We start from the raw sequence: 85732 nt of genomic DNA, 5'->3' as shown, positions 1-85732 counted from the left end.
TCGCGGCGGGGCTTGTGCCCTCGGCCGAGGTGTTGGCGGAGCTCGTGCCCCAGCTTCGTGAACTGCCCTGCTACAAGGCCGAGTCGGGGTCCTCGCTGGGAGCCCGGCCCGCGTACGCCTCCGCCAACAGCTGTTCCTCGCTGGCGCCGAGACGCCAGTAACCGGTGAACCGGACGGCACGGCGGTCGATGTGACGTTCCTGCACCAGGTGCCTGCGGACCGCGCGGACGGTGCCGGCCTCGCCGGCGATCCAGGCGTACGCGCCCTCGCCGGGCTCGCCGGCCTCCGTGGAGCGCAGGGCGTCCAGCACCTGCTCGGCGCGACCGGCGCCGCCCTCCCCGTGAACGAGCCAGACCGTCTCGGTGTGGTCCGGGGTGGTGAGCGGGATCCGGTCCTCCGCGTGCGGGACCTGGAGGTACGCCGTCACGCGGACCTCCCGCGGCAGTCGCTCCAGGATGGCCGCGGCGGCGGGCAGGGCCGTCTCGTCGGCGTACAGCACCAGTTCGGTCAGGCCGGCCGGCGGCCGGAAGCGGACCGACTTGTTCTCGGCCACGGCCGGGCCGATCGCCAGGATGCGGCTGCCGGGCACCGCGCGGCCCGCCCAGTGCGAGGCGGGGGAGGAGTCCCCGTGCAGCACGAAGTCGATGTCCACCTCGACGGAGCCGTCCTCGGCCGTCCGCTGCTCCCGCACCGTGTACGAGCGCATCACCGGCCGGTCCGCGTCCGGGATCCCGCGCCAGGCCGCGAACCAGGTGTCCGCGCCGGTGTCGGGCAGTTCGGCGTGCTCCTGGTGGGCGAGCGGGAGGAAGAGCGACAGGCTCTGGTCGTACCCGCCGGAGCGGAAGCCCCGCAGCTCCTCCCCGCCGAAGGTCACGCGCAGGAAGGAGCGGCCCACCCGCCGGGTCGCGGTCACGGTGAGGGTGAAGAAGCGGAAGTGCGCGACGGCCGGGGTCTCGGTCGTGGCGGTCATGCGGTCCCCCTGGATCGGTGTGCGGCGGAGCTGCCGGAGCTGCCGGAAGGGACCGGCGGTCGCGGCCGGTCCCGTCACGGTGTCGTTCAGCTCAGCTTCTTGGCGTTCTCGACGGCCTTCGCCAGGTCCTCCAGGACCGGCGCGCACTTGTCGTAGGAGAAGATCGGCTCCGTCACGCGCGGGATGACCTGACCGGCCTTCACCGCGGGCATCTTGGCCCAGGTCGGCTTGGCGGCCAGGTCCTTGGGCTGGAGGGTGCCGGTGCGGTTGTCCAGCATGATGATGTCGGCCTGGTACTTGCCGGCGTTCTCCCAGGACAGCTCCTCGAAGAAGCCCGCGGCGTTGGCCTTCGGCTCCACGAAGGTCAGGCCCAGCTCCTGGAAGTAGCGGGTGTCCGCGGAGGTCTTGGGCACCGAGACGTAGAACAGGTCGGCGCTGCCGGAGCCGATGAGGACCTTCAGGCCGGGCTTGGCCTTGGCGGCCTTGCGCAGGCGCTCGGCGGCGGCCTCGAAGCGGGCCTTGGCGTCGGTGACCTTCTTCGCGTTGAGGTCCGCGCCCAGGGACTTGGCCAGCTCGGCGTGGCGGGCGATGGCGTTGGGGATGGTGGTGTCGCCACCGGCCCACAGGGCCACGCTCGGGGCGCCGACCTTGAGGATCTTGTCCTTGGACTCGGCCGGCACGTACCAGAGCTCGTCCTTGACCCACATGTTGGTCACGAGCAGCTCGGGCCGGAGGGCCGCGTACTTCTCGACGTTGAACTCGCCCCAGACGTTGCCCAGGATCTCCAGCTTGGAGACGTCCATGGAGCCGGCCTGCACGTCCGCCTTGCCGTCGGCCAGCTTGGTCGGGCCGAAGACGCCCTTGACCTCGACGCCGAAGTCGAACAGGGCCGCGGCGGTGCCGACGAAGGCCACGATGTTCTTCGGGGTGGACTTCGCGGTCACGTCGGTGCCGCGGTCGTCCTTGAAGGACCAGCCCTTGGAGGCGGAGCCCGAGGCGTCCGCGCCGCCCTTCTCACCCTTCTTGTCGTCGCCGCCGCAGGCGGTCAGCACGGCGCCGAGGCCGAGGGCGCCGCCCGCGGCCAGCAGGCCGCGACGGGACAGGGTGGACGTGCGGGCAGAGGGCATGACGTGTCTGCTTTCGGGCTCGGGTGCGCGCGGGTCCGACCGCACGGTTCACGGTAGGTAGGTTAGCCTAACCTCAGAACCCGTCGGTAGGGGGGACCCCACCGCACGCACCCGGCCCCGCACCGGCTTCCGGCCGCCGCCGCCCGGGCCCCCGCGCACCACGTGGGCAGCGGGGGGGGGGGGGACTTCGTCGATACGAGCGGGGAGCGGTACCCGTCAGGCCGACAGGCCCAGCTCCCGCGCGATCAGCATCCGCTGCACCTCGCTGGTGCCCTCGCCGATCTCCAGGATCTTCGAGTCCCGCCACATCCGGGCCACCGGGTACTCGTTCATGAAGCCGTACCCGCCGTGGATCTGCGTGGCGTCCCGGGCGTTGTCCACCGCCACCGTGGAGGAGTACAGCTTCGCGATGGCGGCCTCCTTCTTGAACGGCTCACCGGCCACCAGCCGCGAGGCCGCGTCCCGCCAGCCGATCCGCGCCATGTGCGCCCGGGTCTCCATGTCCGCCAGCATGAACTGCACGGCCTGGTTCGAACCGATCGGACGCCCGAACGCCTCGCGCTCCTTGGCGTACTTCACCGACTCGTCCACGCAGCCCTGCGCCAGACCCGTGGCCAGGGCCGAGATCGCGATCCGGCCCTCGTCGAGGATCCGCAGGAACTGCGCGTAGCCGCGCCCCTCCTCGCCGACCAGGTTCGCCAGCGGCACCCGCACCCCGTCGAAGGACAGCTCACGGGTGTCGGAGGCGTTCCAGCCCACCTTCGAGTAGGGGGCCGCCACCGTGAACCCGGGGGTCCCCGAGGGCACGATGATCGAGGAGATCTCCGGCCGGCCGTCCGCCTTGCGCCCGGTGACCGCCGTGACCGTCACCAGGCCCGTGATGTCCGTACCGGAGTTGGTGATGAAGCACTTGGTGCCGTTGATCACCCACTCGTCGCCCTCCTTCACGGCCGTGGTCCGGGTGCCGCCGGCGTCCGAGCCCGCGCCCGGCTCGGTCAGCCCGAAGGCGCCCAGCACCTCGCCGGAGCACAGCTTCGGCAGCCACTCCCGCTTCTGCTCCTCGGAGCCGAAGCGGTAGAGGGGCATGGCGCCCAGCGAGACCCCCGCCTCCAGGGTGATCGCCACCGAGGAGTCCACCCGGGCCAGTTCCTCCAGGGCGATGCCCAGGGCCAGGTAGTCCCCGCCCATGCCGCCGTACTCCTCCGGGAAGGGCAGGCCGAACAGGCCCATGCGGCCCATCTCGCGGACGATCTCGTAGGGGAACTCGTGGCGCTCGTAGTAGTCGCCGATCTTCGGGGCGACCACGTCGTGCGCGAACGCCTCGACGGTGCGGCGGAGTTCCTCGTGCTCGGCGGTCAGCCGGTGGTCGAGCGACATGTCTTACTGCTCCTTGTGGGAGAGGGCGCGGACGGTACGGGAGGGGCTGGGGCGTCCCAGCCGGTCGGCCATCCACACGCTCGTGGCGGTGAGGGCGGCCAGGTCGACCCCGGTCTCGATGCCGAGGCCGTCGAGCATCCACACCAGGTCCTCCGTGGCGAGGTTCCCGGTGGCGCTCTTGGCGTACGGGCAGCCGCCGAGGCCGCCCGCGGAGGCGTCCACGGTGGTCACCCCGTGCTCCAGGGCGGCCAGGGTGTTGGAGAGGGCCTGGCCGTACGTGTCGTGGAAGTGCACGCCGATCCGCCCGGTCTCCACGCCGGCGGCGTTCAGCCCGGCCAGCAGGGACCGCACCTGACCCGGCGTGGCCACGCCGATGGTGTCCCCGAGGCTCAGCTCCTCGCAGCCCAGGTCCACCAGGGCCTTCGCGACCCGGACCACCTGGGCCTCCGGCACGGCCCCTTCCCAGGGGTCGCCGAAGCACATCGACAGGTACCCGCGGACGTGCATCCCGGCCTCCCGTGCCCGGGCCACCACCGGCTCGAACATCGCCAGGGACTCGTCCACGGTGCGGTTGAGGTTGCGGGCGGCGAAGGTCTCCGTGGCCGAGCCGAACACCGCGATCCGGCGCACGCCCAGCTCCACCGCCCGGTCCAGGCCCCGCTCGTTGGGCACCAGCACCGGCAGGTCCACTCCGGTGAGGTCCTTGAGCATCGGGTACAGCTCGGCCGCGTCCGCCAGCTGCGGCACCCACTTCGGGTGCACGAAGCTGGTGGCCTCCACCGTGGTCAGGCCGGCCCCGGCGAGCCGCCGGACGAACTCGGCCTTCACCTCGACGGGGACGGTCGCGGACTCGTTCTGCAGGCCGTCGCGGGCGCCGACCTCGTGGATCCGGACCCGGGCCGGCAGCCCGGGGGCGGGCACCCGCATCGGCAGGCCCGCGGGCAGCGCGTTCACGCCTGCTCCCCTTCCGCCGGGGCGTCTTCCGCCGGGGCGTCGGGGGTGACCACGGCCAGGACCTGGTCCATGGCCACCGTGGCGCCGGGGGCGACGTCCAGTTCGGTGACGGTGCCGGCGTGCGGGGCGGAGATGACGTGCTCCATCTTCATCGCCTCGACCACCAACAGGCTCTGTCCGGCCGTGACCTGATCGCCCACGGCCACCTTGACCACGGTGACCGTGCCCGGCATCGGCGCGGCCAGGGTGTCGGCCCCGGCGTGCCGGGCCCCGGACAGGCCCGCCGCCACCGGGTCGTGGTCCTGGACCTGCCAGGTGTCGCCGTCCCGGCCCAGCCAGACCCCGTCGGCGGAGCGCGCGTGGGTGAAGGTGTGCGTGATGCCGTCCACGGTGACCGTGACCCGGTCCGGGCCGGTCACGTGGCCGGAACGGTTCCTCGGCTCGAAGCGCACCGGCTCCTGACCGGGCAGCCGGAACCAGTGGGCCAGCGGGGCGGGAGTGCCGCCGAGGCGCCAGCCGCTGGGCACGGAGAAGGGGTCCGTCCAGCCGCCCGGCGCGGGCCGCAGCGCCTCCTCCTTGAGGGCGGCGGCCGCCTCCAGCACCTCCTCGGGTGCCGGTCCGGGCAGTAGTCCGTCGAGCTCGCGCTCGACGAGGCCGGTGTCCAGGTCCCCGGAGACCACGTCGGGGTGCGCGAGGAGTCGGCGCAGGAAGCCGGTGTTGGTGGACACGCCCAGGATGACGTTCTCGGCGAGGGCGGCGCGCAGGGTCCGCAGGGCGGTGGCCCGGTCCGGGCCCCAGGCGATCACCTTGGAGAGCATCGGGTCGTAGGTGCTGCCCACGGGGGCCCCGGCGGTCAGGCCGGAGTCGGTGCGGACCCCCGGCCCGTCCGGTTCGGACAGGGCGAGGACGGTGCCGCCGGAGGGCAGGAACCCGCGGGCCGGGTCCTCGGCGCAGATCCGGGCCTCCACGGCGTGGCCGGTGAGGCGGACCTCGTCCTGGGTGAAGTCCAGGGGTTCGCCCGAGGCCACCCGCAGCTGCCAGGCGACCAGGTCGCGGCCGGTGACCAGTTCGGTGACCGGGTGCTCTACCTGGAGGCGGGTGTTCATCTCCATGAAGTAGTACGAGGACGGGTCCTTGCCGGGCACGATGAACTCGACGGTGCCGGCGCCCACGTACCCGCAGGAGCGGGCGGCGTCCACGGCGGCGGCGCCCATCGCGGCCCGGATCTCCTCGGTGAGCAGCACCGAGGGGGCCTCTTCGATGATCTTCTGGTGGCGGCGCTGGAGGGAGCACTCGCGTTCGCCGAGGTGGACGACGTTGCCGTGGGCGTCGGCGAGGACCTGGATCTCGATGTGCCGGGGCCGGTCGATCCACCGCTCGACGAGGAGGGTGTCGTCCCCGAAGGAGGAGCGGGCCTCGCGGCGGGCGGCCGCGATCTCCTCGCCGAGCAGGGCCTCGTCGCGGACCAGTCGCATGCCCTTGCCGCCGCCGCCCGCGGAGGGCTTGAGGAGGACGGGCATGCCGATCTCGCGCGCGGCCGCGGTCAGTTCGGCGTCGGTGAGGCCGCTGCCGGAGGAGCCGGGGACCACCGGGACCCCGGCGGCGCGCACGGTCTCCTTGGCGCGGATCTTGTCGCCCATCAGGGAGATGGCGCCGGCGGGCGGGCCGATGAAGGCGAGCCCGGCCTCCTCGCAGGCCGCCGCGAAGGCGGAGTTCTCGGCGAGGAAGCCGTAGCCGGGGTGGACGGCCTGGGCGCCGGTGCGGGCGGCGGCCTCCAGCAGGGCGGGCACGGAGAGGTAGCTCTCGGCCGCGGCGGCGGGGCCGATCCGGACGGCGGTGTCGGCCTCGCGGACGTGGCGGGCCCCGGCGTCGGCGTCGCTGTAGACGGCGACGGAGCGGATGCCCTGGGCGCGCAGGGTGCGGATCACGCGGACGGCGATCTCGCCCCGGTTGGCGACCAGGACGGTGTCGAACATGCGCGGTCGGGGGGACGGGGGGTTCGGGGAGGGCTGCGAAGACATGGCGGGGGTCCTCATCACATGCGGAAGATGCCGAAGGCGGGGTCGCCCAGCGGGGCGTTGCCGCACGCGGTCAGTGCCAGACCCAGGACCTGCCGGGTCTCCAGGGGGTCGATCACGCCGTCGTCCCACAGCCGCGCGGTGGCGTAGTAGGCGTTGCCCTGCTGCTCGTACTGGGAGCGGACGGGGGCCTTGAACTGCTCCTCTTCGTCGGGGGACCAGTACTCGCCGCGGGCCTCCAGCTGGTCCCGCTTGACGGTGGCCAGGACGGAGGCGGCCTGCTCGCCGCCCATGACGGAGATCTTGGCGTTGGGCCACATCCACAGGAAGCGGGGGGAGTAGGCCCGGCCGCACATGGAGTAGTTGCCCGCGCCGTAGGAGCCGCCGACGACCACGGTCAGTTTGGGCACGCGCGTACAGGCCACGGCCGTGACCATCTTGGCGCCGTGCTTGGCGATGCCGCCGGCCTCGTAGTCCCGGCCGACCATGAAGCCGGAGATGTTCTGGAGGAAGACCAGGGGGATGCCGCGCTGGTCGCAGAGCTCGATGAAGTGCGCGCCCTTCTGGGCGGACTCGGAGAAGAGGATGCCGTTGTTGGCGACGATGCCGACGGGGTGGCCGTGGATCCGGGCGAAGCCGGTGACCAGGGTCTGGCCGTACTCGGCCTTGAACTCCTGGAAGCGGGAGCCGTCCACGATCCGGGAGATGACCTCGCGGGCGTCGTAGGGGGTCTTGGAGTCCACCGGGACCGCGCCGTACAGCCCGGCCGGGTCCACCTTGGGCTCCTCGGCGGGCTCGACCGTCCAGGGCAGGTCCCCGCGGGCGGGGAGGGTGGCCACGATGTTGCGGACGATCCGCAGGGCGTGGGCGTCGTCCTCCGCGAGGTGGTCGGTGACGCCGGAAGTGCGGGAGTGGACCTCGCCGCCGCCCAGCTCCTCCGCGGTGACGACCTCGCCGGTGGCGGCCTTCACCAGGGGCGGGCCGCCGAGGAAGATCGTGCCCTGGTTGCGGACGATCACGGCCTCGTCGCTCATCGCGGGGACGTACGCGCCGCCCGCGGTGCAGGAGCCGAGGACGGCCGCGATCTGCGGGATCCGGGCCGCGGACATCCGGGCCTGGTTGTAGAAGATCCGGCCGAAGTGCTCGCGGTCCGGGAAGACCTCGTCCTGCATGGGCAGGAAGGCGCCGCCGGAGTCCACGAGGTAGAGGCAGGGGAGACGGTTCTCCAGGGCCACTTCCTGGGCGCGGAGGTGCTTCTTCACCGTCATCGGGTAGTAGGTGCCGCCCTTGACGGTGGCGTCGTTGGCGACGATCACGCATTCGCGGCCGCTGACCCGTCCGATGCCCGCGATCACCCCGGCGGCGGGGGCGGCGCCCCCGTACATGCCGTCCGCGGCGAGGGGGGCCAGCTCCAGGAAGGGGGAGCCGGGGTCGAGGAGGGCGTCCACGCGGTCGCGGGGGAGGAGCTTGCCGCGCGCGGTGTGCTTCGCGCGGGCCTTCTCCCCGCCGCCCTCTCTGGCCTCGGCCAGCTTGGTGCGGAGCCCGTCCACGAGCTCCTGGTGGGCGGCCTCGTTGGTCCGCCAGGCCGCGGACGCCGGGTCCGCGGCGCTCGCCAGCACTGGTGCCTGCTGCATTCCTCGAGCTCCCTTGCTCGGTTCGTGCGGGGGAAAGGGCGTTAATGAGCGTTAACGCCCGGCGTCCAGGTTAACGAGCGCTAACGGCCCTGTCTAGAATGAGTTCCCATGAGCACCAGAGCCGCCGCCCCGACCCGCCGGGAGCAGATCCTCCGGGAGGCCGCCCGCCTCTTCGCCGAGCGCGGGTTCCACGGTGTGGGCGTGGACGAGATAGGGGCCGCGGTCGGCATCAGCGGACCGGGGCTGTACCGGCACTTCGCCGGCAAGGACGCCATGCTGGCCGAGCTGCTGGTCGGCATCAGCGAGCGGCTCCTGACCGGCGGCCGCTACCGGGTGGCCGAGGCCGCCGGGGACCCCTCGGCGGTGCTGTCCTCCCTGATCGACGGGCACATCGACTTCGCCCTCGACGACCGGCCGCTGATCACCCTGCACGACCGCGAGCTGGACCGGCTCCGCGACGAGGACCGCAAGCTGGTGCGCCAGCTCCAGCGGCAGTACGTCGAGCTGTGGGTGGAGGTCGTACGGGAGCTCCACCCGACGGTGCCGGGAGCGGAGGTCCGCTCCGCGGTGCACGCGGTCTTCGGCCTGCTGAACTCCACCCCGCACCTGGGCTCGGCCGCCCAGGCCCCCGGCCTCCCCGACCGCGCTGCCACCGAATCCCTCCTCCGCCGCCTCGCCCACGGCGCCTTCACCGCCCTCACCCCCTGACCGAGCCCCCACCAGGGGCGCGGGGAACCGCGCGGGAGGGCCCACCGGCCCGCGCGGGCCATGCGAGGGACGCACCCCAGGGGCGCGGGGAACCGCGCGAGCGACCCACCACCGGGCGGCACGGACACCACGACGCAGGCCCCCGCCAGGGGCGCGGGGAACCGCGCGAGCGACCCACCACCGGGCGGCACGGACACCACGACGCAGGCCCCCGCCAGGGGCGCGGGGAACTGCGCGGGGAGGGCCCCCGGACCGCACCCGGGGCTCCTGCCTCCCCACCCCACGATCCACTTGGCGGAACGGATCACCCCCTTCCGCCCACCCGACGGCAGAATGGGCGCCATGCCGATACCCAGCCGCGCAGCCCTGATCGAGCACTTGGTCCACACCCGCATCGCGGGAGACGTGGCGACGCCCCGGGAGAACAACCTCTCCCACTACCGCAAGCTCGCCAACGGCGACCGCCACTACTGGCTGGGCCTGGAGCTCGGCGACCGCTGGTCCGACGAGCAGGACGTCCTCGCGGTGATGGCCGAGCGCTGCGGCGTCGTGGACGACCCGGCGCACCGCCAGGGCCAGGACACCATCGACCCGGAGCTGACGGTGGCCGCGCTGGAGCGGATGGCCGCCCGCCTGCGGAAGGCGGCCGTGGACCGCCAGTCGGTGCTGTTCGCCACCGGCCACCCCGGCGCCCTGCTCGACGTGCACCGTGCCACGGCGGCCGCGCTGCGCGCCGCCGGTTGCGAGATCGTGGAGATCCCGGAGGGCCTGACCGCCGACGAGGCGCAGGTCTGGCAGTTCGCCGACGTGGCGGTGCTGGAGCGCGGGGCGACCCTGTGGCACACCCACTCCCCGAACCCGATGGCGGCGATCCTGGACGGCCTGGAGGCGGCCGGCCGGCCGCGGCCGGACCTGGTCGTCGCCGACCACGGCTGGGCGGGCTGCGCGGCCCAGCGGGGCCTGGACGCCGTCGGCTACGCGGACTGCAACGACCCGGCCCTGTTCCTGGCCGAGTCGGAGGGCACCCTCCAGGTGGCGGTCCCCCTGGACGACCACGTCCGGGACCCCCGCTACTACCACCCCATGACCGCCTACCTCCTCGCGGAAGCCGGCCTCCAACTCCAGCCCTGACCGGGGCGGGCACCCTACGCTGCTGTCGAGGCAAGGGGAAAGGGGAACACGGTGACGCGAGAGCACTCCGGTGAGGCCGCCCGGTCGGGCGAGTGGGTGGAGGTCGACACCGATGCGTTGGAGGCGGCCATGGCCGTACTGGGCACCGAGACCCCGCAGGCCACGGTGGAGGCGGCGCTCCGCGAGCTCATCCGCCACCGCCGCGCCGTCACACCTCCGGGGCCCGCCACCTGACCGGGCGAAGGCTTCGGGGACCTCAATCGGGGACGAGGTCGAAGGCCGTGCAGTGCCGGGGGCGGACGATCCGGAAGTGCTTGCGATCGACGGTCGCGACCGTGGTGACCCCGAGCCGTTCGGAGACTGCCACCACCGCCGCGTCCGCGAGCCCGAGGGGCAGGTCCATGTAGCGTCCCGCGAGCTCGGCGATACGGACCCAGTCCTCGGCAGTGGGATCCACCACGGTGAGCTCCCTGCGCGCAACCGCGCCGATGAAGGCCACCTCGGCATGCGCCCCTACCCGCGTCTGCAGGAGGTGACAGACCTCCGGCAGCACAGGTGACGGCACGAGCACCTCGCCGGAGTATCCGGCGAAGAGCCGGGTGCAGGCTTCGTGGTGGGCGTCCTTGGCGTTGGCGACGGCGAGCAGCGGGCCCGTGTCGCAGACCAGCCTCACGCCGTGTCGCTCCCTTCGGCGTACGACTCCCGCAGATAGTCCTTCGCGCGTTCCGAGAGGTCGCCGGGACCTTCACCGACGGCCGTGAACGAGAACCTGCGGCCCGGCGGGGCCGGCTCGACGGTCGAGGCCGGCAGTGCCTCCAGCCGGAGCGGTATCGGACCGTCCGCCGTGAGACGGCGGAGCAGGGCGTAGGCCATGGAGTAGTCCGCCGGGTCGATCCGGTCGACCAGGTCGTGAATCGCGGCGGCGTCGGGCGCGATGGTCATGGCACCACGGTAGCCGCTCGGAGACGGCTGCGGGCCGGTCAGGGGCGGGGGGTGCGGACGACGCCTTCCTGGATGACGGTGATCGCGAGGCGGCCGTCCTGGGTGTAGATGCGGGCCTGGCCGAGGCCGCGGCCGCCGTGGGCGGAGGGGGACTCCTGGTCGTAGAGGAGCCATTCGTCGGCGCGGAAGGGCCGGTGGAACCACATGGCGTGGTCGAGGCTGGCGCCGACCACGTCGCCGACCGCCCAGCCGCCCCGGCCGTGTGCGAGGAGCACCGAGTCGAGCAGGGTCATGTCGGAGACGTACGTGGCGAGGCAGACGTGCAGCAGCGGGTCGTCCGCGAGCTTGCCGGCGGTGCGGAACCAGACCTGTGAGCGGGGTTCCACGGGCTCGCCGACGGTGCCCCAGGGCGGCACGGTCGCGTACCGCAGGTCGACCGCGCCGCGGGCGTGCAGGAGCCGCCGCACGGTGTCGGGGTCCTTGAAGACCCCGGCGTACGCGGGCAGGGCCTCGGCGGCCGTGGGCAGGGTCTCCGGGTCGACGGCCGGTGGCATCGGGGCCTGGTGGTCCAGCCCCTCCTCCCAGGTCTGGAAGGAGGCGGACAGGTGGAAGATCGGGTGTCCGTGCTGGACGGCCACCACCCGCCGGGTGGTGAAGGAGCGGCCGTCGCGGATCCGGTCCACGGAGTACACGATGGGCGCGCCGGGGTCCCCGGTGCGCAGGAAGTAGGCGTGCAGGGAGTGCGCGGCCCGGTCCGCGGGCACCGTCCGCCCGGCCGCGACCAGGGCCTGGGCGGCCACCTGGCCGCCGAAGACCCGGGGGACCAGGGAGGGGCGGCTGGTGCCCCGGAAGATGTTCTCCTCGATCTGCTCCAGGTCGAGCAGATCGAGGAGATCGGTGAGCGCGTCGGTCAAAGGGAGTTACAGCCCCATCGACTTGGCGATGATCGACTTCATGACCTCGCTGGTGCCGCCGTAGATCCGGTTGACCCGGTTGTCGGCGTACAGGCGGGCGATCGGGTACTCGTTCATGTACCCGTAGCCGCCGTGCAGCTGGAGGCAGCGGTCGATGACGCGGTGGGCGACCTCGGTGCAGAACAGCTTCGCGGAGGCGGCCTCGGCGGCGGTCAGCTCGCCGGCGTCGAGGGCCTCCAGGGCGCGGTCGGCGACGGCCTCGGCCGCGTCCACCTCGGCCTGGCAGGCGGCCAGCTCGAACTTGGTGTTCTGGAAGTGCGCCACCGGCTTGCCGAAGACGGTGCGCTCCTGCACGTACTGCTGGGCGAACCGGACGGCGGCCTTGGCCTGCGCGTAGGCGCCGAAGGCGATGCCCCAGCGCTCGGAGGGCAGGTTCTGGCCGAGGTAGTAGAAGCCCTTGTTCTCCTCGCCGAGCAGGTCCTCCACGGGGACCTTGACGTCGACGAAGGCCAGCTCGGCGGTGTCGGAGGTGCGCAGGCCGAGCTTGTCGAGCTTGCGGCCGATGGAGTAGCCGGCGGACTTGGTGTCCACGGCGAAGAGCGAGATGCCGAAGCGGCGGTCCTGCTCGGTGGGGGCGGAGGTGCGGGCGCAGACGATCACGCGGTCGGCGTGCACGCCGCCGGTGATGAAGGTCTTGGCGCCGTTGAGGACGTAGTGGGTGCCGTCCTCGGAGAGCTTGGCGGTGGTCTTCATGCCCGCGACGTCGGAGCCGGTGCCCGGCTCGGTCATCGCGAGGGCCCACATCTCCTCACCGGTGACGAACTTCGGGAGGTACCGCTTCTTCTGCTCGTCGTCGGCGAGGAGCTTCAGGTAGGGCAGGGCGAGCAGCACGTGCACGCCGGAGCCGCCGAACTGGACGCCCGCGCGGGAGGTCTCCTCGTAGAGGACGGCCTCGAACTTGTGGGTGTCCAGTCCGGCGCCGCCGAACTCCTCCGGGACGTTGATCCCGAAGAGGCCCAGCTCACCGAGCTTGTGGTAGAACTCGCGCGGCGCCTGGCCGGCCGCGAACCACTCGTCGTAGACGGGGACGACCTCGGCCTCGATGAAGGCGCGGATGGTCTCCCGGAATGCCTCGTGGTCCTCGTTGAACACCGTACGGCGCACGGCCGGCTCCCTTCGTCGCGGCGAGGTCCGCCGCCGTGGCTAAGCGCTTGCTCAGATTAAGTTACCGATGGGTTGCCACATCTGTCCAGCGTTCCACGGCCCGGCGGCGGCTCTCGTCGTCCGCTCGGATCAGGTGACGCTGCCCTGCTTCTCGAACAGCTTCTTCACCGAGGTGTCGAAGTACGGGCTGTGGTTCCAGCCGGAGCCGTTCGCGGCGTAGGTGCTCGTGAGCCCGTCCGCGAAGCCCAGACCGGAGGTCTTGTTGTACTTGGCCAGCCAGGGGCCACCGCTGGAGCCGCCCTTGTAGCCGCAGCGCACCTCGATGGTGCTGGTGCCCGCTGTAGCCCTGGTGGTGGCCGGGCAGAACATCTGGACGCGCCCCTGCTGGAGGTTGCCCGGGTAGCCGATGGCCGTGATCTTGATCTTCTTGCTGTGGTTCCAGTAGATCCCGTGGCCGCCGGTGACGTTCACCAGCTTCTTGCCGCTGCGCGGCCACATGGTGACCATCGCCACGTCGCGGCGGAAGTCGCTCTTCTCGATCCACGAGGTGAAGGTGCGGGCCTGCTTGGCCTGGAACTGGCCGTCGGGCTGGTTGCCGTTGTGGTAGCGCGGCACGTAGATCCAGTTCGTCATCCACTTGCCACCGCGTCCCCCGTGGACGCAGTGACCGGCGGTGAGGACGAGCTGCTTGGACTTGCTGTTGACGGCGCTCGCGGAGCACACGTAGTTCTTGCCGTCCTTGGGGTTCTTGAAGAACACCTTGCCGACGGCGCGGGTCACCTTGTAGCTCGCGAACGCCTCGCGGCCGGCGGGCGCGGCGGCGGGCGCCGAGGAACCGGCCGGGCCGTCCGCGACGGGGGCCGCGGTGCCGGCCAGGGCGGCCGCGGACGGGGCGGCGACCTTGTCGAGCGGGATGGCGTCGCGCATCCGCTCGGGGGTCCAGTAGTCCGCCTCCGAGGAGAACGTGGCGGGGCGGGCGCCGAAGGACGCGGGCGAGGCGGCGGTGTCGGCCGTGGTGCCGGCGACGGCCTTGGCGATCTGGTTCTTCGCCGGGACCGGCGTGGACTCGGCGCCGGCCGGCTGCGGCGCGGCGACGGCCCCGGCCACGGACGCGGCCAGGGCGGCCGCGGTGGCCAGCGGCAGAACGGTGTTGCGGAGCTTGATCACGAGAGCTCCATCCCCCTCCGTAGGACCCTGCGGAAAACACAGGGCGTGTCGGTCGAACGCCTGACCGTGGCACCGCCGCACCGTCCGGATCAAGCCGGAGCCGCCCACTCCGTCACCCTGTGACAACCCGCCCGCTTCCCTGTGACCACCCTGAGACCTCCCGGAGCCGGAAAGGGCCTCGGGGGCGGTCGGGGTGAGGGAGGGTCAGGGCGGCGGCGGGTGTCCGTGGCGGAGGACGCGGAACGGCCCGCACCCCGAGCGGGTGCGGGCCGTTCCCCTCCTTACCGGGCCGACCGGGCCGACCGGGCCGACCGGGCGTTTCGGGTCAGGAGATCGCCTTGAAGACCTGCCAGCCGCCGGTTCCCACGACGGTGGGGGTGCCGACGAGGCCGGTGCGGCGACCCGGGACGAACTCCAGGCCGGCCGTGGCGTTGGAGGTGGTCGTCCACATGTCGGGGACGCCGTCGCCGTTGCCGTCACCGCTCGCGGTGATCAGCGGGCGGGCGGTGGCGGTCCAGCCGGTGGCATAGGCGGTGCGATTGACCGGGTCACCCAGCGAGGCCGGGTCGGTCCCGCCATCGGGGATGCCGTCGCCGTCCGCGTCCCCGCTGCTCTTGCCGTGGTAGAGCCACAGATCGCCGCTGACGGTGTTGCGGACGATCAGGTCGGTGAACCCGTCGCCGTCCACGTCGCCGGGCGAGGCCAGGTGCATGTTGCCCCAGCCGCTGCCGCCGATCTGGTAGCCGTAGGTGAGACCGCCGTTCGGGCGGCCCTTCAGGAACCAGAGCCGGTCTCCGATGACCGCGACGAAGTCGGGGCTGGTGCCCTCGGCGTCGAGAGAGACGTCCCCGACCGAGACGATCTGCTTGAAGGAGGCCGGGTCCAGGACGGCGCCGGTCTCGGGGTCCTCGAAGAGGAACACCTCTTCCCGGCTGTCGGGACCGAACTCGCCCAGGCCGTTGTTGAGGTAGCGGTAGAGCTTGCCATCGCCCTTGCGGGCCACGAGGTCCTCGTACTGGTCCTCGCTCCAGTCGCCGCGGTGGGTCAGCAGGGCGCCGGCCCAGTCGCCCGCGGTGGACAGCGAGATGCTCGTCGCGAAGGGTCCGCTGCCCGTACCGCCGTACAGGCGGAGGTTGTTGCCGCCGTCGACGCCGAGCATGTCGGGCAGCCCGTCGCCGTTGACGTCACCGGGCTTGTCCCGCTCGCCGGGGCTCTTCACCCTGAACTTGTACGGGTAGATGGGGCCCGCGTTCTTGCCGGCGTCGAAGGTCTGTACGTACAGCGTGTGGGTGCCGGGCGTCAGCGGGGTCAGCTTGATGTCCACCGTGCCGCCGGGAACGGTGGGACGGGCCACGTTGTTCGGCGGGGTCCGGTCCATGGCCCACTTGTACTCGACCACGTCCGTGTCGTTGTCGCTCCCCAGGCGGAAAGTGCCCTCGGTGCGCGGCAGCGCGCCTTCCTTGTCCTGAGGGAAGAGTCCGTCCACGCTCTCGACGGTGGGCATCACGGAGGGCGCCGTCGGGTCGAACGCGAAGCGGCAGCCGTCGGCCGAGGGGCTCCAGGGGGTGGCGAAGGCCGCGTCGGCGACGTCCTGGGCCTGGGCCTTCCAGGAGAACTGGCCCTTGCTCGCGCCCTTGTTGGCGTCGAGGAGCGCCTTGGGCACGGTGACCCGGGCCGGGGCTCCGGCGGTGTCGTTCGCCGAGACGGCGACCTTCACCTTCTGCTTGAACAGGATTCCGGGGGCGACGGCCTGCTTGCCGGTGGCCCAGAGCTGGAACTCGACGTTCACGTCACCGCCGTCGGGGTCCCAGACCTGCGAGGTGAGGGTGACGTCGGTGTTCCCGAGGGTCACGAAGGAGCTGCCGGTGCCGCACTCCGTGCCGACCTTGGTGCTGGGGATGGTGTCCAGTGCCCAGGGGGTCTTGGCCAGGCGGTTGAACTCGACGATCAGCTTCGCGTCCGGCTTGAACTTCTTCCAGCTGTACGCGTCCTTGGCGTCCTCCGCGCTCTGCGGGGCGCGCAGGCCGAAGGTGATGTTGGACCACTTGGAGGCGGCGGCCTTGACGGCGGCGTCCGTGGCGTCGAGGTCGATGGCCTTGTCGGGGCAACCGACGCCCTCGTTGCCGTGCGCGTAGTCGCGCCGGTCCTGACGGGTGGACCAGGAGGGCTGGTTGTTCCACGTCGTGGCCGAGCTGATGCCGCCGGTCAGGTACAGCTCGACCGGCTTCGGGGTGCAGGACCACGAGTGCGTCTCGGTGATCTGGAACTGCGCGTCGATCACCTTGACCCCGGCCAGGAAGGTGGAGTCGACGCGGAAGAAGGAGCGTGCGGTGCCGCCGGTGGAGGACTCGTAGCCGACGCGGGCCTCGCTGGTGGTGCCGCCGCCCCAGCCGGTCCCGTTCCAGTAGCTGCTGGTGGGGTACGGCTTGTAGGCGATGGTCCACGCCTGGCGGGTGCCGGTCATCCGCGGGTCGATGTAGACCGGGTACGTGGTCTTCGGGTCGTCCAGCAGCTTCTGGTCCGGCGTCAGGGTGAGCCGTCCGGCTCCGACCGTGACGTCCACCTCGGCGCTCTTGGCGCCGGGGGTCAGGTCGGAGGGGGTGCCCGTGCCGGCGGCGGCCGGGGCCGAGCGCAGCAGGGGGCCGCTCTTGGCGGTCGTGGGTCCGGCCTGCGGCGCGGGCGCGGCCTCGGTGCCGGAGGAGTCCCACATGCGCGCGGTCGAGGTGGCGAAGACGGTCTGCCCGGCCGGGTTGACCGCGGTGAGCGAGCCGGCCGCGGCGTCCTGCTTCAGCGTGAGGCCGTCGGCCTTCAACGCGAAGTCGAGGGTCGCGAGTTCGGGGTTGTCGGCGGCCTCGGGAGTCTTGACGATGAGGGCCTGGCTGAAGCCGTCCACGCCCGCGTCGACGGCGAGGTCCACCCCGGGGAGCACCTCGCGGTAGGTGGCGGTGGAGCCGGACAGGACCGGCGCGGGCAGCGGGGTGGGCCAGCCCAACGAGAGGGAGCGGCCCTGGTCCTTGAGGACCACGAGGGGGGCGGTGCCGCCCGCCGAGAAGGTGACGTTGCCCGCGGCGGCCTTGGGCGCGACGCGGCCCGCGGCCTTGGTGAGGGTGGTGTCGATGGCCCGCCAGGAACCCTCGCGCTTCACCCGGACCGGGACGGTGTGCTGCACGTGTCGCAGGTTCCCGTTCGGCAGCGCGTAGGTCTCGCTGGTCTCGGTCCGTTCCGACACCACCTCGACCTGCTCGCCCGTGCGTTGGGCTTGCTGCAAAGCGTGCTCTTGTGAACTTGCGGGAGCAACCGGCGTGTTGCCGTCGGCGGCGATCGCGGGGATGGCCGGGGCGAGCCCGATCGAGGCGGTGGCGAGCACGGTCACGAGCGCGGTGCGGACGGCGGTTCCATCCTTCCGTCTCGATGCGGATATGTCTGACATGTGCGAAACCTCTCAGGTGTTTTCTGGCCAACCCGGCTTGATCGCCCGGGACGGCGGAACAGTACACACGCTCCGGATATTGCAAAAACCTTGCCAATCCCTGCCCGACCCATGACTTGCTTCTCATGTGATCTTCAGGTTGATCCACTCGCCGCCCGGCCTTATGGTTCGCACGATCAACTGTTCATTTGCAAAGGGTGGAGAAGGGGACGTGCAACAACTCCTCGGTCAGTTGCGCTATTTGGGGCACTGGCACAGATCTGTCGGATTTGTCGTCTTCATGACGATGTTCGTCTCGCTCATACCACAGGAATCGGCCGTCGCCCTGGGGCGTGGCCTCGACCTGGACGACCTGAAGCGGGACCGCTCGGTCTCCGGCCGCGCCTTCGCCAAGGAGCGCGGGCGCACCGACAACGCGGCCCGCAAGCACTGGCGACCCGCGGCGGGCGCCATCGCCCCCGCCGACCTGGTCGTCCCCGTCACCCGTGACGGCGCCCAGGGCATCGCCGCCCGCGGCCGGTCCGGCCTGAACGCCCCGGCCACCGGCCTCGGCGGCACCGCCCGGGCCGAACTGCCCGCCGTGCCGGTCCGCCTGCGCCAGGTGACCGGCACGACCGCCCCCGCCTCCCGCGGCGCCCGGGCGAAGACCCCGGCGGCGCCCCTGGACTCCGCGGCCCGCGTCCAGGTCAAGGACGCCGCCACCGCCCGCCGGGCGGGCGTCGAGGGCGTGCTCTTCACCGCGGCCCCGACCACCGCCGAGGGCTCCGCGGCCGCCACCGGCGCCGTGCGCGTCGAGCTGGACTACGCGGCCATCAAGGACACCTTCGGAGGCGACTGGGGCTCCCGCCTCCGCCTCGTGCAGCTCCCCGCCTGCGCCCTGACGACCCCGGACCGGGCCGAGTGCCGCACCCGCACCGAGCTGCGGGGCACCAACGACCCGGCGGCGCAGACCGTGGAGGCCACGGTCGACCTGGGCGCCACCGCCACCGCCCCCACCGGCTCGGGCACCACGGCCGGCGCCCCGGCCGCCCGCAGCGCCTTCGCGGCCGCCGCCGCGCCCATGGTGCTCGCGGCCACCGCCGCCGCCTCGGGCCCCGGCGGAAGCCACGCGGCGACCTCGCTGGCCCCGTCGGGCTCGTGGATGGCCGGTTCCTCCTCGGGCGGCTTCTCGTGGACCTACCCGGTCGAGGCCCCCGAGGTCCCCGGTGGCCCGCAGCCCGAGGTCGCGCTCTCGTACTCCTCGCAGTCCGTGGACGGCCGCACCGCCTCCACCAACGGCCAGTCCTCCTGGATCGCCGAGGGCTGGGACTACGAGCCCGGCTTCATCGAGCGCAAGTACCGCACCTGCTCCGACGACAAGGCCAAGGTCGACGGCAAGACCCCGAACAACACCGCCGACAACGGCGACCTGTGCTGGGGTTCCGACCACGTGGTGATGTCGCTGGGCGGCAACACCACCGAGCTGGTCAAGGACGACGCCACCGGCAAGTGGCGCCCGGCCGACGACGACGGCACCAAGGTCGAACAGAAGACCGGCGCCGCCAACGGCACCAAGGACGGCGAGTACTGGATCGTCACCGGCACCGACGGCGTGAAGTACCACTTCGGCCTGAACAAGCTGCCCGGCGCCGGCACGCAGGTCACGGACTCCGCGCTGACCGTGCCCGTCTTCGGCAACCACCCCGGTGAGCCCTGCTACGCCACCGCCTTCATGGACTCCGACTGCGCCCAGGGCTACCGCTGGAACCTGGACTACGTGGTGGACCCGCTGGGCGACGCCATGACGCTGTGGTGGAAGAAGTACACCAACCACTACGGCCAGAACATGAAGGCCGACCAGAGCGCCGCCTACACGCGCTCCGCGGACCTGCTCCGCATCGACTACGGCCAGCGTGCGGACGCGCTGTTCACGGCGCAGCCCGCCGGCCGGGTCGCCTTCACCACCGCCGAGCGCTGCGTGCCCGACGCCACCTTCGACTGCGCCGAGTCCAAGCGGACGGCCGCGAACGCCAAGTACTGGCCGGACGTGCCGCTGGACCAGGAGTGCGCCGCGGGCGCCAAGTGCACCGACAAGTTCTCCCCGACGTTCTGGTCCACCAAGCGGCTGGTCAAGATCACCACCCAGGTGCTCTCCGGCACGGCCCTGAAGAACGTCGACTCCTGGGACCTGAAGTCCACGTACCCGGCCACCGGTGACGGGACCTCCCCTGCCCTGTGGCTGGACTCCGTCACGCGCACCGGCCACGGTGCGGGCGGCTCGGCGGCGATGCCGCAGGTCACCTTCTCCGGGGTCCAGATGGACAACCGCGTCGACGGGATCGAGGGCCTGCCCCCGTTCGCCCGCCTGCGGATCAACGCCATCGACACGGAGACCGGCGGCCGCATCGGCGTGAGCTACTCGCCGGCCGACTGCCGGGTGCTGGAACCGCGCAGGATGCCGGCCTCGCCCGAGAGCAACACCATGCGCTGCTTCCCGCAGTACTGGACGCCGAAGGGCGCGCTGAAGCCGGTCCAGGACTGGTTCCACAAGTACCTGGTCACCGAGGTGCGCGAGGAGGACCTGGTCACGGACAGCCCGCCCAAGGTCACCTCCTACGAGTTCCTCGGGGGCGCGGCCTGGGCCTGGGACGACAGCGAGTTCACCGAGGCCAAGAACCGCACCTGGTCGCAGTACCGCGGCTACGAGAAGGTCCGCACGCGGATCGGCTCCGGCAACGACGTGAAGCAGGTCAGCGAGCACCGCTACTTCCGCGGTCTGCACGGGGACAAGCTGCCCACCGGGACCCGCACCTCGGCGATCGAGGACTCCCAGGGCGGCACCTTCCCCGACCTGCCGCACTACCAGGGCCAGCTCCGTGAGCAGATCACCTACGAGTCCGACGGGGGCGCCGTCGACTCGACGACCCTGACGACCCCGTGGGCGGTCAAGACGGGCTCCCGCGCGCGGACGGGCACCGACCCGATCGAGGCGTGGCTGACCCGGCCGGAGACGGTCACGACCCGCGAGCGGGTCAAGGGCGACACCTGGCGCACCGAGACCGAGAAGACGACGTACGACGCCTACGGCCTGCCCACGCAAGTGGACGAGACGACGGCCGGCGGCAAGCGGATGTGCACCACCACCTCCTACGCCCGCAACACCGCGGCGAACCTGCTGGAGTCGGAGTCCCGCGAGCTGACCGTCCTGGGCGCCTGCGGCACCACCGGTGGCGAGGTCGTCGAGGACACCCGGACCCTGTACGACGGCCAGGCGTTCGGCGTCGCGCCCACCAAGGGCCTGGCGACCGAGGTGCAGGAGCCGAACGCCGAGGGCACCGGCTACCTCACCGTCGACAGGACGGAGTACGACGTCCACGGCCGCGAGACGGCCACGTACGACACCGAGAACCGCAAGACCTCGGTCGTCTACACCCCGGCCACCGTCGCCCGCCCGGTCAAGCAGGTCTCCACGGACCCGCTGGGCCACACGGAGACCACGGACTTCGACGACGTCCGCGGCATGCCGCTGACCGAGACGGACGCCAACGGCAAGAAGGCCACGATGCAGTACGACCCGCTGGGTCGGCTGCTGAAGGTCTGGGAGATCGACCGCGACCCGGCCACCCAGACGCCGAACGCGGAGTACGACTACCTGGTGCGCCGGGACGGTCCGACGGTCGTGACCACCCGGTCCCTGAAGGACAACGGCCAGTACGCCGTCTCGTACGAGCTCCTGGACGGCCTGCTGCGCGAGCGGCAGACCCAGGACGAGGCCGTCGGCGACGGCCGTGTCGTCAACGACACCTTCTACGACACGGCAGGCCGGAAGTGGAAGGAGAACGACGGCTACTTCAACGACCGCGAGCCGGAGCCCAAGCTCCTGCAGGTCGGTGACAACGAGGTCCCGTCGCAGAACCGCACCACCTTCAACGGCCTCGGCGAGCCCACCGCCGAGGTCAGCTACCACCGCGGCGTGGAGAAGCTCCGCACCACCACCGAGCGGGACGGGGACGTGTCCACCACGATCCCGCCCGGGGGCGACACGGTCACGGCCTCCGTCGAGGACGCCGAGGGCCGCGTGGTGGAGCTGCGCGAGTACACCAAGGACGACCGCAGCACCTGGCGCTCCACGAAGTACGAGTACGACGCCCTCGACAACCTGAAGAAGGTCACCGCGCCGGGCGGCGCCGTCACCTCCTTCGAGTACGACGGACGCGGCCGGCAGAAGGCGATCACCGATCCCGACGGCGGCCGCACGGAGTACACGTACGACCTGTCCGACAACGTCGAGTCGATCACCGACCCGCGCGGCAACAAGACGTTCACCACGTACGACGCGGTGGGCCGTCCGACCACGATGCGCGAGGGCAGTGCCACCGGCACCAAGCGGCTGGAGTGGACGTACGACACCCTCGGCAAGGGACTGCCCACGGCCTCGATCCGCTACGAGAACGGCCGTGAGTACCGCGACGAGGTCACCGCGTACGACAACGCCTACCGGGTGAAGTCGACCAAGACGGTCATCCCGGCCGAGGAGACCGGCATCGGCGGTACCTACCAGTACCGGTACGCGTACACGCCCACCGGCAACCTCTCCACGGCCACCGTCCCCGGCGTCGGCGGCCTCACCACCGAGCAGGTCATCTTCCGCTACGACGCGGACGACATGCTGAAGTCCGTCGGCGGCGACGTCATGTACCTCAACGACGTGGCGTACTCCGCCTTCGGAGAGGTCCTGCGGACCGACTCGGGCACCTTCAACAAGAAGGTGTACGGCTCGTACGTCTACGACGAGTTCACGCGTCGCCTCATGCAGTCCACCTACGACCGGAGCCTGTCCCCGACCCTGATCACCGACACCCGCTACACGTACGACCAGGCGGGCAACGTCACCAAGATCGCGGACACCCCGGGCGAGGCTGCTCCGGACGCCGGGAAGCCGGACACCCAGTGCTTCGTCTACAACCAGCTGCGGCAGATGACCTCGGCCTGGACGGCGAAGGCGGACGACTGCGCGGCCGGTCCCTCCAAGGACACGGTCGGCGGCCCGGACGCCTACTGGCAGACCTTCGAGTTCGACGACGCGGGCAACCGCACCAAGCTGGTCGAGCACGACGCCGCCGGTGACACCGCCAAGGACGTCACCCGCACCTACGCGTACGGCAAGCCCGGCATCGGCGGTCCGAACGCCCTGGCCTCGGTCAAGTCCGTCGGCGCCGACGGTGAGCGGCTGAACACCTTCACCTACGACAAGGCCGGCAACACGGCCACCCGCCAGCAGAACGGCACGACCCAGACGCTGGAATGGGACGTCGAGGGCAACCTCACCAAGGTGACGGAGCCGGTCGAGGGCGGGGGCAGCAAGTCCACCTCGTACCTGTACGACGCCAGCGGCAACCGGCTCGTCCGCACGGGTGCGGACGGCAGCAAGACCCTCTACCTCGGCGACGCCGAGCTGACGGTGACCAAGGACCTCAAGGCCCGGGCGGAGCGCTTCTACGCCCACCCGGACGGCGCGGTCACCGTGCGGGCCACCGGCGGTGTGCGGCAGCTGATGCTGTCCGACCACCACGGCACCTCGCACACCGTCATCGACCTGGCCGGCGCGGCCATGGGCGTCACCCGGCGCAAGAGCATGCCGTTCGGTGAGGACCGGGGCGTCCAGCCCACCACCTGGCCCGGACAGCGGGGCTTCGTCGGCGGCACCGTGGACAAGGACACCGGCCTCACCCGGCTCGGTGCCCGCGACTACGACCCGGCCACCGGCCGGTTCGTCTCCGTCGACCCGCTGGCCGACTACGGCAACCCGGCCACGATGAACCCGTACGCCTACAGCAACAACGCTCCGGCGACGTTCACCGACCCGGACGGGCTCTTCTTCCCGATCCTGATCGGCATCGCGGCCCGCATCGCCATCCAGGCGGCCATCCGCGCGGCGATCCGCCGTGCGGCGATCATCGCGGCCCGCAAGGCGGCCCAGGCGGCGGCGCGTCGTGCCGCGGCCCTGGCCCGCAAGCGCGCCATCGAGGCGGCCAAGCGCGCCGCGGCCAAGGCCAAGCGCGAAGCGGCCCGGAAGGCGGCCGCGGCCAAGCGCGCCGCGGCCAAGCGCGCCGCCCAGCGCGCGGCGGCCAAGCGCGCCGCGGCGAAGCGGGCGGCGGCCCAGGCCCGTGCCAAGGCGCAGCGCGCTGCGGCCAAGCGGGCGGCGGCCAAGCGCGCCGCGGCCCGCAAGGCGGCGGCCCGTCCGAAGCCGAAGCCGAAGCCGAGGGCGCAGCCCAAGCCGAAGCCGAAGCCCTCGCAGGCGAAGAAGCCCCTGTCCAAGTCGGTCAAGAAGGTCGCCAAGGAGATCAAGCAGGAGGCGAAGGAAGAGGCCCAGGACGCCGTGCAGGAGCAGGTGGAGAGCGCCACCTGCCCCGTGAACCCGAACAGCTTCAAGGCCGGCACGCAGGTGCTGATGGCCGACGGCTCGCACAAGCCGATCGAGAAGGTCAAGGTCGGTGACAAGATCATCGCCACCGACCCGGAGACCGGCGTCACGGGCGTCCAGACGGTCACCGCGACGATCGTCGGCAAGGGCAAGAAGAAGCTCGCCAAGGTCACGCTGCACGGCGGTGCGCAGGACGGCGCGGAGCGCACGGTGGTCGCCACCGACGGTCACCCCTTCTGGGTGCCCGAGCTGCGCGAGTGGGTCAAGGCGGCCGACCTCCGGGCCGGTGCCTCGGTCCGGACGAGCGCCGGCACCGAAATCCGCATCGCGTCCGTGGAGGAGTGGACCGAGGAGACCACGGTCCACAACCTCACGGTCACCGAATCGCACACCTACTACGTGCGCGTCGGCGACCAGGACGTCCTCGTCCACAACGCGAACTGCCCGGTCCTGACCCTGGACTACAAGGAGGGTTGGGACGCCGACCAGAAGAAGGCGGCCGACCAGAAGGTGGCCCTGCTGAACTCGGCCACCCTCGTGGTGACCCGGGTGGGCAAGCGCACCAACCAGCGGCGCACCTACACCAAGGGCGGCGGCAAGGTCGAGGACGACGAGGACGTCGACCACGCGGTCGACCTGCAGCTCGGCGGCAAGGACGTGTTCTCGAACATGTGGCCGCTGGACCGTTCGGTCAATCGCAGCCTGGGTGCGCAGATCGCACAGCGGGTCAAGAAGCTCGGCCTGCGGCCGGGTGACACCATCGGCAAGGTCGAGATCAAGTAGGAGTGGACATGTCCCTGGAGATCCTCCTCCGCCGCTTCCCCGTGACGGGTACGGCAGATTCAGTAGCTCCCGGCGAGGGCGGGCATCCCGTGCCCGTCACCCTCACCGGCCTGTTCGAGAAGGCGGCGGGGAGGATCCTCGTGGACGGCTTCCTGCGGTTCCACACCCCGGAGTCCGCGCACGCCTCGTACGAGGCGTGCGCCCGGATGATCGAGGGCATCGAGGGGCGTTACTACCCCTTCGCCTTCGACTGGTCGGGGCGGGAGTTCCTCTTCGACATCCGGGACCCGGAGTCCAAGCCGCGTTACGTGATCATGATCGATCCGGCCGAGGGCGAGTACTACACCACCGGCCTGACCATCGACGAGTTCTTCGAGGCGGCGGTCGACGAGGACGAGGACGCCCTCGCCTACCCCTCGTACGAGGAGTGGCGGGAGTCCGCCCCGGAGGCGGGGCCGCTCGGCTTCGACCGGGTCGTCGGCTACAAGGTGCCGCTCTCCCTGGGCGGCTCGGACGAGGTCGCGAACATGGAGGTCACCGACTTCCGGGTGTACTTCGAGCTGTGCACCCAGATCGCGCTCCAGATCCGCGACCTGCCCGAGGGCACCCCGATCGACGGCGCGACCATCGCGCGCCCCGAGCAAGGGGCCTGAGGGTCGTGTTCGGCAGCGCCTTGAACGAGCTGTTCGCTCCCGGTCGGCGTCACACCGAGGAGGAGCGCAGGCGTAAGGAGATCACCCTCGACGAGGCCGGCGACGCCGATCTCGGGCGGGGCCCGATCGACCTCGGCAGCGGAGTCGTCATGATCCGCGTTCCCGCGCCGCGGGACGGGGCCGAGTAGGGCGTGGACCGGGACAGGGGCCCGGCATCCTTCGGGATGCCGGGCCCCTGTCGCATGCCCGGGCACGGATCAGCCGGCCAGGCCACCGTGCTTGAGGGCGGCGACGAAGGGGGCCCAGGCGGTGCCGGCGAGGAGCAGGGCGGGCCCGTGGGGGTCCTTGGAGTCGCGCACGGGGACGCCCCCGGGGTGACCGTCGACCACTTCGACGCAGCTGTTCGATTCGGTGCCGCTGTAAGACGACTTCCGCCAGCCGCGCAGGACGGATGCGGTCGGAATGCCGAGCATCGAGACGGCCTCCTTTCGGGAGGACTTCAGGTGGTCAGGTAACCGCGCTTGAGGGACGAGATGAATGCGGACCAGGCGTGGTGCCGGAGGAGCAGAGCGGGGCCGTGGGGGTCCTTGGAGTCACGCACGGGAACGGCCCCGGGGCGACCGTCGATCACCTCGACGCAGCTGTCCCGCTCGGGGCTGCTGTAGGAGGACTTCCGCCAGCCGTGGAGTGCGGAAGCGTGCGGGATGCCGTGCTGGAACATGGATCAGTAGTCCTTACTCGCGGCCCTGAGGTGGGCGATTGACTCCTGCAGGGGCAGGGCGTCACTCAAGGCGAGAGCGAAGACTGCCTGCAGATGCGTGACCACGGAAGGGGAGTCGATGCACTTGCCCCATGCCGTGCCCTCTGAGTACGCCAAGGGTGGCTGGTCCTCGAACCACATCAGGATCAGCGTGCCCGACATAAGTTGGCAGGGAGGGCGCCCGAAGGGCAACACGTGCACGCGTACCCGACCGGTTTCCGCGAGGTCGGCCATGTGGTCGATCTGTTCCCGCATGACGTGTCCGCCTCCGACCGGGCGTCGCAGGATGCCCTCGTCCAGCACTACCCACAGGGCCGGGGTCGCTGGATCGGCGAGGACCTTCTTGCGTTCCATGCGTGTGACGAGGTTGGTGTCACGTTCTTCCTCGCTCCATGGCGGGAAGCGGCTGCTGAAGAGGGCTCGGGCGTAACTCTCCGTCTGCAGGAGCCCTGGAACGAAAGAGGAGGCGAACTCCCAGATCCTGGTGGCCTGGCGTTCCAGGGCCAGGACGGGCTTGAAGTACTCGTTGACGGGCACGTCCCCGTGCGGCAGGAAGCTGCTCAGTACGTCGCCGGTGCCCAGGGCCATGTCCAGCCGCCGCGCGTCCTCCTTCGACGGGACCCGACGGCCGCCTTCGATATGGGAAATGTGCGACCGCGTCATGATCGCGGCGTCCGCAAGTTGTTGTTGTGTGAGTCCCGCGGCCTCGCGTTGGGCCTTGAGCCAGTCGCCGTAGATGTTGCCCATCCCCAACTCCCGTGTGACAGGCGCGATGTCGCGCGCCATCCCCTGGCGAGCCTACTCCCGGAGCTCTCAGGCTGTGAGCGGATCGCTACTCAGCGGTGCCGGTGGGTGAGGGAGTCGTGTCATGGTGAGGGTCGTATGAGGTCGGGGTCCGGGGGCGAGGGGCGGCTGTTGCCGTGGGCCTCGGCGGAGGGCAAGCCCTGCTTCCTGTTCGGGGACGCGTCGGGGTACTTCGCCCGGGTCGCGGACGACGTGGAGCGGATGCAGTTGGAGATGGCGGACGAACTCCTCGCCCACGCCGACGACATACTGGCCGACTGCCGGGCCACCTCTGCGCAGTTGCACTACCTGGCGGCCCGGTTGGCGGAGGTCCTGCGGGACGTGCACCGGGTGGCGCGCAGCCGCGGGGCGCGGCTGCCCGTGCCCGTTCACGAGGGCGGTTGAGCCGGGTCCGTGAAGCGGAGGGCGAGCCACAGGTCGGTGCGGGTGTCGGGGTCGTCCAGGTCGCGGGCGAGCAGGGCCGCGCAGCGGGTGACGCGCTGGCGGACCGTGTTGCGGTGCACGCCGAGGGCGGCCGCCGTGCGGTCCCAACTGCCGTGGTGGGCGAGCCAGGCGCGCAGGGTGGTGCGCCGCTCGGGGGAGAGGGGGGCGAGCAGGGCCTCGGCCCGGATCCGCCCCTCCTCGGCCCCGATCAGTCCGGCGAAGCCGGTGTCCGCGTGGCGGGCGAGCGGGGCGCGGGCCGCCTCGGCGCGTTCCAGGGCGCGGGCGGCCTCGGCGTCGGCGGCGGCCAGCGCGTCGGGGGCGGCGGGCGTGCTGACGCCCAGCCGCCAGCCGGGCTGGGGGAGCGGGTCCCGATCGGTGAGGAGCCGTACGGCGGGGGCGCCGTCCGGATCCATCAGGACGGTGTCCAGCGCGGCGGCGAGGCCCGCCGGGTCGGCGCCGCCGCGGGCGTGGACGGCGTACCAGGGGCCGGGGCCCAGGGCGGCGGACGGGTCCCCGTCGAGGAGGAGCCGGGTCAGGGCGGCGGTCTCCGGTCCGGCGGTGCGGTCCGCGGTGAGGAGGGTGAGGAGGACCGCCGCGACGGAGGCCACGGTGTGGTCCCCGGGGGTGCGGGTGGGCGTGGCGGTGCCGAGGGCGGCCCGGCCGCCGCCGAGGCCGTGGGCGGCGAGGTGCCAGCCGTCGGACTGGTCGGTGGCGGTGGCGGGGCCGTCCGGGCGGCCGACCCGGGCGAGCAGGGCCTCCAGGGCGGGCAGGGCGTGCGGGGCGGCGGTCGTCGGGGGCGGGGAGCCCGCGGTGCGGCCGTCCGGGCGGAGGGTGACGTACCCGCCGAGGCTCGCGGCGAGCCGGGCGAGGACCGCCGGGACCGGTGTCGGGCGGGCCGCGGCGGCGGCCAGGGCCTGCTGGGCCTCCGTGACCCGGCGGAGCTCGCGGGTGCGGGCCCGGGCCATGAGCCGCCAGACGGCGCGGGCCACCGCGGTGAAGGGGGTGTGCGGCGGCACTTCCACGAGGGGCAGCCCGTGTCGGGCGCACGCCTCGGTCAGGCCGGGCGGCACCTCCTCGTGGACGGGGGCCAGGCCGAAGCCGAGGGCGGCGGTACCGGCGGCGACGAGGCGGGTGACGTAGGCGTCGTAGCCGGCTTCGGGGTCCTCGGTGGCGTCCGTGTCCGCGCCCGCGCCGGCGGTGAGGAGGAGTTCGCCGCCCAGGAGGTAGGGGGTGGGGTCGGGCATCTCGGAGGCGTGCACGCCCAGGACGCCGGGGGCGTCGGGGGCGGTGGGGGGCGTGAGGGGGCGGAGACCGAGGTCGCGGTCTGCGAGGAGGGTGGCCAGGGGGAGGCCGCTGCCGCGGCCCTCAGCGGGGGCTCCGGCCCCGTACCCCCGCGCCTCAAGCGCCGGCAGGGCTTGGTTTTCCGACTGTCCTCGTTCGACACCCCCGGACCTGGGCACTCCGGACATGGGCACTCCGTACACAAAGGGGCTTCCTGGTGGACGAAACCTACACCGCGCGGCCCCCCGCGCTCCGCTTACGCTCGGAGGACCGCACTGTCGGACCTTCAGAAGGGCACCCCCCATGAGCAGCGAGCAGACGCCCCGCGGCCCCGTCGACTCCTCCCGCATCCCCCGGTACGCGGGTCCGGCGACCTTCGCGCGTCTGCCGCGCCTGGACGAAGTCGGGTCGGCGGACGTGGCCGTCGTCGGCGTGCCCTTCGACTCCGGGGTGTCCTACCGGCCCGGCGCCCGCTTCGGCGGCAACGCCATCCGCGAGGCCTCCCGCCTGCTGCGCCCGTACAACCCGGCCCAGGACGCCTCGCCCTTCGCGCTGGCGCAGGTCGCCGACGCCGGTGACATCGCCGTGAACCCCTTCAACATCAACGAGGCCGTGGAGACGGTCGAGGCCGCCGCCGACGAGCTGCTCGGCAACGGCTCCCGCCTGATGACCCTCGGCGGCGACCACACCATCGCCCTGCCGCTGCTGCGCTCGGTCGCGAAGAAGCACGGCCCCGTGGCCCTGCTGCACTTCGACGCGCACCTCGACACCTGGGACACGTACTTCGGCGCCGAGTACACCCACGGCACGCCGTTCCGCCGGGCCGTGGAGGAGGGCATCCTCGACACGGAGGCGCTGTCCCACGTCGGTACCCGCGGCCCGCTCTACGGCAAGCAGGACCTCGACGACGACGCCAAGATGGGCTTCGGCATCGTCACCTCCGCCGACGTGTACCGCCGCGGCGCCGACGAGGTCGCCGACCAGCTGCGCCAGCGGATCGGCGACCGCCCGCTGTACATCTCCATCGACATCGACGTGCTCGACCCGGCCCACGCGCCCGGCACCGGCACCCCCGAGGCGGGCGGCATGACCTCCCGCGAGCTGCTGGAGATCATCCGCGGGCTGTCCTCCTGCAACCTCGTTTCCGCGGACGTGGTCGAGGTCGCCCCGGCGTACGATCACGCCGAGATCACCTCGGTCGCGGCCTCGCACACCGCGTACGAGCTCACCACGATCATGTCGCGGCAGATCGCGGCGGCGAAGGCGAACCCGAAGGGCTGACGAGAGCGTGACGCACGACCACGACCTGGTACTCCGTCCCACCGAGGCCCAGCGGGCCGCGGCCCTCGCGCCGCCGCCCGGCCGCACGGGCGGGGACCTGGTCGTGGAGACGCTCCGGGGGCTGGGCGCCACCACGGTGTTCGGCATCCCGGGTCAGCACGCCCTCGCCCTCTTCGACGCGGTCGGCCGCTCCGACCTCCGTCTCGTCGGGCTGCAGATCGAGAACAACGCGGGCTTCGCCGCCGACGGGTACGGGCGGATCACCGGCGAGGCGGCCCCGCTGCTGCTGTCCACCGGCCCCGGGGCGCTGACCTCGCTGGCGGCCCTCCAGGAGGCCGCCGCCGCCTCCGCGCCGGTCCTCGCGATCTCCTCGCAGGTCCCCGCCGCAGGGCTGGGCGGCGGGCGTCACGGGCACCTGCACGAGCTGCGCGACCAGGCCGCCTCCTTCCGCGGCGTGGTCAAGTCCGTGCACGAGGCCCGGACCGCCTCGCAGATCCCCTCCGTGATCGCCGCGGCCTGGGAATCGGCCCTCAGCGCCCCGCACGGGCCCGTCTACGTGGAGATCCCCGCCGACGTGCTCTCCGCGGAAACGGTCCTCCCGCAGGTCACCGCCGTGGACGCGAGCCCGCACGAGCTCGCCCCGCGCCCCGAGCTGACCGCGCTCGCCGCGCACTGGCTGGAGAACGCCTCCCGGCCCGTGATCGTCGCGGGCGGCGGCGTGGTCCGCGCCGACGCCGCCGGCAAGCTCCGGCAGCTCGCCGAACGGATCTCCGCGCCCGTGGTCACCACCTTCGGCGGCAAGGGCGCCTTCCCCTGGACCCACCCGCTGTCCCTCCAGTCCTGGCTGGAGGACCGCCACCTGACCGACTTCCTGGAGGACGCCGACGTCCTCCTCGTGGTCGGCTCCGGCCTCGGCGAGCTGTCCTCGAACTACCACACCCTCTTCCCGGCCGGACGCGTCATCCAGATCGAGGCCGACCTCGGGAAACTGGAGTCCAACCACCCCGCCCTCGGCATCCACGCCGACGCCCGCCTCGCCCTCCAGGCCCTCCTGGAGACCGTCGACGAACGCCAGGACCCGTACGCCCCGGCCCGGGTCCGCATGGTCCTCGACGAGATCGCCGCCCGCCTCGCCGGCCAGGACCTCACCCTGGAGCAGGAGCTCCTCGCCTCGATCCGCAGCGCCCTGCCGCCGCGCTCCCCGTCCTTCTGGGACATGACGGTCCTCGGCTACTGGGCCTGGTCCGCCTTCGACCCCCGCCACCCCAACACCATGCACTCCGCCCAGGGCGCCGGCGGCCTCGGCTACGCCTACCCGGCCGCCCTCGGCGCGGCCGTGGCCGAGCCGGGCACGCCCGTCCTCGCGGTGTCCGGCGACGGCGGGGCCATGTACGGCATCGCCGAACTGGCCACGGCCCGCCGGCACGACCTCGACGTCACCTGGCTGATCGTGGACGACGGCGGCTACGGCATCCTCCGCGAGTACATGACCGACGCCTACGGCCGCGCCACGGGCACCGAGCTGGACCGCCCGGACTTCACCGCCCTCGCCGCCGCCTTCGGCGTCCCCGCAGCGACCACCACCCCCGACACCCTGGCCGCCGACCTCAAGGACGCCCTCGCCGCCCCCGGCCCCTCCGTCCTGGTCCTGAACGCCACCCCGAAGATGTTCGCCCCCACCCACCTCTGAGCCTCACGGCAGCAGGGTGAACGCCTCGGTGTGTCCGGGGCGCACGGCCGAGAAGTGCCTGCGGTCCACGGTGGCGACCTCGGTCACACCCAGCCGTTCGGCGCACGCGATGACCGAGGCGTCCACCATGCCCAGCGGGAATCCGACGTACTTCGCGGTCAGTTCCGCGATCCGCAGCCAGTCGGTGGGGTGAACGGGTTCGACCGCGAACTGCCCCTCCGCGAGGTCCTGGGCGAATAACAGCTCTGCCCGGGCTCCGAGCCGTCGGCCCGCGAAGTACGCCACCTCCGAGATGACGAGGGTCGGCACGACCAGTGGTCCCGGGTGCGTGCGGAGCAGGCGCACCGCGCGCTTGTGCCACGCGTCGTCCTCGTCGAGCAGGGCGTACAGGGGCCCGGCGTCCACGACCAGACCGCTCACGCGGCCGACTCGCGGTCTTCCGTCGCCCGGGCTTCCTCCTCGGCCAGGATGTCGTGGCCGTCAGCGAGCCCGGCGAGCAACTCCTCCATGCGCTCGGAAATGTCCGAACGGCCGCTCCTGCCCGCTGCCGTGGATCGGAACGTGCGCCGGATCCCGCCGGGCGGGCTCTCGCCCGCGCCCGGCAGATGCGCCTCCAATGCCTCGCGCGTCCATTCCGACAGGGTCAGCCCGCGGCGGGCGGCCTCGTGGCGCACGCGCGCGTCGAGATCGTCGTCCACCTTGATGGTCGTCCGCTTCATGTATGCCAGCATACGATCCACCGGGCTCCCCGGACAGTCGCCCGATCGGGTGGGCGCGCGGCCCCGGCCCCGCCCCGCCGGCACCGGGCGACGAGCCACCGCCGGGCCCCCCGGACCGGCGGCGGCGGGGCCCGCCGACCTGCCCGAGTCGTTCCCGGTGGGACGTCCGTTTGTAACGGCGGGATGAAATCCGGGCGGGGCCGCGTTGGGTCTTCCGGCAGCTCGGGGCCGATGCCGGTCCCGCTGCGCTCTACGGACGAGACAACGGGGAGGCCCATCGTGGCGGCGGCAGAGAGGGCCGGGGACACCGGACGGAACGGCTGGGCCAGGAGACTGGCCCGCTACACCTGGCGGTACCGGCTCAACGTCCTGCTCGCCCTCGGGTCCTCCCTCTTCGGCATGGCCGTGATGGCCCTCGTCCCGCTGGTCACCAAGGTGATCATCGACGACGTCATCGGCGACCACTCCCGCCCCATGGGCGTCTGGGCCGGACTGCTCATCGGCGCCGCCGTCGCCGTGTACGTCCTCACCTACGTGCGCCGCTACTACGGCGGCCGCCTCGCCCTCGACGTGCAGCACGACCTGCGCACCGAGATGTACGCGGCCATCGCCCGGCTCGACGGCCGCCGCCAGGACGAGCTGTCCACCGGCCAGGTCATCGGCCGCGCCACCAGCGACCTCCAGCTGATCCAGGGCCTGCTCTTCATGCTGCCCATGACCATCGGCAACTTCCTGCTCTTCGGGATAAGCCTCGCGGTCATGCTCTGGCTCTCCCCGGCGCTCACCCTGGTCGCCCTCGCCATGGCCCCGGCCCTCTGGTTCATCTCCAAGCGCAGCCGCGTCAAGCTCTTCCCCGCCACCTGGTACGCCCAGGCCCAGGCCGCCTCCGTGGCCGGCGTCGTCGACGGGGCCGTCACCGGCGTCCGCGTCGTCAAGGGCTTCGGCCAGGAGGAGCAGGAGACCGGCAAGCTCCGCGACGCGGGCCGCCGGCTCTTCGCCGGACGCCTGCGCACCATCCGGCTCAACAGCCGTTACACCCCCGCCCTCCAGGCCGTGCCCGCCCTCGCCCAGGTGGCCATGCTGGCCCTCGGCGGCTGGATGGCCACCCGCGGCCAGGTCACCCTCGGCACCTTCGTGGCCTTCTCCACCTACCTGGCGCAGCTCGTCGGCCCCGTCCGCATGCTCGCCATGATCATCACGGTGGGGCAGCAGGCCCGCGCCGGCGCCGAACGCGTCCTGGAGCTCATCGACACCGAACCGGCCATCGAGGACGGCACCCTCGACCTGCCCGCCGACGCCCCCGCCACCGTCGAGTTCGACGACGTCTCCTTCGGCTACGCCCCCGGCCCCGACGCCGACCCGGAGACCGCCCCGCGCCCCGTCCTCGACGGCCTCAGCCTCCGCATCGCCCCCGGCGAGACCCTCGCCGTGGTCGGCGCCTCCGGCAGCGGCAAGTCCACCCTCTCCCTGCTGCTGCCCCGCTTCTACGACACCACCTCCGGCACCGTCCGGGTCGGCGGCCACGACGTCCGCGAGCTGACCCTGGACTCGCTGCGCGCCGCCATCGGTCTCGTCCCCGAGGACAGCTTCCTCTTCTCCGACACCATCCGCGCCAACATCGCCTACGGCCGCCCCGAGGCCACCGAGGAGCAGATCCGGGCCGCCACCCGCGCCGCCCGGGCCGAGGGCTTCGTCGAGGCCCTGCCCGCCGGCTACGACACCAAGGTCGGCGAGCACGGGCTGACCCTCTCCGGCGGCCAGCGCCAGCGGATCGCCCTGGCCCGCGCCATCCTCACCGACCCCCGCCTGCTCCTCCTCGACGACGCCACCTCCGCCGTGGACGCCCGCGTCGAGCACGAGATCCACGAGGCCCTGCGCACCGTCATGGCGGGCCGCACCACCCTGCTCATCGCGCACCGCCGCTCCACCCTGGCCCTGGCCGACCGGATCGCCGTCCTCGACCACGGCCGCCTCGCCGACCTCGGCACCCACGAGGAGCTGGAGCGCCGCTCCCCGCTGTACCGGCGGCTGCTCACCGACCCCGAGGCGCTGGGCGCGGGCTCCCCGCGGCAGCCCGAGGACCCCGCCGACGCGAAGGTCCTGGCCGGACTGGAGCGGGGCCTCGAAGACCTCGAAGAGCTGGAGGAGCTGGAGGCCGAGGCGGAGATCGACGCCGAGCCGGTCAACGCCAGGCGGCGGGTCGCGGACGGGGTCACCCCCGAGCTGTGGCGCCGCCGGGCCGAGTCCGCCGGGGCCGGATCCGCCGCGGGTGTCGGAGCGGGTGCCCCCGCCGCGGCGGCCGGCGCCCCGCACACCATGGCCGGGGCGGTGGGCGGCATGCCCGCCACCCCCGAGCTGCTGGCGAAGGTGGCGGCCCTGCCGCCCGCCCTGGACACCCCGGACGTGGACGAGGAGCGGGCCGCCGCCCCCGAGGACGGCTACGGGCTGCGCCGCCTGCTGCGCGGCTTCTGGGCCCCGCTGGGTATCAGCCTGGGGCTGGTCGCCGTGGACGCCGGCGCCGGACTGCTGCTGCCGGTGCTGATCCGGCACGGCATCGACGAGGGCGTGGAGCGGCTGGCCCTCGGCGCGGTGTGGGCGGCCTCCGCGCTGGCCCTGCTGGTGGTGCTGGGCCAGTGGGCGGCCCAGACCGCGGAGACCCGGATGACCGGGCGGACCGGCGAGCGGGTGCTGTACGCCCTCCGCGTCAAGATCTTCGCGCAGCTCCAGCGGCTGGGCCTGGACTACTACGAGCGGGAGCTGACCGGGCGGATCATGACCCGGATGACCACGGACGTGGACGCCCTCAGCACCTTCCTCCAGACGGGCCTGGTCACCGCGGTCGTCTCCGTGTTCACCTTCTTCGGGATCCTGGTGGCGCTGGTCGTCCTCGACGTGCAGCTGGCCCTGATCGTCTTCGCCACCCTGCCGGTGCTGGTGCTCGGCACCATCGTGTTCCGCCGCAAGTCGGTGGCCGCGTACGAGCTGGCCCGGGACCGGGTCTCGGTGGTCAACGCCGACCTCCAGGAGTCCGTGTCCGGGCTGCGGATCGTGCAGGCGTTCCGGCGCGAGGGGTCCGGGCTGGAGCGGTTCGCCGAGCGCAGCCACTCCTACCGCGAGGCCCGCGTCCGCGGCCAGTGGCTGATCTCGGTGTACTTCCCCTTCGTGCAGCTGCTGTCCTCGGTGGCCGCCGCGGCGGTGCTGATCGTGGGCGCCGGCCGGGTGGAGGCGGGCACCCTGACCACCGGCGCCCTGGTGGCGTACCTGCTCTACATCGACCTCTTCTTCGCCCCTGTGCAGCAGCTCTCCCAGGTCTTCGACGGCTACCAGCAGGCCACCGTCTCGCTGGGCCGGATGCAGGAGCTGCTGCGCGAGCCGACCTCCACCCCGGCGCCCGAGCGGCCCCGGGAGCCCGGACCGCTGCGCGGGGAGATCGCCTTCGAGGGGGTCGAGTTCCGCTACGGCACGGCCGAGGAGCGCGGCGAGAAGGCCCCGGCCCTGGCCGGGGTGGACCTGCGGATCCCGGCGGGCCAGACCGTCGCCTTCGTCGGCGAGACCGGCGCGGGCAAGTCCACGCTGGTCAAGCTGGTGGCCCGGTTCTACGACCCGACTGCCGGTCGGGTCACCGCCGACGGTACGGACCTGCGGGAGCTGGACCTCACCGGCTACCGGCACCGGCTCGGCGTGGTCCCCCAGGAGGCGTACCTCTTCCCCGGCACGGTCCGCGACGCCATCGCCTACGGCCGGCCCGGAGCGAGCGACGCCGAGGTGGAGGCGGCGGCCCGCGCGGTCGGCGCCCACGACATGATCGCCGAGCTGGAGGGCGGCTACCTGGCGCCGGTGGCCGAACGCGGCCGGAACCTCTCCGCCGGGCAGCGGCAGCTGATCGCCCTGGCCCGGGCCGAGCTGGTTGACCCGGACGTCCTGCTCCTCGACGAGGCCACCGCGGCCCTGGACCTGGCCACCGAGGCCCTGGTGAACCGGGCCACCGACCGGCTCGCGGGCAAGCGCACCACCCTGGTGGTGGCGCACCGGCTCACCACCGCCGCCCGTGCCGACCGGGTGGTCGTCATGGACCGCGGCCGGGTCGCCGAGGACGGCACCCACGAGGAGCTGCTCGCCCTGGACGGCATGTACGCCCGCCTGTGGCGCACCTTCACGGGCAGCCTCGACGAGGACGAGAAGGCGGCGGCCTGAACCGCCGCGGCAGCCGCACCGGGGCGCGGGGCGCGCGCCCCGGTGCCCCGGCGCGCCCGTGCAACCATTCCGCTTCCCGGCGCGTCGTAGAGGGGTACACACGGCGGAGGGGAACACGCATGTTCGAGGGGCGGGGGAGGAGGGCTGCCGCGGCGGCCCGGGTCCTCGGGGTGTTCGCGGTGGGCCTGGCCCTCTCGCTGGGGGCCCTGCCGGCGGGATCCGCGCAGGCCGCGTCGGGCTGCTCAGGGCGGCTGGTGAAGTCCCTGCCCTTCTCCACCGGGCAGGTCCGCGTCTACAAGACCCGCACCCACGCCTGTGCCGTGACCCTCCCCAAGAGGCCGGGGGTGCGCCAGCGGATGATGGTGAGCATCCAGCCCCGGGGCGGGGTGCCGGTCATCGACAGTGGCCGGTTCTCGAATATCGCCGGACCCGTCAGCGTGTACGCCCTCAGCCGCTGCGTGTACGTACGTGGCCAGGTCGGATCGGCTTCTATCGCTTCCGGTTGGATCCTTTGCTGAGATTGAACGATTCGGCTGACTGAGGCTCAATCCGGTCGGATGTGGTGGCCGAAGTTGGCCGGGTCTGTTCACCGGTGTACCGCCCCCGCTAGGTTTCACGGCGTTCGCAGTGAAATCCCAGGGGAGGGTGCATGCGCAAGGCGCTCAGATGGCTGCTGTCACTCGTGGTGCTGATCGGCACCGTCAGTGCGGCCGGCGTGACGGCCGGGGCGGCCACCGCCGCCGGGCCCGGCGACGGCCCGGACATCAAGGACCGGATCCTCGCGATTCCGGGGATGAGCCTCATCGAGGAGACGCCGTACCCCGGGTACCGCTTCTTCGTACTGAACTACCGGCAGCCGGTCGACCACCGGAAGCCCAAGGGAGCCACCTTCGACCAGCGGCTGACGCTGCTGCACAAGGACACCACGCGCCCCACCGTCTTCTTCACCTCCGGCTACAACGTCAACACCAGCCCGCGGCGCAGCGAGCCGACGACCATCGTCGACGGCAACCAGGTCTCCATGGAGTACCGCTTCTTCACCCCCTCGCGCCCGGCCCCGGCCGACTGGTCGAAGCTGGACATCTGGCAGGCCGCCAGCGACCAGCACCGCATCTTCACCGCCCTCAAGAAGATCTACGCCAAGAAGTGGATCGCCACGGGCGGCAGCAAGGGCGGCATGACGGCCACCTACTACGAGCGCTTCTACCCGCGTGACATGGACGGCGTCGTCGCGTACGTCGCCCCCAACGACGTCATCAACAAGGAGGACTCGGCCTACGACCGGTTCTTCGCGAAGGTCGGCACCAAGGAGTGCCGCGACCGCCTGAACTCCGTCCAGCGCGAGGCCCTGGTCCGCCGGGACGCCCTGGAGGCCAAGTACGCGGCCGCCGCCGCCGAGAACGGCTGGACCTTCACCACCATCGGCACCCTGGACAAGGCCTTCGAGGCCGTCGTCCTCGACTACGTGTGGGCCTTCTGGCAGTACAGCCTGCTCGCCGACTGCGGCGCGATCCCCACCGCGGCCACCGCCACGGACCAGGAGATCTGGGACAGCATCGACGGCATCTCCGGCTTCTCCGCCTACACCGACCAGGGCCTGGAGACGTACACCCCGTACTACTACCAGGCGGGCACCCAGCTCGGCTCCCCGGACATCAAGCTCCCGCACCTCAAGGGCCTGACCCGGTACGGCTACCAGCCCCCGCGGAACTTCGTCCCGGCCGCCATCCCCATGAAGTTCCAGCCGAACGTCATGCGCGACGTGGACCTGTGGGTCCGCAACAACGCCGAGCGCATGCTGTTCGTGTACGGGCAGAACGACCCGTGGGGTGCCGAGCCCTTCCACCTCGGCTACGGCTCCCGAGACAGCTACGTGCTGACCGCCCCCGGCGCCAACCACGGCGCCCGGGTGTCCCAGCTCGTGGAGTCCGAGAAGGCCCTCGCCACCGCGAAGATCCTCAAGTGGGCCGGGGTCGCCCCCACCGCCGTCCTGAACGGCAAGGCCAAGGCCGCCCCGCTCGCCAAGGCCGACGCCAAGCTCGACCGGCGCGACCTGGAGCGCGAACCCCAGCTGCGTCCGTGACGGCCCCCGGCGGGCGGGGGTGACGCCCCCGCCCGCCGGACCGACAGGAGACCGGCACCGCGCCGGTACCGCGCCGGCACGACGCCGGTAGGACACCGCCACGAGAACGGCCCCCGGAACCCGTCGCACGGGTCCCGGGGGCCGCTCCCTTTCCCGCCTGCCCCCCGCGCACTGCCCACCCCGCGCGGACCGGCGGCACCGGTCGGCGCTACCGGCGCAGCCCGTGTCCCCGGGGGAAGCGCTCCGACACCGGCACCGGCAGCCGCCCCGAGGAGGGCGAACGGCCCGCCAGGACCCCGGCCGCGGCCCGCACCTCCACATCCGTCCACCCGTAGCTCACCAGGGCCGCCGCGGGCTCCGGCAGCCGCGCCGCGTCATAGGGGTTGCGCACCGCCAGCGTCACCACCGGCACCCCCGCCCCCAGCAGCCCCCGCACCAACGCGTGCTGGGGCCCCGGAGCCTCGGGCACGTTGTACGTCAGCACCACCACCACGTCCGCCGCCCGGGCCGCCGCCACCGCCCCCGCCACCGCAGCCGCGTCCGGGGCGAGCCCCGTGGGCAGGGCCGTCGCCGTGAAGCCAAGGGTCGTCAACTCCCGCGCCAGCACCCCCGTCGGGGGCCCCGTGGTCCCGCTGGGCGACACCGGATCGGCCCCCGTCACCAGCAGCCGCGGCGCCCGCCGCGGGTCCAGCGGCAGCAGTCCGCCCGGATCGGACAGCACCGTGGTCGTCGCGGCCGCGATCCGGTCCGCCGCCGCCAGGTGCGCCGCCCCGCCCACCACGGCCGCCGACCGGCCGCCGTCCCCGGCGAAGGGCTCCGTGAACAGCCCCCGCCGCGCCTTCAGCTCCAGGATCCGCAGGACCGATTCCTCGATCCGCGCCTCCGACAGCTCCCCGTCCCGGACCGCCGCCAGCACCGTCCGGATCGCCGACCGCAGGTCCGGCGGGTTCAACAGCTGGTCACAGCCCGCCTTCAGGGCCAACACCGGCACCCGGTCGTCGGGGTAGCGCTGCCGGACCCCCGCCATGTCCAGGGCGTCCGTCACCACCACCCCGTCGAAGCCCAGCCGCTCCCGCAGCAACCCCGTCACCACCGGCCGCGACAGGGTGGCCGGATCCCCGGAGGGGTCCAGCGCCGGGAACACGATGTGCGCCGTCATCACCGCGTCCACCCCGGCCGCCACCGCCGCCCGGAACGGCGGCTCGTCCAGCTCCTCCCACTCCGCCCGGCTGTGCCGCATCACCGGCAGCCCCACGTGGCTGTCCACGGCCGTGTCCCCGTGCCCCGGGAAGTGCTTGGCGGTCGCCGCGATCCCCGCCTCCTGGAGGCCCCGCACCTGCGCCGCCACCAGCCCGGCCACCGCCGCCGGCTCCGAGCCGAACGACCGCACCCCGATCACCGGGTTCTCCGGGTTCACGTTCACGTCCGCCACCGGCGCGTAGTCCTGCCGCAGCCCCAGCGCCGCCAGCTCGGTACCCGCGATCCGCGCCGCGTGCCGGGCCAGTACGGGCGAGCCGGCCGCGCCCAGCGCCATCGCCCCCGGCAGCAGGGTCGCGGGACGCCCGATCCGGGCCACCGCCCCGTGCTCCTGGTCCACCGACAGCAGCACCGGCACCGGCACCGGGGCCGCCAGTGCCGCCCGCTGGATCCCGTCCGACAGCTCCGCGACCTGCCGCGGGTCCCGGGTGTTGTGCGCCCAGGAGAAGTACACGATCCCGCCCACGTGGTACGCCGCCACCAGCTCGGCGGCACTGTCCACGCCGAACTGCCGCCGGTTCTCCGCCGCGTCCGCAGGATCGGGGTCCGTCGCCGAGTGCCCGTACACCCGGGTCACGAACAACTGGCCCACCTTCTCGGCCAGGGACATCCGGTCGACGAGCCGCCGCAACCGGCCCACGGCCCCGGCGGGGCGGACGGAACCGCCGGCGGCGGCCGCGGAGGCACCCGCGACCGGGAGGGCGGCCAGGGCGGCCGCGGCGAGCAGGGTCCGGCGGGAGGCGTGGTACGGCATCCGCGCACGCTACTTCCGGCGCCCCGCCCCACCCGGACGGACACCCGCCGGGTCCCCCCAAGGAGCTACGCCCGACGGCCGGGTGCGCCGCGCGCCGCGCCCGGGCCGGAGCGCGGGGCGTGCTCAGTCCGGGTGGCCCGGCGGCGGCCAGTGGGCGCGCAGGGACCGGACCGTCTCGGTGATGGCGGGACGACGCGCCGCCCCGGTCCGCCACAGGGCGTACAACCGCCGCACGGGTGCCGGTTCGAGACGGACCGGCACCACCCCCGGCGGCAGCGCCCCGGTGCCCAGCCGGGGCAGCACGGCCACCCCCAGGCCCGCCGCGACCAGCGCCACCTGGGTGTGGTTCTCCTCCGCCATGTGCGCGATGTCGGGCTCCAGCCCCTCCGCGCGCAGGGTCCGCACCAGCCAGTCGTGGCAGACCCGGCCCGGGGGCTGGCAGATCCACCGCTGCCCGCCCAACTCGGAGCGCCCCAAAGCCTCCCGACCCGCGAACGGGTGCCCCTCGGGCACCAGCAGGTCGCACCGGTCCTCGCCGATCAGCGCCTGATCGATCCCCTCCGGGGCGGGCAGCGGGGCGATGTCCCAGTCGTGCGCCACCGCCAGATCGGTGACCCCGCGGGCCACCAGGTCCACCGACAGGTGCGGGTCCACCTCCGTCAGGCGGACGTCCAGGGCCGGATGACGCTCCGCCAGGGCGGCCAGCACCCCCGGCAGCAGCCCGCGGGCCGCGGAGGCGAACGCGGCCACCGTCAGCAGCCCGCCGGGCTGCCCGCGCCGCTCCTCCAGGGTGGTCTCCGCCCGCTCCACGATGGCCAACAGCTCCCGCGCGGTGTCCGCGAGGTGGCGGGCCTCGTCGGTCAGGGCCACGCCCCGACCGCGCCGCTCCAGCAGCACCGTCCGGGTCTCCCGCTCCAGCTTGGTGATCTGCTGGGAGACGGCGGAGGGCGTGTAACCGAGCGCGGCGGCCGCGGCCGCCACCGAACCGTGGACGGCCACCGCGTGCAGGGCCCGCATCCGGGCGAGGTCGAGCATGAGGGAATCGTAAGCGCTGCTACATCCTTACCGGTAGGAATCGGAGCTGGTGCTGTAGGGTTCGCGGGCCGATGCTCGATCCATGCGTCCCGTACACACCGCGCTCGCCGTGCTCGTCGCCGCCCTCTGGGGCGTGAACTTCGTGGTCATCGAGATCGGCCTCGGCCACTTCCCGCCCCTGCTGCTGTCCGCCCTGCGCTTCCTGGCCGCGGCCCTGCCCGCGGTGTTCCTGGTGGGCCCGCCCAAGGTGGCCTGGAAGTGGATCGTCAGCGTCGGACTGGCCCTGGGTGTCGCCAAGTTCGGCCTGCTCTTCACGGGCATGGCGGCCGGCATGCCCGCCGGGCTGTCCTCCCTGGTGCTCCAGGTCCAGGCCGTCTTCACGGCCCTGTTCGCGGCGCTCGCGCTGGGGGAGCGGCCGGGCCGGATCAGGGCCGCCGGCATGGCGGTGGCGCTGGGCGGCATCGTGTCGGCGGCGGTGGACACCGGCGCCTCCGGCCCGCTGCCCGCCTTCGCGCTCGTCGTCGCGGCGGCCGCCTGCTGGGGCGTCTCCAACGTCCTCACCCGGAAGGCCGCCCCGCCGGACGCCCTCAACTTCATGGTGTGGGTCTGCACCGTCCCGGTGCTCCCGCTGGCCGCCCTCTCCCTGCTCCTGGAGGGCCCCGAGCGGGACCTGGCGGCCCTGCGCGGCCTGGACTGGACGGGCCTGGGCGTGATCGCCTACGTGGCCTGGATCTCGACCGTCCTCGGCTTCGGCGCCTGGGGCTACCTCCTCCGCCGCTACCCCGCCTCCGCGGTGGCCCCCTTCTCCCTCCTGGTCCCGGCCTTCGGCATGTCCTCGGCCGCCCTCTTCCTGAACGAACCGATCAGCCCCCTCCGCTGGACCGCCGCCCTCCTCCTGGTGGCCGGCGTGGCCCTCACGTCCCTGGGCCCGACGAAGCCCAGCCCGGCGAGGGCCACCCGAACGACGGTCGAACCAAGCCCCGCCGGCGTTTGAGGCGCGGGGGGTCCGGGGGCGGAGCCCCCGAAAGCCCTACGGCTTCTTGCCCCCGCCCCCCAGGATCTGCCCGAGCAGATCCCCGAGCCCACCGGCCCCGGCCCCGCCACCGGCCGCCGCCGAAGCCGCACCCCCGGCACCCCCGCCCTTCTGGGCGGCCCGCTTCGCGAACACCGCCAGCAGCACCGGGATCAGCAGCTCGATGACCCGGCTGACGGTCGCCGCCGGAATGCCGGTCTTCTTCGACACGGCGGCCGCCACCGGCTTGCTCGCCTTCGCCAGCACGCCCGCCATGAGCCCGCCGCCCAACAGCCCGCCGCCCAGCGTGGCCACGCCCTGCAGGGGCGGTTCGGCCACCTCGGCGAGGGCGTCGCGGACCTCGGCCCCGTCGTCGTCATCGGCGTCGGCCTTCTCCGCGAGCCCGCCGCTCAGCGCCCCCACCGTGGTCTGGACGGTGTCGCGGGCGCCCGCGGCGTCGGTGCCGAGCAGTCCGGCGATCTCGGTGAGGCGGTCCTCGCCGAGTTCCGCGAGGACCTCGTTCTCCAGGGAGTCATCGCTCATGGCGAAAACGCTACGTCCGTCCGGTTCGCCCGGCACCTTGGGTCAAGACATGGCAAAGCCGTGATCGCCGTGCAACCGTACGCAACCGTCGTGGGTCGTATGGGGTGTCGGTGCTCGACGGGGGGATCCGGGATCCGGGGGGAATCCGGGGGGGTCGGAAAGCACCGACGAGGGGGGACGACGAGGGGGTTCACGGCCGAGGCCGCGGACCCCCTCGATGCGTCCCGCCCCGAACTCCCCGCCGTCCGCCCGCCGCCCGCCCCTCCCGTCCGGATTTCCACAGGCCCCGCCGGGCTGTCCGCGCCCACCGGTACGGTCGTGCCATGTCGAACATGGCGGTGGTCGAGGGGGTACTGGAGCGGATCACCTACGCCAACGAGGAGAACGGCTACACCGTGGCCCGGGTGGACACCGGCCGCGGCGGCGGGGACCTCCTCACGGTCGTGGGGGCGCTGCTCGGTGCCCAGCCGGGGGAGTCCCTGCGCATGGAGGGCCGCTGGGGCTCCCATCCGCAGTACGGGCGGCAGTTCACCGTGGAGAACTACTCCACCCTGCTGCCCGCCACCGTCCAGGGCATCCGCCGGTACCTCGGCTCCGGCCTCATCAAGGGCATCGGCCCGCGCATCGCGGACCGGATCACCGAGCACTTCGGCGTGGACACCCTGGAGGTCATCGAGAAGGAGCCGAAGCGGCTCATCGAGGTCCCCGGCCTCGGCCCCAAGCGGACCCGCATGATCGGCGCCGCCTGGGAGGAGCAGAAGGCGATCAAGGAGGTCATGGTCTTCCTCCAGGGCGTCGGGGTCTCCACCTCCATCGCGGTGCGCATCTACAAGAAGTACGGCGACGCCTCCATCTCGGTGGTCCGCAACCAGCCCTACCGCCTCGCCGCCGACGTGTGGGGCATCGGCTTCCTGACGGCCGACCGGATCGCCCAGGCCGTCGGCATCCCGCACGACAGCCCCGACCGGGTCCGCGCCGGCCTCCAGTACGCCCTCTCCCAGTCCTCCGACCAGGGCCACTGCTTCCTCCCCGAGGAACGGCTCATCGCGGACGGGGTGAAGCTGCTCCAGGTCGACACCGGCCTGGTCATCGAGTGCCTGGCCGCGCTCGCCGCGGACCCGGAGGGCGTGGTCCGCGAGCAGGTGCCGGCGGCGGACGGCGGCCCGCCCGTCACCGCCGTCTACCTGGTGCCCTTCCACCGGGCCGAGCTGTCCCTCACCGGTCAGCTGCGCCGCCTCCTCGGGGCCGAGGAGGACCGGCTGGCCGGGTTCTCGGGGGTGGACTGGGAGAAGGCCCTGGGCTGGCTGGCCCGGAAGACCGGCGCCGACCTGGCCCCCGAGCAGCGGGAGGCGGTCAAGCTGGCGCTCACGCGCAAGGTGGCCGTGCTCACCGGCGGGCCCGGCTGCGGCAAGTCGTTCACCGTCCGCTCCATCGTGGAGCTGGCGCGGGCCCGCAAGGCGAAGGTGGTGCTGGCGGCGCCCACCGGACGGGCCGCGAAGCGGCTCTCCGAGCTGACCGGTGCCGAGGCGTCCACCGTGCACCGGCTGCTGGAGCTCAAGCCCGGCGGGGACGCCGCCTACGACCGGGACCGCCCGCTGGACGCGGACCTGGTCGTGGTGGACGAGGCGTCCATGCTCGACCTGCTCCTCGCCAACAAGCTCGTCAAGGCGGTGGCCCCGGGGGCGCACCTGCTGCTCGTGGGGGACGTGGACCAGCTGCCGTCGGTGGGCGCCGGGGAGGTGCTGCGGGACCTGCTCTCCGAGGGGTCCCCGGTGCCGGCGGTCCGGCTCACCCGGATCTTCCGTCAGGCCCAGCAGTCCGGGGTGGTCACCAACGCCCACCGGATCAACTCCGGTCTCCCGCCGGTCACCGACGGCCTTCCGGACTTCTTCCTGTTCGCCGAGGAGGACACCGAGGAGGCCGGGCGGCTGGCGGTGGACGTGGCCGCCCGTCGAATTCCGGCCAAGTTCGGACTGGACCCGCGGCGGGACGTGCAGGTCCTGGCCCCGATGCACCGCGGCCCGGCCGGCGCCGGACACCTCAACGGCCTGCTCCAGCAGGCCATCACCCCCGGCCGCCCCGATCTGGCCGAGAAGCGGTTCGGCGGTCGGGTCTTCCGGGTGGGTGACAAGGTCACCCAGATCCGGAACAACTACGACAAGGGGGCCAACGGCGTGTTCAACGGCACCGTGGGCGTCGTGACCTCGCTGGATCCCGTGGACCAGAAGCTCACCGTCCGTACCGACGAGGACGAGGAGATCGGCTACGACTTCGACGAACTCGACGAACTGGCCCACGCGTACGCGGTCACCATCCACCGCTCCCAGGGCAGCGAGTACCCCGCGGTGGTGATCCCCGTCACCACGAGCGCCTGGATGATGCTCCAGCGCAACCTGCTCTACACGGCCGTGACGCGCGCGAAGAAACTGGTCGTGCTGGTCGGTTCCCGCAAAGCCCTGGCCCAAGCCGTGCGTACCGTTTCCGCAGGCAGGAGGTACACGGCGGTGGCCCCTAGGCTGTCCGGTCGCATACCGGTGGGAAACATCACCTAGGGTTTCCCCTTCCGGCCCGGAGGGGGCAGGATGTGCAGGTTGGCGGCACTCAGTGCCGCCGAGAGGCCCAAAGTCCGACCCCGAGTGCACTCTCCTGCGCCAAATGGGGGAAGGTAGAGGCAGTCAGGGCACCTCGAAGAAGAGGCACTACGTCGGTGAGGGATGACGTGAGCGACAACTCTGTAGTACTCCGGTACGCGGACGGTGAATACACCTACCCGGTGGTCGAGAGCACCGTCGGTGACAAGGGCTTCGACATCGCGAAGCTGCGGGCCAACACCGGCCTGGTCACCCTGGACAGCGGTTACGGCAACACCGCCGCGTACAAGTCCGCGATCACCTACCTGGACGGCGAGCAGGGCATCCTGCGCTACCGCGGGTACCCGATCGAGCAGCTCGCCGAGCGCTCGTCCTTCATCGAGGTCGCGTACCTGCTGATCAACGGCGAGCTGCCGACCGTCGACGAGCTCGCCGCGTTCCGCAACGACATCACCCAGCACACGCTGCTGCACGAGGACGTCAAGCGGTTCTACGACGGCTTCCCGCGCGACGCCCACCCGATGGCCATGCTGTCCTCGGTCGTCAGCGCGCTGTCCACCTTCTACCAGGACAGCCACAACCCGTTCGACGAGACGCAGCGCAACCTCTCGACGATCCGTCTGCTGGCCAAGCTGCCGACGATCGCCGCGTACGCGTACAAGAAGTCGGTCGGCCACCCGGTGGTCTACCCGCGCAACGACCTCGGCTACGTCGAGAACTTCCTCCGCATGACCTTCGCGGTCCCGGCGCAGGAGTACGAGCTGGACCCGGTCGTGGTCTCGGCCCTCGACAAGCTGCTCATCCTGCACGCGGACCACGAGCAGAACTGCTCCACCTCCACGGTCCGCCTGGTCGGCTCCTCGCAGGCGAATATGTTCGCCTCGATCTCCGCCGGCATCTCCGCCCTGTGGGGCCCGCTGCACGGCGGCGCCAACCAGTCCGTCCTGGAGATGCTGGAAGGCATCCAGGCCAACGGCGGCGACGTGGACTCCTTCATCCGCAAGGTGAAGAACAAGGAGGACGGCGTCCGCCTGATGGGCTTCGGCCACCGCGTCTACAAGAGCTTCGACCCCCGGGCGAAGATCATCAAGGCGGCCGCCCACGACGTCCTCTCGGCCCTCGGCAAGTCCGACGAGCTGCTGGACATCGCGCTGAAGCTGGAGGAGCACGCGCTCTCCGACGACTACTTCGTCCAGCGCAACCTCTACCCCAACGTGGACTTCTACACGGGCCTCATCTACCGCGCGATGGGCTTCCCGACCGAGATGTTCACCGTGCTCTTCGCGCTCGGCCGGCTCCCCGGCTGGATCGCCCAGTGGCACGAGATGATCAAGGAGCCGGGTTCCCGCATCGGTCGCCCGCGCCAGATCTACACCGGCGAGGTCCTGCGCGACTTCGTCCCCGTCGAGGCCCGCTGACCCGAGCCCCGGCTCCCGGGTCGCCGCTCCGGCGGCGGCCCGCCGCAGCGAAAAGCGCCCCGCCGCCGATCCCCCCACGGGTCGACGGACGGGGCGCTTCCCTGTTCCCCGGTACGGATTCCCCCCACGGGACCCGAGCCGGGTGTCGGCGTGGAGCCCTCCCGGGCTCCGCTGGGTCGTCTGCCGGGACGCGTACGCGCGGGGAGGGCCGCTCAAAGCTCTCCGCGCCCGGCACGTGCCCCGGCCGCCGGTGCCGCCGGACAGCCCTCCCCAGGGCGTTCCGGCGAACGTCCCCCAAGACGTTCCTGGCACCGCCTCATTAGACTCGCCCGCCCCCCGGATGGTTACGCACTCTTCCGTGTGATCTGTGTCTCTCGTGAAGGAAGGGTGGCGGAAATGCGGAGGCCGCCCCCCGTGGGAGGCGGCCTCGAAGGCGCTCAGCCGGGCTTTCACCGGTTCCCGGTCAGCGGAACCTGCGCAACCGGAGGCTGTTGCTCACCACGAACACCGAAGAGAAGGCCATGGCCGCTCCGGCGATCATCGGATTGAGCAGTCCGGCGGCGGCCAGCGGCAGGGCGGCCACGTTGTAGCCGAAGGCCCAGAAGAGGTTCCCCTTGATGGTGGAGAGGGTGCGCCGGGAGAGCCGGATCGCGTCCGCCGCCACCCGCAGGTCCCCGCGGACCAGGGTGAGGTCCCCGGCCTCGATGGCCGCGTCGGTGCCGGTGCCCATGGCCAGGCCGAGGTCGGCCCGGGCGAGGGCGGCCGCGTCGTTGACTCCGTCGCCGACCATGGCGACCGTACGGCCCTCGGCCTGGAGTCGTTCCACCACGGCCACCTTGTCCTGGGGCAGCACCTCGGCGATGACCTCGTCGATGCCGACCTCGCGGGCCACGGTCTCCGCGACGGCCCGGTTGTCGCCGGTGAGCAGCACCGGGGTCAGTCCCAGTCCGCGCAGCAGGGCCACGGCTTCGGCGCTGGTCTCCTTGACGGCGTCCGAGACGGTCAGGACTCCGCGGGCGGTGCCGTCCCAGGCCACGGTGACCGCGGTCCGGCCGGCGGCCTCGGCGGCCTCCCGGGCCTCGGCGAGGGCCGCGGGCAGCTCGATCCCGCGGTCCGCGAGCAGGCGTTCCCGGCCCACCAGGACCTCGTGTCCGTCCACGACCCCGGCGACCCCGAGCCCGGCCAGGTTCTCGAAGTGCTCGGGCACCGGCAGGGACCCGGCGCGTTCGGCGGCGCCGGCGGCCACGGCGCGGGCCACGGGGTGCTCGGAGGCGTGCTCCAGGGAGCCCGCCAGGCGCAGCAGTTCCCGCTCGGTGACGCCCTCGGCGGGGTGCACGCCGTCCAGGGTCATCCGGCCGGTGGTGACGGTGCCGGTCTTGTCGAGGACCACGGTGTCCACCCGGCGGGTGGACTCCAGGACCTCGGGGCCCTTGATCAGGATGCCGAGCTGGGCGCCGCGGCCGGTGCCGACCATGAGGGCGGTCGGGGTGGCGAGGCCGAGGGCGCAGGGGCAGGCGATGATCAGGACGGCCACGGCGGCGGTGAAGGCGGCGGTGGGGTCGTCGGTGGCGAGCAGCCAGCCCACCCAGGTGCCGAGCGCGATCAGCAGGACCACGGGCACGAACACCCCGGAGATCCGGTCGGCGAGCCGCTGCACCTCGGCCTTGCCGTTCTGGGCGTCCTCGACGAGCTTCGCCATCCGGGCCAGCTGGGTGTCGGCGCCGACCCGGGTGGCCTCGACCACCAGGCGGCCGGATGTGTTGACGGTGGCGCCGGTGACGGCGTCGCCGACGGTCACGTCCACGGGCACGGATTCACCGGTCAGCATGGAGGCGTCCACGGCGGAGCCGCCCTCGGTGACGGTGCCGTCGGTGGCGATCTTCTCGCCGGGCCGGACGAGGAAGCGGTCGCCGACGGCGAGCCGGGACACCGGGATCCGGCGCTCGGTGCCGCCGCCCAGCACGGTGACCTCCTTGGCCCCCAGGTGCAGCAGGGCCTTCAGGGCGGCCCCGGCCTTCCGCTTGGAGCGGGCTTCGAGGTAGCGGCCGAGCAGGATGAAGGTGACGACCCCGGCGGCGACCTCCAGGTAGAGGGCGGAGGAGCCGTCGGTGCGGGAGACCGACAGGTCGAAGCCGTGCCGCATGCCGGGCATCCCGGCGTGGCCGAAGAACAGGGCCCACAGGGACCAGCCGAAGGCGGCCAGGGTGCCCACGGAGACCAGGGTGTCCATGGTGGCCGCGCCGTGTCGGGCGTTGGTCCACGCGGCCCGGTGGAAAGGCCGCGCGCCCCAGACCACCACGGGGGCGGCCAGGGTCAGCGAGAGCCACTGCCAGTTGTCGAACTGGAGGGCCGGGACCATCGAGAGCAGGATGACCGGCACGGAGAGCAGGGCCGAGACCCGCAGGCGCTGCCGCAGGGCGTCGAGGGCGGGGTCGGCCTCCTCGGCCGGGTCCGCGGCCGGGCCGCCGGCCTCCGCGTCCACCGTCTCCGGTTCCGGGGCGGGCGGCGGGGGTTCCTCGGCGGTGTAGCCGGTCTTCACCACGGTGGCGATGAGGTCGGCGACTCCGGTGCCCTCCGGGTAGGCGACCTTGGCCTTCTCGGTGGCGTAGTTCACCGTCGCGGTGACGCCGGGCATCCGGTTGAGCTTCTTCTCGATGCGGGCGGCGCAGGAGGCGCAGGTCATCCCGCCGATGCTCAGCTCCACCTCGGAGAGGGGGGCCGTCGTCGCGGGTTCTTCGTGCACGGTGCTGCTGCTCATGTCCGGGCTCCAGGGGGAGGGCCGGGCCGTGCGGGAACCGGTATCAGCCGGCCGGCACGGTCCGGCGGGAAACGCGCGTGCGCGGGTTGCGCGGGAGGGTCAGGCGCCGGCGAGCTCGTAGCCCGCCTCGTCCACGGCCGCGCGGACCGCCTCGGTGTCGAGCGGGGAGGTGGAGATGACGGTGACCTCGCCGGTGGCGGCGACGGCCTTCACGGAGGTGACGCCCGGCAGGGCGGACAGCTCGGCGGTGACCGCGCCCTCGCAGTGCCCGCAGGTCATGCCGGAGACCTGGTACACGGCGGTGACGGTGCCCACCTGCAGCTCGGTGCTGCCGCCCTGGCAGCCACCGCCGCCGCAGCAGGAGGTGGCGGGCTGCTGGGTGTCGGTCTCGGCGCTCATGTCGTTCTCCTCATCGGGGGCGTACGGAGTGAGTCGGCGGGGGTGGGTGGATGGTTCCACCGTCCCTTGCCACTGACAACACTATACCCCTAGGGGGTATAACGCGAGCCTCCTCCGTCCGTGGCGTCCGGGCGGGCGGGGCGGGGTCGGCCGGGGGCGACCAGGCGGGCTGGGCGGGCGGGGTCGTCGGGCGGGGGCGCGTACGGCCGGGCTCGAAGGTGCGGCCGGGTGCCCCTGAGTGGCCCCGTGCGGATGGACAGGACTTCCGGGGCATCGGTAAATGGCGGATATGACGCATACCGGGACGCTCATCCTGATCATGGCGATCGCGGTGCTCGCGCCCCTGCTCGCCTACTGGCTGGCGCGCTGGGTGACCGTGCCCCTGGTCATCTTCGAGATCCTGCTCGGCATCGTGATGGGCCCCGACGTCCTCGGCTGGGCGAGCTCCGGCGGCGTCATCGACGTGCTCTCCCAGCTCGGCCTGGCCATGCTGATCTTCCTGGCCGGCTACGAGATCCGCTTCGACGAGGTCCGCGGCGACACCTTGCGGCGCTCCGCCTGGGCCTGGGGGGCCGCCCTCGTGATCGGCCTGCTGATCGGCTGGCTCCTCTCCCGGGACGGCGGCCTCACCAAGGCCGCCTACCTCGGCACCGCCCTGACCAGCACCGCCCTCGGCACGATCCTGCCCGTCCTGCGGGACTCCGGGGACCTCAAGAGCCGCTTCGGCACCGTGATGATGGCCTTCGGGGCGGTGGGGGAGTTCGGCCCGATCATCGCCATGGCCATCCTGCTCAGCGGCCGCGACCCCGGCCGCTCCACCATCGTGCTCCTGGTCTTCGGCCTGCTCACCGCGGCCGCCGTCTACTGGGCCCTGCGCCCCAAGCCGCCCTGGTTCTCCCGGGTCATCGCCAAGACCCTGCACAGCAGCGCGCAGTTCGCGGTGCGGCTGGTGGTCCTGGTGCTGGTGGCGATGCTGGGGCTGGCGGAGGCCATGGGGCTGGACATCCTGCTGGGCGCCTTCGCCGCCGGGATGATCATCCGGCTGGTGCTCCACGGGGCCGCCCCCGAGAGCAGCGAACTCGTGCTCTCCAAGGTCGAGGCCATGGGATTCGGCTTCCTGGTGCCGCTCTTCTTCGTCGTCACCGGGATCGAGTTCGACCTCGACGCCCTGCTCGGCGGCGGCTGGACCCTGGCCCTGCTGCCGCTGTTCCTGGTGCTCTTCGTGCTGGTGCGGGGGCTGCCCATCTGGTTCCTCGCCCCCCGCGACCTCGGCCGCAAGGACCGGACCGCCCTGGTCCTCTTCGGCTCCACCGCCCTGCCGCTCGTGGTCGCGATCACCACCGTCGGGGTGGAGGACGGGGTCCTGAAGTCCGGAGAGGCCGCCGCCCTCGTCGGGGCGGGCATGGTCTCCGTCCTCCTCTTCCCCCTCCTCGGCCTGCGGGCCCGCCGGACCGCCGGCGAGCCGGTGCGGCCCGCGGGGCGGACCCCGGGGTCCGAGGCGTGGTGACGGCTCGTGCTGCGTGGCCGCCGTGACGGGGGCCGGCCCCGCCCGGGTCCGGGCGGGGCCGATCCGACCAGGGGTCCTCGGCTCAGGAGCTGCGGCCCCCCCGGTTGCCGGGCCGGCGGGCCACCCACTCCCTGACGGTGTCGGCGAACCAGTACGGCTTGCCGCCCTCCACGTGATCGGGCGGCGGGAGCAGGCCATGCTTGCGGTACGAGCGGACGGTGTCCGGTTGCACCCGGATGTGCGCGGCGATCTCCTTGTACGACCAGAGCGCGCGGTCGGTCATCTGCGGCACCTCCAAGTCCGCGTCCCCGGGGCGGCCGGGAGGCCGGCGGGGGAGCCGGGGCGCGGGTGCTGGTGATCACTCAGGCTGTGCCCGGAGAACGACGGACGGTGACCTTCCGGGTCCGGCTGTGATGCGCCTGTGACGGAAGACCCGCGTAACGCGGACACCGGTGACCGGACCGCGACCCTCGTGACACCCCTGCGACGAGCCCGCGGGGCGGGGCGGGGTCCCGACCGTCGTTCGGCTGCCCACCGCGTCCGCCTCAAACGCCGGCGGGGCTGGGTGGTGCCCTTGCCGTCGTTCACCCACCGGCCGTGTGCGCCTCAATCGCCGGCGGGGCTTGGTGGGGTCCGTCCGTAGTTCTGCTTCCTGCGTGGTGCGCCGGGGAGGCTGCGGTGTGTCGTCTGCCCGCGTTCGGCTGCCCCCCGTGTCCGCCTCAAACGCCGGCGGGGCTGGATGTGCCGCTGTCGTCTTTTCGCCGACGGCACGGCAGGCCCTCTTCAGCCACCACGGCCACATCCAGCCCGCGCGGCGTTTGAGCGCGTCGGTGAGCGGCGGCCGACCACGGTCAGGGCCACATCCAGCCCACGCGGCGTTTGAGCGCGTCCGTGACGTGCACGCGGGCACGGACAGGCGGCCACCCCCGGCCGCTCTGCCGCGTCAGCCGTGTCCGCCGTACAGCCCAGGCCGTTCCGCCAGGGACACCCTCTCGCGGACCCCGCTCCGCAGCGCCGTGACCCCGGCCTCGGCGACGGCCGCCGCCGCGTACCCGTCCCAGGCGCTCGGCCCGGTCGCCCGCCCCTCCCGCACCGCCTCGGTCCAGCGCCGCAGTTGCCGGTCGTAGGCATCGGCGAAGCGCACCGTGAAGTCCTGGACGATCTCCCCGCCCCAGCGGCCCCCGGACTGCACGACCATCGCCTGCCCGTCCCCGATCCGGGCACTGCCCGCCTCGCAGACCGCCTCGCACTGCACCTGGTAGCCGAAGCCGCAGTTGACGAAGACCTCCACGTCGACCACGGTCCCGCCGGAGGTCTCCAGCAGGACGAACTGCGGGTCCCGCAACCCCTCGGGGGCGCCTCCCGACGCGGTCGGGGTGAGGACCGAGACCGCCGTGACCTCCTGCCCGAGGAGCCACCGCGCCGCGTCCACCTCGTGCACCACCGAGTCGGCGATCAGCATCTCCGAGGTGAAGAAGGAGGGCGAGGCGGCGTTGCGGTGGCGGCAGTGCAGGAACAGCGGCCGCCCCAGCTCCGCCCCGTCGAGCAGCGCCTTCAGCCGCTCGTACTCGGCGTCGTACCGGCGCATGAACCCCACCTGGACCAGCCGCCTGCCGAGCCGGGCCTCCGCCTCGACGACCCGGAGGGCACCCGCCGGATCCGGTGTCATCGGCTTCTCGCACAGCACCGGCAGCTCCCGCTCCAGGCAGTGCAGCAGCACCTCCTCGTGGGCCGGGCCGGGCGAGGCGATCAGCACCGCGTCCACCCCCGGCGCCGCGAGCGCCGCCTCCGGGTCGGTGTACGCGCCGCACCCGTCGAGCCCGGCGGCCACCTCCTTGGCCCGCTCCCCGTCCACGTCCGCCACGGCCGCGACCCGCGCCCCGGCGACCATCCGGTCGATGCGCCGCGCGTGGTCGGCGCCCATCTTCCCCGTACCGATCACGGCGATGCCCAGCGTCCCGCTCATCGTCCGTCCCTCCCTCTCTCCTCGACGTGCCGCCGCCCGGTCCGTACCGGGCGGCGTCTCAGCCCAACCCGCAGGACCGCAGGTAGGCGCGGGTCCGGCGGGCCACCGGCAGGGGCCGCTCGGGCGGGCAGGGGTACATGTCCTGCTCCACGATCGCGAACAGCTCCCGCCCCAGGCCCTGGGCCGCCGTCAGTACCGGGCCCAGCTCCGGCACCCCGCGCGGCGGCTCGCACATCACCCCGCGGCCCACCGCCGGCCCGAACGGCAGCCCCTCCTCGACCACCTCCGCGAGGATCCTCGGGTCCACCTGCTTCAGGTGCAGGTACCCGATCCGCTCCCCGAACTCCTCGATCAGGGACACGCTGTCGCCCCCGCAGTAGGCGTAGTGCCCGGTGTCCAGGCACAGCGACACCAACTCCGGATCCGTGGCGTGCAGGAAGCGGGCCACGTTCTCCGGGGTGTCCACGTGGGTGTCCGCGTGCGGGTGCACCACGATCTCCAGCCCGTACCGGTCCCGGACCTCCCGCCCCAGCCGCTCGGTCTGCCGGGCCAGGTCCGACCACTGGGCGGCCGTCAGGGTCCGGTCCTCCAGGACCTCGCCGGTCTTGTCGTCCCGCCAGAACGACGGGATCACCACCAGGTGCCCGGCCCCCGTGGCCCGGGTCAGCTCCGCGATCCGCGACACGTGCGCCCAGGTCTCCTCCCAGACCGTGGGCCCGTGGTGGAGTCCGGTGAAGACCGTCCCCGCCGAGACCCGCAGCCCGCGCTTCGCGGTCTCCTCGGCCAGTCGCACCGGGTCCGTCGGCAGGTACCCGTACGGGCCCAGCTCGATCCACTCGTACCCCGCCTCGGCCACCTCGTCGAGGAAGCGCTCCCAGCCCGTCTGCAACGGATCCTCCGGGAACCACACCCCCCAGGAGTCCGGGGCCGAACCGAGCCGAATACGGGTCAACGCGGAGGGGGAGGAGGTCATGGGGCCACCTTAGGTCGCGAACCGGTACGGACAGCCGGACGAACGGATGAACAGCCGAGCGGACGGCCCGATGAACAGACGGACCGACGAAGAGACGGCCCGACGAACAGACGGACCGACAACCAGACAGAGCGACAGGCCGACGAGCAGACCGGCCGACCGCAGGGAGGACGAGCGTGAGCACCGATCCGTTCGAAGTGATCACGATGGGGCGGATCGGGGTGGATCTCTACCCGCTCAGGACCGGGGTTCCGCTCGCCGAGGCGGAAACCTTCGGGAAGTTCCTCGGCGGTTCACCCGCCAACGTGGCCGTGGCCGCCGCCCGGCTCGGCCGCCGCACCGCCCTCGTCACCCGCACCGGCGCCGACCCCTTCGGCGACTACCTGCGGTCCGAACTCCGCGGCTTCGGCGTGGACGACCGTTGGGCCGCCCCCGTCCCCGGCCTGCCCACCCCCGTGACCTTCTGCGAGATCTTCCCGCCCGACCACTTCCCGCTGTACTTCTACCGCTTCCCCAAGGCCCCCGACCTGGAGATCCACACCGACTCCCTCGACCTCGACGCCCTCCGCGCCGCCGGCCTGCTCTGGATGACCGGCACCGGGCTCAGCGCCGAACCCAGCCGCACCGCCACCCTCGACGCCCTCGCCGCCCGCGACCGCTCCGGCCCCACCGTCTTCGACCTGGACTGGCGCCCCACCCTCTGGGAGAAGGGCGAGGACCCCGTCCCGCACTACGCGCGCGCCCTGCGCCTGGCCACCGTCGCCGTCGGCAACCAGGAGGAGTGCGCCGTCGCCACCGGTGAGACCGAGCCCCTCGCCGCGGCCCGCGCCCTCCTCGACGCCGGGGTCGAACTGGCCGTGGTCAAACGCGGGCCGGACGGCGTCCTCGCCCTCGACCGCGCCGGGACCCTCACCGAGGTCCCGCCCGTCCCCGTGGACGTGGTCAACGGCCTCGGCGCCGGCGACGCCTTCGGCGGCTCCCTCTGCCACGGCCTCCTCGCCGCCTGGCCCCTGGAGCGGACCCTCCGGTACGCCAACGCCGCCGGCGCGATCGTCGCCTCCCGCCTCGCCTGCTCCAGCGCCATGCCCCGCCCCGCCGAGATCGAGGAGCTGCTCTCGTGCCGCTGACCGCCGAACACGTCCTCGACCGGACCCGGCTGCGGATCCTGGACCTCGCCCCCGGCGAGGACCACACGATCGAAGCCGGGGACCACGAGTGGATCCTGCTGCCGCTGAGCGGCGGCTGCGAGGCCGACTGCCTCCCCGCCGGCGCCCCGGAGCCCGTCCCGTTCCGGCTGCACGGCCGCCCCGGGGTGTTCCGCGCCGTCACCGACTTCGCGTACCTGCCCCGGGACAGCCGGACCCGGATCCGCTCCGCGACCGGCGGCCGGTACGCCCTCGCCGGGGCCCGCTGCGAGCGCGTCCTGCCGCCCCGCTACGGCCCGGCCGCCGGGGTCCCCGTGGAACTCCGCGGCAGCGGCACCTGCTCCCGGCAGGTCAACAACTTCGCCGCCGCCGACGTCTTCGACTGCGACCGCCTGATCGCCGTCGAGGTCCTCACCCCCGGCGGCAACTGGTCCTCCTACCCGCCGCACAAGCACGACGAGGAGCACCCCGGCGAGGAGACCGCCCTCACCGAGATCTACTACTACGAGATCGCCCCGCACGGGGACCACCCCGGACTCGGCTACCAGCGCGTCAGCCCCTCCCCGGCCGGGAAGACCGACCTGCTCGCCGAGGTCCGCACCGGCGACGCCGTCCTCATCCCCGACGGCTGGCACGGCCCCTCCATCGCCGCCCCCGGCCACGACATGTACTACCTCAACGTCATGGCCGGAGACGGCCCCGACCGGGCCTGGCTGATCCGCGACCACCCCGGCCACGCCTGGATCCGGCAGACCTGGCCCGACCGCCCCGTGGACCCGCGGCTGCCCTTCTACCGGGCCCCCGCCACCACCGGACCGGCCGGGGCCGAGCCCGCCGCCGGACGGGCCGGGACCGAGCCCGCCACCCACCGCACCGTGCACCCCGACCGCACCGTGCACCCCACCCGCCCCGAGGACGCCGACCGATGACCCGCACCCGCCGCCTCACCACCGCCCAGGCCCTGATCGCCTTCCTCGCCCGCCAGTACACCGAACGCGACGGCCGCCGCACCCGCCTCATCGCCGCGACCTGGGGGATCTTCGGCCACGGCAACGTCGCCGGGATCGGCCAGGCCCTCCTGGAGACCGGCCCCGACCCCGACCACGGCATGCCCTTCCTCCAGGGCCGCAACGAACAGGCCATGGTGCACGCCGCCGTGGGCTACGCCCGCCAGAGCGGCCGGCTCTCCACCCACGCCGTCACCACCTCCATCGGCCCCGGCGCCACCAACCTCGTCACCGGCGCCGCCCTCGCCACCGTCAACCGCATCCCCGTGCTCCTCCTCCCCGGCGACACCTTCGCCACCCGCCCCGCCGACCCCGTCCTCCAGCAGCTGGAGGTCCCCACCGCCGGCGACGTCTCCGTCAACGACACCCTCCGCCCCGTCTCCCGCTACTTCGACCGGATCACCCGCCCCGAGGCCCTGGTCCCCGCCGCCCTCCAGGCCGCCCGCGTCCTCACCGACCCCGTCGCCACCGGCGCCGTCACCCTCGCCCTGCCCCAGGACGTCCAGGCCGAGGCCCACGACTGGCCCGAGGAGTTCTTCGCCGAACGCGTCTGGACGATCCGACGCCCCCGCCCCGACCGCACCGAACTGCGCGCCGCCGCCGCGGCCGTCCGCGCCGCGGAACGCCCCCTGCTCATCGCTGGCGGCGGCATCCGCCACAGCGGCGCCGAAGCCGAACTCGCCACCTTCGCCGAGGCCACCGGCATCCCCGTGGCCGTCACCCAGGCCGGCAAGGGCGCCCTCCGCCACGACCACCCCGCCGAGGTCGGCGGCGTCGGCCACACCGGCACCGCCACCGCCGCCGACCTCGCCCGCGAGGCCGACCTGGTGATCGCCGCCGGCACCCGCCTCACCGACTTCACCACCGCCTCGAACACCCTCTTCCAGGAGCCGGGCGTCCGCTTCCTCGGCCTCAACCTCGACCCGTACGACGCCCACAAGGCCGCCGCCCTGCCCCTGGTCGGGGACGCCCGCGAATCCCTCGCCGCCCTCCGCGAAGCCCTCGACGGACACCGCGTCCCCGCCCCCTACGAGGACGGCTACCGCCTCGCGAAGCGCCACTGGGAGAACCTCGTCGACCGGGCCTTCCACGCCCCCGATCCCACGGCCCGCCCCACCCAGGCCCAGCTCCTCGGCCTCCTCGACACCCTGGTGGGGGAGGAGGACATCCTGATCAACGCCGCCGGCTCCCTCCCCGGGGACCTCCACAAGCTCTGGCGGGCCCGCTCCCCGCTCCAGTACCACGTGGAATACGGGTACTCCTGCATGGGCTACGAGATCCCCGCCGCCCTCGGCACCGCCCTCGCCGCCCCCGGCCGCCCCGTCTGGGCCCTCGTCGGAGACGGCACGTACCTGATGAACCCCACCGAAATCGTCACCGCCGTGCAGGAGGGCGTCCCCCTCAAACTGGTGATCGTGGACAACAGCGGCTACGCCTCCATCGGCGGCCTCTCCGAAACCGTCGGCGCCGAACGCCTCGGCACCGACTTCCGCTTCCCCGCCGCCCCCACCGTGGACCTCGCCGCCAACGCGGCCTCCCTCGGCCTCCGGGTCCTCCGCGCCCACACCGTCGGTGACCTGCGAGAAGCCCTCGCCGAGGCGCGTTCCTCCGACCGGCCCACATGTGTCTACGCGCAGACCCAAACGCCCGACACAGTGTCGGGCCCGCCCCCCGCGCAGGCGTGGTGGGATGTTCCCGTGGCCGAGACAGCCACCCGTGCGCCCGCCGTCAAGGCGCGCGAAGAGTACGACCGGCAAGCCGCAGCGCGACGTCGCCATCTGTGAAGGAGCAGCAACCATGAAGACCGTCAACCACTGGATCGGTGGCAAGACCGTCGAGGGCGCGTCGGGGAACTACGGCCCGGTCACCGACCCGGCGACCGGCGAGGTCACCACCCGGGTCGCCCTGGCCTCCGCGGCCGAGGTCGACGCGGCCGTCGCCGTGGCCAAGGAGGCCTTCCTCAGCTGGGGCCAGTCCTCCCTCGCCGCCCGCACCAAGGTCCTCTTCGCCTACCGCGCCCTGCTGGACGCCAACCGCGACGCCATCGCCGAGCTGATCGTCGCCGAGCACGGCAAGGTGCACTCGGACGCCCTCGGCGAGGTCGCCCGCGGCCTGGAGATCGTCGAGCTGGCCTGCGGGATCACCACCCAGCTCAAGGGCGAGCTGTCCACCTCCGTGTCGAACCGCGTGGACGTGGCCGCCATCCGCCAGCCGCTCGGCGTGGTCGCCGGCATCACCCCGTTCAACTTCCCGGCCATGGTGCCGATGTGGATGTTCCCGCTGGCCGTGGCCACCGGCAACACCTTCGTCCTCAAGCCCAGCGAGAAGGACCCCTCGGCTGCCAACAAGCTGGCCGAGCTGGCCACCGAGGCCGGACTGCCCGACGGCGTCCTCAACGTCCTGCACGGCGACAAGGTCGCCGTGGACGCCCTCCTCGCGCACCCGGACGTGGCCGCTGTCTCCTTCGTCGGCTCCACCCCGATCGCCCGCCACATCCACACCACCGCCTCCGCCAACGGCAAGCGGGTCCAGGCCCTCGGCGGCGCCAAGAACCACATGCTGGTGCTGCCCGACGCCGACCTCGACGCCGCCGCCGACGCCGCCGTCTCGGCCGCGTACGGCTCCGCCGGCGAGCGCTGCATGGCCATCTCCGCCGTCGTCGCCGTCGGCGCCATCGGCGACGAGCTGGTCCAGAAGATCCGCGAGCGCGCCGAGAAGATCAAGATCGGCCCCGGCAACGACCCCACCTCCGAGATGGGCCCGCTGATCACCGCCGCCCACCGCGACAAGGTCGCCTCGTACGTCCACGGCGCCGCCGCCCAGGGCGCCGAGGTCGTCCTCGACGGCACCGGCTACACCGTCGAGGGCCACGAGAACGGTCACTGGATCGGCCTCTCCCTCCTCGACCGCGTCAGCACCGACTCCGACGCCTACCGCGACGAGATCTTCGGCCCGGTGCTGTGCGTGCTGCGCGCCGACACCTACGAGGAGGGCGTGGCCCTCATCAACGCCTCGCCCTTCGGCAACGGCACCGCGATCTTCACCCGCGACGGCGGCGCCGCCCGCCGCTTCCAGCTGGAGATCCAGGCCGGCATGGTCGGCGTGAACGTCCCGATCCCCGTGCCGGTGGGCTACCACTCCTTCGGCGGCTGGAAGGACTCCCTCTTCGGGGACCACCACATCTACGGCAACGACGGCGTCCACTTCTACACCCGCGGCAAGGTCGTCACCACCCGCTGGCCCGACCCCTCCGAGGCCCCCTCCGGCGTGGACCTCGGCTTCCCCCGCAACCACTGACCCACCGGGGCAGCCACCCGCCCCACCCCGCCCCCCCCGGAGCCCCCGGCCCCCTCACGGCCGGGGGCTCAGGCGTCCTCCCCCCGAGCGGTTTCATGCGACTTCGCGCATATTCGCCGGACCGCATGGACGACGGACCACGCCTGCTCGTACGGTCATGCCCATCAGCCCGACAGGGCTGCCCGGCAAGGGGGTTCGACGTGGCGCGCGAGGAACTGACCAGGCTCACCGGCACAGGCGACGGCACCGGGGAATGTGGACAGGGCGACTGCCCGAACCTCTACCGCACCGCCTCCGGCTCGTTCATCGTCCAGGGCCAGGTGTCCGGGGCCTTCACCCCGCCGAGCGGGGAGGGCCTCGTGGAGATCCCCGAGGACGTGCTCAGGGAGGCGTTCCGTGCTCTTGGATGGTGAGGACTGGGCGGCGAAGTTCCGGACGTTCCGGACCGAGGCGTGGCGGCTCGAAACGCTGCCCCAGTACCTCGTGCCGCAGGAGGCCGAGGAGTTCGCGGCCTTCCGGACCGGGGCCCGGTTCCCCGGCCCGTACGAGGACGCGTGGACCGAGATGGTCCGCACCCGCAGCGTCGGTCGCGTGCACGTCCTCACCCGGCCGCTGAGCGACTACCTCCGGTTCGAGTTCGAGCGGTACTACCGCCACCAGGCCCCGGCGGGAGAGGACATCCGCATCCTCGACGTCACCGACCGGCCGAACCCGCTGCCGGCGGTCCGCGACTTCTGGATGTTCGACCGGACCACGGTCGTCCTCATGCACTACGAGCCCGACGGCAGGCAGATCGGCCGCGAGCTGTACGCGGGCGACCCCGCCCCGTTCGTCGAGTACCAGCGCGTCGCCGTCGCCGCGTCGGTGCCCTTCCAGGAGTACGTGAAGGGCATTGGCCTTTGACCCCGGGCGGCTGGGCGAGTCGAGGACGGACCTGGCGCACGCGCTGAAGGCCCTGCGGAAGCGGGCCGGGTGGACCCAGACCCGGCTCGCCTTGCGCTGCAACATGTCCCAGACGAAGGTCAGCAACATCGAGAGCGGGAAGCTGACCCCCGCCCTCGTGGACGTGGAGCTGATCTGCCGTGCCTTGGGCGCTCCCGTGTCGGTCGTCAGCGAAGTGATGGGCATGGCCCGCATGGCCAATACGGAATGGAAGGACTTCTGGTCTTCGCGCCGACGCGGCCTGGACAAGCGCCAGAACGAACTCGCCGGATTCGAGAAGGCGTCCACCGAATTCCGCTACTTCCTGCCGGCGATGGTCACGGGGTTGCTCGCCACCCCTGAATACGTACGGGCCAGTCTCTCGGGCGTGCCGGGAGATCAGAGCCGGACCGTCGCCCTGAAACTCGAACGGCAGGCGGTGCTCCACGACGCGTCGAAGCGGTTCACGTTCGTCCTCACCGAGCAGGCCGTCCGCTGGCCCCTGATCCCCCCGATGGCCCTGGCCCTGCAGATGGACCGGCTGGCCTCGCTGACGCGCCTGCCCAACGTCCGCATTGGGGTGATCCCGCTCGGCCCCGAGGTGGCCCCAGGTCCCCTCAACGTGTTCACCGTCTACGACGACCGCATCGCCACCGTCGAGACGTCCACGGGCGTGCTGGTCTTCCGGGACCACCGGGACGTTTCCGCCTACCTCCAGGAATTCGCCGCTTTCGAACGCCGTGCCCTTTTCGGGGAGCGGGCCAGGGAGCATTTGCGTGAATGGGCGATCGCTTTTACCCGACCACGCGAATAGGCCTTCAGTGGCTCCGCGCCAGTGCCGAAGATTGCCGAGGAAACACCGGCGAGCGGGAGGTGCCATGGAGGAGAAGAGCGGGCGGGCGGCGGCGGTCGAGTGGGAGTACGTGACCTACGCGCCGGCCGGCGTCTCGTGCCACGTGTGTCGGCGCGGGTTCGAGCCGTTGGTGCCGGTGTGGCGGGGTGGGGTCGGGGCGGCGGCGGTGTACCGGCACGCCGTCCGGTGCCCGTGGGCGGAGGAGCTCTGAGGGGGGCCGGGGCGGGTGGGTCCGCCCCGGGCCGTGGGGGCCGGAGTGCCGGCCGCCCCGAGGGCGTCTAGGCCCCGCTCACCGCGAGGGCCTTGCGGAGGCCGCAGGGCGGGCACATCGCGTGCGGCGGTGCCGAGCGGACCTCCTCTCCGCATTCGACGCAGGCGCCGTTGGCGGCGCGCCGGGCCCGGCGCTTGTGGTCGTGCAGTTCCGTGCTCATCTCTTCCGTGACCTCCGAACGTGACGCGTGCCCGGGGGCCGCGCCCCCGGGCTCATCGCGGGCGTTCCACGGACGCCCGCATCTTCAGGTCCCACAGTGTTCCAAGCGGGGCTGGAACTTCCCTTCAGCAACACGGGACGGAAACGAGCCCTTTCGACGGCCGTCACGGGGCGCTCAGGAGCTCCGGTTCGGCTCCCGTCCCGTCCGGGGCCCGATCCTGACGCAGCCGGCGCAGCTTCAGGGACCAGGCGCCGATCGCGGTGCCGAGGAGCAGGAGCAGGACCCCGAGGGCCGGCCACGGTACGGCCCAGAACCCGGCCGTACCGGATTCCCGCAGGTCGGGGTGGCCCTCGCTGGTGGCGGTGAGGCGCAGCGTCACCCGGCCCAGCTGGGGCGCGTCCGCCCAGGTCTCCGTGAGCCGCACCGCGTGGCCCGGCAGCAGGGACAGCCGCAGGTCCTTGGCGGGCCGGTCCAGGAGGGTGCGGCCGAAAACACCCTGCGCGCGGACGGCGATCCGTGGATCGAGGACGACGTTGCCGCGGTTGACGAGGGTGTAGGTGACGGTGGCGGGGGCGCGGGAGGTCCAGGGGAGCAGCGGGGCCTCCCGGGTGATCCGTACGTCCTCCACGCCGACGGCCGCGGTGAGGGGGCCGGGGACGCGGAAGTAGATCCGGGCGCCCACCGAGCGGCGGACCCCCACCTGCACCTTCCCCTCCTTCTTGATGCCCTCGACCTCGGTGTTCAGGGCGACGATCCCGCCGACGTGGTCGCCGGGGGAGGCGTCCTCGGGGACCGTCACGGTGAACGGCACCTCGGTGCGGCCCTTGGCGGGGACGGTGACGGTGCGCCCGGTGACCTCCTCGGGCAGGGTGATCCAGGTGCCGAGGCCGGTGGGACGGGTCTCCACGGGCAGCAGGGCGAAGGCGCCGCCGTCCGGGGTGTTCACGGCGTCGGTGGCGAAGATCCGGAAGGTGATCGGGGCCTCGGAGGTGTTGGAGACGGTCACGCTGTCGGTGACGGTGCTCCCGGCCTCGCCCTGGTGGAAGAAGTAGGCCCGCTCGGCGGTGGAACGGCCGGCGCCGGGCGTGGGGAAGACCCCCCAGCTGCCGTTGTCGGCGGCGCGCGCGGTCCCGGTCCCGACCGGCCCGACGAGTTGGCCCAGGGTCAGGAGGGCGGCGAGGAGCAGGCCGTACAGGGGGGTGCGGGCACGGAGGGTGGTGCGGCGGAGCACCGGGACGCGGGTGCGGGAGCCGGTGCGGGGGATGCGGGTGCGGAAGGGCATGGCTCGGTCTCCGGGGGACGGCGGGTCGGGGGCGACGGGACGCGGGAGGGGCGGTGCGGGGCCGCCCGAGGCCCCGCACCGCCCCCGCCCCGGTCAGGAGACCGAGAAGGTCACGACCGACTGGTACGTGTCCGCGAACATGAAGGCGGGCAGCTGGATCATCGCGCCGCCGCCGACGGCGAACTCACCGCCGGTCAGCTCGTCCCCGCCGGGTGCGGCGGAGGCGACCTTGAGCGGGCTGTCCGTGATGGCGCCGGGCGCCCCCGCGGAGCAGGCGCTCGGGCTGTCCGGGTTGGTGACCGTGCACACCGGCTGGATGCCGAGCTGCGCGGTGGCCATGGCGTGCCCGGTGGTGGTGTTCAGGAACGGCGTGCGGGTGACCGTCAGGTCCCAGCCGAGGGTGCCGCCGCGGAAGTCCTGGACGGTGGCCGCGTTGAACTGGCCGACCACGGACTGCTTCTTGCCGTTGATGGTGACCGAGCCGAAGTCCAGGGCCGGCAGGCCGCCGGTCGGGCCGAGGGCGAGCGGTCCGGCCAGCACCTCGACGTCCACGGGGTGCGGGACCCCGACGGCCGGGGTGAGGTAACTGAAGGGCTTGCCGGGCGCCGAGCCGATCCGGACGCCGTCGGCCTTCTTCGTGACGGTCAGGGTGCAGGTGGCCACCCCGGCCGCGTCGGCGGTGCCGGTACCGGTGTCCCCGGTGTCGGTGCCGGAAAGGGAGGCGGCGCAGGTCACCGGGCCGGGGGTGAAGTTGGCGCCGGTGGCGACGACTTCGGTGCCGGGGCCGCCGCTGTTGGGCGTCAGCTTGGTGGTGACCGGGTCCTTGGGCAGGGCCTCCACGGCGATGGAGCCGAGGACGGCGCTGGGACGCGGCTGCGGCAGACAGGTGGTCGTGAACACCGAGCCGCCCAGATCGGCGTCGGTCACCGCGGAGTCCAGGCGGATCTCCACCGTGGTGCCCTCGGTGCCGTCCGGGACCTTGATGGTGCCGCTGAAGGACTTCGGGTCCAGCGGGACCCCCGGGGTCACGGTGACGCTCTCCGGCGGGCTGGTCACCGTCTGGTTGCCCGCCCCCACCTTCAGGGCGATCTTGGTGGTGTTGACGGTGGTGACCGCGAACTGCGGGATCAGCGGGCTGGGGCCCGGGTCGATGGTGATCGGCACGACGTCCCCGGCCTTGGCGGTGTCGGGGAGCGTGATCGTGTAGTTCTGGTCGCCCGAACCGTCGGGCTGCGGGGCGGGGGCGTCACAGTTCGAGAACACCGGGGTGGTCTTCGTCGCGGCCTGTGCCGTACCCGCCAGACCCGCCATGCCACTCAGCGCCAGGGTGAGGGCGCCCGCCCCGGCCAGGACTCTTCGTCGGTAACTCGTGCTCACTGGGTCGCGACTCCTTCGTCATGACGAACCCTCCCCGCACCCGGTGTGCGGGGGAGGCCGAGCCGGTGCGGTGGCCGACATTGACGCGTCGCGGACCGGAGAAGTCAATGACTTGTCTGTCCGGAAAGCACACAGGAATTGATGGGCCATCAGTCCGGGTCCGGGCCGGGTTCCCCGGGCGGTGCGACGGGTGCTCCGGGGGTGGCCGGCGGGGTCGCCGCGGCGGCCGCGTCGGCGGGGTCCGCCGGAGGTCGGGAGAGCATCGCGAACACGCCTTCGTCCCGGAGCCCCGCGGACCGGTAGGTGGCCAGGGCGGGCTCGTTGTCGGTGTCCACGCCCACCCAGAGCCCGTAGCAGCCGCGCCCGTGCGCCACGGCCGCGAGGGCCTCCGTGAGGGCCTTCCCGATGCCGAGCCGCCGATGGGTTTCGGCCACGGAGAGCTCGTAGAGGCACATCTCGGTGCCCTTGTCCGGGTGGCACATCTCGATGCCCGAGACCATGCCGACGGCCGTGCCCTCCACGAGGGCGAGGAGCATGACGTGCCCCTCCGCCGCGAGGAAGCGCTCGGCCCAGTCCTGCCGTACGGGGCCGTCGAACAGCTCTTCCGCGGCCCGCAGTTCCGCGACCGTGGTCGCGCGCCGGATCTCCATGCGGGCACGCTAGCGGCGCCGGCGGGCGGGTGTCCGGGGCGCGCGGGGGCGACGACCCACGGGGCGCCCGGGGTGTCCGGGGCGCTCAGGGTGCCCGGGGCCCTCGGCGTGCCCGGCGTGCCCCGGGCTCAGGCCGCCGGGGCGGCCACGGCCAGGGCGGCCGCGAAGCCCGGCGGCGCCGGCACGTCGCGCACCGTCCAGCCCGGGGTGCCCGCGGGTGCCGGTCCGGCCCCCACGTACGGCTCCACCAGGCCCGCGCCGATGCCCGCGCCGGTCCCCTTCAGGCAGGCTTCCTTCCGCGACCAGACCCGCCCGAGCCCGCCCGGCCGCTCCGCCTCGGGGAGCGCCATCAGCTCGGCGGTCTCGCGCGGGTGCAGGGTGTTGATCAGGTCGGTCACCACGGAGGCCCCCGGAACCGCCTCGATGTCCACGCCCACCCGGACCCCGCTGAAGGCCATCAGGGCCACGTCCGCGCTGTGCGACAGCGAGAAGTACAGCCGTCCCGCGCCGGGCCCGCCGAGGGTGGGACGGCCGTGCGGCCCGCCGCAGCCTGGGCAGTCCTCCCGGACCAACACCACGTCCTCCGGCGGCAGCCGCAGGTAGCCGCCGAGCAACACCCGCAGACCCACGTGCGCGGCCAGGTAACGCTGCCGGTCCCGGGGGCGGACGAAGCGGCCGGCCCGGGCCCGTTCCTCGTCGTCGAGCAGGGCGGTGTCCACGGGGTGGCCACCGACGGCGCGGCGGTCCGTGTCCAGCCGCCACAACTCCACCGACCCACCCACGGGGAGGCTCCCCGTGACCGGCCGTTCCCCGTCCAACTCCTGCGTGACCATGCCCTGAGGGTACGGGGCCGCAGGTCGGCCGCACCCGCCCGGCCTCCCACACCGGCCGGGACTCGCCCACCGGTCCCGCCCCACCGTGCCCCGTACCTGCCCAACCCGTTCCCGGGGCCACCCCCGTGGCTGGTTTCCGGAGGGCCCCGCGCCTAGCCTGGCTCGATGAAGATTGCAGTGGACGACCTCTCGGGTCCGGAGATCGCCGCGTTCCTCGCCGAGCACGTCAGCGAGATGCGCTCCATCACCCCGCCGGAGAGCAAGCACGCCCTGGACCTGGACGGGCTGCGCCGCTACGACGTCACCCTGTGGACCGTCACCGAGGACGACGGCACCATCGTCGGCTGCGGCGCCCTGAAGTGGCTGGACCGGGAGCACGCCGAGGTCAAGTCCATGCGCACCGCCGCCCGCCGCAAGCGCTCCGGCGTGGCCTCCCTGCTCCTGGAGCACCTCATCGCCGAGGCGCGCCGCACCGGCCACCGCCGGCTGAGCCTGGAAACCGGCTCCGACCCCTTCTTCGCCCCGGCCCGCGCCCTGTACGCCAAGCACGGCTTCGCACCCTGCGAACCCTTCGCGGACTACCGTCCGGACCCGCTGAGCGTGTACCTGACGCGCACGATCTGAGCGGCGCGCCTCAGTAGCGCAGGGCGGTGGCCACCTCGGCGGTCACCCCGTCCGGAAGCTCGTGCGTACTGCGGGCCGTGCCCTTGCCGGTGCCGTTCGCCGGGACGTCGTCCACGGTCAGCACCACCGTGTCCACGTCCTTGCCGGTCGGATCCTTGAAGAGGACCTGCACGGCGAAGGACTTCTCCTCGCCGGTGGAGTTGGCCACCGTGACCTCGACGGTGGTCCGGCCGTCGGCGTTCGTGGCGGGGGTGCCCAGCGTCACGGACCCCTTCACCTCGTCGCCCGTGATCCCGTCCAACTTCTCCTTCGCCGCCGCCGTGGCCGAGGAGAACACCTCCCCGGCCTCCGAGGCCGCCGCGGAGAGCTGCGCCCCGACCGAAGCCGCCGCGGACGCGGCCGCGCTGGCCGCCCCGCCACCGTCCACGGAGCCGTCCGAGCAGCCCGCGAGCCCGGCGGCGGCGAGCCCCGCCACGGCCACCGTGACCGCCGCGGCCCGCACCCCCCGCCCCCACCGGCCGGCCCGTCGCGCGGGCCCGGCCCCCGCGGACCCGCCGTCGGACTTCCGTTCCGGTCCGCCCCGCGGTCCGTCCTCCGGTCCGTACGCGTCCATGGCCGCTCCTCGCTGCCTCGGCCCGCACGGACGTGCGGGCCACACCCTCCCCAGTGAAGGCCGTACGGGTGAGCACCGCACCCGGGGGCCTTCCCCCGCCCGCCCCTTCACCCGTACGGAGCACCCCGGATGGACGTACGCCCGTACGGCGGATCAGCTGGTGCGGAGGGGAGGCGCGACACGCGGGGCCGGACCGCGACGGCGGGGAGCCGTCGGGACGGGCGGCCCACCGCACGCCCGGAGGGCGCCGCGGAGGCCCCGCCGAGGAAAGGAACCGCGATGACCCAGAGCCAGCCGAACCCGAACCCCGGCCCCGACCCGGCCGCCGGTCCGACCGCCCCCAAGACCGCCTCCTGGGGCGACTCCCCGGGCGCCCACGGCCGCGGCCGGTCCCCCGACCAGGCGAGCCACGAGGCCTGGGTCCGCGGCGGCGTGGCCTTCGCCGGCACCCTGCTGCTGTGCACCGGCATCCTCGCCGTCCTCCAGGGCATCGCCGCGGCGGCCGAGGACGACGTCTACGCCCGGGTCGGCAGCTACGTCTACAAGTTCGACCTCACGGCCTGGGGCTGGATCCACATCATCGTGGGCGCGCTCGCCATCGTCACGGGCGTGGGCCTCCTCAAGGACCAGGCGTGGGCCCGCTTCGCCGGCATCTTCCTGGCCTCGCTGAGCCTGGTCACCCAGTTCCTCTTCCTGCCCTACGCCCCGGTCTGGTCCGTGATCGTGATCGGCATCGACGTCTTCATCATCTGGGCCCTGGTCTCCCGGGAAGACCGCGCGGAAGCACCCGCCTGACCCTCCGCCCCGCGATACCGACACGGTGGGGCGGGCCCGTGGGACGGGGTGCGGCCATCACGAGATGGTCACACCCCGCTACGGAGCCCGAACCCTCCGTCAGCCTGGGGTGGTGCGCACTCACCTCACCGACCTCACCGACCTGACCCACTTCACCCGCCCCACCCACCTCGCCAGGGCCCTCGCGGGCGCGGCCCTCCTGCTGACGCTCACCGCGTGCGAAGCGGGAGGCGCGAGCGACGCGGAAGCGCCGAGCGGAGACCGGCCCCCCGGGCGAACCGCCTCCGCCCCCGCGTCGGACGAGCCGACCGCCGTCGACACCGCCGCCTTACCGGACATGACGGGCAAGGGCCTCCAGTCCGCTCAGGACCGGGCCCAGGCGGCGGGCTTCCACGACCTGCACTCCCACGACGCCCTGGGCCGGGGCCGCGTACAGGCCCTCGACCGGAACTGGAAGGTGTGCGGGCAAGTACCGGCCCCGGGCCCGCATCCGGTCGACGCCCGCGTCGACTTCGCCTCCGTCAAGCTCGACGAGACGTGCCCCGGCCGGGACCACGGCGCGACCCCGGGCGGGACGGCGACCTCCATGCCCGACTTCACGGGCAAGTCCGTCAAGGTCGCCCGCCAGGCCCTGGACCCGTCCACGAACCTCACCGTCAACGACGCCTCGTCCGCGGACCGCATGGTCCTCGTGGAGTCCAACTGGCAGGTCTGCGAGCAGGACCCGGCGCCGGGGACCGAGCTCGCCGGCCGCCCCGTCACCCTGCGCGCGGTGAAGTACGACGAATCCTGCTGACCCCGCGCCCCCCGGGCCACCGGCTTCGGGATCCGGAACTTACGCCCCCACTACTCTTGCCCGGTTAAGGTGCGCTGACCTGCGAAAAAGCCCTCCCTTGCGGGAGGGCCGGTCGGCGTGTGGTGGAGTGCCCCCGGCAGGACTCGAACCTGCGGCCAAGTGCTTAGAAGGCACCTGCTCTATCCACTGAGCTACGGGGGCCGGGATGCGGCCGTGGTGGCCGGGAGCCCCGGGGTGGGGTGGGGACCGTGGTCCGTGCCGGGTCAAGGATAGGGCTCCGGTCGCCTTGTCCCGGTTGCTTCACCCGCGTGCCACGTTGTGGAGGTTCGGTGAAGCGGTCCCGATAATCGCAGGCAGGTGCGATTCGCGCACCGCTTTTGCACGCTCCCGCGCGCGGTGTTGTGCACTCGTTATGCCTGCGCCCCAGTCGTCCGTTCTGTCCCGGGGGGACCAGCCGACTGGCGATCGGCGCGCAGAGGGCCTATAAGCTTCAAAAAGGATGCGAAATTGGGCATTCTTCGCATGTGGTGACCTTGGATGTACGGCCTCAGCTGATCGATGCCCTCTCCGCCCTGCGCGACCGGGTCGCCTCCGTGCGTCTGCCGCTGCCCCTGCCCGGCGCGCCGCGTGCCCGCCGGACCAGAGCGGAACTCCTGGCGCAGCTCGACGACTACCTCGTACCGCGGCTGCGGGCCCCCGAGGCCCCGCTGCTGGCCGTGGTGGGCGGGTCCACCGGGGCCGGGAAGTCCACGCTGGTCAACTCCCTGGTGGGGCGTCAGGTCAGCGAGGCGGGGGTGCTGCGGCCCACGACCCGGACGCCCGTGCTCGTCTGCCACCCCGACGACCACCACTGGTTCGCCGGACTGCGGGTGCTCCCCGACCTCATGCGGATCTGGTTGCCGCAGGTCGAGGAGGGCGCGGAACCCGGGATCGGCGTCGGCGCGGGAGCCGGGCACGGACACGGGCACGAGCACGGACATGGACCCGCGCACCGCCTCACCACCGGAGCGACCGGAGCGAGCGGCGTCGACGGCGGGCCCGGTGGCGCCCACCGGCCCCGCGGCCGGGGCGCCGGCGCCGGCTCCGGCGCTCGGCGCGGCGAGTACGGCGACTACGACGCGCACGACGAGCACGGGGCCGCCCCCGCCGCGCACAGCGAGCTGCGCATCGAGACCGCAGGATCCCTCCCGCGCGGGCTCGCCCTCCTCGACGCCCCCGACATCGACTCCCTCGTCGTGGAGAACCGCACCCTCGCCGCCGAACTGCTCTGCGCCGCCGACGTCTGGGTGATGGTCACGACGGCCTCCCGGTACGCCGACGCGGTGCCCTGGTACCTGCTGCGCACCGCCAAGGAGTACAAGGCGACCCTGATCACGGTGCTGGACCGGGTGCCGCACCAGGTCCTCGCCGACGTCTCCCGGCAGTACGGGGCCCTGCTCACCCGGGCCGGACTCGGTGACGTGCCGCGGTTCACGGTGCCCGAGCTGCCCGAGTCCACGGGCGGCGGCGGGCTGCTGCCGGCCAGTGCCGTGGCCCCGCTCGCCGGCTGGCTCAGCCACCACGCGCAGGACCCGGCGGCCCGTCAGCAGGCGGTCGGTCGGACCGCGCTGGGCGCCCTGGACTCGCTGCGCAGCCGGATGCCGGAGCTGGCCTCCGCCGTCGCGGCGCAGCACGCGGCGGCGGTCCGGCTCACCGCCGCGGTCGAGGAGGCGTACCGCCGCGAGGGCAAGCGGGTGCGGGCCGGCCTGGACCAGGGCGCGGTGCTCGCCGGCGACGCCCTGACCCGCTACCGCGGCTACCCCCTCGACACCACCGCCGACGAACTCCTCGACTCCCTCGCCGAAAGCCTGGCCGCCCTCCTCCAGTGCGCCGTCGCCTCCGCCGACGAGCGGATCGCGGCCGCCTGGCGCGGGGAGCCGGCCGCCGCAGGGGTGCCGCTGCCGGTCCCGGACCGCGAGGCGGCGGAGCGGATCGGGGTGGCCGTACGGCACTGGCGGCGGGTTCTGGAGGAGATCGCCGAGGAGGAGGTGGCCGGTCTCGACCGGCAGAACGCCCCCGAGGCCGACGCCGTGGCCGCCCTGCTGGTGGCCGTACTCCTCGGCGGCAAGCGGGCCAAGGCGGCCGGGGAGCGGCTGGCCCAGCGGATCGGGGCGCACACCGCGCTGCGGCTGCGGGACCGGGGCGGGGAGCTCGTCGCCGCGCACCTGGAGAAGGTCCTCAAAGCCGAACGCGACCGCCGGCTCGCCCCCCTCGACGCGCTCGAAGTCACCCCCGAACCCCAGGCCGAACTGATCGCCGCGCTGTCCGTACTGCAGAAGGAGAGGTGACCGCGGTGACCGCAGTGACCGACCAGCCCGAGCACAACCCCTCCCGCTGGGACGACGGACTGATCGCCCGCCGCTCCGGCGGCCCCGACGGGGCGCTGCCCTACGGGGCGGGGCCCGGATCCGGCGGGTACCCGGGGGATCCGGAGAGCCCCGAGGACGCGGAGGACCGCGAGACGCAGGCCCTGGCCCGGGCCGTGTCCGGGGCCGGGCGGACCGGCCCGCAGCCGGTGGTGCCCGCGCCGAGCCCGGAGGCGCAGGCCCTGCGGCTCCGTCTGGACGCGCTGCGCCAGTTGGTGGGGCTGTCCCGGACCCGTCTGGACGGCAAGACCCTCGCCGAGGCGGGCCGGGTCCTGGACGAGGCCGCCGCGCGCCGCGGGCTCTCCGCCCGGCACACCGTCGTCGCGATCGCGGGGGCCACCGGCAGCGGCAAGTCCACCCTCTTCAACGCCCTGGCGCAGGTGCAGATCTCGGAGACCGGGCTGCGCCGCCCCACCACCTCCGCGCCCATCGCGTGCAGTTGGTCCGACGGGGCCGCCGGTCTGCTGGACCGGCTGGAGATCCCCGGCCGGCTGCGCCGTCGCCCCCGGGACGCGGGCAACACCGACGAGTCCATGCGCGGCCTGGTCCTCATCGACCTGCCCGACCACGACTCCGCGCTGGTCAGCCACCGGGAGCACGTGGACCGGGTGCTGGGTCTGGTGGACGCGGTGATCTGGGTGGTGGACCCGGAGAAGTACGCCGACGCGATCCTCCACGAGCGGTACCTGCGTCCGCTGGCCGGCCACGCCGAGATCACCTTCGTGGTCCTCAACCAGGTGGACCGGCTGCCCGGCGAGGCCGCCGACCAGGTCCTGGACGACCTGCGCCGGCTCCTCGACGAGGACGGGATGGCCCTCGGCGAGCACGGGGAGCCCGGGGCCACGGTCCTCGGGCTGTCCGCGCTGACCGGTGAGGGCGTGGGGGTGCTGCGCGAACTCCTGGGCCAGTTCGCCGCCGAGCGCGGGGCCGCGACCCGGCGGATCTCCGCCGACGTGGACAAGGCCGCGCACCGGCTGCGGCCCCTGTACGTGACCGACGGACGGCGTCCCGAGATCGGGGAGGGGGCCCGCGCGGAGTTCGAGGAGCGGCTGGCGGAGGCGGTCGGGGCGCACGCGGCGGGGCTGGCGGCGGAGCGGGCCTGGCGCCGCAACGCGGGCCGGGCGTGCGGCACCCCGTGGCTGCGGCTGTGGCGGTGGTACGAGTCCCAGCGGTCCCCGCAGCGGATCGCGCAGCGCCTGACCCGGGGCGGGGCGGCCGCCGAGGCTCCGGCCGAGGAGGAGGTGACGGCCCGGCAGCGGGTGGAGCAGGCGGTGCGGGTCGTGGCCGACGAGGCCGCCGCCGGACTGCCGGAGCCCTGGGCGCTGGCCGTCCGCGAGACGGCGGTGCGGGGCGCGGAGCGGCTTCCGGAGATGTTGGACGAGCTGGCGCTGAGCGCGGAGGGGCCCGGACCGGCCGGACCGGGGGCGAAGCCGCCGCGGCCGGGTTGGTGGCCCGCGGCGGTGCTCGCGCAGGCCTCGATGACGCTGTTGCAGTTCTACGGGGGGCTGTGGCTGCTCGGTCAGATCGTGGGGGTGCTCCAGCCGGGGTTGATGGTGCCGGTGCTGCTGATGGTGGCGGGCATCGTGGGCGGTCCGCTGGTGGAGTGGGGCTGTTCGGTGGCGGCCCGGGGTCCGGCCCGCCGGTACGGGCAGGAGGCCGAGCGGCGGCTCCGACAGGCGGCGGCGGGGTGTGGCCGGGCGAAGGTGCTGGAGCCGGTGGCGGCGGAGCTGCTGCGCTACCGCGAGGTGCGGGAGCAGTACGCGACGGTGGCGAAGTTGTCCACAACCGGCCGGTAGTCCACAGGCCGCGGCGGCCCGCGGCACCTCCGGCCCACGATGTGCGTACGGCCCCGGGACGGTCCCGGGGCCGACGTGTGCGGGGTGGGTGACGGGGATGAACGAGACGGTGGTGACCCTGGTGGGGTGGGCGGCCACGCAGGTGGACTACCGGGAGACGGAGAGCGGCCCGGCGGCCCGCTTCCGGCTGGCGGTCCGGTCGCGGTACTGGAACCGCAGGCAGGAGGCGTGGGCCGACGGGCCCACGAGTTTCTACACCGTCTGGGCGAATCGTGCCCTGGCGGCGAATCTGGCCGGATCCGTGTCCGTGGGCGAGCCGTTGGTGGTGCACGGGCGACTGCGGGTGCGCGAGGTGGAGAAGGGGGAGGGCCGCCGTTTCGTCTCGGCGGACGTGGAGGCCGTCACCGTCGGTCACGACCTCGCGCGGGGCACCGCTGCGTTCAGACGGGTGATGAATGCGGACACCACTCTGACGGAACCTCAGAAGGCGGCGGTGGGCTGAGTGTTCGAGAGCGCTAGGATTCCCCGGTACTCATGGGCGCGTGGGTCTCTGGCCCGAAGGGGAAGTCTGTGTCTGCTGCCGTTCCCGCGGTTCCTGCTGCCGTTCCTTCCGTACCTCCCGTCACTGTGGCCACGGCCGCCGGACCTGCTGAATCCGTCGCTCCGGTCACGGTTCCGCTACGCACCGTGGCCGCCGGGGCGCTGCTCGCGGCCGCCCTCGCGGGCGGCGCGTGCGGCTCCGCCGCCGCGGTCGTCGGGGCCCCGGACCGGCAGGCGGGGGCCGGCGCCGTCCTGGACGGTCCGGTCACCACCGGGCAGGCCCTGCTGCGCGCCCCGGAGGGGGTGCGGCGGATCCCGGCCGGGCTGTACGAGATGCGGGTGGACGGCGGCGGCACCCTCCAGACCTACGGGCTGGACGTGGCGGGGATGGCCCCCCGGGAGACCCGGTACGCCGAGACCCCCTGGGCCGAGAGCCCGCTGGCGGGCAACCGCGAGGCCGGGCGGGTCCGCTGGATCGTCCAGCACTCCTATCCGCAGGTGAACGACCTGGCGGGGCTGGCGCGTGCGGCCGGGGCGAAGGCCCTGACGGCCGAGTCGGCCGCCGCGGGCACCCAGGTGGCGATCTGGCGGGTCACCGGCGCGACGGCCGTGGAGGCCGCCGACCCGGCGGCCGAGAAGCTCGCCGACCACCTCCAGAAGGAGGCCCGAAGGATGGCGGAACCGGCCGCCTCGCTGGGGCTGGGTCCGGGCTCGGTGGCCGGGCGGGCCGGCCGGCTGCTCGGCCCGTTGACGGTCAGCACCGGGGCGCAGAGCGTGGCGGTGGTCCTCGACGAGGCCGCCGCCGCCCGCGGGATCCGGGTGGTCGGCAAGGACGGCGCCGCGATCACCGAGGCCGTGAACGGCACCCGGCTGTGGTTCACGGTGCCCGAGGACAGCCCCGGGGGCACCGCCTCGGTGACCGTCCAGGGGACCACCCGCGTCCCGGTGGGCCGGGTCCTCACCGGTGGGCTGCCCGACCAGGCCCAGGTCGTCGCGGGCTCCAGCGAGGCCGTCACGGCGGCCACGGCCTCCGCGGTGTGGACGGCCTCCGGTTCGGTGGGCACCCTCGCCGCACCCGTCACGGCGCTGCCCGCCCCGGGGGCCTCCGCCTCCGACGGGACGGAGTCGCACGGGGACCGGCTGGCGGCCAGCGGCAGCAGCGCGGCCACCCCGGTGATCGCGGCCCTGGCGGTGGGGCTGGTGGTGCTCGGCGCGGGCGTGGTGCTGGCCCTGCGGAAGCGGCCCTCCGACCACTGACCGGTGCCGGGCCGGCGCCGGGCCCGCCCCGCGGGCGCCAGTGATCACGCAGCGGTTTCCGCCCGGGGATGGACGTACGGCAGTATGGGGTGTATCTGCCCACCCATCGATCTGCCGGACGGTTTCTCTTGGCTGAGTACATCTACACCATGCGCAAGACGCGCAAGGCGCACGGTGACAAGGTGATCCTCGACGACGTCTTCCTGAACTTCCTGCCGGGAGCGAAGATCGGCGTCGTCGGCCCGAACGGCGCCGGTAAGTCCACCGTCCTGAAGATCATGGCGGGCATCGAGCAGCCGTCCAACGGTGACGCCTTCCTGGCGCCCGGCTACTCCGTCGGCATCCTCATGCAGGAGCCCAAGCTCGACGAGTCGAAGACCGTCCTGCAGAACGTGCAGGACGGCGTCGCCGAGATCAAGGGCAAGCTCGACCGGTTCAACGCCATCGCCGAGGAGATGGCCACGAACTACACGGACGAGCTCATGGAGGAGATGGGCAAGCTCCAGGAGGACCTGGACCACGCCAACGCCTGGGACCTGGACGCCCAGCTGGAGCAGGCCATGGACGCGCTGGGCTGCCCGCCCGCCGACTGGCCGGTCACCAACCTCTCCGGTGGTGAGAAGCGCCGCGTCGCCCTCTGCAAGCTGCTGCTGGAGGCCCCCGACCTGCTGCTCCTCGACGAGCCCACCAACCACCTCGACGCCGAGTCCGTGAACTGGCTGGAGCAGCACCTGGCCCAGTACAAGGGCGCCGTCGTGGCCGTCACCCACGACCGGTACTTCCTCGACAACGTGGCCGAGTGGATCCTGGAGCTCGACCGCGGCCGCGCCCACCCCTACGAGGGCAACTACTCCACCTACCTGGAGAAGAAGGCCGAGCGCCTCAAGGTCGAGGGCAAGAAGGACGAGAAGCGCCAGAAGCGCCTCAAGGAAGAGCTGGAGTGGGTCCGCTCCAACGCCAAGGGTCGCCAGGCCAAGTCCAAGGCCCGTCTCGCCCGCTACGAGGAGATGGCGGCCGAGGCCGAGAAGATGCGGAAGCTGGACTTCGAGGAGATCCAGATCCCGCCGGGCCCGCGCCTGGGCTCCATCGTGGTCGAGGTCAACAACCTCTCCAAGGCCTTCGGTGAGAAGGTCCTCATCGACGACCTCTCCTTCACCCTGCCGCGCAACGGCATCGTGGGCATCATCGGCCCCAACGGTGCGGGCAAGACCACGCTCTTCAAGATGATCCAGGGCCTGGAGACCCCGGACTCCGGCGAGATCAAGGTCGGCGAGACCGTCAAGATCTCGTACGTGGACCAGGGCCGCGCCAACATCGACCCGAAGAAGACCCTCTGGGCGGTCGTCTCGGACGAGCTGGACTACATCAACGTCGGCCAGGTCGAGATGCCCTCGCGCGCCTACGTCTCGGCCTTCGGCTTCAAGGGCCCGGACCAGCAGAAGCCGGCCGGCGTCCTCTCCGGTGGTGAGCGCAACCGCCTCAACCTCGCGCTCACCCTCAAGCAGGGCGGCAACCTGCTCCTCCTCGACGAGCCGACCAACGACCTCGACGTCGAGACCCTGTCCTCCCTGGAGAACGCGCTCCTGGACTTCCCCGGCTGCGCCGTGGTCGTCTCCCACGACCGCTGGTTCCTGGACCGAGTGGCCACGCACATCCTGGCCTACGAGGGCGACTCGAAGTGGTTCTGGTTCGAGGGCAACTTCGAGTCCTACGAGAAGAACAAGATCGAGCGCCTCGGCCCGGACGCCACCCGGCCGCACCGCGCCACCTACAAGAAGCTCACCCGGGGCTGAGCATGGCCCGTCACATCTACCGGTGCCCCCTGCGCTGGTCGGACATGGACGCCTTCGGGCACGTCAACAACGTGGTCTTCCTCCGCTACCTGGAAGAGGCCCGCATCGACTTCATGTTCCGGCTCGCGCCGGGGGAGGGCAGCCAGTCCTTCACGGGCGGGTCCGTCGTGGCCCGTCACGAGATCGACTACAAGCTGCCCCTGCTGCACCGCCACGAGCCGGTGCTGATCGAGTCCTGGGTGACCCGGATAGGCGCCGCGTCCCTGACCATCGGCTACGAGATCAAGGACGAGGCCACCGAGGACTCCCCGGAGAAGGTCTACGTCCGCGCCTCCACCGTCGTGGTGCCGTACAACCTCGCCGAGGGGCGGCCGCGCCGCATCACGGAGGAGGAGCGGTACTTCCTGGAGAAGTACCTCGACGACGAGGACGCGGGCCCGGAAGGGACCGTCGCGGCATGACCGACCGGCTCTGCTTCGCCGATCCCGGGGAGGCGGCGGACCTCGCCGCCTTCCTGGGCCGCCTGGTGCACTACGACCGCGCGGCGGCCGTCCGGCTCCAGGCGGGGGGCGGGGCGCTGGCCGTCTTCGGCCGCCCGCCCTCCTTCGAGGTGCTGGCGGTCCGTGCCGTCCGGCTCGCCGAGCCCGCCGAACTGGACCTGACGGTCTCGGCGGGCGAGCTGCTGGAGACCATCGAGGAGTCGGCCGCCACGGCCAAGGTGCCCGGCGCGGTCACCGGCCCGCCCTGGGCCGGGGTGCTCCCGCCCCGGGGCGGCTGGCGGCCGGTGTCCGGGGTGCCCGAGGCGGAGGCCATGCGGGCCGTGGTCGGGGCCGCGGTGGCCGAGTTCCGTTCCCGGGACGAGGCCCTGCCGGCCGAGGAGCGCACCCGCTCCGCGCGCGACCGGATCGGCCGCGAGATCTGGTCCCGCACCCTGGCGGGTACCGAGCTGCCGCTGCGGGCCGTGCACGCGGCCCAGTCCCTGGGCTTCCTGCGGCCCGCCGCGAGCGGACCGGTGGCCGTGGCGGTCCTCACCTCCGGGAGCTGGCTGCGGCTGCGCACCCCGTACGGCTCGGTGGTCATCCGCCGCCCCGGCGGTGCTACCGGCGGCCTCGGCGCGCTCCAGGTCAGCCCGGTCTGAGGCCCGACCCGGCTGCCCGGCCGGACCCGACGTACGAGGACCCCGGTCGCCGTCCCTCTCCGCTCACTGTGGGAAGGGACGGCGACCGGGGTCCTCTGCGTCGATGCGCGTGCCCGCGCGGGCACGGACGCGGCTCAGCCCGCGGTGTTCACCATCGAGGCGGCGGCGTAGGTGAGGTAGCGCCACAGCTGCTGCTCGTGCTCCGGGGCCAGCCCCAGCTCGTCCACGGCCTCCCGCATGTGCGCCAGCCAGGCGTCGTGCGCGGCCCGGTCCACGACGAACGGGGCGTGCCGCATGCGCAGCCGCGGGTGGCCGCGGTTCTCGCTGTAGGTGGTGGGGCCGCCCCAGTACTGCATGAGGAACAGCGCGAACCGCTCCTCGGCGGGGCCGAGGTCCTCTTCCGGGTACATCGGGCGGAGCAGCGGGTCCTGCGCGACGCCCTGGTAGAAGCGTCGGACGAGCCGGCGGAAGGTCTCCTCGCCGCCGACCTGCTCGTAGAAGGTCTGCTCCTGCGTGTCCCCTGGAATCTCATTCACCCGACCATCGTCTCAGACGCCCGGACGGAGTACCGGGGACCCAGGACCCCCGGCCGATCTCGGTCCGGTCCCGGCCGGGGCCCGTCCCGGTCGCCGTCGCGCGGGGCCGGCAGCACAGTGGAGGCATGGGCGAGGCGAGCGGCGGGGGCGGCGCGGGGCGCGAGGCGCGGGCCGCGGGCCACGCGGGGCTGGTGCGGGAGCTGGTCGCCGCCGGGGTGCTGGCCGACCCGGCCTGGCGGGCGGCCTTCGAGGAGGTGCCCCGCCACCTGTTCGTCCCCGCCTTCTACGAGGGCCGCGGCGCCGGGTACGAGCGGGTCTGGGGCGAGGACCCCGATCCGGCCGGTCGGGCCCGCTGGCTGCGCGGGGTCCACACGGACACGGCCCTGGCCACCCGGATCCGGGACGGGGAGCTGATCTCCTCGGCCAGCCAGCCCTCCCTGATGGCCCGCATGCTGACCGCGCTGGACGTGCGGGACGGCGACCGGGTGCTGGAGATCGGCGCGGGCACCGGCTACAACGCGGCGCTGCTCTGCCACCGTCTCGGCGACGCGCTGGTCACCACCGTGGACCTGGACCCCGAGATCACCGAATCGGCCCGGACCCACCTGGAGCTGCTGGGGTACCGGCCCGAGGTGGTCACCGGGGACGGGGCCCGGGGCTGTCCGGCCCGGGCCCCTTTCGACCGGATCCTCGCCACCTGCTCGCTGCCCTCGGTGCCGTCCGCGTGGCCCGCCCAGTGCGCGCCCGGGGCTCGGATCCTGGCCCCGCTCGCCACCGGGCTGATCCGCCTGGAGGTGGCGGCGGACGGGTCCGCGGAGGGCCGTTTCCTGCCCACCGCGGCCTACTTCGTGCCGCTGCGCGGTGCCGCGGGGGCCCTGTTGCCCGCACCGCACCGGCCGGGCGCCGGGGCCCCGCACGACGTGCTGGAGAACGACCGCTTCCGGTTCGTGTTGGAGCTGACCGGGGGCGGACTGGGCGTGCGCGAGGCGCTGGACCTGTGGCGGCACGAGGACCGCCCCGGCCGGGAGCGCTTCGGCGTCACGGTCGGGGCGGAGGGCCAGTGGTGCTGGCTGGACGATCCGCGGGGCCCCTACGTCTGGCCCCTGGGCCCCCGGCGCGCCCCGGGCCCGCCGGGGGCGGGCTGAGCGGACGGGTGCGGGGGAAGAACGGCGGGGTCAGCCGCGGCGGATGGTGATGGTGGTCCAGGCGCCGACGTGGACCTGGTCCCCGTCGCCCAGCGGCACCGGCACGTACGGCTGGATCGGCTCCTCGCCGCCGTTGATGGTGGTGCCGTTGGTGGAGTTCTGGTCCACCACGGCCCAGCTGCCGTCGGGCTGCTGCACCAGCACCGCGTGCTGGTGCGAGACGCCCGGGTCCTCCGGAGGCACCGACAGGTCGATGGTCGGGGCCTCGCCGGTGGACTGGCGGCGGCGACCGATGGTGATCTGCCCGCCGGTGAGCGGCAGGTGCTGCTCGGGGGAGTACGCGGGCAGGTTGAGCCCGGCGGCCTCCGGCCCGCTGCGCCGCATCATCGCCATGAAGTAGGTGCGGTCCGGGCCGATCGTGGCCGACCAGCTGCCGCCGCCCTGCGGGTACGGCTGGTGCTGTCCGGGGTGGCCCTGCTGCTGCCCCGGGTGCCCCTGGTGCTGCCCGGGGTGGCCCGGGAAGGGGGGCGCGGACTGCTGCTGTCCGGGCGGGGTGAGGTTCCAGTCGCCGCTGCCGGTGGGGGCGGCGGGCCGGGGCTGTCCGGGAGCGCCGGGCCGACCCGGGGCGGGCGGCTGTTCGAAGCCGGGCAGCGGGGGCAGCACGGGGGCGTTGGGGTGCAGGCCGGGCGGGCGCGGCGGGCCGCCGGGGGTGTCCCCACCCAGCGGCTCGGCGGGGCGGTTGACCTGGGAGGGGCGGGAGCCCTGGTACTCGTACGGGTCCTGGCCCTGCGGCGCGCCCGGGTGCTGCTGCTGAGGATGCTGCGGCTGCTGGTGCTGGGGGTGCTGCTGCTGGGGGTGCTGAGGCTGGTAGCCGGGCGGCAGGTTCATGCCCGGACCCTGGCCGGGGGCGCCGGGGTGGCCGGGGCCCTGGGGCGAGACCGGGGTGTACGAGGTGGCGGTCCGGGTCAGGAAGTTGTACCGGCACTCCTCGCAGAAGGGCGCCATGGCCTCGCGGGGGGTGCGGCACTGCGGGCAGAGCTCCGCCTGCGCGGTGGCCTGGCCGCCGGGGGGCGGGAAGCCGTAGCCGTAGGAGGGCGCCTGGCCGGGGGCGGCGCCGGCGGGCGGCGCACCCGCTCCGGTCATGCGGATGCCGCAGACCTCGCACCAGTCCTCGGAGACCGATGCGTGTCCGTTCGGGCAGGTCGGCATGTCGGCCCTTCCCCCTCTCCCCGTCCGGCCCCCTGCGGGCCGTGATTCAGGACTTCACTTCTTCACTCGTACGGTCTTGGTCGAACGCGTTTCGAGAGTCATCTCGTCCGCATCCGTGACCTTCGCCTTCAGCCGCACAGTACCTGTCGCGGCATCGAGCACGTCGACCACCTTTGCCAGCAGTTTGGCAGTGTCCTCGTTCCCCGACGCACTCGCCAGTTGTACGGCCCGTCCCAACTTGGCCGTGGCAGCGTCGGAATCTCCCGATTTGCGGGCTTCCAACCCTTGCTGAATGGCCTGGGCGAGCTCGGCCTGCCCTGTGTAATGCGCCACTTGCGGGCTGATCGCGGTGGAAGCGGCCACATCGTCCGTCCACACCGCGCGGACCAGACCCTGGGCCAGGGGCGCCGGCGGACCACCCGCGGGGCCCTCCGCCGGACCGGGCCGCACCAGCGAGACCCGGGCCGCGAGCATCTCCTGTCCCAGCCCGGCGGCCGCCACCCGCACGCACACGTGGTAGTCCCGGGACTCGTCCCCCCAGGAGCCCGTCGGATAGTCCCCGGCCCGCGGTCCGGCCGCGGTGCGGCGGCCGGTCAGGTCCACCACGGAGGGGGCCACCTGCTTGACGAAGACCACCTCGGCGCCGACCGGCGTCCACAGCCGCAGCGCCACGTCGGCGACCTCCTTGGCCATGGCCTTCTCCATCATCCCCGTGAAGTCCGCGGCCAGGCCCGCGGGCTCGGCCACGATGTCCGCGGTGCCCAGCAGGGCCGTGGCTATCCCGGTGACCTCCGCGACCTCCCAGTCCACGCCCACCCCCCGGGCGTCGCAGGTGAAACGCCCCTCGCAGGCCCGCAGGGCGGCGGCCAGCTCCTCCGGGGCCTCGTGCTCGTTGCGCCCGTCGGTCAGCAGGATCCCGTGGCGCAGCGGGGCCGGGGTGTGGGCGAAGAGCCGCTCGGCCAGCCGCAGCCAGGTGCCGATGGCGGTGCCGCCGCCCGCCGAGAGCCGCCGCAGCGCCTCCTTGGCCTCGGCGCGGGTCCGCTCGTCGGCCAGGGCCAGCCGGCCGCCGCCCGGGTAGACGTCCTTGGCCACGTGGGTGCCCGCGACCAGGGCGAAGGCGGTGCCGTCCCGGAGGGTGTCCAGGGCGGCGGCGGTCGCCTCGCGGGCGTTGCGCATCTTCTCGGGCGGGTAGTCCATGGAGCCCGAGCAGTCGACCATCAGCACCACGGCCGCCGCCGGGCCCGCCTCCGGGCGGGCGGACAGCTTCGCCCCGCCCGTGGACTGCACCGTGACGATGGCGTCGACCTCACGGCCGCCCTCGGGCAGGTACGCGTTCTGGTACACCTCGACCGCGAAGCGCGGCGCGCTGGGCTTGGCGAAGTTGGCCATTCGGGCGGGCTCCTCGGGGACGGACGGGCGGAAGGCCGGGGAGGGGCGCGGTGGCCCCGGGGGCGGAGGACCGGGCGGCGGCGGACCGGACCGCCCGGCCGCACCGGAGGTCGGGCGGTCGGGGCGGCCGGTCCGGCCTCAGGCGCGGGGCGGACCCGGCACGGGCACCAGGGCCACGGTGATGTTGTCGTGGCCGCCGCCGTCGAGGGCGTGGCCCACCAGGACCCTGGCCGCGTGCAGCGGGTGCAGGGCGGCGTCGGGGGGCAGCAGCCGTGCCATCTCGCCGGCGGACTCGGCGTAGTTCCACAGCCCGTCGGTGCAGACCACGACCACCCCGGGCCGGTCCGGTTTGAAGGCGGCGGTGTGCGGCTCCAGCTCGTAGGCGTCGGCGCCGAGCCAGCCGGTGATGGCGTGGGCCCGGGAGTCGGCGTACGCCTCGGCCTCGTTCATCAGGCCCGCGGCGACCATCTGCGCGGCCCAGGAGTCGTCCTCGGTGAGCCGGGCGGCGGGGGCGCCGCGGTCGTCGGGGACCCAGTAGGCGCGGCTGTCGCCGACCCAGCCGATGACGAGCAGCCCGCCCATGGTGACGGAGCCGACCAGGGTGCAGGCCGGGGCGTTCTGGGAGCCCTGGCTCTCCGCGGCGAGGGCGTCCACCGCGGCGCCCGCCGCGATGATCGCCTCGTGCATGGCCTGCTGCGGGTGGACCCCGCGGGGCAGGGCCTCCAACAGGGACTCGCCGGCGGCGGCGGACGCGGCCGCGGAGGCCTCGTCGGGGCGGGCGGCGGAGGAGACCCCGTCGCAGACGATCGCCACGGTGGCGGTGGAGCCCTCGGGCAGGCTGGTGGCGGCCACCGTGAAGGAGTCCTCGTTGCGGTGGTGGCGCAGGCCGCGGTCGCTGACCGCCGCCACGCTGCCCAGCTCCTCCTCCACGTGGTCCCGGTCCCGGGGCTGGGCGTGGCCGCAGTGCTCGCAGTAGCCGTCGGTGTCCACCCGCCCGGCCCGGCAGGCCACGCAGGTCCGGCCGGGGGCGCCGGCGGCGGGCGGCGCGGTCCGCGCGGGGCCCTCGTGACCGGAGGCGGCGGCGGGGGCCTCCGGGAGCGGCCGCGGGGCGGCGGGAGGCTCCTGGTGCGGATGCCCGTGGTCCGGTTCCCCGTGGTCGGGGCCGTCGTGGCGGATCGCGGCCGGGGCGCCCGGCACCGGGTCCGAGGGGCGGGCCGGGGCGGTGCCGAAGCCCGCGCCGAAGCCGGTGTCGCGCCCCGGCGCGTGGCCGGGGTCCGCGCCGTGGCCCGGGTCGGGGCCGTAGCCGGGTTCGGGGGCGTGACCGGAACCGTAGGGGAGCTCACCGGAGTGGCCCGCGGCCCCGTGCGCCCGGTACGGCTCGGTGCCCGGCCGGCCCGCGGGGACGCCCGCCGCCCGCTCCCAGGGCGGGGCCGCGGGCATGCCGGAGGGCACGGGCGGGGCACCGGCGGCGGGACCCCAGCCGGCGGACCGGTCCGCCCCGTTCGGCCCGCCCGGCAGCCCCGGCCCGGCGGCCGCGCCGTGCAGCGGGCCGCCGCCGGTCAGGCGCAGCGTGGGGCGGTCCTGGACGCCGGGTGGCGCCGCGAGGGAAGAGCCGCAGCGGCCGCAGAAGAAGTCGTCCTCTTCCAGGGGTTCCGCGCAGTTGGGGCAGGCCGGCTGCCGGTCGATCCGAGCCATCACTCACACCCACGTTCGGGGACGGAAACGGTTTGCCCGCTCCACCAGTTCGATCCGCTCCTCGCCGCGCCGGGCCAGCCGGGCCAGGAGCCGGTACGAGCGCTCCAGTCCGAACCGGAGCCCCCGCTCGTCCAGTTGACTGCCGAGCAGCGAGGTCTGTCCGGGGCTCGCACCCCGGCTACCCGACAGTACCCAGTCCAGGGCCGAGCCCAGAACTTCCGCGGACAGCCGTTCGTGCCGCTCGGGGTCCAGCCCGAACCGCCGCAACTGCTCCACCTGCCCGGCCGCCGCCCGCAGGTCGTCCAGGAGGGCGTCCCGAGGGGAACGCTCCCGGAGCCGGGCCCGCACCGCCGCGACCCGGGCCGCGGTGTAGTGGATGGAGGACTCCGGCACGGACTCCAGGGCCCGGACGGCGCCCGCCCGGTCACCGGCGGCCAGCCGCACCCGGGCCAGGCCGAAGGCGGCGCTCACGAAACCGGGGTCCGTGGCCCACACCAGCCGGTAGTACTCGGCGGCGTTGTCGAGCTGCCCGAGGACCTCCGCGCAGAAGCCGAGGGCCAGCTTGGGGGCGGGCTCGCCCGGGAAGGCGTCGTACACGGCGTCGAAGGCCAGGGCGGCGGTCTCGTCGTCCCCGGCGGCCAGCGCCGTCACCCCGCGGGCCCACACGATCCGCCAGTCGTCGGGGTGGCGGTCCTCCAGCTCCCCGAGGACGGCCGCCGCCGCGCCCAGCTCGCCCAGCTCCAGCCGGGCCCGCAGCTCCCGCAGCCGCAGCTCCACGGAGCCGGTGGGGGCCGCGCTCAGCGCGGTGAGCAGCTCGGCGGCCCCGGAGGCCATCAGGCCCGCGAGGAACCCGGCGTTGGGGTCGTCCGGGTCGACGAGGGGACCGGGCAGGGCCAGGGCGGTACCGGGGCCGTCCGGGGGAGCGGTGCGCGCGGCGGGCCCCGGGGGCCCGGCCGACGGGGCGGGATCCGGGACGGCCGGCGCGGCCGCGGGGACCAGCGGGCCGGACCCCGGGGGTCGCGGGCCGGACGCGGGGGCCGCCCGGAACGCCGACCCGACCGCCGCGTGCGTGGCGGTGCTGCCGAGCGCCGCCACCGGCGCGGCGCCCGTGCCGCCCGTGGACACCAGCGGCACCGAGCCGCCCACCACCGGGCCGGTACCGGTGCCGGGCCCCGTGCCGGCCGGGTCGCCGGGGACGGTGCCCGCGGGATCGGGCCCCGCGGGGAGGGCGGCGGCGGAGCGTCGGAACAGCCGGGCGCGGGCCGGGGTGTGGCGGGCCCCCAGCCGGGAGGCCTCCCAGCCCGCCGGGTCCGTGAACAGCACGGTGTCGGGGACGCGCAGTTCCGGGCCGAAGAGCGTGGACAGCTGCGGCCGGGGACGGC

The 85732-nt window shown here is 73.4% G+C and carries 72 protein-coding genes and 1 tRNA gene (1 of these 73 running past the window's edge); 35 read left to right on the top strand and 38 right to left on the bottom strand.

Annotation, left to right across the window (positions count from 1 at the left end; all coding sequences use genetic code 11):
- Positions 1–70 precede the first annotated feature (70 nt).
- The 6 genes from ABTZ17_RS01240 to ABTZ17_RS01215 form a co-directional block, all read right to left on the bottom strand.
- Positions 71–970, bottom strand: coding sequence for a siderophore-interacting protein (locus ABTZ17_RS01240; RefSeq protein ID WP_352193420.1), 900 nt, complete (start codon positions 968–970; stop codon positions 71–73).
- A gap of 86 nt (positions 971–1056) precedes the next feature.
- On the bottom strand, positions 1057–2097 hold the full coding sequence (locus ABTZ17_RS01235; protein ID WP_352193419.1) for an ABC transporter substrate-binding protein: 1041 nt from the start codon (positions 2095–2097) through the stop codon (positions 1057–1059).
- A gap of 216 nt (positions 2098–2313) precedes the next feature.
- The gene (locus tag ABTZ17_RS01230; RefSeq protein ID WP_352193418.1) at positions 2314–3474 is read right to left on the bottom strand and encodes an acyl-CoA dehydrogenase family protein; all 1161 of its coding nucleotides are present in this window, start codon (positions 3472–3474) and stop codon (positions 2314–2316) included.
- A 3-nt stretch (positions 3475–3477) separates the two neighbouring features.
- Positions 3478–4401 carry a hydroxymethylglutaryl-CoA lyase gene (locus ABTZ17_RS01225; RefSeq protein ID WP_352193427.1) on the bottom strand — a complete coding sequence of 308 codons (924 nt, stop codon included), beginning with the start codon at positions 4399–4401 and terminating at the stop codon, positions 3478–3480.
- A gap of 23 nt (positions 4402–4424) precedes the next feature.
- A complete protein-coding gene (locus ABTZ17_RS01220; RefSeq protein ID WP_352193426.1) occupies positions 4425–6404 on the bottom strand; it encodes an ATP-binding protein in 1980 nt (659 codons plus the stop codon).
- A gap of 59 nt (positions 6405–6463) precedes the next feature.
- On the bottom strand, positions 6464–8080 hold the full coding sequence (locus ABTZ17_RS01215; RefSeq protein ID WP_352193417.1) for a carboxyl transferase domain-containing protein: 1617 nt from the start codon (positions 8078–8080) through the stop codon (positions 6464–6466).
- A gap of 108 nt (positions 8081–8188) precedes the next feature.
- On the opposite strand from ABTZ17_RS01215, the gene ABTZ17_RS01210 reads away from it, so the two are divergent.
- The 3 genes from ABTZ17_RS01210 (at position 8189) to ABTZ17_RS01200 (ending at position 10153) form a co-directional block, all read left to right on the top strand.
- A complete protein-coding gene (locus ABTZ17_RS01210; RefSeq protein ID WP_352193416.1) occupies positions 8189–8788 on the top strand; it encodes an SACE_7040 family transcriptional regulator in 600 nt (199 codons plus the stop codon).
- Positions 8789–9130: 342 nt separating this feature from the next.
- On the top strand, positions 9131–9919 hold the full coding sequence (locus tag ABTZ17_RS01205) for a phosphatase (RefSeq protein ID WP_352193415.1): 789 nt from the start codon (positions 9131–9133) through the stop codon (positions 9917–9919).
- Between the two features lie 51 nt (positions 9920–9970).
- On the top strand, positions 9971–10153 hold the full coding sequence (locus ABTZ17_RS01200; RefSeq protein WP_352193414.1) for a type II toxin-antitoxin system VapB family antitoxin: 183 nt from the start codon (positions 9971–9973) through the stop codon (positions 10151–10153).
- 22 nt (positions 10154–10175) lie between these two features.
- On the opposite strand, the gene ABTZ17_RS01195 is transcribed toward ABTZ17_RS01200, so the two are convergent.
- The 6 genes from ABTZ17_RS01195 to ABTZ17_RS01170 form a co-directional block, all read right to left on the bottom strand.
- Complete coding sequence (locus tag ABTZ17_RS01195) at positions 10176–10592, bottom strand: type II toxin-antitoxin system VapC family toxin (RefSeq protein ID WP_352193413.1); 417 nt, start codon at positions 10590–10592, stop codon at positions 10176–10178.
- Positions 10589–10861, bottom strand: coding sequence for a hypothetical protein (locus ABTZ17_RS01190; protein ID WP_352193412.1), 273 nt, complete (start codon positions 10859–10861; stop codon positions 10589–10591). The genes ABTZ17_RS01195 and ABTZ17_RS01190 overlap by 4 nt, the downstream gene beginning before the upstream one ends.
- A gap of 38 nt (positions 10862–10899) precedes the next feature.
- Entirely contained in the window at positions 10900–11775 is an 876-nt protein-coding gene (locus tag ABTZ17_RS01185; protein WP_352193411.1) for an acyl-CoA thioesterase, read from the bottom strand.
- Positions 11776–11781: 6 nt separating this feature from the next.
- On the bottom strand, positions 11782–12939 hold the full coding sequence (locus tag ABTZ17_RS01180) for an acyl-CoA dehydrogenase family protein (RefSeq protein WP_352193410.1): 1158 nt from the start codon (positions 12937–12939) through the stop codon (positions 11782–11784).
- Between the two features lie 129 nt (positions 12940–13068).
- Positions 13069–14106, bottom strand: coding sequence for a trypsin-like serine peptidase (locus ABTZ17_RS01175; RefSeq protein WP_352193409.1), 1038 nt, complete (start codon positions 14104–14106; stop codon positions 13069–13071).
- 325 nt (positions 14107–14431) lie between these two features.
- On the bottom strand, positions 14432–17536 hold the full coding sequence (locus ABTZ17_RS01170; RefSeq protein ID WP_352193408.1) for a DNRLRE domain-containing protein: 3105 nt from the start codon (positions 17534–17536) through the stop codon (positions 14432–14434).
- A gap of 280 nt (positions 17537–17816) precedes the next feature.
- On the opposite strand from ABTZ17_RS01170, the gene ABTZ17_RS01165 reads away from it, so the two are divergent.
- Genes ABTZ17_RS01165 through ABTZ17_RS01155 form a run of 3 tightly spaced genes read left to right on the top strand, consistent with a single transcriptional unit; the run spans position 17817 to position 25563 of the window.
- A complete protein-coding gene (locus tag ABTZ17_RS01165; RefSeq protein WP_352193407.1) occupies positions 17817–24722 on the top strand; it encodes a polymorphic toxin-type HINT domain-containing protein in 6906 nt (2301 codons plus the stop codon).
- A gap of 8 nt (positions 24723–24730) precedes the next feature.
- Positions 24731–25375 carry a T6SS immunity protein Tdi1 domain-containing protein gene (locus ABTZ17_RS01160; RefSeq protein WP_352193406.1) on the top strand — a complete coding sequence of 215 codons (645 nt, stop codon included), beginning with the start codon at positions 24731–24733 and terminating at the stop codon, positions 25373–25375.
- 5 nt (positions 25376–25380) lie between these two features.
- A complete protein-coding gene (locus tag ABTZ17_RS01155; protein ID WP_352193405.1) occupies positions 25381–25563 on the top strand; it encodes a DUF6191 domain-containing protein in 183 nt (60 codons plus the stop codon).
- 69 nt (positions 25564–25632) lie between these two features.
- On the opposite strand, the gene ABTZ17_RS01150 is transcribed toward ABTZ17_RS01155, so the two are convergent.
- Genes ABTZ17_RS01150 through ABTZ17_RS01140 form a run of 3 tightly spaced genes read right to left on the bottom strand, consistent with a single transcriptional unit; the run spans position 25633 to position 26882 of the window.
- Positions 25633–25848, bottom strand: a complete 216-nt coding sequence (locus tag ABTZ17_RS01150) for a DUF397 domain-containing protein (RefSeq protein ID WP_352193404.1) — start codon at positions 25846–25848, stop codon at positions 25633–25635.
- Positions 25849–25874: 26 nt separating this feature from the next.
- Positions 25875–26096 (bottom strand): DUF397 domain-containing protein, encoded by a 222-nt coding sequence (locus ABTZ17_RS01145; protein ID WP_352193403.1) that lies wholly within the window; start codon positions 26094–26096, stop codon positions 25875–25877.
- A gap of 3 nt (positions 26097–26099) precedes the next feature.
- Positions 26100–26882: a helix-turn-helix domain-containing protein gene (locus ABTZ17_RS01140; protein WP_352193425.1), complete on the bottom strand. Its 783-nt coding sequence runs from the start codon at positions 26880–26882 to the stop codon at positions 26100–26102.
- A gap of 135 nt (positions 26883–27017) precedes the next feature.
- Between ABTZ17_RS01140 and ABTZ17_RS01135 the strand changes: the two genes are divergently transcribed.
- The gene (locus ABTZ17_RS01135; RefSeq protein WP_352193402.1) at positions 27018–27323 is read left to right on the top strand and encodes a hypothetical protein; all 306 of its coding nucleotides are present in this window, start codon (positions 27018–27020) and stop codon (positions 27321–27323) included.
- Here ABTZ17_RS01135 and ABTZ17_RS01130 read toward each other — a convergent pair.
- Complete coding sequence (locus tag ABTZ17_RS01130; RefSeq protein ID WP_352193401.1) at positions 27308–28831, bottom strand: helix-turn-helix domain-containing protein; 1524 nt, start codon at positions 28829–28831, stop codon at positions 27308–27310. The two genes, ABTZ17_RS01135 and ABTZ17_RS01130, sit on opposite strands and share 16 nt — an antisense overlap.
- A 115-nt stretch (positions 28832–28946) precedes the next feature.
- Between ABTZ17_RS01130 and speB the strand changes: the two genes are divergently transcribed.
- Together speB and ABTZ17_RS01120 are read left to right on the top strand one after the other, a co-directional pair.
- The gene (gene speB, locus ABTZ17_RS01125; protein WP_352193400.1) at positions 28947–29924 is read left to right on the top strand and encodes an agmatinase; all 978 of its coding nucleotides are present in this window, start codon (positions 28947–28949) and stop codon (positions 29922–29924) included.
- Between the two features lie 7 nt (positions 29925–29931).
- Positions 29932–31614: a thiamine pyrophosphate-binding protein gene (locus ABTZ17_RS01120; protein ID WP_352193399.1), complete on the top strand. Its 1683-nt coding sequence runs from the start codon at positions 29932–29934 to the stop codon at positions 31612–31614.
- Between the two features lie 3 nt (positions 31615–31617).
- Here ABTZ17_RS01120 and ABTZ17_RS01115 read toward each other — a convergent pair whose 3' ends face one another.
- Complete coding sequence (locus ABTZ17_RS01115; RefSeq protein WP_352193398.1) at positions 31618–32034, bottom strand: type II toxin-antitoxin system VapC family toxin; 417 nt, start codon at positions 32032–32034, stop codon at positions 31618–31620.
- Entirely contained in the window at positions 32031–32333 is a 303-nt protein-coding gene (locus ABTZ17_RS01110) for a ribbon-helix-helix domain-containing protein (RefSeq protein WP_352193397.1), read from the bottom strand. The genes ABTZ17_RS01115 and ABTZ17_RS01110 overlap by 4 nt, the downstream gene beginning before the upstream one ends.
- Before the next feature lie 231 nt (positions 32334–32564).
- On the opposite strand from ABTZ17_RS01110, the gene ABTZ17_RS01105 reads away from it, so the two are divergent.
- From ABTZ17_RS01105 to ABTZ17_RS01095, 3 genes are all read left to right on the top strand, one after another.
- Positions 32565–36527: an ABC transporter ATP-binding protein gene (locus tag ABTZ17_RS01105; RefSeq protein WP_502994570.1), complete on the top strand. Its 3963-nt coding sequence runs from the start codon at positions 32565–32567 to the stop codon at positions 36525–36527.
- Between the two features lie 119 nt (positions 36528–36646).
- Positions 36647–37045: a hypothetical protein gene (locus tag ABTZ17_RS01100; RefSeq protein WP_352193395.1), complete on the top strand. Its 399-nt coding sequence runs from the start codon at positions 36647–36649 to the stop codon at positions 37043–37045.
- Between the two features lie 131 nt (positions 37046–37176).
- The gene (locus ABTZ17_RS01095) at positions 37177–38610 is read left to right on the top strand and encodes a S28 family serine protease (RefSeq protein WP_352193394.1); all 1434 of its coding nucleotides are present in this window, start codon (positions 37177–37179) and stop codon (positions 38608–38610) included.
- Positions 38611–38818: 208 nt separating this feature from the next.
- On the opposite strand, the gene ABTZ17_RS01090 is transcribed toward ABTZ17_RS01095, so the two are convergent.
- Together ABTZ17_RS01090 and ABTZ17_RS01085 are read right to left on the bottom strand one after the other, a co-directional pair.
- Positions 38819–40621 (bottom strand): glycoside hydrolase family 3 protein, encoded by a 1803-nt coding sequence (locus ABTZ17_RS01090; RefSeq protein ID WP_352193393.1) that lies wholly within the window; start codon positions 40619–40621, stop codon positions 38819–38821.
- Positions 40622–40744: 123 nt separating this feature from the next.
- Entirely contained in the window at positions 40745–41656 is a 912-nt protein-coding gene (locus ABTZ17_RS01085) for a LysR family transcriptional regulator (RefSeq protein WP_352193392.1), read from the bottom strand.
- Positions 41657–41738: 82 nt separating this feature from the next.
- Between ABTZ17_RS01085 and ABTZ17_RS01080 the strand changes: the two genes are divergently transcribed.
- The gene (locus ABTZ17_RS01080; RefSeq protein ID WP_352193391.1) at positions 41739–42650 is read left to right on the top strand and encodes an EamA family transporter; all 912 of its coding nucleotides are present in this window, start codon (positions 41739–41741) and stop codon (positions 42648–42650) included.
- Between the two features lie 36 nt (positions 42651–42686).
- On the opposite strand, the gene ABTZ17_RS01075 is transcribed toward ABTZ17_RS01080, so the two are convergent.
- Positions 42687–43211, bottom strand: coding sequence for a DUF937 domain-containing protein (locus ABTZ17_RS01075; protein WP_352193390.1), 525 nt, complete (start codon positions 43209–43211; stop codon positions 42687–42689).
- 323 nt (positions 43212–43534) lie between these two features.
- On the opposite strand from ABTZ17_RS01075, the gene recD2 reads away from it, so the two are divergent.
- The gene (gene recD2, locus ABTZ17_RS01070) at positions 43535–45763 is read left to right on the top strand and encodes an SF1B family DNA helicase RecD2 (RefSeq protein WP_352193389.1); all 2229 of its coding nucleotides are present in this window, start codon (positions 43535–43537) and stop codon (positions 45761–45763) included.
- Positions 45764–45930: 167 nt separating this feature from the next.
- The gene (locus ABTZ17_RS01065) at positions 45931–47220 is read left to right on the top strand and encodes a citrate synthase (protein ID WP_352193388.1); all 1290 of its coding nucleotides are present in this window, start codon (positions 45931–45933) and stop codon (positions 47218–47220) included.
- 463 nt (positions 47221–47683) lie between these two features.
- Here the strand turns inward: ABTZ17_RS01065 and ABTZ17_RS01060 are convergent, their stop codons facing one another.
- Together ABTZ17_RS01060 and ABTZ17_RS01055 are read right to left on the bottom strand one after the other, a co-directional pair.
- On the bottom strand, positions 47684–49978 hold the full coding sequence (locus tag ABTZ17_RS01060) for a heavy metal translocating P-type ATPase (RefSeq protein ID WP_352193387.1): 2295 nt from the start codon (positions 49976–49978) through the stop codon (positions 47684–47686).
- A gap of 99 nt (positions 49979–50077) precedes the next feature.
- Positions 50078–50377: a heavy-metal-associated domain-containing protein gene (locus ABTZ17_RS01055; protein WP_352193386.1), complete on the bottom strand. Its 300-nt coding sequence runs from the start codon at positions 50375–50377 to the stop codon at positions 50078–50080.
- Between the two features lie 289 nt (positions 50378–50666).
- Here ABTZ17_RS01055 and ABTZ17_RS01050 point away from each other — a divergent pair, with 289 nt between their 5' ends.
- A complete protein-coding gene (locus tag ABTZ17_RS01050) occupies positions 50667–51884 on the top strand; it encodes a cation:proton antiporter (RefSeq protein WP_352193385.1) in 1218 nt (405 codons plus the stop codon).
- An 82-nt stretch (positions 51885–51966) separates the two neighbouring features.
- On the opposite strand, the gene ABTZ17_RS01045 is transcribed toward ABTZ17_RS01050, so the two are convergent.
- From ABTZ17_RS01045 to ABTZ17_RS01035, 3 genes are all read right to left on the bottom strand, one after another.
- Positions 51967–52167: a helix-turn-helix transcriptional regulator gene (locus ABTZ17_RS01045; RefSeq protein ID WP_352193384.1), complete on the bottom strand. Its 201-nt coding sequence runs from the start codon at positions 52165–52167 to the stop codon at positions 51967–51969.
- 660 nt (positions 52168–52827) lie between these two features.
- A complete protein-coding gene (locus ABTZ17_RS01040; protein ID WP_352193383.1) occupies positions 52828–53850 on the bottom strand; it encodes a Gfo/Idh/MocA family protein in 1023 nt (340 codons plus the stop codon).
- A 58-nt stretch (positions 53851–53908) separates the two neighbouring features.
- Positions 53909–54823: a sugar phosphate isomerase/epimerase family protein gene (locus ABTZ17_RS01035; RefSeq protein WP_352193382.1), complete on the bottom strand. Its 915-nt coding sequence runs from the start codon at positions 54821–54823 to the stop codon at positions 53909–53911.
- A gap of 206 nt (positions 54824–55029) precedes the next feature.
- On the opposite strand from ABTZ17_RS01035, the gene iolC reads away from it, so the two are divergent.
- The 8 genes from iolC to ABTZ17_RS00995 all read left to right on the top strand — a co-directional run bounded on the left by iolC (position 55030) and on the right by ABTZ17_RS00995 (position 62257).
- A complete protein-coding gene (iolC, locus tag ABTZ17_RS01030) occupies positions 55030–55950 on the top strand; it encodes a 5-dehydro-2-deoxygluconokinase (RefSeq protein ID WP_502994571.1) in 921 nt (306 codons plus the stop codon).
- On the top strand, positions 55941–56897 hold the full coding sequence (iolB, locus tag ABTZ17_RS01025) for a 5-deoxy-glucuronate isomerase (RefSeq protein WP_352193380.1): 957 nt from the start codon (positions 55941–55943) through the stop codon (positions 56895–56897). The genes iolC and iolB overlap by 10 nt, the downstream gene beginning before the upstream one ends.
- Positions 56894–58759, top strand: coding sequence for a 3D-(3,5/4)-trihydroxycyclohexane-1,2-dione acylhydrolase (decyclizing) (iolD, locus tag ABTZ17_RS01020; protein ID WP_352193379.1), 1866 nt, complete (start codon positions 56894–56896; stop codon positions 58757–58759). Before iolB ends, iolD begins: the two co-directional genes overlap by 4 nt.
- A gap of 13 nt (positions 58760–58772) precedes the next feature.
- Entirely contained in the window at positions 58773–60272 is a 1500-nt protein-coding gene (locus tag ABTZ17_RS01015; protein WP_352193378.1) for a CoA-acylating methylmalonate-semialdehyde dehydrogenase, read from the top strand.
- A gap of 200 nt (positions 60273–60472) precedes the next feature.
- Positions 60473–60685, top strand: coding sequence for a hypothetical protein (locus ABTZ17_RS01010; protein ID WP_352193377.1), 213 nt, complete (start codon positions 60473–60475; stop codon positions 60683–60685).
- Complete coding sequence (locus tag ABTZ17_RS01005; RefSeq protein WP_352193376.1) at positions 60669–61175, top strand: DUF6879 family protein; 507 nt, start codon at positions 60669–60671, stop codon at positions 61173–61175. Before ABTZ17_RS01010 ends, ABTZ17_RS01005 begins: the two co-directional genes overlap by 17 nt.
- Entirely contained in the window at positions 61165–62007 is an 843-nt protein-coding gene (locus ABTZ17_RS01000; RefSeq protein WP_352193375.1) for a helix-turn-helix domain-containing protein, read from the top strand. The genes ABTZ17_RS01005 and ABTZ17_RS01000 overlap by 11 nt, the downstream gene beginning before the upstream one ends.
- A 64-nt stretch (positions 62008–62071) precedes the next feature.
- A complete protein-coding gene (locus tag ABTZ17_RS00995; protein ID WP_352193374.1) occupies positions 62072–62257 on the top strand; it encodes a hypothetical protein in 186 nt (61 codons plus the stop codon).
- Between the two features lie 67 nt (positions 62258–62324).
- Here ABTZ17_RS00995 and ABTZ17_RS00990 read toward each other — a convergent pair whose 3' ends face one another.
- The 5 genes from ABTZ17_RS00990 to ABTZ17_RS00970 all read right to left on the bottom strand — a co-directional run bounded on the left by ABTZ17_RS00990 (position 62325) and on the right by ABTZ17_RS00970 (position 66619).
- The gene (locus tag ABTZ17_RS00990) at positions 62325–62477 is read right to left on the bottom strand and encodes a hypothetical protein (RefSeq protein WP_352193373.1); all 153 of its coding nucleotides are present in this window, start codon (positions 62475–62477) and stop codon (positions 62325–62327) included.
- A 163-nt stretch (positions 62478–62640) separates the two neighbouring features.
- The gene (locus ABTZ17_RS00985) at positions 62641–63759 is read right to left on the bottom strand and encodes a WxL protein peptidoglycan domain-containing protein (RefSeq protein WP_352193372.1); all 1119 of its coding nucleotides are present in this window, start codon (positions 63757–63759) and stop codon (positions 62641–62643) included.
- Between the two features lie 93 nt (positions 63760–63852).
- Positions 63853–65136 (bottom strand): WxL domain-containing protein, encoded by a 1284-nt coding sequence (locus ABTZ17_RS00980; protein WP_352193371.1) that lies wholly within the window; start codon positions 65134–65136, stop codon positions 63853–63855.
- 149 nt (positions 65137–65285) lie between these two features.
- Positions 65286–65786, bottom strand: a complete 501-nt coding sequence (locus ABTZ17_RS00975; RefSeq protein WP_352193370.1) for a GNAT family N-acetyltransferase — start codon at positions 65784–65786, stop codon at positions 65286–65288.
- Between the two features lie 128 nt (positions 65787–65914).
- On the bottom strand, positions 65915–66619 hold the full coding sequence (locus ABTZ17_RS00970) for a 4'-phosphopantetheinyl transferase family protein (RefSeq protein WP_352193369.1): 705 nt from the start codon (positions 66617–66619) through the stop codon (positions 65915–65917).
- A gap of 165 nt (positions 66620–66784) precedes the next feature.
- Here ABTZ17_RS00970 and ABTZ17_RS00965 point away from each other — a divergent pair, with 165 nt between their 5' ends.
- On the top strand, positions 66785–67243 hold the full coding sequence (locus ABTZ17_RS00965) for a GNAT family N-acetyltransferase (protein ID WP_352193368.1): 459 nt from the start codon (positions 66785–66787) through the stop codon (positions 67241–67243).
- Positions 67244–67253: 10 nt separating this feature from the next.
- Here the strand turns inward: ABTZ17_RS00965 and ABTZ17_RS00960 are convergent, their stop codons facing one another.
- Positions 67254–67856 (bottom strand): hypothetical protein, encoded by a 603-nt coding sequence (locus tag ABTZ17_RS00960; RefSeq protein WP_352193367.1) that lies wholly within the window; start codon positions 67854–67856, stop codon positions 67254–67256.
- 279 nt (positions 67857–68135) lie between these two features.
- Here ABTZ17_RS00960 and ABTZ17_RS00955 point away from each other — a divergent pair, with 279 nt between their 5' ends.
- Both ABTZ17_RS00955 and ABTZ17_RS00950 read left to right on the top strand, forming a co-directional pair.
- Positions 68136–68651: a DUF7144 family membrane protein gene (locus ABTZ17_RS00955; RefSeq protein WP_352193366.1), complete on the top strand. Its 516-nt coding sequence runs from the start codon at positions 68136–68138 to the stop codon at positions 68649–68651.
- Positions 68652–68763: 112 nt separating this feature from the next.
- Positions 68764–69447 carry a PASTA domain-containing protein gene (locus ABTZ17_RS00950; RefSeq protein ID WP_352193365.1) on the top strand — a complete coding sequence of 228 codons (684 nt, stop codon included), beginning with the start codon at positions 68764–68766 and terminating at the stop codon, positions 69445–69447.
- 128 nt (positions 69448–69575) lie between these two features.
- Here the strand turns inward: ABTZ17_RS00950 and ABTZ17_RS00945 are convergent.
- A tRNA-Arg gene (locus tag ABTZ17_RS00945) sits at positions 69576–69648 on the bottom strand.
- A gap of 332 nt (positions 69649–69980) precedes the next feature.
- Here ABTZ17_RS00945 and ABTZ17_RS00940 point away from each other — a divergent pair.
- The 7 genes from ABTZ17_RS00940 to ABTZ17_RS00910 all read left to right on the top strand — a co-directional run bounded on the left by ABTZ17_RS00940 (position 69981) and on the right by ABTZ17_RS00910 (position 78376).
- On the top strand, positions 69981–71774 hold the full coding sequence (locus ABTZ17_RS00940) for an ATP-binding protein (RefSeq protein ID WP_352193424.1): 1794 nt from the start codon (positions 69981–69983) through the stop codon (positions 71772–71774).
- Positions 71775–71779: 5 nt separating this feature from the next.
- Positions 71780–73648 carry a YfjP family GTPase gene (locus tag ABTZ17_RS00935; protein WP_502994569.1) on the top strand — a complete coding sequence of 623 codons (1869 nt, stop codon included), beginning with the start codon at positions 71780–71782 and terminating at the stop codon, positions 73646–73648.
- Between the two features lie 97 nt (positions 73649–73745).
- Complete coding sequence (locus ABTZ17_RS00930; RefSeq protein ID WP_352193363.1) at positions 73746–74150, top strand: single-stranded DNA-binding protein; 405 nt, start codon at positions 73746–73748, stop codon at positions 74148–74150.
- Between the two features lie 185 nt (positions 74151–74335).
- Entirely contained in the window at positions 74336–75445 is a 1110-nt protein-coding gene (locus ABTZ17_RS00925; protein WP_352193362.1) for a Cys-Gln thioester bond-forming surface protein, read from the top strand.
- 128 nt (positions 75446–75573) lie between these two features.
- Complete coding sequence (ettA, locus tag ABTZ17_RS00920; protein WP_352193361.1) at positions 75574–77238, top strand: energy-dependent translational throttle protein EttA; 1665 nt, start codon at positions 75574–75576, stop codon at positions 77236–77238.
- 2 nt (positions 77239–77240) lie between these two features.
- A complete protein-coding gene (locus ABTZ17_RS00915; protein ID WP_352193360.1) occupies positions 77241–77699 on the top strand; it encodes an acyl-CoA thioesterase in 459 nt (152 codons plus the stop codon).
- Positions 77696–78376: a DUF8010 domain-containing protein gene (locus ABTZ17_RS00910; protein WP_352193359.1), complete on the top strand. Its 681-nt coding sequence runs from the start codon at positions 77696–77698 to the stop codon at positions 78374–78376. The genes ABTZ17_RS00915 and ABTZ17_RS00910 overlap by 4 nt, the downstream gene beginning before the upstream one ends.
- Positions 78377–78510: 134 nt before the next feature.
- Here the strand turns inward: ABTZ17_RS00910 and ABTZ17_RS00905 are convergent, their stop codons facing one another.
- Entirely contained in the window at positions 78511–78912 is a 402-nt protein-coding gene (locus tag ABTZ17_RS00905; RefSeq protein WP_352193358.1) for a globin, read from the bottom strand.
- A gap of 125 nt (positions 78913–79037) precedes the next feature.
- Here ABTZ17_RS00905 and ABTZ17_RS00900 point away from each other — a divergent pair, with 125 nt between their 5' ends.
- The gene (locus tag ABTZ17_RS00900) at positions 79038–80057 is read left to right on the top strand and encodes a methyltransferase domain-containing protein (RefSeq protein WP_352193357.1); all 1020 of its coding nucleotides are present in this window, start codon (positions 79038–79040) and stop codon (positions 80055–80057) included.
- A gap of 30 nt (positions 80058–80087) precedes the next feature.
- On the opposite strand, the gene ABTZ17_RS00895 is transcribed toward ABTZ17_RS00900, so the two are convergent.
- The 4 genes from ABTZ17_RS00895 to ABTZ17_RS00880 form a co-directional block, all read right to left on the bottom strand.
- Positions 80088–81266 (bottom strand): FHA domain-containing protein, encoded by a 1179-nt coding sequence (locus ABTZ17_RS00895; protein ID WP_352193356.1) that lies wholly within the window; start codon positions 81264–81266, stop codon positions 80088–80090.
- A 54-nt stretch (positions 81267–81320) separates the two neighbouring features.
- A complete protein-coding gene (locus ABTZ17_RS00890) occupies positions 81321–82655 on the bottom strand; it encodes a vWA domain-containing protein (protein ID WP_352193355.1) in 1335 nt (444 codons plus the stop codon).
- A gap of 138 nt (positions 82656–82793) precedes the next feature.
- Positions 82794–84350, bottom strand: coding sequence for a protein phosphatase 2C domain-containing protein (locus ABTZ17_RS00885; RefSeq protein ID WP_352193354.1), 1557 nt, complete (start codon positions 84348–84350; stop codon positions 82794–82796).
- Between the two features lie 3 nt (positions 84351–84353).
- Positions 84354–85732, bottom strand: partial view of a serine/threonine-protein kinase gene (locus ABTZ17_RS00880; protein ID WP_352193353.1) — the end only. It continues 1573 nt past the right edge of the window; only the last 1379 of its 2952 coding nucleotides appear in the window; the start codon falls outside the window, past its right edge; the stop codon is at positions 84354–84356.

The organism is Streptomyces sp. NPDC097619, assembly GCF_040302735.1.
Classification (GTDB): domain Bacteria; phylum Actinomycetota; class Actinomycetes; order Streptomycetales; family Streptomycetaceae; genus Streptomyces.
Note: the sequence above shows the minus strand (reverse complement) of the source record. Positions and strands in the feature narration are given on the sequence as shown.

Excerpts from the sequence above, each read along its gene's own strand:
- ABTZ17_RS01240 (WP_352193420.1), bottom strand. The coding sequence starts at position 970 with ATGACCGCCACGACCGAGACCCCGGCCGTCGCGCACTTCCGCTTCTTC.
- ABTZ17_RS01235 (WP_352193419.1), bottom strand. The coding sequence starts at position 2,097 with ATGCCCTCTGCCCGCACGTCCACCCTGTCCCGTCGCGGCCTGCTGGCC.
- ABTZ17_RS01230 (WP_352193418.1), bottom strand. The coding sequence starts at position 3,474 with ATGTCGCTCGACCACCGGCTGACCGCCGAGCACGAGGAACTCCGCCGC.
- ABTZ17_RS01225 (WP_352193427.1), bottom strand. The coding sequence starts at position 4,401 with ATGCGGGTGCCCGCCCCCGGGCTGCCGGCCCGGGTCCGGATCCACGAG.
- ABTZ17_RS01220 (WP_352193426.1), bottom strand. The coding sequence starts at position 6,404 with ATGTTCGACACCGTCCTGGTCGCCAACCGGGGCGAGATCGCCGTCCGC.
- ABTZ17_RS01215 (WP_352193417.1), bottom strand. The coding sequence starts at position 8,080 with ATGCAGCAGGCACCAGTGCTGGCGAGCGCCGCGGACCCGGCGTCCGCG.
- ABTZ17_RS01210 (WP_352193416.1), top strand. The coding sequence starts at position 8,189 with ATGAGCACCAGAGCCGCCGCCCCGACCCGCCGGGAGCAGATCCTCCGG.
- ABTZ17_RS01205 (WP_352193415.1), top strand. The coding sequence starts at position 9,131 with ATGCCGATACCCAGCCGCGCAGCCCTGATCGAGCACTTGGTCCACACC.
- ABTZ17_RS01190 (WP_352193412.1), bottom strand. The coding sequence starts at position 10,861 with ATGACCATCGCGCCCGACGCCGCCGCGATTCACGACCTGGTCGACCGG.
- ABTZ17_RS01170 (WP_352193408.1), bottom strand. The coding sequence starts at position 17,536 with ATGTCAGACATATCCGCATCGAGACGGAAGGATGGAACCGCCGTCCGC.
- ABTZ17_RS01165 (WP_352193407.1), top strand. The coding sequence starts at position 17,817 with ATGACGATGTTCGTCTCGCTCATACCACAGGAATCGGCCGTCGCCCTG.
- ABTZ17_RS01160 (WP_352193406.1), top strand. The coding sequence starts at position 24,731 with ATGTCCCTGGAGATCCTCCTCCGCCGCTTCCCCGTGACGGGTACGGCA.
- ABTZ17_RS01150 (WP_352193404.1), bottom strand. The coding sequence starts at position 25,848 with ATGCTCGGCATTCCGACCGCATCCGTCCTGCGCGGCTGGCGGAAGTCG.
- ABTZ17_RS01145 (WP_352193403.1), bottom strand. The coding sequence starts at position 26,096 with ATGTTCCAGCACGGCATCCCGCACGCTTCCGCACTCCACGGCTGGCGG.
- ABTZ17_RS01140 (WP_352193425.1), bottom strand. The coding sequence starts at position 26,882 with ATGGGCAACATCTACGGCGACTGGCTCAAGGCCCAACGCGAGGCCGCG.
- ABTZ17_RS01135 (WP_352193402.1), top strand. The coding sequence starts at position 27,018 with ATGAGGTCGGGGTCCGGGGGCGAGGGGCGGCTGTTGCCGTGGGCCTCG.
- ABTZ17_RS01130 (WP_352193401.1), bottom strand. The coding sequence starts at position 28,831 with ATGTCCGGAGTGCCCAGGTCCGGGGGTGTCGAACGAGGACAGTCGGAA.
- speB (WP_352193400.1), top strand. The coding sequence starts at position 28,947 with ATGAGCAGCGAGCAGACGCCCCGCGGCCCCGTCGACTCCTCCCGCATC.
- ABTZ17_RS01110 (WP_352193397.1), bottom strand. The coding sequence starts at position 32,333 with ATGAAGCGGACGACCATCAAGGTGGACGACGATCTCGACGCGCGCGTG.
- ABTZ17_RS01105 (WP_502994570.1), top strand. The coding sequence starts at position 32,565 with ATGCCGGTCCCGCTGCGCTCTACGGACGAGACAACGGGGAGGCCCATC.
- ABTZ17_RS01100 (WP_352193395.1), top strand. The coding sequence starts at position 36,647 with ATGTTCGAGGGGCGGGGGAGGAGGGCTGCCGCGGCGGCCCGGGTCCTC.
- ABTZ17_RS01095 (WP_352193394.1), top strand. The coding sequence starts at position 37,177 with ATGCGCAAGGCGCTCAGATGGCTGCTGTCACTCGTGGTGCTGATCGGC.
- ABTZ17_RS01090 (WP_352193393.1), bottom strand. The coding sequence starts at position 40,621 with ATGCCGTACCACGCCTCCCGCCGGACCCTGCTCGCCGCGGCCGCCCTG.
- ABTZ17_RS01085 (WP_352193392.1), bottom strand. The coding sequence starts at position 41,656 with ATGCTCGACCTCGCCCGGATGCGGGCCCTGCACGCGGTGGCCGTCCAC.
- ABTZ17_RS01080 (WP_352193391.1), top strand. The coding sequence starts at position 41,739 with ATGCGTCCCGTACACACCGCGCTCGCCGTGCTCGTCGCCGCCCTCTGG.
- ABTZ17_RS01075 (WP_352193390.1), bottom strand. The coding sequence starts at position 43,211 with ATGAGCGATGACTCCCTGGAGAACGAGGTCCTCGCGGAACTCGGCGAG.
- recD2 (WP_352193389.1), top strand. The coding sequence starts at position 43,535 with ATGTCGAACATGGCGGTGGTCGAGGGGGTACTGGAGCGGATCACCTAC.
- ABTZ17_RS01060 (WP_352193387.1), bottom strand. The coding sequence starts at position 49,978 with ATGAGCAGCAGCACCGTGCACGAAGAACCCGCGACGACGGCCCCCCTC.
- ABTZ17_RS01055 (WP_352193386.1), bottom strand. The coding sequence starts at position 50,377 with ATGAGCGCCGAGACCGACACCCAGCAGCCCGCCACCTCCTGCTGCGGC.
- ABTZ17_RS01050 (WP_352193385.1), top strand. The coding sequence starts at position 50,667 with ATGACGCATACCGGGACGCTCATCCTGATCATGGCGATCGCGGTGCTC.
- ABTZ17_RS01045 (WP_352193384.1), bottom strand. The coding sequence starts at position 52,167 with ATGACCGACCGCGCGCTCTGGTCGTACAAGGAGATCGCCGCGCACATC.
- ABTZ17_RS01040 (WP_352193383.1), bottom strand. The coding sequence starts at position 53,850 with ATGAGCGGGACGCTGGGCATCGCCGTGATCGGTACGGGGAAGATGGGC.
- ABTZ17_RS01035 (WP_352193382.1), bottom strand. The coding sequence starts at position 54,823 with ATGACCTCCTCCCCCTCCGCGTTGACCCGTATTCGGCTCGGTTCGGCC.
- iolC (WP_502994571.1), top strand. The coding sequence starts at position 55,030 with ATGGGGCGGATCGGGGTGGATCTCTACCCGCTCAGGACCGGGGTTCCG.
- iolD (WP_352193379.1), top strand. The coding sequence starts at position 56,894 with ATGACCCGCACCCGCCGCCTCACCACCGCCCAGGCCCTGATCGCCTTC.
- ABTZ17_RS01015 (WP_352193378.1), top strand. The coding sequence starts at position 58,773 with ATGAAGACCGTCAACCACTGGATCGGTGGCAAGACCGTCGAGGGCGCG.
- ABTZ17_RS00995 (WP_352193374.1), top strand. The coding sequence starts at position 62,072 with ATGGAGGAGAAGAGCGGGCGGGCGGCGGCGGTCGAGTGGGAGTACGTG.
- ABTZ17_RS00990 (WP_352193373.1), bottom strand. The coding sequence starts at position 62,477 with ATGAGCACGGAACTGCACGACCACAAGCGCCGGGCCCGGCGCGCCGCC.
- ABTZ17_RS00985 (WP_352193372.1), bottom strand. The coding sequence starts at position 63,759 with ATGCCCTTCCGCACCCGCATCCCCCGCACCGGCTCCCGCACCCGCGTC.
- ABTZ17_RS00975 (WP_352193370.1), bottom strand. The coding sequence starts at position 65,786 with ATGGAGATCCGGCGCGCGACCACGGTCGCGGAACTGCGGGCCGCGGAA.
- ABTZ17_RS00970 (WP_352193369.1), bottom strand. The coding sequence starts at position 66,619 with ATGGTCACGCAGGAGTTGGACGGGGAACGGCCGGTCACGGGGAGCCTC.
- ABTZ17_RS00965 (WP_352193368.1), top strand. The coding sequence starts at position 66,785 with ATGAAGATTGCAGTGGACGACCTCTCGGGTCCGGAGATCGCCGCGTTC.
- ABTZ17_RS00960 (WP_352193367.1), bottom strand. The coding sequence starts at position 67,856 with ATGGACGCGTACGGACCGGAGGACGGACCGCGGGGCGGACCGGAACGG.
- ABTZ17_RS00955 (WP_352193366.1), top strand. The coding sequence starts at position 68,136 with ATGACCCAGAGCCAGCCGAACCCGAACCCCGGCCCCGACCCGGCCGCC.
- ABTZ17_RS00930 (WP_352193363.1), top strand. The coding sequence starts at position 73,746 with ATGAACGAGACGGTGGTGACCCTGGTGGGGTGGGCGGCCACGCAGGTG.
- ABTZ17_RS00915 (WP_352193360.1), top strand. The coding sequence starts at position 77,241 with ATGGCCCGTCACATCTACCGGTGCCCCCTGCGCTGGTCGGACATGGAC.
- ABTZ17_RS00910 (WP_352193359.1), top strand. The coding sequence starts at position 77,696 with ATGACCGACCGGCTCTGCTTCGCCGATCCCGGGGAGGCGGCGGACCTC.
- ABTZ17_RS00900 (WP_352193357.1), top strand. The coding sequence starts at position 79,038 with ATGGGCGAGGCGAGCGGCGGGGGCGGCGCGGGGCGCGAGGCGCGGGCC.
- ABTZ17_RS00895 (WP_352193356.1), bottom strand. The coding sequence starts at position 81,266 with ATGCCGACCTGCCCGAACGGACACGCATCGGTCTCCGAGGACTGGTGC.
- ABTZ17_RS00890 (WP_352193355.1), bottom strand. The coding sequence starts at position 82,655 with ATGGCCAACTTCGCCAAGCCCAGCGCGCCGCGCTTCGCGGTCGAGGTG.
- ABTZ17_RS00885 (WP_352193354.1), bottom strand. The coding sequence starts at position 84,350 with ATGGCTCGGATCGACCGGCAGCCGGCCTGCCCCAACTGCGCGGAACCC.